Annotated in this window: 104 protein-coding genes, 3 tRNA genes, 3 rRNA genes and 1 pseudogene (1 of these 111 running past the window's edge); 72 read left to right on the top strand and 39 right to left on the bottom strand. The window is 52.8% G+C overall.

The genetic code is table 11. The annotated features are described in order from the left end of the window. From H6868_00585 to H6868_00555, 7 genes are all read left to right on the top strand, one after another. A protein-coding gene (locus tag H6868_00585) for a heparinase II/III family protein (GenBank protein MCB9987810.1) crosses the window boundary here: on the top strand, positions 1 to 1,386 show its 3' portion. 273 nt of this gene lie to the left of the window's left edge; only the last 1,386 of its 1,659 coding nucleotides appear in the window; its start codon lies off the left edge, out of view; its stop codon occupies positions 1,384 to 1,386. A 145-nt stretch (positions 1,387 to 1,531) separates the two neighbouring features. Then, complete coding sequence (locus tag H6868_00580; GenBank protein MCB9987809.1) at positions 1,532 to 1,831, top strand: HigA family addiction module antidote protein; 300 nt, start codon at positions 1,532 to 1,534, stop codon at positions 1,829 to 1,831. Positions 1,832 to 1,858: 27 nt separating this feature from the next. Further along, positions 1,859 to 3,274 (top strand): DNA repair protein RadA, encoded by a 1,416-nt coding sequence (radA, locus tag H6868_00575; GenBank protein MCB9987808.1) that lies wholly within the window; start codon positions 1,859 to 1,861, stop codon positions 3,272 to 3,274. Positions 3,275 to 3,364: 90 nt separating this feature from the next. Continuing rightward, positions 3,365 to 4,093, top strand: a complete 729-nt coding sequence (locus H6868_00570) for a CvpA family protein (GenBank protein ID MCB9987807.1) — start codon at positions 3,365 to 3,367, stop codon at positions 4,091 to 4,093. Then, positions 4,086 to 5,534, top strand: a complete 1,449-nt coding sequence (locus H6868_00565) for an amidophosphoribosyltransferase (protein MCB9987806.1) — start codon at positions 4,086 to 4,088, stop codon at positions 5,532 to 5,534. The genes H6868_00570 and H6868_00565 overlap by 8 nt, the downstream gene beginning before the upstream one ends. After that, positions 5,534 to 6,256 carry an SDR family NAD(P)-dependent oxidoreductase gene (locus tag H6868_00560; GenBank protein ID MCB9987805.1) on the top strand — a complete coding sequence of 241 codons (723 nt, stop codon included), beginning with the start codon at positions 5,534 to 5,536 and terminating at the stop codon, positions 6,254 to 6,256. The genes H6868_00565 and H6868_00560 overlap by 1 nt, the downstream gene beginning before the upstream one ends. 17 nt (positions 6,257 to 6,273) lie before the next feature. Further along, complete coding sequence (locus H6868_00555; GenBank protein MCB9987804.1) at positions 6,274 to 7,101, top strand: mechanosensitive ion channel; 828 nt, start codon at positions 6,274 to 6,276, stop codon at positions 7,099 to 7,101. Positions 7,102 to 7,150: 49 nt separating this feature from the next. Here the strand turns inward: H6868_00555 and der are convergent, their stop codons facing one another. The 4 genes from der to H6868_00535 all read right to left on the bottom strand — a co-directional run bounded on the left by der (position 7,151) and on the right by H6868_00535 (position 11,243). Next, the gene (der, locus tag H6868_00550) at positions 7,151 to 8,566 is read right to left on the bottom strand and encodes a ribosome biogenesis GTPase Der (protein ID MCB9987803.1); all 1,416 of its coding nucleotides are present in this window, start codon (positions 8,564 to 8,566) and stop codon (positions 7,151 to 7,153) included. Positions 8,567 to 8,572: 6 nt separating this feature from the next. Further along, positions 8,573 to 9,919 carry a PQQ-binding-like beta-propeller repeat protein gene (locus H6868_00545; GenBank protein ID MCB9987802.1) on the bottom strand — a complete coding sequence of 449 codons (1,347 nt, stop codon included), beginning with the start codon at positions 9,917 to 9,919 and terminating at the stop codon, positions 8,573 to 8,575. Next, complete coding sequence (locus tag H6868_00540) at positions 9,916 to 10,608, bottom strand: tetratricopeptide repeat protein (protein ID MCB9987801.1); 693 nt, start codon at positions 10,606 to 10,608, stop codon at positions 9,916 to 9,918. Before H6868_00540 ends, H6868_00545 begins: the two co-directional genes overlap by 4 nt. Positions 10,609 to 10,691: 83 nt before the next feature. Next, entirely contained in the window at positions 10,692 to 11,243 is a 552-nt protein-coding gene (locus tag H6868_00535) for a thioredoxin family protein (GenBank protein MCB9987800.1), read from the bottom strand. A gap of 55 nt (positions 11,244 to 11,298) precedes the next feature. On the opposite strand from H6868_00535, the gene H6868_00530 reads away from it, so the two are divergent. Together H6868_00530 and H6868_00525 are read left to right on the top strand one after the other, a co-directional pair. After that, the gene (locus H6868_00530) at positions 11,299 to 11,643 is read left to right on the top strand and encodes a hypothetical protein (protein MCB9987799.1); all 345 of its coding nucleotides are present in this window, start codon (positions 11,299 to 11,301) and stop codon (positions 11,641 to 11,643) included. 76 nt (positions 11,644 to 11,719) lie between these two features. After that, complete coding sequence (locus H6868_00525; protein ID MCB9987798.1) at positions 11,720 to 12,124, top strand: hypothetical protein; 405 nt, start codon at positions 11,720 to 11,722, stop codon at positions 12,122 to 12,124. Positions 12,125 to 12,165: 41 nt separating this feature from the next. Here the strand turns inward: H6868_00525 and H6868_00520 are convergent, their stop codons facing one another. Then, a complete protein-coding gene (locus H6868_00520) occupies positions 12,166 to 12,975 on the bottom strand; it encodes an RMD1 family protein (GenBank protein MCB9987797.1) in 810 nt (269 codons plus the stop codon). 151 nt (positions 12,976 to 13,126) lie between these two features. Between H6868_00520 and H6868_00515 the strand changes: the two genes are divergently transcribed. After that, positions 13,127 to 14,341 (top strand): NADP-dependent isocitrate dehydrogenase, encoded by a 1,215-nt coding sequence (locus H6868_00515; GenBank protein MCB9987796.1) that lies wholly within the window; start codon positions 13,127 to 13,129, stop codon positions 14,339 to 14,341. Positions 14,342 to 14,346: 5 nt separating this feature from the next. Further along, positions 14,347 to 15,516 (top strand): L,D-transpeptidase family protein, encoded by a 1,170-nt coding sequence (locus H6868_00510; protein ID MCB9987795.1) that lies wholly within the window; start codon positions 14,347 to 14,349, stop codon positions 15,514 to 15,516. Positions 15,517 to 15,526: 10 nt separating this feature from the next. Here the strand turns inward: H6868_00510 and H6868_00505 are convergent, their stop codons facing one another. The 7 genes from H6868_00505 to H6868_00475 form a co-directional block, all read right to left on the bottom strand. After that, a complete protein-coding gene (locus H6868_00505) occupies positions 15,527 to 15,832 on the bottom strand; it encodes a hypothetical protein (GenBank protein MCB9987794.1) in 306 nt (101 codons plus the stop codon). Between the two features lie 19 nt (positions 15,833 to 15,851). Further along, positions 15,852 to 16,172, bottom strand: coding sequence for a 2Fe-2S iron-sulfur cluster binding domain-containing protein (locus tag H6868_00500; GenBank protein ID MCB9987793.1), 321 nt, complete (start codon positions 16,170 to 16,172; stop codon positions 15,852 to 15,854). A 14-nt stretch (positions 16,173 to 16,186) separates the two neighbouring features. Beyond that, positions 16,187 to 16,996: a hypothetical protein gene (locus H6868_00495; GenBank protein MCB9987792.1), complete on the bottom strand. Its 810-nt coding sequence runs from the start codon at positions 16,994 to 16,996 to the stop codon at positions 16,187 to 16,189. A 70-nt stretch (positions 16,997 to 17,066) separates the two neighbouring features. After that, entirely contained in the window at positions 17,067 to 18,104 is a 1,038-nt protein-coding gene (locus H6868_00490) for an NAD(P)/FAD-dependent oxidoreductase (protein ID MCB9987791.1), read from the bottom strand. 89 nt (positions 18,105 to 18,193) lie between these two features. Beyond that, positions 18,194 to 19,078, bottom strand: coding sequence for a hypothetical protein (locus H6868_00485; protein ID MCB9987790.1), 885 nt, complete (start codon positions 19,076 to 19,078; stop codon positions 18,194 to 18,196). Between the two features lie 74 nt (positions 19,079 to 19,152). Further along, entirely contained in the window at positions 19,153 to 20,184 is a 1,032-nt protein-coding gene (locus H6868_00480; GenBank protein ID MCB9987789.1) for a glycosyltransferase, read from the bottom strand. Next, positions 20,181 to 20,807, bottom strand: coding sequence for a hypothetical protein (locus tag H6868_00475; GenBank protein ID MCB9987788.1), 627 nt, complete (start codon positions 20,805 to 20,807; stop codon positions 20,181 to 20,183). The genes H6868_00480 and H6868_00475 overlap by 4 nt, the downstream gene beginning before the upstream one ends. A 521-nt stretch (positions 20,808 to 21,328) precedes the next feature. On the opposite strand from H6868_00475, the gene H6868_00470 reads away from it, so the two are divergent. Further along, positions 21,329 to 22,483, top strand: coding sequence for an aminotransferase class I/II-fold pyridoxal phosphate-dependent enzyme (locus H6868_00470; GenBank protein MCB9987787.1), 1,155 nt, complete (start codon positions 21,329 to 21,331; stop codon positions 22,481 to 22,483). Between the two features lie 70 nt (positions 22,484 to 22,553). Here H6868_00470 and H6868_00465 read toward each other — a convergent pair whose 3' ends face one another. After that, positions 22,554 to 25,115 carry an Rne/Rng family ribonuclease gene (locus tag H6868_00465; protein MCB9987786.1) on the bottom strand — a complete coding sequence of 854 codons (2,562 nt, stop codon included), beginning with the start codon at positions 25,113 to 25,115 and terminating at the stop codon, positions 22,554 to 22,556. 457 nt (positions 25,116 to 25,572) lie between these two features. On the opposite strand from H6868_00465, the gene H6868_00460 reads away from it, so the two are divergent. Next, positions 25,573 to 26,865 (top strand): N-acetylmuramoyl-L-alanine amidase, encoded by a 1,293-nt coding sequence (locus tag H6868_00460; GenBank protein MCB9987785.1) that lies wholly within the window; start codon positions 25,573 to 25,575, stop codon positions 26,863 to 26,865. A 180-nt stretch (positions 26,866 to 27,045) separates the two neighbouring features. Next, positions 27,046 to 27,237, top strand: a complete 192-nt coding sequence (locus H6868_00455) for a hypothetical protein (protein ID MCB9987784.1) — start codon at positions 27,046 to 27,048, stop codon at positions 27,235 to 27,237. Between the two features lie 78 nt (positions 27,238 to 27,315). Here H6868_00455 and H6868_00450 read toward each other — a convergent pair whose 3' ends face one another. Then, positions 27,316 to 27,582, bottom strand: coding sequence for a Usg family protein (locus H6868_00450; protein MCB9987783.1), 267 nt, complete (start codon positions 27,580 to 27,582; stop codon positions 27,316 to 27,318). Positions 27,583 to 27,808: 226 nt separating this feature from the next. On the opposite strand from H6868_00450, the gene H6868_00445 reads away from it, so the two are divergent. Further along, a complete protein-coding gene (locus tag H6868_00445) occupies positions 27,809 to 28,105 on the top strand; it encodes a co-chaperone GroES (protein MCB9987782.1) in 297 nt (98 codons plus the stop codon). A 63-nt stretch (positions 28,106 to 28,168) separates the two neighbouring features. Further along, positions 28,169 to 29,824, top strand: coding sequence for a chaperonin GroEL (groL, locus tag H6868_00440; protein MCB9987781.1), 1,656 nt, complete (start codon positions 28,169 to 28,171; stop codon positions 29,822 to 29,824). A gap of 146 nt (positions 29,825 to 29,970) precedes the next feature. Here the strand turns inward: groL and H6868_00435 are convergent, their stop codons facing one another. Continuing rightward, positions 29,971 to 30,927, bottom strand: coding sequence for a hypothetical protein (locus tag H6868_00435; protein ID MCB9987780.1), 957 nt, complete (start codon positions 30,925 to 30,927; stop codon positions 29,971 to 29,973). Then, positions 30,911 to 31,609 carry a helix-turn-helix transcriptional regulator gene (locus H6868_00430; GenBank protein ID MCB9987779.1) on the bottom strand — a complete coding sequence of 233 codons (699 nt, stop codon included), beginning with the start codon at positions 31,607 to 31,609 and terminating at the stop codon, positions 30,911 to 30,913. The genes H6868_00435 and H6868_00430 overlap by 17 nt, the downstream gene beginning before the upstream one ends. 305 nt (positions 31,610 to 31,914) lie before the next feature. Here H6868_00430 and mutM point away from each other — a divergent pair, with 305 nt between their 5' ends. The 4 genes from mutM to dnaA all read left to right on the top strand — a co-directional run bounded on the left by mutM (position 31,915) and on the right by dnaA (position 35,673). Beyond that, the gene (gene mutM / locus H6868_00425) at positions 31,915 to 32,760 is read left to right on the top strand and encodes a bifunctional DNA-formamidopyrimidine glycosylase/DNA-(apurinic or apyrimidinic site) lyase (GenBank protein MCB9987778.1); all 846 of its coding nucleotides are present in this window, start codon (positions 31,915 to 31,917) and stop codon (positions 32,758 to 32,760) included. Beyond that, entirely contained in the window at positions 32,757 to 33,155 is a 399-nt protein-coding gene (locus tag H6868_00420; protein MCB9987777.1) for a hypothetical protein, read from the top strand. The genes mutM and H6868_00420 overlap by 4 nt, the downstream gene beginning before the upstream one ends. A gap of 175 nt (positions 33,156 to 33,330) precedes the next feature. Beyond that, a complete protein-coding gene (gene rpsT / locus H6868_00415; protein ID MCB9987776.1) occupies positions 33,331 to 33,603 on the top strand; it encodes a 30S ribosomal protein S20 in 273 nt (90 codons plus the stop codon). 669 nt (positions 33,604 to 34,272) lie between these two features. Then, a complete protein-coding gene (gene dnaA, locus H6868_00410; protein MCB9987775.1) occupies positions 34,273 to 35,673 on the top strand; it encodes a chromosomal replication initiator protein DnaA in 1,401 nt (466 codons plus the stop codon). Positions 35,674 to 35,809: 136 nt separating this feature from the next. Here the strand turns inward: dnaA and H6868_00405 are convergent, their stop codons facing one another. Beyond that, positions 35,810 to 36,952, bottom strand: coding sequence for an ion transporter (locus H6868_00405; protein MCB9987774.1), 1,143 nt, complete (start codon positions 36,950 to 36,952; stop codon positions 35,810 to 35,812). A 190-nt stretch (positions 36,953 to 37,142) separates the two neighbouring features. Between H6868_00405 and H6868_00400 the strand changes: the two genes are divergently transcribed. From H6868_00400 to argS, 9 genes are all read left to right on the top strand, one after another. Then, entirely contained in the window at positions 37,143 to 38,258 is a 1,116-nt protein-coding gene (locus H6868_00400) for a DNA polymerase III subunit beta (protein ID MCB9987773.1), read from the top strand. An 8-nt stretch (positions 38,259 to 38,266) separates the two neighbouring features. Continuing rightward, entirely contained in the window at positions 38,267 to 38,812 is a 546-nt protein-coding gene (locus H6868_00395) for a GNAT family N-acetyltransferase (GenBank protein ID MCB9987772.1), read from the top strand. Positions 38,813 to 38,844: 32 nt separating this feature from the next. Beyond that, positions 38,845 to 39,984, top strand: a complete 1,140-nt coding sequence (gene recF / locus H6868_00390; protein MCB9987771.1) for a DNA replication/repair protein RecF — start codon at positions 38,845 to 38,847, stop codon at positions 39,982 to 39,984. 149 nt (positions 39,985 to 40,133) lie between these two features. Continuing rightward, positions 40,134 to 40,865 carry a glycosyltransferase family 2 protein gene (locus H6868_00385; protein ID MCB9987770.1) on the top strand — a complete coding sequence of 244 codons (732 nt, stop codon included), beginning with the start codon at positions 40,134 to 40,136 and terminating at the stop codon, positions 40,863 to 40,865. 9 nt (positions 40,866 to 40,874) lie between these two features. Continuing rightward, complete coding sequence (locus H6868_00380; protein MCB9987769.1) at positions 40,875 to 41,192, top strand: lipid-A-disaccharide synthase N-terminal domain-containing protein; 318 nt, start codon at positions 40,875 to 40,877, stop codon at positions 41,190 to 41,192. 12 nt (positions 41,193 to 41,204) lie between these two features. Continuing rightward, positions 41,205 to 42,602: a glycosyltransferase family 39 protein gene (locus H6868_00375; protein MCB9987768.1), complete on the top strand. Its 1,398-nt coding sequence runs from the start codon at positions 41,205 to 41,207 to the stop codon at positions 42,600 to 42,602. A 257-nt stretch (positions 42,603 to 42,859) separates the two neighbouring features. Next, on the top strand, positions 42,860 to 45,310 hold the full coding sequence (gyrB, locus tag H6868_00370) for a DNA topoisomerase (ATP-hydrolyzing) subunit B (GenBank protein ID MCB9987767.1): 2,451 nt from the start codon (positions 42,860 to 42,862) through the stop codon (positions 45,308 to 45,310). Positions 45,311 to 45,338: 28 nt separating this feature from the next. Beyond that, positions 45,339 to 45,821 (top strand): GNAT family N-acetyltransferase, encoded by a 483-nt coding sequence (locus tag H6868_00365; protein MCB9987766.1) that lies wholly within the window; start codon positions 45,339 to 45,341, stop codon positions 45,819 to 45,821. A 7-nt stretch (positions 45,822 to 45,828) separates the two neighbouring features. Then, complete coding sequence (gene argS, locus H6868_00360) at positions 45,829 to 47,643, top strand: arginine--tRNA ligase (GenBank protein ID MCB9987765.1); 1,815 nt, start codon at positions 45,829 to 45,831, stop codon at positions 47,641 to 47,643. A gap of 7 nt (positions 47,644 to 47,650) precedes the next feature. On the opposite strand, the gene H6868_00355 is transcribed toward argS, so the two are convergent. The 7 genes from H6868_00355 to H6868_00325 form a co-directional block, all read right to left on the bottom strand. Beyond that, complete coding sequence (locus tag H6868_00355; protein MCB9987764.1) at positions 47,651 to 48,334, bottom strand: hypothetical protein; 684 nt, start codon at positions 48,332 to 48,334, stop codon at positions 47,651 to 47,653. Continuing rightward, positions 48,321 to 50,813, bottom strand: coding sequence for a type IV secretion system DNA-binding domain-containing protein (locus H6868_00350; protein ID MCB9987763.1), 2,493 nt, complete (start codon positions 50,811 to 50,813; stop codon positions 48,321 to 48,323). The genes H6868_00355 and H6868_00350 overlap by 14 nt, the downstream gene beginning before the upstream one ends. An 18-nt stretch (positions 50,814 to 50,831) precedes the next feature. Further along, on the bottom strand, positions 50,832 to 51,413 hold the full coding sequence (locus tag H6868_00345; GenBank protein MCB9987762.1) for a hypothetical protein: 582 nt from the start codon (positions 51,411 to 51,413) through the stop codon (positions 50,832 to 50,834). 29 nt (positions 51,414 to 51,442) lie between these two features. Then, positions 51,443 to 52,672, bottom strand: a complete 1,230-nt coding sequence (locus H6868_00340) for a type IV secretion system protein (GenBank protein MCB9987761.1) — start codon at positions 52,670 to 52,672, stop codon at positions 51,443 to 51,445. A 177-nt stretch (positions 52,673 to 52,849) separates the two neighbouring features. Further along, complete coding sequence (locus H6868_00335) at positions 52,850 to 53,212, bottom strand: response regulator (protein ID MCB9987760.1); 363 nt, start codon at positions 53,210 to 53,212, stop codon at positions 52,850 to 52,852. A 62-nt stretch (positions 53,213 to 53,274) separates the two neighbouring features. After that, on the bottom strand, positions 53,275 to 54,651 hold the full coding sequence (locus H6868_00330) for a globin-coupled sensor protein (GenBank protein MCB9987759.1): 1,377 nt from the start codon (positions 54,649 to 54,651) through the stop codon (positions 53,275 to 53,277). Positions 54,652 to 54,770: 119 nt separating this feature from the next. Continuing rightward, the gene (locus H6868_00325) at positions 54,771 to 56,147 is read right to left on the bottom strand and encodes an AarF/ABC1/UbiB kinase family protein (protein MCB9987758.1); all 1,377 of its coding nucleotides are present in this window, start codon (positions 56,145 to 56,147) and stop codon (positions 54,771 to 54,773) included. Positions 56,148 to 56,241: 94 nt separating this feature from the next. Between H6868_00325 and H6868_00320 the strand changes: the two genes are divergently transcribed. The 5 genes from H6868_00320 to H6868_00300 all read left to right on the top strand — a co-directional run bounded on the left by H6868_00320 (position 56,242) and on the right by H6868_00300 (position 60,749). Next, positions 56,242 to 56,826, top strand: a complete 585-nt coding sequence (locus tag H6868_00320) for a COQ9 family protein (GenBank protein MCB9987757.1) — start codon at positions 56,242 to 56,244, stop codon at positions 56,824 to 56,826. A 28-nt stretch (positions 56,827 to 56,854) separates the two neighbouring features. Beyond that, a complete protein-coding gene (locus tag H6868_00315) occupies positions 56,855 to 57,538 on the top strand; it encodes a DotI/IcmL/TraM family protein (protein MCB9987756.1) in 684 nt (227 codons plus the stop codon). Positions 57,539 to 57,628: 90 nt separating this feature from the next. Next, the gene (locus tag H6868_00310) at positions 57,629 to 58,534 is read left to right on the top strand and encodes an N-formylglutamate amidohydrolase (protein ID MCB9987755.1); all 906 of its coding nucleotides are present in this window, start codon (positions 57,629 to 57,631) and stop codon (positions 58,532 to 58,534) included. Positions 58,535 to 58,537: 3 nt separating this feature from the next. Further along, positions 58,538 to 58,840, top strand: coding sequence for a DUF2312 domain-containing protein (locus H6868_00305; GenBank protein ID MCB9987754.1), 303 nt, complete (start codon positions 58,538 to 58,540; stop codon positions 58,838 to 58,840). Beyond that, positions 58,797 to 60,749 carry an O-antigen ligase family protein gene (locus H6868_00300; GenBank protein ID MCB9987753.1) on the top strand — a complete coding sequence of 651 codons (1,953 nt, stop codon included), beginning with the start codon at positions 58,797 to 58,799 and terminating at the stop codon, positions 60,747 to 60,749. Before H6868_00305 ends, H6868_00300 begins: the two co-directional genes overlap by 44 nt. Positions 60,750 to 60,766: 17 nt before the next feature. Here the strand turns inward: H6868_00300 and H6868_00295 are convergent, their stop codons facing one another. Beyond that, positions 60,767 to 61,054, bottom strand: a complete 288-nt coding sequence (locus tag H6868_00295; GenBank protein ID MCB9987752.1) for a hypothetical protein — start codon at positions 61,052 to 61,054, stop codon at positions 60,767 to 60,769. Between the two features lie 174 nt (positions 61,055 to 61,228). Between H6868_00295 and H6868_00290 the strand changes: the two genes are divergently transcribed. Then, positions 61,229 to 61,801, top strand: a complete 573-nt coding sequence (locus H6868_00290; protein MCB9987751.1) for a hypothetical protein — start codon at positions 61,229 to 61,231, stop codon at positions 61,799 to 61,801. A gap of 23 nt (positions 61,802 to 61,824) precedes the next feature. Here the strand turns inward: H6868_00290 and acs are convergent, their stop codons facing one another. After that, on the bottom strand, positions 61,825 to 63,771 hold the full coding sequence (acs, locus tag H6868_00285) for an acetate--CoA ligase (GenBank protein ID MCB9987750.1): 1,947 nt from the start codon (positions 63,769 to 63,771) through the stop codon (positions 61,825 to 61,827). A gap of 155 nt (positions 63,772 to 63,926) precedes the next feature. On the opposite strand from acs, the gene H6868_00280 reads away from it, so the two are divergent. Together H6868_00280 and H6868_00275 are read left to right on the top strand one after the other, a co-directional pair. Next, positions 63,927 to 64,274, top strand: a complete 348-nt coding sequence (locus H6868_00280; GenBank protein ID MCB9987749.1) for a hypothetical protein — start codon at positions 63,927 to 63,929, stop codon at positions 64,272 to 64,274. Between the two features lie 40 nt (positions 64,275 to 64,314). Then, positions 64,315 to 64,938 carry a hypothetical protein gene (locus tag H6868_00275; protein ID MCB9987748.1) on the top strand — a complete coding sequence of 208 codons (624 nt, stop codon included), beginning with the start codon at positions 64,315 to 64,317 and terminating at the stop codon, positions 64,936 to 64,938. Here the strand turns inward: H6868_00275 and H6868_00270 are convergent, their stop codons facing one another. From H6868_00270 to tsaD, 3 genes are read right to left on the bottom strand one after another with little or no spacing between them, the layout of a single operon-like run. Next, positions 64,939 to 65,343 (bottom strand): EVE domain-containing protein, encoded by a 405-nt coding sequence (locus H6868_00270; protein MCB9987747.1) that lies wholly within the window; start codon positions 65,341 to 65,343, stop codon positions 64,939 to 64,941. Positions 65,344 to 65,349: 6 nt separating this feature from the next. Beyond that, positions 65,350 to 66,339, bottom strand: coding sequence for an NAD(P)-dependent glycerol-3-phosphate dehydrogenase (locus tag H6868_00265; GenBank protein MCB9987746.1), 990 nt, complete (start codon positions 66,337 to 66,339; stop codon positions 65,350 to 65,352). Between the two features lie 51 nt (positions 66,340 to 66,390). Next, positions 66,391 to 67,467, bottom strand: coding sequence for a tRNA (adenosine(37)-N6)-threonylcarbamoyltransferase complex transferase subunit TsaD (tsaD, locus tag H6868_00260; protein ID MCB9987745.1), 1,077 nt, complete (start codon positions 67,465 to 67,467; stop codon positions 66,391 to 66,393). A gap of 155 nt (positions 67,468 to 67,622) precedes the next feature. Here tsaD and H6868_00255 point away from each other — a divergent pair, with 155 nt between their 5' ends. The 5 genes from H6868_00255 to H6868_00235 are packed head-to-tail and all read left to right on the top strand — an operon-like array spanning position 67,623 to position 73,039. Next, on the top strand, positions 67,623 to 68,228 hold the full coding sequence (locus H6868_00255; GenBank protein ID MCB9987744.1) for a hypothetical protein: 606 nt from the start codon (positions 67,623 to 67,625) through the stop codon (positions 68,226 to 68,228). A gap of 53 nt (positions 68,229 to 68,281) precedes the next feature. Further along, positions 68,282 to 69,229: a hydroxymethylbilane synthase gene (gene hemC, locus H6868_00250; GenBank protein ID MCB9987743.1), complete on the top strand. Its 948-nt coding sequence runs from the start codon at positions 68,282 to 68,284 to the stop codon at positions 69,227 to 69,229. After that, positions 69,226 to 69,924, top strand: coding sequence for a uroporphyrinogen-III synthase (locus H6868_00245; protein ID MCB9987742.1), 699 nt, complete (start codon positions 69,226 to 69,228; stop codon positions 69,922 to 69,924). Before hemC ends, H6868_00245 begins: the two co-directional genes overlap by 4 nt. 26 nt (positions 69,925 to 69,950) lie before the next feature. After that, positions 69,951 to 71,627: a uroporphyrinogen III synthase HEM4 gene (locus H6868_00240; protein MCB9987741.1), complete on the top strand. Its 1,677-nt coding sequence runs from the start codon at positions 69,951 to 69,953 to the stop codon at positions 71,625 to 71,627. 53 nt (positions 71,628 to 71,680) lie between these two features. Then, positions 71,681 to 73,039, top strand: coding sequence for a heme biosynthesis protein HemY (locus tag H6868_00235; GenBank protein ID MCB9987740.1), 1,359 nt, complete (start codon positions 71,681 to 71,683; stop codon positions 73,037 to 73,039). 95 nt (positions 73,040 to 73,134) lie between these two features. Here H6868_00235 and H6868_00230 read toward each other — a convergent pair whose 3' ends face one another. Together H6868_00230 and H6868_00225 are read right to left on the bottom strand one after the other, a co-directional pair. After that, positions 73,135 to 73,914 carry a rhomboid family intramembrane serine protease gene (locus H6868_00230; protein MCB9987739.1) on the bottom strand — a complete coding sequence of 260 codons (780 nt, stop codon included), beginning with the start codon at positions 73,912 to 73,914 and terminating at the stop codon, positions 73,135 to 73,137. A gap of 489 nt (positions 73,915 to 74,403) precedes the next feature. Then, positions 74,404 to 74,649: pseudogene (locus H6868_00225) on the bottom strand (hypothetical protein). 207 nt (positions 74,650 to 74,856) lie between these two features. On the opposite strand from H6868_00225, the gene H6868_00220 reads away from it, so the two are divergent. The 7 genes from H6868_00220 (at position 74,857) to H6868_00190 (ending at position 80,986) form a co-directional block, all read left to right on the top strand. Continuing rightward, the gene (locus H6868_00220) at positions 74,857 to 75,378 is read left to right on the top strand and encodes a hypothetical protein (GenBank protein MCB9987738.1); all 522 of its coding nucleotides are present in this window, start codon (positions 74,857 to 74,859) and stop codon (positions 75,376 to 75,378) included. 152 nt (positions 75,379 to 75,530) lie between these two features. Then, positions 75,531 to 76,328, top strand: a complete 798-nt coding sequence (locus H6868_00215) for a sulfite exporter TauE/SafE family protein (GenBank protein MCB9987737.1) — start codon at positions 75,531 to 75,533, stop codon at positions 76,326 to 76,328. Next, positions 76,318 to 77,556: a hypothetical protein gene (locus H6868_00210; protein ID MCB9987736.1), complete on the top strand. Its 1,239-nt coding sequence runs from the start codon at positions 76,318 to 76,320 to the stop codon at positions 77,554 to 77,556. Before H6868_00215 ends, H6868_00210 begins: the two co-directional genes overlap by 11 nt. A gap of 4 nt (positions 77,557 to 77,560) precedes the next feature. Next, a complete protein-coding gene (locus tag H6868_00205) occupies positions 77,561 to 78,790 on the top strand; it encodes a glycosyltransferase family 4 protein (protein ID MCB9987735.1) in 1,230 nt (409 codons plus the stop codon). Between the two features lie 11 nt (positions 78,791 to 78,801). Further along, positions 78,802 to 79,644: a chain length determinant family protein gene (locus H6868_00200; GenBank protein MCB9987734.1), complete on the top strand. Its 843-nt coding sequence runs from the start codon at positions 78,802 to 78,804 to the stop codon at positions 79,642 to 79,644. 127 nt (positions 79,645 to 79,771) lie between these two features. Continuing rightward, entirely contained in the window at positions 79,772 to 80,584 is an 813-nt protein-coding gene (locus tag H6868_00195; protein ID MCB9987733.1) for a glycosyltransferase family 2 protein, read from the top strand. Positions 80,585 to 80,611: 27 nt separating this feature from the next. Further along, a complete protein-coding gene (locus tag H6868_00190) occupies positions 80,612 to 80,986 on the top strand; it encodes a hypothetical protein (protein MCB9987732.1) in 375 nt (124 codons plus the stop codon). On the opposite strand, the gene H6868_00185 is transcribed toward H6868_00190, so the two are convergent. Continuing rightward, positions 80,969 to 81,721, bottom strand: a complete 753-nt coding sequence (locus tag H6868_00185; GenBank protein ID MCB9987731.1) for a glycosyltransferase — start codon at positions 81,719 to 81,721, stop codon at positions 80,969 to 80,971. The genes H6868_00190 and H6868_00185 overlap by 18 nt on opposite strands. A gap of 15 nt (positions 81,722 to 81,736) precedes the next feature. Next, positions 81,737 to 84,283 carry an SLBB domain-containing protein gene (locus H6868_00180; protein ID MCB9987730.1) on the bottom strand — a complete coding sequence of 849 codons (2,547 nt, stop codon included), beginning with the start codon at positions 84,281 to 84,283 and terminating at the stop codon, positions 81,737 to 81,739. Positions 84,284 to 84,882: 599 nt separating this feature from the next. On the opposite strand from H6868_00180, the gene H6868_00175 reads away from it, so the two are divergent. From H6868_00175 to H6868_00130, 10 genes are all read left to right on the top strand, one after another. Then, positions 84,883 to 86,384, top strand: a 16S ribosomal RNA gene (locus H6868_00175). A gap of 116 nt (positions 86,385 to 86,500) precedes the next feature. Next, positions 86,501 to 86,577 (top strand) — tRNA-Ile (locus tag H6868_00170). Positions 86,578 to 86,587: 10 nt separating this feature from the next. Next, positions 86,588 to 86,663, top strand: a tRNA-Ala gene (locus H6868_00165). A gap of 213 nt (positions 86,664 to 86,876) precedes the next feature. Beyond that, positions 86,877 to 89,614, top strand: a 23S ribosomal RNA gene (locus H6868_00160). A gap of 93 nt (positions 89,615 to 89,707) precedes the next feature. Continuing rightward, positions 89,708 to 89,822 (top strand): 5S ribosomal RNA (rrf, locus tag H6868_00155). Together the 16S, 23S and 5S rRNA genes with 2 tRNA genes alongside form the textbook arrangement of a ribosomal RNA operon. A 249-nt stretch (positions 89,823 to 90,071) precedes the next feature. Continuing rightward, positions 90,072 to 91,370, top strand: coding sequence for a GGDEF domain-containing protein (locus tag H6868_00150; GenBank protein ID MCB9987729.1), 1,299 nt, complete (start codon positions 90,072 to 90,074; stop codon positions 91,368 to 91,370). A gap of 191 nt (positions 91,371 to 91,561) precedes the next feature. Then, entirely contained in the window at positions 91,562 to 91,780 is a 219-nt protein-coding gene (locus H6868_00145) for a cold-shock protein (protein MCB9987728.1), read from the top strand. A gap of 190 nt (positions 91,781 to 91,970) precedes the next feature. Then, positions 91,971 to 93,005 (top strand): glutamate 5-kinase, encoded by a 1,035-nt coding sequence (gene proB / locus H6868_00140; GenBank protein MCB9987727.1) that lies wholly within the window; start codon positions 91,971 to 91,973, stop codon positions 93,003 to 93,005. Beyond that, on the top strand, positions 93,005 to 94,267 hold the full coding sequence (locus H6868_00135) for a glutamate-5-semialdehyde dehydrogenase (GenBank protein MCB9987726.1): 1,263 nt from the start codon (positions 93,005 to 93,007) through the stop codon (positions 94,265 to 94,267). The genes proB and H6868_00135 overlap by 1 nt, the downstream gene beginning before the upstream one ends. Continuing rightward, positions 94,264 to 94,887: a zeta toxin family protein gene (locus tag H6868_00130; GenBank protein ID MCB9987725.1), complete on the top strand. Its 624-nt coding sequence runs from the start codon at positions 94,264 to 94,266 to the stop codon at positions 94,885 to 94,887. Before H6868_00135 ends, H6868_00130 begins: the two co-directional genes overlap by 4 nt. A 5-nt stretch (positions 94,888 to 94,892) precedes the next feature. On the opposite strand, the gene H6868_00125 is transcribed toward H6868_00130, so the two are convergent. After that, on the bottom strand, positions 94,893 to 95,393 hold the full coding sequence (locus tag H6868_00125) for a response regulator transcription factor (GenBank protein ID MCB9987724.1): 501 nt from the start codon (positions 95,391 to 95,393) through the stop codon (positions 94,893 to 94,895). 346 nt (positions 95,394 to 95,739) lie between these two features. Between H6868_00125 and ppa the strand changes: the two genes are divergently transcribed. Continuing rightward, complete coding sequence (gene ppa / locus H6868_00120) at positions 95,740 to 96,273, top strand: inorganic diphosphatase (GenBank protein MCB9987723.1); 534 nt, start codon at positions 95,740 to 95,742, stop codon at positions 96,271 to 96,273. Positions 96,274 to 96,432: 159 nt separating this feature from the next. Further along, positions 96,433 to 96,509, top strand: a tRNA-Met gene (locus H6868_00115). Here H6868_00115 and H6868_00110 read toward each other — a convergent pair. The 5 genes from H6868_00110 to H6868_00090 all read right to left on the bottom strand — a co-directional run bounded on the left by H6868_00110 (position 96,466) and on the right by H6868_00090 (position 102,576). Then, on the bottom strand, positions 96,466 to 98,157 hold the full coding sequence (locus tag H6868_00110; protein MCB9987722.1) for a recombinase family protein: 1,692 nt from the start codon (positions 98,155 to 98,157) through the stop codon (positions 96,466 to 96,468). The two genes, H6868_00115 and H6868_00110, sit on opposite strands and share 44 nt — an antisense overlap. 407 nt (positions 98,158 to 98,564) lie before the next feature. Next, positions 98,565 to 100,235 (bottom strand): type IV secretory system conjugative DNA transfer family protein, encoded by a 1,671-nt coding sequence (locus tag H6868_00105; GenBank protein MCB9987721.1) that lies wholly within the window; start codon positions 100,233 to 100,235, stop codon positions 98,565 to 98,567. Between the two features lie 9 nt (positions 100,236 to 100,244). Then, entirely contained in the window at positions 100,245 to 101,288 is a 1,044-nt protein-coding gene (locus tag H6868_00100) for a VWA domain-containing protein (protein MCB9987720.1), read from the bottom strand. Next, a complete protein-coding gene (locus tag H6868_00095; protein MCB9987719.1) occupies positions 101,285 to 101,971 on the bottom strand; it encodes a hypothetical protein in 687 nt (228 codons plus the stop codon). The genes H6868_00100 and H6868_00095 overlap by 4 nt, the downstream gene beginning before the upstream one ends. Further along, the gene (locus H6868_00090) at positions 101,968 to 102,576 is read right to left on the bottom strand and encodes a hypothetical protein (GenBank protein MCB9987718.1); all 609 of its coding nucleotides are present in this window, start codon (positions 102,574 to 102,576) and stop codon (positions 101,968 to 101,970) included. The genes H6868_00095 and H6868_00090 overlap by 4 nt, the downstream gene beginning before the upstream one ends. Before the next feature lie 105 nt (positions 102,577 to 102,681). Between H6868_00090 and H6868_00085 the strand changes: the two genes are divergently transcribed. The 11 genes from H6868_00085 to H6868_00035 all read left to right on the top strand — a co-directional run. Continuing rightward, on the top strand, positions 102,682 to 103,644 hold the full coding sequence (locus tag H6868_00085) for a hypothetical protein (GenBank protein ID MCB9987717.1): 963 nt from the start codon (positions 102,682 to 102,684) through the stop codon (positions 103,642 to 103,644). A 98-nt stretch (positions 103,645 to 103,742) separates the two neighbouring features. Continuing rightward, positions 103,743 to 104,051 (top strand): hypothetical protein, encoded by a 309-nt coding sequence (locus H6868_00080; GenBank protein ID MCB9987716.1) that lies wholly within the window; start codon positions 103,743 to 103,745, stop codon positions 104,049 to 104,051. 263 nt (positions 104,052 to 104,314) lie between these two features. Next, a complete protein-coding gene (locus tag H6868_00075; GenBank protein MCB9987715.1) occupies positions 104,315 to 104,515 on the top strand; it encodes a hypothetical protein in 201 nt (66 codons plus the stop codon). Between the two features lie 765 nt (positions 104,516 to 105,280). Beyond that, positions 105,281 to 105,595, top strand: coding sequence for a helix-turn-helix transcriptional regulator (locus H6868_00070; GenBank protein ID MCB9987714.1), 315 nt, complete (start codon positions 105,281 to 105,283; stop codon positions 105,593 to 105,595). After that, positions 105,588 to 106,826: a HipA domain-containing protein gene (locus H6868_00065; GenBank protein ID MCB9987713.1), complete on the top strand. Its 1,239-nt coding sequence runs from the start codon at positions 105,588 to 105,590 to the stop codon at positions 106,824 to 106,826. Before H6868_00070 ends, H6868_00065 begins: the two co-directional genes overlap by 8 nt. A 98-nt stretch (positions 106,827 to 106,924) precedes the next feature. Further along, entirely contained in the window at positions 106,925 to 107,128 is a 204-nt protein-coding gene (locus tag H6868_00060) for a type II toxin-antitoxin system Phd/YefM family antitoxin (GenBank protein ID MCB9987712.1), read from the top strand. A 32-nt stretch (positions 107,129 to 107,160) separates the two neighbouring features. Further along, positions 107,161 to 109,614, top strand: coding sequence for a type I restriction-modification system subunit M (locus H6868_00055; GenBank protein MCB9987711.1), 2,454 nt, complete (start codon positions 107,161 to 107,163; stop codon positions 109,612 to 109,614). After that, entirely contained in the window at positions 109,608 to 110,909 is a 1,302-nt protein-coding gene (locus tag H6868_00050) for a restriction endonuclease subunit S (protein MCB9987710.1), read from the top strand. The genes H6868_00055 and H6868_00050 overlap by 7 nt, the downstream gene beginning before the upstream one ends. Before the next feature lie 3 nt (positions 110,910 to 110,912). Continuing rightward, a complete protein-coding gene (locus H6868_00045) occupies positions 110,913 to 114,005 on the top strand; it encodes a type I restriction endonuclease subunit R (GenBank protein ID MCB9987709.1) in 3,093 nt (1,030 codons plus the stop codon). Next, on the top strand, positions 113,992 to 114,720 hold the full coding sequence (locus H6868_00040) for a M48 family metallopeptidase (protein ID MCB9987708.1): 729 nt from the start codon (positions 113,992 to 113,994) through the stop codon (positions 114,718 to 114,720). The genes H6868_00045 and H6868_00040 overlap by 14 nt, the downstream gene beginning before the upstream one ends. A 151-nt stretch (positions 114,721 to 114,871) precedes the next feature. Beyond that, a partial coding sequence (locus H6868_00035; GenBank protein MCB9987707.1) for a TIR domain-containing protein occupies positions 114,872 to 115,343 on the top strand: 472 nt, incomplete at its 3' end.

The raw sequence follows: 115,343 nt of genomic DNA, 5'->3' as shown, positions 1-115,343 counted from the left end.
TACATGCACGGGTTTTCGTGGCTGCGGGATTTGCGGGCGCTGGGCGGTGATACGGCCCGGCGGCAGGCGCGCGATCTGGTGGCCGGCTGGACACATCGTTATCCGAACTGGCATGGTCTGGCTTGGCGGCCTGATATTCTCGGTCAGCGACTGGTTTCGTGGATCGGGGCTTACGAGTTTTTCGGGGCCAGTGCCGACGATTATTTTCAGGATCATTTTTTTGAATCCGTGATCCGGCAGGCCCGGCACCTGTCACGTGCTTTGCCGGGGGGGATCGAAGGCCTGCCTTTGCTGCGGGCGATCCGGGGGCTGGCTTATGCCGGACTGTCGCTTGAGGGGCGGCAGGCGTGGCTGGAGCAAGCGCTTGATTTGCTTGAGAGCGAGGCGGACAAGCAGATTCTCGGCGATGGTTGTCACGTTAGTCGTTCCCCGGCGCAGCTTTTAGAGGCGCTGGAGATATTTATTGATTTGCGGGCGGGGTTGATCGGGGCGCAATATCCGGTGCCGGCTCCGATGGCGCACACGATTGACCGTATGGCACAGGCCGTCCGGTTTTTCCGGTATGCCGACAAGCGTTTTGCCTTGTTCCATGGGACGCAGGAAGGGGATACCCGGCATATTGATTCCGTGCTGGCGCGGGCCAACGTCCGCGGCCAGATTTTGAGCCGTTTGCCCTATGGTGGGTATGAGCGCCTGACGATGGGGCGCAGCATGGTGATGATGGATGCCGGAACGCCGCCGCGCTGGCCGTATGACGGTCATGCTCATGCATCGCCGCTGGGGTTTGAATTTGTTTACGGCAAGGAGCGTGTGTTTGTTTCGTGTGGAACGCATCCGTCTGATCCGGACTGGATTGACGCGCTAAGGGCGACGGCTGCGCACAACGCTTTGACCGTCGATTACCGCAATGCCTGCGAGATTGCGCGGGACGGGCATTTCATCCGGCGGCCGCACAAGGTGGTCGTCAGTCGGGAAGAAACCCGCAATGCCGTATTGCTGGAGGCCTCTCATGACGGGTTTGTTTCCCTGAACGGCTTGACCCATCGCCGCCGTTTGTATTTGGGCGATAACGGCCATGATTTGCGCGGTGAGGAAAATCTGACCTGTTCGGTAGGGCTGAGCAAACCGGTGGAAATCACCTTGCGCTTTCATTTGCATCCGCGGGTGCAGGTGTCGTTGATCCAGGATGGCCGGGCGGCGCTCTTGCGTTTGCCGGGGGGGGCTGGCTGGCGGTTTTTCAATGCACAGGGAGATCTGACGCTGGAAAACAGTGTTTATCTGGGGGAGGGTACACAGCCCCGTAAAACCAAGCAGCTCGTTGTGTCGGGCCTGATGCAGGTCGACCATGCGGTCATTAAATGGGTTTTGCAACGCGAAGGCACTTGATTTATCAAGCGTCTGCCCGTATGACTGTTTTTATCTTTTCATGACGAATTGACTCGCAGGACAGAACGTTCTAGTTTGGCGTTTAAGAGCATAAACGCGGTACGTACCAGATGGTACGTATACCATATTTTCCGGAGAAATGATAATGAGTGATCCGCTGGAAGGCGCCCATCCGGGCCTCGTGTTAAAGAGAGAAATTCTTGAAAAACTGGGGATGAGCCAAAATTATCTGGCGCATTCGATCCATGTGCCGGCCAACCGGATTCACGATATCGTTCGTGGCCGCCGGGCCATCACGGCCGATACCGATCTGCGTTTGTGCAAATTTTTCGGTTTGCCGGAAGGGTACTGGCTGCGTTTGCAAAATGCCCATGACCTACGTAATGCGCGGCCGGAAATCGCTTTCGATCTTGACAGAATCATGCCATACCGCAAGGAAGAGTAACGTTTTTCAAAACGGGGCAACCGGTTTATGGCCAAAAACACCACCAGCTATGTGTGCCAGTCCTGCGGTGCGGTCAGTCCCCGCTGGAGCGGTAAATGCGATGCCTGCGGCGAATGGAACAGTATCGTCGAAGAAGTCCGCGAATCCGCTATGCCCAAGGGACTGGGAACGCCGACGGGCAAGCATAAGGGGCGGGCTTTGCCCTTTGTCGATCTGAAAGGCGAGTCGGCGGATAAGATGCCGCGCCACAAAACGGATCTTGCTGAATTTGACCGGGTGACCGGCGGCGGGTTAGTGCCGGGATCGGCGCTTTTGATCGGTGGCGATCCGGGGATCGGCAAGTCGACATTATTGCTGCAAGTCGTATGTGCGCTGGCGCGCAAGGGGATTGGCTGCGGATATATTTCCGGGGAAGAGGCTATTGACCAGGTGCGGCTGCGGGCCGACCGGCTGGAGTTGAGCGATGCACCGGTGCAGCTGGTTTCGGCGACGAGTGTCCGTGACATTGTGGCCTCGATGGAAGACCCTGAAAATACGCTTTCGATGCTGGTGATCGATTCCATCCAGACCATGTATGTCGATACGGTTGACAGCGCGCCGGGGACCGTAACACAGGTGCGGACGTCGGCGGCCGAGATTATCCGCAGTGCGAAAAAACACGGTATTACGGTCTTGTTTGTCGGGCATGTGACCAAGGATGGCCAGATTGCCGGGCCGCGGGTTCTGGAGCATATTGTTGACTGCGTCTTGTATTTCGAAGGGGATCGTTCGCACCAGTTCCGGATATTGCGGGCGGTTAAAAACCGTTTTGGCCCGACCGATGAAATCGGCGTGTTTGAGATGGCCCGCGAAGGGCTGGTGCAGGTTGAAAACCCTTCGGCTTTGTTCTTGTCGCAGCGACAGGAAAACGTAGCGGGCAGTGCCGTTCTGGCCGGTCTGGAAGGGACGCGGCCGATGCTGGCCGAGGTGCAAGCGCTGGTCGCGCCTTCGGTTCTCGGTAATCCGCGGCGGGCTGTTGTTGGCTGGGATAATAACCGGCTGGCGATGATTTTGGCGGTGCTGGAAGCGCGATGCGGGTTCCAGTTTTCGGGCAGTGATATATACCTGAATATCGCCGGGGGTATCCGCGTGAACGAGCCGGCGGCGGACCTGGCGGTGGCGGCTGCGCTTATCAGTGCTTTGAAAGGTGTGCCTTTACCCGCCCATACCGTGTTTTTCGGTGAAATCGGGCTGGCCGGGGAAGTCCGGCAAGTGGCGCAGCCCGATGTGCGTTTGAAGGAAGCGGCCAAACTGGGCTTTGAGGAGGCTGTTATCCCGCGGGCGAAAAAGCGTAAAGGCGAAGAGCGCCGCTCATCTGACAAGATACGGTTAAACGAAGTTACGCATGTTTCCGATATTGCCGATCTGTTCGCCGGGACCGGCGGCGGTGTTCGGTATGCTTAAAGAGGGTTTATCGTAAACTCGGACTTGCTTTTTTGCCGTTCATCCCCTATCAATCAAAACTTCCCTGAGGCCAAGCGGACAGATATTCCGATGATTTTTGATATTATTGTTTTAGCCGTTCTTCTTATTTCTTCCATCATTGCGTTTTTGCGCGGGTTTATCCGCGAAATACTGACCATTTTGGGGGTTGGCGGCGGCATTGTCGCGTCGTTGGCGCTGGGGCCGGTGCTTTCTCCCGTGGTGCGCGGCTGGTTTGGTGTCGGGACGGAAGGCGAAGAGCCGGAACGGCTGATGGGCGTGATTCCCTATAACATCGTGGCTGACGTTATTGCTTATGGCGGGGTTTTTGTGATCGTCGTTATTATCCTTTCGATCATCAGCCATTTTTTGGCTAGTGGCGCCAAGGCGGCCGGGCTGGGGGCGATCGACCGGACGCTGGGGGTTGTGTTCGGGGTTGTGCGCGGGATTTTCCTGCTGGCTTTGATGTACCTGCCGATCTATATGACGGTTGAAGCGGATACGCGGGATAACTGGTTTGGTGACAGCAAAACCCGGTTTTATATCGAGGCCACGTCGGGCTGGATGTCCAAAGTGTTGCCGGAATCCCTGTCTTCGGATATTGAAGAACAAATGGATCAAAATGGTGAGGGCGTGATCAAGGCGACCCGCGAAAAACTGCAGGATATTGATGTTTTGCGCAAGCAAGACAAGGCGGACGAAACGACTGTCCCGCCCAGTACTGACGAAGCCGATCCCGGCTATGACAAGGAAGAGCGGAGCAAGATGAACCGCTTGTTTGAAGAGAGGTATAATGACTGATTCCGGCGTAACGATTCATCCTCTCGATGATGACAAATTGCATGAAGAGTGCGGCGTTTTCGGTGTTTTCGGGCACAAGGATGCCGCGACCCTGACGGCGCTGGGGCTTCATGCCCTGCAACACCGGGGGCAGGAAGCGTGCGGGATTGTGTCGTACGACGGTCAGGAATTTCATACCAAGCGGGCGCTGGGGCTGGTTGACCGGACATTCAGCCGTAAGGAAACCATCGAAAAACTGCGCGGGAATGCCGCGATCGGGCATAACCGTTATGCAACGACCGGCGATACGTTGCTGCGGAATGTCCAGCCGCTTTATGCCGATATGGCGTTTGGCGGCTTTGCCCTGGCGCATAATGGTAATCTGACGAATGCGACGAGTTTGCGTACGGAGCTGGTACGCAAAGGTTCGTTGTTTCAATCCACGACGGATACGGAAGTTATTTTGCACCTGATGGCCGTTTCCAACCAGCAGACAATCGAAGGGCGCTTTATCGATGCGCTGAAACAGATCAAGGGCGCGTATTCGGTGGTAGCCTGTACCGGCGGTGAGGTTCTGGCTGTGCGTGACCCGCATGGCATCCGGCCTTTATGTCTGGGGCGTTTGGGGGATGCGCATATTGTGGCTTCGGAAAGCTGTGCGCTGGATATTATCGGTGCCACTTTTGTACGCGATATCGAACCCGGTGAAATGGTTGTCCTGAATGAAAAAGGCGTGATCAGCAGCCGTCCGTTTGGCGAAAATGCCAGTCATTTTTGTATTTTTGAATATATCTATTTTGCCCGTCCCGACAGTTTTATGGGCGGGAAATCGGTTTATGAAATGCGCAAGAAAATCGGCGCGGAGCTGGCCAAGGAATCGCCGTGCGATGATGCGGATTTGATTGTGCCGGTGCCTGACAGCGGCGTTCCGGCGGCGATCGGTTATGCCGAGGCCAGCGGCAAGCCTTTTGAACTGGGGATTATCCGCAATCACTATGTCGGGCGGACCTTTATCGAGCCGACCAGTTCGATCCGCCATCTGGGTGTGAAGATGAAGCACAATGCCAACCGCGCGTTTATCGAAGGCAAGAAAGTTGTGCTGGTTGACGATTCTATCGTGCGAGGCACGACATCGAAAAAAATCGTTGAAATGATGCGTCAGGCTGGGGCCAAAGAGGTTCATATGCGGATTTCTTCGCCGCCGACCAGCCATAGCTGTTTTTACGGGATTGATACGCCTTCGACAGAGGAGCTGTTGGCGCATGATACGTTGGTCGAAAAAATCAGGGCTTATATCGGGGCGGATTCGCTGGCCTATATTTCGGTCGACGGGCTTTATCATGCCGTCGGTGAAGAAAAGCGGAACAATGAAACGCCGCAATATTGCGATGCCTGCTTTACCGGCGATTACCGGGTGGAGCTGACGGATCAGAATAACAAGCACAAACAGGCTGCAGAATAATGAATGATAAAACAGACTTATCCGGGCGGCTGGCCCTGGTGACCGGCGCATCGCGCGGGATTGGCGCAGCTGTGGCACGGGCGTTGGCCGGGGCGGGGGCGCATGTGATCCTTGTGGCGCGGACCGTGGGCGGTCTGGAATCGGTTGATGACCAGATTCGCGCGGCGGGCGGACAGGCGACGTTGTTGCCGATGGATTTACTGAAGCTTGACGAGATCGACAAGCTGGGGCCGACGATTGCCGAGCGGTTTGGCAAGTTGGATATTTTTGTCGGCAATGCCGGTATGACGGGGACGCTGACGCCGGTTACGCACATGAAGGCGACTGAATGGCAGAAAGTTATCGACCTGAACGTGAATGCTAATTTCCGGCTGATCCGGACGCTGGATCCGCTTTTACAGGCATCGGACGCCGGGCGGGCCATTTTTGTGACATCGGGAATGGGAAATCAGGTTATACAGGCCTTTTTCGGGGCGTACAGTACAAGCAAGGCTGCCGTGTCGGCGCTTGTCAAAACCTATGCCGCGGAAACGGAAAAAACCAATTTGCGCGTTAATCTGGTCCGGCCCGGTGTGATTGAAACGGCTCTGTTGGCGAAGGCCTACCCCGGCGGCTATCCGGGCAAAACCAGAAAGCCGGATGATATTGCGCCGGCATTTGTGGAACTGGCATCTCCGGTTTGCACCCGGCACGGTGAACTGATTGATTTATTTGAAGAATAAAGTGACAGGAGGCAATCATGCAACTAGACATTAATTCACTCGGAGAACTGGCGCCCCTTTACGGGATTAGAATTGTTACGGCCATTGCTATATTCCTGATCGGGAAATGGATCGTCAAGAAAGTCGTCAATGTTATCAAGCATATGATGGAAAAAGCCAAGGTCGACAAGACGCTGGTGTCGTTTTTCGGGAACGTTATGTATGCCGTGGCGCTGGCTTTTGTGGTGATCGCTGCGCTTAGCCAGTTGGGGATTGAGACAACGTCTCTGGCCGCGATTATGGCGGCTGCCGGTCTGGCTGTTGGTATGGCGCTTAAGGATTCTCTGGGTAATCTGGCGTCCGGGGTAATGATTATCCTGTTTCGTCCGTTTAAAATCGGTGATTTCATTGAAGCCGGCGGGACGTCCGGGATTGTCGAAGAGATTACGATTTTCACGACCATGATGAAGACCCCGGATAACAAAGCCGTCATCGTTCCTAACGGTGCCATTACCAGCGGGAATATTACCAATTTTTCGGCCAAGGACACGCGCCGGATCGATATGGTGATTGGTGTCAGCTATGGCGACGATCTTGCCAAGGTTAAAAAAGTTCTGACTAAAATCCTTGAGAAAGACGACCGTGTTTTGAAAGATCCCGAGCCATTTATCGGTGTTATGGCGCTGGCGGACAGCTCTGTTAATTTTGCCGTCCGGCCGTGGGTGAAAAGCGCCGATTACTGGACGACAATGACGGATCTGCAGGAGATAATCAAAGTCACCTTTGACAAGGAAGGGATTTCCATTCCGTTCCCGCAAAGCGAAATGCGGATTGTTTCCGGCGATGTTAAGAAAATGGCGGCTTAATCGCTTTTTTGACAAGAACGAAGAAAAGCCTGCTTTCCCGGCGGGCTTTTTATTTGTCCTTGAACGGGTTTTTGGATGTGCGGATCAGCAGGCGAATAGGGACACCGGGAATGCCGAAATCCTCGCGCAGGCTATTGATGATATAGCGCTTGTAGGTTTCGGGCAGGCCGTCGGGCCGGGCCACCCACATGGCGAATGTCGGGGGGCGGGTTTTGATCTGGGTAATGTAGCGCAGGCGGTTGGATCGTCCGCCGACCATCGGGGCGGGGTGCCGGCTTTCCACGGCGGCCAGCCAGCGGTTCATCTTTCCGGTCGATACCCGCATATTCCACAAATTATAGGTCTTAACGACCGCGGCCATCAGCCCCTTGATATTGCGGCCATGCAGGGCTGAGAGCGTTACGGTCGGAACATCCCGGACCTGCGCCAATGATGTTTCCAGTTTGTACTGCAGGATTTCCAGTGCTTCTTTCTTTTCGTTCACCGCATCCCATTTGTTCACGGCGATAATCAGGGCGCGGCCCTCGTTAATGACATGTTCGGCGATCTGTAGATCCTGTTTTTCCAAAATGGCATTTCCGTCGAGAACCAGAATCACGACTTGCGCCAGACGAATAGCGCGCAGGGAGTCATCAACCGACATGCGTTCGATCTTGTCGATGACCTTGGCTTTGCGGCGCATGCCTGCCGTATCGACCAGACGGAACTCACGGTCGTCATAAGTCCATTTGACGGTGATGGCATCGCGGGTAATGCCGGCTTCCGGGCCGGTCATTACGCGGTGTTCCCCGACCAGCGTGTTCAGGAGTGTCGATTTCCCGACATTCGGACGGCCGACGATGGCCATTTTTATCGGCTTTTCTTCGTCAAAATCATCTTCGAATTCGAAGTCTTCAGCGCCCTCCAGCGCATCGAGTTCTTCGTCGGACAAAAGGTCGTCTTCGTCGCTTTCAGCCGTTAGATCATCGTCTTCCGGGAAGTGCGGTTTGAGTGCGTTGTATAGATCATCCATGCCGGTTCCATGTGCGGATGAAAATGGTACCGGTTCGCCCAGCCCCAAGGCATAGGCCTCGGCCAGTGTCGATTCGACGGCCCGCAGGCTTTCGCATTTGTTGACCCCCAGAATGACGGGTTTTTTCAGCTTGCGGAGCCACTGGGCAAAATGTTCGTCCAGCGGTGTAACGCCGCTTCGGCCATCAATGATAAACAAGATGGCATCGGACTGTTCCAGAGCCGCTTCGGTCTGACGGCGCATGCGGCCTTCGATGCTTTCGTCAAAGCTTTCTTCCAGACCGGCAGTGTCAATAATGCGCAGCGTTTGATTGTAAAGGTAGCCTTCCGCTTCGCGCCAGTCACGGGTAATGCCGGGTCGATCGTCGACGATGGCGAGCTGTTTTCCCGCCAGCCGGTTGAACAGGGTTGATTTGCCGACATTGGGACGGCCTGCGATGGCGAGTGTGAACATGGGGACTTACCTGTAGGCCATCAAGGTGCCGTTATCGTCGAGAAGATACAGCACATCGGTGGCGACAACGGGCGGGATCGAGAAGCTGCTGCCGGCTTTCCAGTGCTGGATAATCTCGCCGCTTTCAGGACTGACTTCTACGATGTCACCATTGGTTCCGGCGGCGATCAAACGGCCTCCGGCCAGAACCGGGCCTGTCCAGAATACGGGGCCGGATTTGCTTTCGGGTTTTTTGTATCGCGGCAGGGGGGATACCCAAAGAATGGTTCCGTCATCCCGGCCCAAGGCAACCATTTCGTTATCCGACGAAATGACAAAAACCTGATTTCCGGCGACCCACGGCGTTTCCGATCCGCCAATATCGCGCTGCCATATCCGGCTGCCGGTGCGTTCATCAATCGCGGTGATCTGGCCCCCGAAACTGATGGCGATGACGATGTTCTTATCGATGACCGGAAGTCCTCGGATATCTGACAGTCCGGCCAGCCCGCTTGAGCGGCGGAAAGAGGACAGGTTGTCACCCCAGGCGATGGCCCCGTTTTCAACCTGAAGGGCAAAAATCTCGCCGGAGGAAAAAACAGGAACGACAATATCACGGCTGGCAGCCGGGCTGGCGGCGCCGACAAGTCCCGCGGTTTCGTTCAGGCCCGCATATTCCCAGAGAACCGTACCGTCGGCGGCGTTCAGGCTCAGAAGACGGTTGTCCAGCGTTGTGACAAAAACTCGCTCACCCATAACGGTTGGTGCGGCCCGTGCTGCGGAAGGAATGGTCACGCGCCAGATCAGGCTGCCGTCGGACGGATCAAGAGCCAAAACCTCGTTATAACCATTCGTTACGAACAGTTTTCCCCGAGAATAAGCCATCCCGCCGCCGATAACAGGGTCGTCTTCGTCCGGGTTGCTTATGTCGATGGTCCAGAGCCGCTTGCCATTCTCAATATTAAAGGCGCTTAATCCGGAATCTGTGTCGATGGTGTATACCCGGCCGTCAACGATGACCGGTTGCGCGGTCAGGGGCAGGGCTTCGGAAGCGCCCTGGCCGATGTCGGCGCTCCATGCGCGTTTTAAGGTTCCCGTATTCAAGGCCAGATGCTGCATCGAATGGTTGGGATAGCCCCCGGCTTGCGGCCAGTATTCGTTACGCCATGCTTGCGGTGCGGAAAATCCTTGTGCTTCCAGAACGGCGTTATCAGGTTCCAGATTTTTTTGTAACTCCAGCACAGAGATGCGTTCGCCCGGCAGCGGGGCTTTGTCTTCTTCTTCAAACCAGCCGCCAATCGTTGAACATGCCGTTACGGCGGTAACGGACAGGGCGAGCAAGGACAAACGGGCTGTGTGTTTAAAGGCGGTCATTGCGCAGTCTCCTTCGCGGTTTCCTTCACTTCATAGACATGATCCAGCATTGTTGCCTTGGTTTTTAATGCAGCAGGCGCTTCGTTGTTTTCGATTATCTGCGTTAAATAAGCGCGGGCCTGCGTGTAATTTTCGCGGTCATGGGCTTCGATCAGGGCGGATTGCAGCAAAGCTTCCGGTTGCCATATATTTTTGTTGTTGCTTGTAATGGGGGACAACCGTGCCAGCAAGGCATCCGTATCTGTTGCTTCGGTTTGTATACCCCATGAAAGGCGAACCATCAGGACATTAGCCAGATCGCGCCATTGCGCGTCGAGTTTTTTATTGTTGGCGGTGTTTTCCAGTTGGACCAGCGCCTCTTCGTTTTTACCGTCTTGCATCAATATGCCGGCGGCCGTCAAGGTGGCTAGCGCGCCGTGTCCCGCCCGGAGACTTTTGGAGGCATCTGTCAGGGCCCGTACAGGATCGTCGGCTTCCAGTGCTTCCATTATGCTGGCCGTTGCGGCTTCATTGACCTTCGTGTTCCAGCTGCGCCAGCTGGTAATGGCGGCGGTGAACAGGATCGTCAGGATGATCCCGGCGATCAGGTATGAGCCGTATTCTTTCCAAAGCGTTTCGAGTTTTTCCTGTCGCAGGGATTCTTCAATCTCGTGAATCAGGTCGTTCTGCGGTAATTCCTTGGTAGCCATGATCGTTTTATCTCTGTTTGGTTTCTTGTTTCCGGCCGCTATCTTAACGAAAACAGCCGTTATTGCCAGTCTTATTCTTTAAATCATTTCCATTTGATCGAACAACCCATTGAGGGAACCTGTTTGGCGGGGCCTGTCCCGGTTTCAGCGATGGCCAGCATGGCGTTGCGCAATTCACGGACCGTGTCTGTTTCGGCCTCGTTGGGGCCGGCGCTGTCGAGGCGCCCGCGGTACTGCAAAATACCGTTAACATTAAAACCAAACAGGTCGGGTGTGCAAACGGCCCCGTAAGCGCGGGCGATTTCCTGTGTTTCGTCGATCAGATAAGGAAAGGTAAACCCGTGTTCGCGGGCAAAGACTTTCATGTTCGGCAGCGAGTCTTCGGGGTAGTTGGCTGTATCGTTGGGCATAACGGCCACGCAGCCAATCCCGGCTTTTTGCAGGGCGGCACAGTCGGGCACCAGCCGGTTGATAATGGCCTTCACATAGGGGCAGTGGTTACAGATAAACATAACCAGAAGGCCGTTGTCGCCGCTGCAGCTTTCCCGTGTATGGACAGCGCCGTCCGTCCCCGTCAGGCTGAAGTCCGGCGCGTGGAACGAGCTGTCTTTTTCCGGGGTGTGGAGTAAAACCATAGGTGTTCTCCTTTTGTCGAAAATTTCAGTGAAACCGTGCTATACTATAAGAGTAATGAATCTGAGAGTCATCGAAAATCCGTATTTTAAAAAGCTTGAAAAAGCCGGGTTTACCAATGCCCAGTTCAAGCGGCTTGATGCTCTTTATTTACAGGCGGTTTCCGATAAAACCCTGGGCCACCGGACGATTGATGTCGATTTCGATGAGGGACTTGCCGAGTATGCCTATTACAAGAGCGAATACCTGCCGCCGGTCTTGCGTTTTGCCATCCGCCATGTCGGACCGAATACCGTGATGTACGAGGTTTGGAAAGAGGGAAAAGGCCGGATCATGAAAAGCGGGCTGTTCGACCGGGCGTATGACCGGCTGGTGATGGAAATATCCGATTTATCGTCATAACTTTTGTAAAACATTGACTTACCATAAGATGGTTGCTATCAATTTTGTGGTTTATATAGAGTAAGAGCAACGTTTTATGGCGAAGGCGATGGCCGGTAATATATTGTCTTTTAGGCAGGCTGCTGGTGGTGAGGGGTTTTCTTACGAAGAAAGACGCCGCCTTATGTTATCGTTTAGCTCCTGGGGGCAGGGGACTCATTTAAGTTCGGCTTTTTTCCATGAAACGGGTTTTCCGACTTTTTCAATTACGTATGGAAATCGTGTAGACGGGATTTCCAAAATTGATCTCAGGAAAGAGCCGGATAGCCGCCAAGGTGTTCGTTATCGCATCATTGTTGAAGATTGCGGTGGTAGCTGTGTCGATGACAAGACCAATGTTTTTGAATCGGCAATCAAGTTATTGTCTCTTTGGGCATCGTGTCAGGAAGCGCGGAAATCCAGGCCTTTGAAAAAATCCCTTCCGTTTGTCTGTAAATCCTGAGTTTTTGGAGAAAATCCGAGACAAACCCCTTTAGATTTTTTCTAGTGCCCTCCCCACAGGAACTGTTCGCCGAGACCCAGAAAAATCTCGATCACGATCAGGATGGTAATGTACCATTCCACATGCAGGGTGCGTCGTTCGCCGAGTAACCCGGTCAGCGTTTCCGCTGTCTGATGGACAAGTTCCAGTTTGTGTTTCAGGGCATTATGCCGTTCGGTCAGCTCGTATTCATCCTCCAGCCGCAGGTACAGCCGTTCCAGTTCCGGGTGATCCCAGAGCAGATCCGGTTTTTCGCTGACTTCGACACGGCCGATCATTTTACTTTGGATCATAAGGCTGGCGCCCGTGTGACGCAGGAGTTCCCGTGCTTTCCTTCCATTGATCCGCGCGTTTTTCTGAAGGTCGTGGGCAAATGGATCAATCCGGTCAAAAATACCGGATACATGCGATTCATAGTGCGACAAAATCACGTTTTTGGCCAGAATGTCAGCGATTAGCTGCAGGCGCTCGATTGTTGTGTTCTTCAGGTAAATTTCTTCACTGTCCGTGCTTTCGGCCTGTTTGGAATTGATGATGATTAAGGCTTCTTCGGATTCCGGGTGGTCGAAGGGATCAATGATCCATTGCTCGATATTGCGGATAAAAATTGCCTCTTCCGCCGAATCAAGACCAAACAGAACAATGACGCCATAGCGGAAAATGACGGCGCAGCCTGCGGTTCCGGCGCGAACCGTAAAAGGTGCCGTTGCCAGTTTTTGTGACTTATCAAAGGCTTTCAGGTTGATTTGCTGGCCGATGAACAGGGCGCGAACCGGTATTTCAGTGGATTTTGGGAAGATTGATGCCGCCATCATTTTTCTTTCTGAGGTTGTTATATTTTATTCGTTTCTTATCTTGTTGTAGTGAAAGTCAGGCGCGATGTAAATTCGTGTTTCCTTGCCGCTGATTTTCTTTACTATGGGGGATCATGCAAAGCACGTTTTTAAAAAGGGATTTGTGATTATGACCAAAATCAAAGTAGATAATCCGGTGGTGGAAATTGACGGCGACGAAATGACCCGAATTATCTGGGAGATGATCCGGGAGCGGATGATTAAGCCCTATCTGGATATTGATCTGGCGTACTACGACCTTTCGATTCAAAACCGCGATGCGACGGATGACCAGGTGACGGTTGATGCCGCCAACGCGATTAAAAAACACGGGGTCGGCGTTAAATGCGCGACCATTACCCCGGATGAAGCGCGGGTTGAAGAGTTTTCCCTGAAGAAAATGTGGAAGTCCCCGAACGGGACGATCCGGAATATCCTGAATGGCACCGTGTTCCGGGAACCTATTATTTGTTCCAACGTGCCACGCTATGTGCCGGGCTGGACGGCGCCCATGGTGATCGGGCGTCACGCGTTTGGTGACCAGTATAAGGCGACAGATTTTAAAGTGCCGGGACCGGGACGCCTGACGATGACCTATACGCCTGCCGATGGCGGCGCGCCGGTGGAATATGAGGTTTTTGATTTTCCTTCGAGCGGCGTGGCGATGGGGATGTATAATCTGGACGAGTCGATTGAGGGGTTTGCCCGCGCCTGTTTTAATTATGGTGTACAGCGCAATTACCCGGTTTACATGTCGACCAAGAATACGATCCTCAAGCAATATGACGGCCGGTTTATCGAGATTTTCCAGCGTGTTTTCGACGAAGAGTTCAAGGCTGAATTCGACAAGCGTAAGCTGTGGTATGAGCATCGCCTTATAGACGACATGGTGGCGCAGGCCGTGAAATCCAGCGGTGGCTTTGTCTGGGCGTGCAAAAATTATGACGGGGATGTGCAGTCCGATATTGTGGCACAGGGCTTTGGGTCTCTGGGGTTGATGACATCCGTGTTGCTGACGCCGGATGGAACCTGTGTCGAGGCGGAAGCGGCGCACGGCACGGTTACCCGCCATTACCGCCAGCACCAGAAGGGCGAGAAGACCTCGACCAACCCGATTGCCTCCATCTTTGCGTGGACGCGCGGGCTGCAGTATCGCGGCCAGTTTGACGGTAACCAGCCCTTGATTGATTTTGCCAAGGGGCTGGAGGATGTTTGCGTGCAAACGGTCGAAGCCGGGCACATGACCAAGGATCTGGCGCTGCTGGTGGGCGGCGATCAAAAATGGCTGACGACGGAAGAGTTCATGGATAAGATCATCGAAGGTCTGGAAGCAAGGATGGCATGATTGTTATGCGTTTTTTTCTGCCTGCTTTATTGATTATCGCTGCTTTTCCTGTCTGGGCGGCGGACGTTTATGACCGTCCTTATATCGGGGATATGAAGACTCATACGACGGTGTTTGAGGACACGTTTATCCAGATTGCCCGCGACAATAATATCGGGTTTAACGAATTGCGCAGCGCCAATCCGGATATTGATCCCTGGCTGCCGGGCGCGGATGTAAAATTGACGCTTCCGACGCGTCATATTTTGCCGGATGCCGATCATCAGGGGATCGTTATTAATTTGCCGGAAATGCGGCTTTATTATTTCAAGGATAAGAACGAGCCGCCAATCACTCATCCGCTGGGGGTTGGCCGCGAAGGTTTGGCGACGCCGACGGGAACGACCAGTATTGTCCGCAAGGTTGACGGCCCAATCTGGCGGCCGACGCCCCGGATGCGCGAAGAAAATCCGGATCTGCCGGCTGCAGTGCCGCCGGGGACTGAAAACCCGATGGGAACGCATGCGCTTTATCTGGGGTGGCCGCAATATGCCCTGCACGGTACCAACAAGCCGTATGGTATAGGGCGACGGGTTAGCAGCGGCTGTATCCGTCTTTATCCCGAAGACATCAAGACCATGTACCGGGATGTGCCGGTGGGGACCAAAGTAACCGTGATTGACCAGCCCGTTAAGCTGGCGTGGATTGACGATACGCTTTATCTGGAAGCGCACCCACGGCTCGATCAGGCAATTAAGATCGAGCAAGAGGGCGGTTTGCCGGATTACCAGTTGGGCGCTGATGAGATGAAGGCCATTATCAAAGCCGCCGGCAAAGACGAGGCTTTGCTGGATTGGCCGCTGGTTCGCAAGCTGGTTCGGGAGCGCAATGGCTATCCGGTGGCGATCGCCCATCGTCCGGTTGATAAAAAACAGACCGTGTCAGAGATCGAGGAAGAAACGCACGAGGAAGAAAAAGAGCCATCACCGACCGAAGAGAGCGAAGAGAGCGAAGATCATGATGCGCCGGCCAAGGCGCCGTCTCCCGATGTGCAGGAAGATGAAAATGAGGGCGGGGAAAGCGCTTCATCATCCGCGAAAGAAAGTAGTGACGATGAGGATATGAAAGCAGCGGCGGATGACGAAACAGAGGATGCGCCTGCATCCCAGCCGCGTTGGCGGTCTTTAAATCCCTGATATTGATTATCTAAGCCAGATGAAAATAGGCGAGAACGCTCAGGCCGTAGAGCAGCGGGCCGTAGAGGGGCAGCAGCAGTAATCCTGTGCGGTGTTTTTCGCTCGCGAAAAAATAGCCAATGCTAATTAGGGCGCAGGCCAGCCATGACCAAACACCGCCGCCGGCAAACCAGAGCTGGAATGAGCGTATGGCAATATCGGTGGGCAATTCAGGTGTCAGCCCCATGGCAACAGTCAGATTCCCCAGCAGCGGCGTTATAAAAAAACCGGCGGCGTTGATGGCTAGAAAAAGCAGGGTTTTCAAATATACAGGCATATGATTATCTTTCGTCCGTTTAATCTTTCTTGCTGCCGGGGGCCATGGTGACTTTCAGTCCGCTTAGTTCCGGGCTGGCCAGTATCTGGCAGGACAGCCGGGAATTTTCTTTCACGTCAATGGCTTCATCAAGCATATCTTCTTCTTCGTCTGTCGGCGGGTATAGCTTGTCGACCCATTGCTCATCGACATAAACATGGCATGTGGCACAGGAACAAGCCCCGCCGCATTCAGCCTTGATCGGCAATTCGTAGTCGCGGATTACTTCCATAACGCGCCAGCCTTCCAGCGCGATCAGTTCATGTTCTTCCCCGTCAAAATCGGTCACGTAAATTTTAATTTCCTGATTATCGGTCATGCTTTTTTGTTTCCTTGCATCAGCTGTCTTATACCCGCGGCCATGCCCGTCGTGGTGATCAGAACGATCAACGTGTCGGCGGCGATGTTGAATAACCCCAACGCGAATTCTGTGATAACCGGTATTTGGCTGAGGTCGTCTTTATAGGGCTGTAAAAGGGTCGAGGACACCATGACCAGTATAAAAAATATCGGGACGTAGCCAACCAGCCATGTGCCGATCATGTAGAACGAGGTTTTAAATCCCCCGAGATCGGCGGTGAATCGCCGTAAGGGATAATTGAGCGCGGCGGGGATGTAGTACCACATAAAACGAAACGCCCAGATGGAAAATATAAGCAGCATAATCGCCATGACGGCTATGCCCGGTCCCGCCGGTTCTTGCATGGCGGCAGTCTCTGATGGTGGGCCGCTTTGCTGGCCGGAGGTCAGGAACAGGGCCATTATGCCCGCCAGCAGAAACCGAATGACCGTAAATGTCAGGGTGCCGGCCATTATGCCGCGCGCCCGGCTTTCCAGCGTCTTCATGTCTTTGGTTTCGTCGCCTGTGGGGCGATAGGGCCAGCGTTGTCCTAGAAAAATCAAACGAATCACGTGGGCCAGCATCCAGCCATCGGCAAAAAACGAGGGAAGCATAACCAGCGTTTGGCGGAAAAACTGGTCCTGCCAGCCCAGCGAGAAAACGATGACGTGGCAGATCAGTTTAATCAGGACCGGCACGGCCGCCAACCGTAGCAGATAGGCACGCTCATCCCATACGGTGCGGTAACCGTTTCCGGCGGCGTCTATGATGTCAAATCCTGCCATGGCGAAGTCGTGCGATCAGTTATTAGCTCTTCGCTTTACTTTATACTGATAAGCCGTGACCGACAACCGATCACTTGTCCTTCACGCCCAGTTTTGTCTGGAGATTTGTTGAGGATGTCGTGTACTGGAACCGCAGTTTTTGATCCGGGAAGCAGTAACGGAATGCTTGCTGGGCCATCAGGGCCGCTTCATGGAAGCCGGACAGGATCAGCTTTAGCTTGCCGGGGTACCAGTTGATATCACCGATGGCGAAGACGCCGGGGGTGCTGGTTTCGAATTTCTCTGTATCGACGGGGATCAAACCTTCCGGTGTCAGTTCCAGCCCGAATTCGGCGATGGGGCCGAGCTTCATGGTCAGGCCGTAAAAGGCCATGAAGGTATCGCAAGGGATTTCGTATTCGCCTTTTTCCTTTGATTCAGCGATGACGGCTTCGATCTGGCCGTCTTTTCCTTTCAGGCCTTTCAGGTCGGCGACATGGAAATCGATTTTGCCTTCGTCGGCCAGCGCTTTCATTTTGTTGACGCTGTCAGGCGCGGCCCGGAAGTCCGGGCGACGGTGGATCAGAGCCATCGAATTTGCGATGGGTTGCAGGTTGAGCGTCCAGTCCAGCGCCGAGTCGCCGCCGCCGGCGATCAGGATGTTTTTACCCTTGAACGCGTCCATTTTGCGCACGGCATAGAAAACGGATTGGCCTTCATATTCTTCAAGGCCCGGAATATTCGGTTTTTTCGGCATAAATGTACCGCCGCCCGCGGCGATCACAACAACCGGCGCTTCCAGTACGGTGTCTTCATCGGTGGTGACGCGCCAATGGCCATTTTCCTGCTTTTCAAGGCCGGTGACCATTTGCGAGAGGTGGAAGGTCGGATCGAACGGTTTGATTTGTTCCATCAGGCGGTTGGTCAGTTCCTGGCCGTTGATGGTGGGGTAGGCCGGAATGTCATAGATCGGTTTTTCGGGGTAGAGTTCCGTACACTGGCCGCCGGGGCGGTCGAGAATGTCGATCAGGTGTGCCTTCATGTCCAGCAGGCCCAGTTCGAATACGGCGAACAGGCCCACCGGCCCGGCCCCCACGATAATAACGTCTGTTTTGATTGGATCGGTCATGACGATTTCAAAAGCCCCCTCGTGGAATCAGCAGATTTTTAATCGCCCATGGTTTAGCATAGCGGCGGGCGAAGGGCTAGGGGGTATGGTCAGGATAAATTAAGATGGCGCGTGATAGACCAGTTTGTTTTTTGACCCTCGATTTTCTGTTTAACGGGATCAATGGCTTTGTTATCAATATATTTTTTAGCAGTTTTTATCGTATTCTCGCCCTTTTTAAGCAGATGTGCGATTGGATTCCAGCGGCGCCATGGTTCAACGTTCTCGGTTGTTCCGGCAGCCAGTTTTGTGCCTTCCAATACTTCTATGGCTTTGCGTTCTTTGGGGCTTAATTTTATACCGTCCGGTCCCCCTTTGGTTTTTAACGATTCAATGAGTTCTGCTTTTGCGCTTTCGACCAGAGCGGTCATTTGGCTGTTGATGGTTCCCTTTGAAAGCCATCCGGCGTTGTCGTAACAATGAAACTCACTCCATCCTTTGTTGATAGCGGCGTGGAGGATTGCTTTTTTGAAACGTTTTTTGAGGCGTTTTGTATCGTTCTCTGTCATTTTTTGAGGATGAGAAATAGACAGATAATTCCCATGATCCCGGATAATCATTCTTTCAATCAGGCCGCGTTTATATTTTAGTTTTACGTCACCTGATTCATCCGCGGCGCCTTCCCCGGTCGTTTTTCCTGAGCGAATGCCGGCTTTTTCTTCGTCAAGTGCTTCATGATGGGCTCTGATTTGAGCGCGTTGTTTTTTCAGGCTGCGTTCAATGGCTTCATCCATTTCGTCCTGATCCGTTTTTGTTTCTATCGGATTTTTACTGATAACAATCATTGCAGGCTGTTCAATATTGCCATTGTTCACGACATCGGCGAAGGATGACCTCGCTTTATGCTCGTTCGGAATGTCACTATCTGTGTCGATACTCATCTTTGAAACTCTTACGTTTCCGGCTCTCAAGAGCCCTTTTTTACTGAATACCATATTGTGCCATAAAATATTAATAAAATGCAAATGTGATATGGCAATTAATGAGGCGTGGATCCGGGGCCGTATGATTAGCGATTCAGGATGTCCCGGTAAAAATCCAGATAGGCTTTGACGGCTTGTTCCTTTGTAAATTCGGCTTTGTAGCGTTGATAACCGTTTGCGACCAGCCGGGCCTGCAGGCTTTTATCGCCAATCATGGTGCGGATGGCTGTGGCCAAGGCTTTGCTGTCATTAATCGGGACCATCAGACCGTCTTCGCCGTCACGGACGAACTGCCGCGCGCCGTCGGCAGCGGATGTGACCAGAGGCACGCGCTGGGCCCAGGCCTGAACAAAGACCGTGCCGAACGGCTCGAAACGTGAGGGGAAAACGCAGATATCGGCGGCCTGAAACAGTGCCGCGCGGTCGTCCCGCCAGCCCAGAAGTTTTACCCGGTTTTGCAAGTTTAAGCGGCTAATTTGTGCTTCGAGTTTTTCCCGGTCCGGGCCTTCACCGGCGATCCATAGGCAGGCATCCGGCACGTCCACCATGGCTGTGATTAACGTATCGAAGGCCTTGGCGTCATGCAGGCGCCCGAGCGCGAGGAGCAGCGGCGCGTCATCCGGGGTATCAAAAGCGGAGCGCTGAACCGGTGTGACGCTTTCTTCGGTTTCGGCAAAATTGTTGATATGCCTGACTTTATCGGGGGCGACGCCGTTTTCGATCAGGTAATCGCGGATGGCCGGCGTGATGGTAGTAAAGTAATCGCTGTGCCGGAAATTTTTCATTTTGTAGTTATTGCCGAGTCTTGAGACAACAGGGATGTTTCCATGGTTTACCGGGATTTTAGCAGCGGCCCGGCCCATCCATGTCTGGATGATGTCCGGTTTGATTTTTCGCATTAAACGGCCCAGTTGCCAAGGGGTATACAGATCAATACTGCCGCCAAAAGGCAGGGTGTAGACCGGGATTCCCGCATTAACCAGCCGCCGGTTGCGGGGGTTGGGGCGGGTGGCGAGGGTTATATCTTCCCCGGCTTCCTTCAGAGCCACGCACATATCAATGCAGGCGGTTTCCGCTCCGCCGTGACGGCCCCCGGCCATGACCTGTAAAATTTTCATTTTTCTGTGGCGGCTTCGGCGTTTTCTTTGCTGGTATCCACGAACGGAGGACTGGGCACATCCCATGCCATCCCGTCCAGAAGATCTTCGATCTGTTTTTGGGTTTCATCCATGGATTTCAGGAGTGTTTCACAGGCGGCTTTGTCGCTGACCGGTGTTTTTTCAATTTGCTCGTTTGCGTAATTGGCGGCCTTGTCGATCTGGTCGAGATAAAGCTTCACATCTTTGGGGTGTGCGAACCGTTTCTTGATTTCCTTGTCGAGTGTTTTTTGCTGTTTTTCCGTAGCGGCGCTCAGGGCTTTTTCCCATTCTTTGTGGCGTGCGGTTATTTTATCCGCCATGTCCGTATTTTCTTCGGCGCAGGCGGCTACGGCGTTTTTAACATCTGTGCGCGCAATGCCCGTTGCCCGGATCATGCCGAAATTGTCCTTGATGACGACGAAATTGTTTACTTCCTCTTCGGTCATGGTTTCGGCAAGTTTTTGTGCCATTTCAGGAATTTTTTCACCGTAGGGATTAGCCGCTATGTCCGGTTTTTCGGCTGACGGCTTCGCTGTTTCTTCTGCAAGGGCGGGCGCAACCGTGAATAAAAGCAAGGCGACACAAAGGGAAAAAATACGCATAAGATTTAAACTCCTCATTTTATAATATTCTTTATTGTAGCGTTTCTGGCGATCGTCATACAGCAAAAAAAGCCGCCGGGGTTACCGGCGGCCAAGGGGGGACAATAAACTTCATCTGTTTTCTAATTCCTCCGGGCTTTGGTTCCTGCGGGGGCGGCCCGGATCAGATGGCAGATGAAAAGGAAAGAGGACTTCCAAAAACTTTTTAACCTTTAAATCTGTTTTTTATTTTTTTTTGCTTCACTCCTGTGGCGGTATCTTGTGCTTTTTTCTCTATGACTGCCCAGTCATTGTTTACATATACAATTTTAACAAAATAAGAGTAAAGACGATGTAAAAAATAAATACAATTTTATATATAAATTTTATTTTATTTGTATCTAGATAGATAAAATTTTATATAAATTGTTGTTACTTGTTTTTTACTTTATTTATCAGAGGGTTGTTTTTTATCTAAAACGCTTGCAAAAGCTTTCCGGTTATGGCGTTTTATCAGCCGTAATTCATTCAGGTAAAAAATCATGGCTTTAAAATTATCAAAAAGATCAGAAATCCCTCTTTTCCGGGCATTGGACCTGTTGCGGGAGGTAAATGAGCGCAAGGCGGATGGCGAGGATGTCATTAGTCTGGCGCCCGGTCAGCCGAGTGACGGTGCGCCGCCGGAAGCTCTGAAATACGCGCAGGAGGTGATCGCCAACGATCCGCGTCAGGGCTATACCGAGGCCATGGGCATGCCGCTTTTACGCGACCGGATTGCCGTGTGGTATCGCGACCAGTATGGCGTTGATCTGGATTATCGCCGGATTGCCATTACTGTGGGCGCGTCTGCCGGGTTTATCCTGTCGTTCCTGAGTGCTTTTGAAGTTGGGGACAAGGTTGCGATGGCGGCGCCCGGCTATCCGGCCTACCGGAATATCCTGAAGGCTCTGGGGTTGCAGGCGGTCGAGATTGAAACCAGTGCCGAAACAGACTATCAGCCGACCCGTGCGCATCTGGAAGCGCTGGGCACCAAAATCGACGGGATTATTATTGCCAGCCCGTGTAATCCGGCCGGGACGGTGATTGCGCCGGACAAGCTTGAAGAGATTGTTGCATGGTGTAAGGAAAACGGCGTGCGGATTATTTCCGACGAGCTGTACCAGCATCTTACATTTACCGGGAAGCCTGCGGAAACGGTTTTGCGTTATACGAACGATGCCGTGGTGCTGAACAGCTTTTCCAAATATTTTGCCCTGACCGGCTGGCGTTTGGGCTGGATGGTGGTGCCCGAAGATATGGCCGACCGGGTTAAATGCCTGTCGGAAAGCCTGTTCGTGTCGCCGCCGACCTTGTCCCAGCATGTGGCTTACAAGGTGTTCGACCATACGGATGTTCTGGACGGGTATGTCGCGCGCTATCAAAAGAATCTCGATATCCTGAAGGCAGAGCTGCCGAAGGCCGGGTTTACGAAGCTGTCCAACACCAAGGGCGCGTTTTATACCTATGCCGATGTCAGCGATCTGACCGATAATTCGGAAGAATTCTGCCGCCGGATGCTGGATGAAACCGGCGTGGCGATGACGCCGGGAACGGATTTTGATTTACGCCGCGGATTGCAAACCGTCCGTATTACCTTTGCCGGGGCGACAGAAGATATAACCGAGGCATGCCGCCGTTTACAGGCATGGCGTAAGTAACATAGCTTTACAGAAGAAAAGAAAGAGGGGCCGACAAGCCCCTCTTTTTACATCCGAATGAATTACTGTTTTATTCAACCAGCTTGTTCCACCAGCCTTTTTTCTTCTTATCCGGTGCCTGATTGACTGTTTCGTATTCTTTGGGCGCTGGCGGGGCGCTGTCATTTGACGGTTCACTTTTCTTGGCCGATTTGCGGGGCGCTGCCGCTTTTTTAACGGGTTTGCTTTCTTCCGCTTTTTCAGCTTTTTCTTCGGTTACCTCGACTGTGTCGGCTTTTTTGGCACGAGAAGACGGTTTGCGGCCTTTGGCGGCTGGTTTTTTCTCTTTGCCCTGTGCCGTATCATCGGTTTTGTCCGTCGCGGCTTTTTCGGCAGGCGTTTCCGCAGCTGCTTTTACGCTATCTTCCTTGTCCGTGTTTTTTGACGGCTTATGGTCCCGTGCCTTGGGTTTTTCTTCTTTGGGTTCGGCGGTGCTTTCTGTCTTTTCGGACGTTTCGTTTCCATCCGATTCTTCGTTTTGAGGGGCGTCATTGCCCGGATTGTTATTCCGGCGGCGCCCGCCCCGACGTCCGCGGCGGCGATTGCTCTTCCGGTTTTGGCCGTCATCTTGTTCGTCGTCGGCTGCTGCCGGCGTTGCCGGTGCTGAAGATCCTGCAGAAGACGATGTATCGCTGTCTTCTTCGTCTTCGTCATCGCCGCCTTTGCCGATGGCCCGGATCATTTCAATGCGCGAGCTTTTGGCGGACAGTGTATCGTCAACCTTGATAAGGACGCTAAAGCCGTAGCGTTGTTCAATATCGCCGAGGATGTCGCGTTTGTTGTTCAGAATGTAAAGTGCGACTTCGTTGGGGATGAACAGGGCTACTTGCGAGGCGCGCGCTTTAATCCCCTCATCTTCCAGAGAGCGCAGCGCCATAATAGCGGCGGAGTCGACTGTCGGGACCGTCCCTGTGCCCTCACAATGCGGGCAGCGCTGGTACTGGGATTCGTTCAATGACGGGTTCAGGCGCTGGCGCGAGAGTTCCATCAAACCGAAGGACGATATCCGGCCAATCTGGATGCGGGCGCGGTCCGTCGACAGTGCTTCTTTCAGGCGTTGTTCAACCTTACGGTTGTTGCGGCGGTCTTCCATGTCGATAAAGTCGATCACAACCAATCCGCCCAAGTCACGCAGCCGCAACTGCCGGGCGACTTCGTCAGCCGCTTCGAGGTTGGTTTTTAGGGCTGTTTCCTCAATATGGCGCTCCTTTGTGGCGCGCCCGGAGTTCACATCGACGGCTACCAGCGCTTCGGTCTGGTTGATAATCAGATATCCCCCGGATTTCAGTGTGGCTTCCGGCGAGTTCATACCGGCGATCTGGTTTTCAACCTGATAGCGGTGGAACAGCGGAAATTTGTCATCTTCGTATTTGACGACCCGTTTGGCATGCGAGGGGATCATCATTTTCATGAAATTGCGAGCGGTTTCAAAACCGTCTTCCCCGGCAACCAGAACTTCCTCGATGTCGCGGGTGTAAATATCCCGGATCGAACGGCGTACCAGATGGCCTTCTTCGTGGACCAACGCCGGCGCCGTGGATTTAAGGGTCAGTTCACGGATGTCGTTCCACAAGCGGGTCAAGTAATCAAGGTCACGCTTGATTTCCGGCTTGGTGCGCTCGACACCGGCCGTGCGCATGATAACGGACATACCGTCCGGGATTTGCAGATCGGACAGGACGTCCCGCATGCGTTTGCGGTCTTTGTAGTTGGCAATTTTCCGGCTGACGCCACCGCCGCGCGGGCTATTGGGCATCAGGACACAGTAGCGGCCCGGCAGGGACAGATATGTCGTTACCGCTGCGCCTTTGTTTCCGCGTTCTTCTTTGGAAACCTGGATCAGCATGATCTGGCCGCGTTTGACGACTTCCTGAATTTTGTAATGTTTTTTCAGCGATGGCCGTAACGGGCGGTCGCCTTCAACGTTGTCGCCACCGACCACTTCAACCCGGCGGCTATCGGCGGCCATACGGTGGCGGCCCCGACCCCGACCCCGGTAATTGTTCCGGCCCCGGCGTCCGCGGCGGCCCTGATCTCGTCTTTGATTGTCGTCGGTTTCATCGCCTTCGCCCTTGCCTTCGCTTTCCGCGGCGGCTGAGTCATCAGCTTCATCGTTATCAGTGTCATCGTCGGCATTGTTGTCGTCGTTGTCACCTCGTTCCGATGCATCATCATTATCCCTGCCACCGACTTCTTCCAGCTCCGGCAGATCATCATCGTGATCGGATGTTTCTGAATCTTCGTTTTTCATCGCGGCTTCTTCGGCGGCTTCCGCTTCGGCTTCCGCAGCTTCCATGGCTTCCATGGCGGCTTGCTGTTCGGCAATCAAGGCTTCCCGGTCAGCGATCGGAATGCGGAAGTAATCGGGGTGAATTTCGGAAAAAGGCAGAAAGCCGTGGCGGTTACCGCCAAAGTTAACAAAGGCGGCCTGGAGCGACGGTTCAACCCGCGTCACTTTTGCCAGAAATATACTGCCTTTGAGTTGTTTGCGAACCTGACTTTCGTAGTCGTATTCAATCAGGCGTTTGTCATCGACGACGGCAACCCGTGTTTCTTCGGAATGGGTTGCGTCGATCAGCATTTTTTTTGTCATTTTATAAATCTCCATGGACGCCGCAGCCTGACCCTCTGCAAGCGACCATGCAGAACGGGTGGCGCAAGGCATCATTGTTCCTTACACTCAGTTCAAAACTCCGGCCGATAATACTACGGATGTTCGCAACGGTTGATATTCGGTTCGAACAGGCCAATATCGGCTGCGGAAGGTCAAACTGTGCCTTCCTATGGTACCGTTGCGTCTAGCGAAACCTTATAAAATTCTGCGAAAATTCTTCGCTCTGCATAGCCACAACGGGTCGCTTTTTGCACAATACAAATTGTTGGCCGGGCCGTCCACTAAAAAATGGACAAGGACACAAAAGATTTGGAAGATGTTAAAGTGAGGTGAGCGTGCCTCAGGTTTTACTGATCTGTAAAGTATGATAAGAAAGAATGTTGGGACTTAATAGGGCTGCGGGAAGACTGATTTGTTGAAATCGTACGGACGTTTTATGGCTGGTCTGCTATTGACGGTCACTTTGCTGATGGCGGGGTGGCCGGCCAGTGCGCGGGCGCTGAGTATCGACGGTATCCGTTTCGGCGCGCATCCGGATAAAACGCGTCTGGTCGTTGACCTGAGCGAAAAAACAGATTTTCGCGCTTTCGTTTTGGCCGATCCCTACCGGATGGTTGTCGATTTGCCGGACTTTGACTGGCAGGCCGGGGCGATCGCCAAGCCTGTCGGCGGCGCGGTCAAGGATGTTCGTCAGGGGCGCTTAAAGCCGGGAGTTTCCCGCATAGTCGTTGATATGGCGGGGCCGGTTGTGATTCGCTCGGCATTTATTTTGCCACAGGACAGGGATCATCCGCATCGGCTGGTTCTCGATTTTTCATCTGCGAATCAGGATGAATTCCTGCAATATAAAGGCCGGTTGCTGGGCAATCTGGATGTCGATAATGTCACGCCGGTGATGGCCAGCAATATGGCTGTTTCTTCCATGCCCCAAGAAGCCGGCAATCAGGCGCAAAAGACGATCAAAACGGCGGGGGGGATGATTGTTCCGCCGCACAAGCCGCCTTTGCCGGACGGCATACCGCCCCGTACAGAAAAACCGATTATCGTTATTGATCCCGGTCATGGCGGCACTGATCCCGGCGCGGTCGGTGCCAATGGCGTGTTCGAAAAGCATGTGACGCTGGCCATGGCCAAAGAGCTAAAACGCCAATTAGAGGCGACCGGACGGTATACCGTTCACCTGACCCGCGATACGGATACCTATATTCGCCTTCACAAGCGCGTGGCGTATGCCCGGAAAAGGAATGCCGATCTGTTTGTTTCCCTGCATGCGGATTCCATCGACAAGTCAAATGTTCGCGGCGCTTCGATTTATACGCTGTCGGAGAAAGCCTCGGATGCCCAGACTGAACGGCTGGCGGCGCGGGAAAACCGGGCAGACCTGATTGCCGGGGTTGATTTGAGCGTCGAAGATGAAACGGTGGCCAGTATCCTGGTTGATCTGGCGATGCGCGATACGATGAACCAGTCAAAATTCCTGGCCAATACCATGGTGGTGACCATGAAAAGCAGCAGTGTTAAAACGCTCGAAAACCCGCATCGTTATGCCGGATTTGCGGTGCTGAAGGCACCGGATATTCCTTCTGTCCTTGTGGAGATGGGCTTTATGTCCAACAGGCAGGAGGCGCAGATGTTGAACCAGACTGATTACCGGCGGAAAATTGCAGGTTCCCTCCGGGAAGGGATTGAGGCATACTTTCGGAAGGTACAGAAAAATAACAATACCTGATTTAAGAAAAAGCTGAAAAAAAAGAAAAAAATTGAAAAAACAGTGTGCAATGTTCTTTGTGTTGTCTATATATGTGTGTATAAAGGAATAGGTTTTGCTCTTCAGCGTATGCAGAGCATAGTTGGTTTGTTCCGTAATTTAATCTTTGATTGAAGAAAGAGAGCTAAAATGAAAAAGATTATGACAGTATGTATGATTGGTGCCGCAATGGCCGTGTCTGCTTGTGCAGCAAATGGCGATGACGTTGATTACAGCTACGAGCGTCAAGCTCCTTACGCTGATGAGCGTACGGCAACGTCTATGGAAGCACCGGCTCCGGTTGTTGAGACCCATAAAGCTGAGCGCGTGTTCGAATCTGCACAACGCAAATAAGCGTTTGTACAGACAGATAAGATTACAAAAGGCCGCCCTTTGGGGCGGCTTTTTCGTTTTCAGACGGGGGGCTGGGCGTTACTGGAGTGTGACTTCATAATCGTGGAAACCGAAATCGGATGGCGTTATGATTTTTTTGCTGGCGACATAAACTGAGTGAATGGAGCCTTCGATCTCTTTCTTCCAGAAATTCAAGAAGTTATGAAGTTCCGGGAATTTTGGAGCGATATCATAGTTTTGCCATATGAAGGATTGCAGGAAATCCGGGTAATCCGGTAGGCGATAGATGATCTCCGCCGTTGTCAGGCGGTAGTTTTCCATGATTTGCCTATTAAAATCAGCCATCTATGCAAAAACCTTCTGTTTCACCAGTTATAATGATAGCACGAATTTGGTTTCAAAAGTTTTAAGGTTGCCCGGTTTAAGTCTCGTGTTCCTATGGGAAAAGACTTGAAATCCCCGCAACTGTGCTTTAAATGACTCTCGGCCATAAGATAGAGGCGCCTGAATTTGGGCTTCTGGAAAATGGTCATTGTGTTTTAACCAAGAAAAAATCCAAGGAGAAACCAAAATGAAATTTCGTCCTTTGCATGATCGTGTGCTTCTGCGCCGTGTGGAGATCGATGAGAAGACCCCTGGGGGCATCATCATTCCAGATACGGTTAAAGAAAAACCTATGGAAGGTGAAATTGTCGCTGTGGGTTCCGGCGCACGTGATGAGAGCGGGAAAGTTGTTCCGCTGGATGTCAAAGCCGGCGACCGCGTTCTGTTTTCCAAATGGTCCGGCACGGAAGTCACCATTGACGGTGAAGAGATGCTGGTTATGAAGGAAAGCGACATTATGGGTGTAATCGAGGCTGCTGCTTAGTTTTAAGGGTTTGCCTGAAACGAAGATTACAAATGCCAATTTTAAAGAAAAGGAAGAACTCAGATGAGTGCTAAACAAGTTAAATTTCATGAAGATGCCCGCAAGCGTATGCTGGCCGGTGTCAATGTTCTGGCTGATGCTGTGAAGGTCACGTTGGGTCCCAAGGGCCGGAATGTGATTTTGGATAAGTCCTTTGGCGCGCCGCGTATCACGAAAGATGGTGTGACCGTTGCCAAGGAAATCCAGCTGGAAGACAAATTTGAAAACATGGGCGCGCAACTGGTTTGCGAAGCGGCCAAGAAACAAAACGATCTGGCCGGTGACGGTACGACCACGACGACGGTTTTGGCGCAGGCCATGGTTCGTGAAGGTGTGAAGGCTGTGGCTGCGGGGATGAACCCGATGGACCTGAAACGCGGGATTGACCGCGCTGTGGAAGCCGTGGTTGCCAGCATCGAAGAGCGGGCCAAAAAGGTCAAAACCAACGATGAGATCAAACAGGTCGGCACTATTTCCGCCAATGGCGATTCCGAAATCGGCGCTATGCTGGCGGAAGCCATGGAAAAAGTCGGTAAGGAAGGCGTGATTACGGTTGAAGAAGCCAAATCGCTGTCTAACGAGCTGAACGTGGTGGAAGGTATGCAGTTTGACCGTGGTTACCTGTCGCCTTACTTCATCACCGATGCCGACAAGATGGTTTGCAATCTCGAAAACCCTTATATCTTGCTGCATGAATCCAAACTGTCGAACCTGCAGGCGATGCTGCCGATTTTGGAAGCTGTGGTTCAGAGCGGTCGCCCGCTTCTGATTATTGCTGAAGACATCGAAGGCGAAGCGCTGGCGACTCTCGTGGTCAACAAGCTGCGCGGCGGCCTGAAGGTTGCGGCTGTGAAAGCGCCGGGCTTTGGCGATCGCCGGAAAGCGATGCTGGAAGACATGGCGACTCTGACCGGTGGTCAGGTGATTTCCGAAGATATCGGGATCAAGCTGGAAAACGTGACCGTGGATATGCTGGGTACGGCCAAGAAAGTGGCTATTACCAAGGATGAAACCACGATCGTTGATGGTGCCGGTGACAAAGGCGATATCAATTCCCGCGTTGCCCAGATCAAGGCGCAAATCGAAGAAACGTCTTCTGATTACGACAAGGAAAAACTGCAAGAGCGTTTGGCTAAACTGGCCGGCGGTGTGGCTGTTATCCGTGTCGGCGGGGCGACGGAAGTCGAAGTGAAAGAGCGTAAAGACCGCGTTGACGATGCCATGCATGCAACCCGCGCGGCTGTCGAAGAAGGCATTGTGGCCGGTGGCGGCTCTGCGTTGTTGTTCTCGACGAACGCGCTGGCAAAGCTGAAAGGCGACAATAACGACCAGCAGGTCGGGATTGATATTGTGCGCCGGGCCTTGCAGGCACCTGTTCGCCAGATTGCTGAAAATGCCGGGGTCGAAGGTTCGATCGTGGTCGGCAAATTGCTGGAAAAGAACGAGGCTGATTTCGGTTATAACGCCCAGAGCGGCGAGTACTGCGATCTGGTCAAGGACGGCGTGATCGATCCGGCTAAAGTTGTACGGACGGCTTTGCAGGATGCGGCCTCTGTTGCTGGTCTGCTGATTACCACCGAAGCCATGGTTACCGATGCACCGGATGATAAATCTTCTTCCGCCGGCAGCATGGGTGACATGGGCGGCATGGGTGGTATGGGCGGCATGGGGATGATGTAAGCCCGGCGCTGCCCCTGATCCGGGCACGGGCGTTGTCAAACATCGGCTCACGTAGGTTTCAACTACGCTTCGCCTTGTTTTTCTAGCCGTGCCCGGCCAGTGTTGCGCCGCTACTTTTAGATACAAATAACGAAAAGCCGTCTGGATCAGGCGGCTTTTTTTGTTCTTGTTGTTCTTTGTATGCGTTGTTCCCATTCAGCTGAGGCTTGTATCAGCGCATTGCGGAGTTCTTGGTGATGTTGGGATCCTTCCAAGCTATACGATTTTGAGAGGATATCGACTATTTCTTTTGGGTTTGAAATGTGAATACCCTTTTTTTCCCAATTTTCGCAATTTTTAGGAGTTGGGAAAGTATAATAATTGCTTTCGCCAGCCTGTGCACTCTGTTCGAGGACTGATTTATGATCTCCTGATTTTATTGCCTTGATTATGCAGGACGTTGCATATGTATGCGATTCAAAAAATATTTTTAAAAAAGATGATTGTTTGTCTATAGGGAACCTTTCTGAGCATATGATTGGACCCGTATCTATTCCTTCATCGACATGATGAAGGGTTACTCCTGTTTCTTTTTCATCGTTAGCCATTGCCCATAATTGAGGAAATACTCCTCTGTATTCAGGGAGTATTCCTGTATGAAGATTCCATAGAAATTTACCACTATTTTTGATGGCGGCTATAGTATGCGGCTTGAATATTTGCAGGTTCCTTATGGATATGCAGCCTATAATTTCTTTGTCTTTACATACTTTTTCATGTTCTGTGGGTTCGTTAAAATTTTCAATGTGTGTGACTTCCGTACTATATAAATCTGCTATTTGTTTATAGCTATAAGCAATATCTGTGTACGGGGTTTTGTCTTCGTTTAAAAGTGTAGGTTTACTCTCTAAAAAAGGGAATAGAACAGAGCTGCCAATAGTATGGTCGTAAAATCCAAAATTTTGAAGTTTGCCTATTTGTGCACTTTTCGGGACATGCGGATGTAAGATGTAAATGACCGGCGTAAGATTAAGTTTCAACAGTTCAGGGAACAGTTTTGAAACAATAAGGTTTCCTGAAATATTGTTATTGATTAGTAGTGCAATTTTACTCTTCTTCATCATCTTTTTTTATGTTTCTGATATCTTTTTTGGGATCAATTTTGGCTTTTGTTGTGACGCTGTCCCAGCTGATTTGGAAAAGAGTTTTGAATCCCTCAGAAAATTTCTGATGGTCGAGAACCCATATTTCAATGTCGTTTTCTCTGAAATCCAAGAAAGCTAGCTTGTTGCCGTAACAATAAAAGGATCTCTCATCAAACATACCCTCGGGGATCCATCTGTATTCAATGAACCTTTGCCCAATTAATGCGTCGTCACTTTGTTTTGCTATTGTTCTGAAGTTGTATCTGTCTTTAATATCGACCATTCTTTCAGCGTGCATCAAGCACCATTCCTGCCCCAAAAGATTTAGCCAGTTTTCTGGGCGAGCATTGAACAGGCAAATTTCCCCGCCTTCGTCACGAGCTGTTTCGTAGACATCATCCATAAAATCCCGGAATCCATCCTGTCCGCGATATGTTTTGACTTCTCCTGTGCGCTGGCGCAGACCGGTATCACCCAAAAACTCGATATCGGCGCGGTCAAAGGCGGCGTTTATCTTTTCCATGGTGGCGGCATTCGGGCTGTTGGTGCCGTTTTCAAGGCGCGCAATTCCCGTCTGTGACAGACCCGCATGATCGGCGAGGTCGGTCTGGCTCCATCCCAAAAGGGCGCGGGCGGCGCGGATTTGCGCGATTGTAGGCATCTGGTTCCCTTATTTATCGTCTAAGTTATTGTTATTATGTAAATAATTGTTCGTATCTCTATTCTTTCTATAGCAAGCTTAAAATCGATTGTCTATAAAAAATTACAAATAATGCATTTTTTATTACAAAAAGCTTGACGCCGATATAAGGAATGACATATAACCTTATCAAACAGCGGCAAACATGCATCTCCCCACTCGCATGCGTTGTTTTACCCCACACACAAATCTGGACTGTCAGGCTTCCCCGCCTGACAGTCTTTTTTTTCTTGCGTCGATCCGTGGGCGGCGGCATGGTCGTTCCCATGCCTGAATTACCTGAAGTTGAAACTGTTATGCGCGGCATGGCGCCGGTGGTCACAGGGCGGCAGATCGCACAGGTCGATCAGCGTCGTGCCGGATTGCGTGTGCCGTTTCCCGACAGGCTGCCTGAAATTTTAACCGGTAAAACCGTCAACCGTCTGTCCCGTCGGGCGAAATATATCTTGGCGCATCTGGACGGGGGTCGGGTGCTGGTCCTGCATCTGGGGATGAGCGGGCGGGTGTTGCTGCCGGCGCCGGGGGAGGATTACACGCCGGAAAAGCACGACCATTTGATCCTGACCTTTGATAACGGCGCGCGGCTGGTGTTCCGCGATCCGCGGCGCTTTGGCATGGTGCTGTTGCTGGAGGAAAATACATGGTCGGATCATAAAGCCTTTGCCGGTCTGGGGCCGGAGCCTTTGGGGAACGATTTTTCCGCGCCCGTTCTGGCGGCGGCGCTGGCGGGGCGGCAGACTCCGATCAAAACGGCGCTGCTGGATCAACGCCATGTCGCGGGGCTGGGGAATATTTACGTGTGCGAAGCCCTGTTCCAGGCCGGCATTGATCCGGAACGTCCGGCGGCCAATATTAAGCCGGATGAAGCCGAGGCGCTGGTCGTGGCTATCCGCGATGTTCTGGGCCGGGCGATTGCCGCCGGGGGCAGTTCTCTCAAAGATTACCGGCAGGCGGACGGGCATCTTGGTTATTTCCAGCATCAATTTGCTGTGTATGGGCGCGCGGGAGAACCTTGCCCCGGCTGCACTTGTGATGTAAGCAAGACAAAGGGTGTTCGGCAGATACGGCAAGCGGGCCGGTCGAGCTTTTATTGCCCGGAGAAACAAAAATGATCAGGCATATTCAAATACTGTCTTTGCTTTTGGGGCTGTGCCTGTGGGGACAAGCCCCCGGGACCGCTTTGGCGCAAACGGGCGGAGAGCCTCTGGCCCCCCGCTTTTTTGAAATGTTGCCGGACGTTCCTTTGATGGACGGTCTCTACGAGATTCCTGAAGGGGCGCTGGTGTTCGACAAGCCGGAGGGGCGGATTATCGAGTCCCTGGCGGTGACGGAGGCCGCCGATGCTGAAAAGCTGGCATCGTTTTATGATGTTACTTTACCGCAACTGGGCTGGGTTTCTGTGGGGATAGGCCAGTTTGTCCGGCAAGGGGAAGCCCTGTCATACCGGATCGTGCCGCAGGACGACTCGCTCCTGATTTACTTTGAAGTGCGGCCGCGGGCACCATAGATGCGGGCGCCGGTCAAGGCGCAATTTTTTGAATTTATATGATTTTCACAGTTTATCTTGACAATTATTGAAGGGGCGCGTAAAACTCACCGGTCCAACGGATAAGAGTATGTTTACGGCGGGGCCGCAGGGTTGTCCGCAGAGTTTTAAAGATTAAAAAGTGGAAAGATAAAAGATGGCAAACCACGCATCAGCTAAGAAACGCATTCGTCGCAACGCACGCCGCACGGAGATCAATCGTGATCGCCGCAGCCGTATTCGTACTTTCATCAAGAAAGTCGAACTGGCCCTGACCACCGGTGATGCCACGCAGGCCGAAAGCGCTTTCAAAGAAGCTCAGCCTGAGATTCAGCGTGGCGTGGCCAAAGGTGTCGTCCACAAAAATGTGGCGTCTCGTAAGCTGTCACGTTTGACGGCCCGCATTAGAAAGCTCAAAGAAGCTTCTTAAAAAACTCCGGTCGTTTGGGGACCGGTATTCTTTTGAAGGAAATCAGATCATTTTGACGCGCAGTCCGGAGAGTTAATTTTCCGGGCCCTTCCCCTATGGGGAATTTTTTTTCTGTAAAAAAATTGCGTTTTGAGTGTTCGCGTTTTGATCTCATTGCAATCAAATTTAAACCTGTTTAAGGTCAATTTTATCGGGACGGCGACAGTCTTTTGTTGCTGGAACCCCGCATAAAACAAGGGCTTTCGACCCATGTCGGAGAGGACTTTGTAAAAAACAAAACATACATGGGAAAAATCCAAAGTAAGGCGCTTTTTTGGTGCTTTTAGGGGTCAATCCGATCCGGGTGGATAGAGAAAAATCGCAGAAAAATTCTGTGCGAGAGTGTGAAAAGGGGACACCTGAACAAAACGGCCTTGATGTCTTTTGGGGAGACAAAGACATCATAGGGGGCTTGTTTCCAGTCTGGTGGTAACCTGTACGGTTTTGTCATGGTCAGTAAGAGAAAACGCTCCGTTTTTAATGGGTCGGCGTGGATTTTCAGGGCTGTGATCTTTTTGTCGAAGGGGTATCCCAAGGGATGATTTTGACAAAAGAATAAATTTTTGTTTAACCAGATAAGTTACACGGGAGAATCAGAGAATGGCAGAAGTCGCGGATATGGGAGCAGCCATGCAAGCTAACCAAGGGGGTGGTGAACATGTTTCTTTTGTTCCGACGCCGGAAATTTCCAGCCTTTGGGATGCTGTTTATAAAGAATTTCGCGACGAGTTCGGTGAAGCCGTTTTTCGCAGCTGGTTAAAACCTCTGACATTGCAGGCTTGCTATCACGGTGCGCTGGAAGTTTCCGTTCCTACCCGTTTTATGCGTGACTGGATTCAATCCCATTATGCGGGCCGTATTCTCGAAATGTGCCGCGAAAAAAATAACGAAATTCAGCGTGTCGAGATCGTTGTCGTTCAAAATGCCATTCACAGTGACTCCGAGCCGTCCGCCAAGGATGACAAAAAGAAAGCCAACCAGAACGGCAAGGATGCCGACCCGTTTGAACTGTCTTCGCCGTTTGATCCCCGCTATACATTTGACAGCTTTGTTGTCGGTAACCCGAATGCGCTGGCGTTTGCCGCGGCGCGCCGGATTGTCGAAAGCCAGAACGTGCCGTTTAACCCGTTGTTCCTGTATGGCGGTGTTGGCCTTGGTAAAACCCATTTGATGCATGCGATCGGCTGGGCGCTGAAAGAACAAAGCCCGGAAAAACGCGTAATGTACCTGTCAGCCGAGAAATTCATGTACCAGTTTGTGCGTGCGTTGCGGGCCAAAGATACGATGGCGTTTAAAGAAACGTTCCGTTCGGTTGATGTCCTGATGATTGATGACATTCAGTTCATCAGCGGCAAGGAAAGCACACAGGAAGAATTCTTCCATACCTTTAATGCGTTGGTCGACCAGAACAAACAGATCGTAATTTCCGCTGATAAAGCGCCGTCTGATCTGCTGGGGCTGGAAGAGCGTCTGCGTTCCCGTCTGGCGTGGGGGCTGGTGGCTGATATCCATCCGAGCACCTATGATCTGCGGCTGGGCATTTTGCAATCCAAACGCGATATGTTGGGCGCATCGATCCCGGATGCTGTTCTGGAATTCCTGGCACTGAAAGTGACTTCGAATATCCGTGAACTGGAAGGGGCGCTGAACCGGATTGTGGCGCACGCCGATGTTACGAAGGCGGCTGTGACGCTGGAGTCGACGCAAGAGCTGTTGCAGGATTTGCTGCGCTCTCACGATCGCCGGATTACGATTGATGAAATCCAGCGCAAGGTGGCGGAACACTATAACATCCGTCTGACTGACATGCATTCAGCCCGCCGGGCCCGGAATGTCGCGCGTCCCCGGCAGATTGCCATGTATCTGGCCAAGCAACTGACGGCGCGTTCCTTGCCGGAAATCGGTCGGAAATTTGGCGGACGGGATCACACAACCGTGATGCATGCCGTGCGCAAGGTTGATGAGCTGATTAACGACGACGCCCAGATTTCACAGGATGTTGACATCATTCGCCGGGCGTTGACAGGCTGATGGCTTAAAGAATGAAAGGAGCCGCCCGTTTATTGTCCTCCTTTCCTATGTCAATATGGCGGTTTCTTATGTGCCCTCCATGGTGAGGGACATAAAAAACGCGGGGAGTTTATCTCTCCGCGTTTTTTTATTTTGTTTACTGACGGCGATTGTGGAAGTCGATGATGGACTGGCGTAATTCCGGCCACTGGGTCAGTAAATGGTTGAAATCCTGCAGGTCCAGCATCAAAATCCGGCATTCCGTATCGGTCTGGATGTGGGCTTGATAAGCTTCGCGGTTGCCAAATTCCGCCAGCGCCCCGAACGTATCGCCGGGTCCGAGAACTTTTTCCTGATCGGGCAGGGACAAGCGCACTTCCCCTTCCGTTATGATGTACAGGGCTTGCGGTTCCTCGTTTCTCTGCAAGATCAGGTAGTGGGCCGGAAAAATCTGGGCGTGCAGGGATTTGGCTACCATTGAAATTTGCTGGGCGCTTAGATCTTTGAAAATCGGGATATGAGCCAGACGGTCGAAAGACACCAGAAAGTCGCTGCGTTTGATTTCTCGTGCAAAGCCGGTGGCCAGAATGGCCGCAGGCAGGGTGTACATACCGATGCCAAGCAGCATTACGACGCTGCCGACAATGCGACCGAGAATTGTAACGGGTACAACATCGCCATAGCCAACGGTCGTCAGGGTGGCCATTGCCCACCACATGGCCGCTGGAATGCTGCCGAAGTTATCGGGTTGCTGCCGGTTTTCCAACATCCATAGAACAGTTGATGAAAAGACAAGCAAGGTCATCATGACCATCAGGGCGGCGGCGATGGAGCGGCCTTCGGCGCGATAGACGCGGGCCAGTGTCGCCAATGCCGGAGAATAACGGATGAGCTTTAGCATTCGCAAAACCCGGAACAGCCGCAGGAACATGAAATCAAGTCCGTAGCCTATGGCAAAATAAAACGGTGCGACAGCCAGTAAATCAATGATGGCCATCGGCGTTGCCATATAGCGCAAACGGCCCCAGAGCGGATGTCTATAGCGTCCGGTGCGGTCCTCGGTGCTGACCCAGACGCGCACGATATATTCGCAGCTAAACAAAAATACGGAAACTAATTCGGTGAAATGAAACAAGGGGCGGTATGGTTCGGCCAGTTCCGGGACTGTTTCTAAAATCAGGGTCGTGACATTCAGAATAATAAGGCCAATGATCCCGTAGTGTAGGACATAAGCGGGCCAGCCTTTACCTTCGGGTTGGCCTTCCAAAATATCGAACAGGCGGCGTTTGGATACGGACATGGGTAAATAAGCTCCGGAAACGGATGAAAGGGTATTGCTGCCCTATTGTCACATTGTGTTTGCCGGCATTCAAGGTTGAAATATCTATCCGCAGTAAAATTATGCGAATTACAGGAAAATATTTGGGTTCCGGGCACCGTGTGTTATATTGCGATTCCCTAGGGTTTTTAAGAATATCAGGAAGGCAAATATGAAACTGAGCATTGACCGTGCAGCTTTGTTGCGATCGCTTAACCATGTGCAGAGCGTTGTCGAACGCCGCAATACGATTCCTATTCTCTCCAATGTTCTGTTGAAGGCCGAGGACGGCACGCTTTCCATGAGCACAACGGATATGGATCTGGAGATTAACGAGGCTGTGGCGGCGCAAGTCGACCAGCCGGGCGCAACGACGGCACCGGCGCACACGCTGCACGATATCGTTCGGAAGTTGCCTGATAATTCTTCGGTGGAGCTTGAGCTGGCTGATGGCGGGAATATCATGACGGTTCGGGCCGGGCGCTCCAATTTCCGTCTGAGCTGCCTGCCGATTGCCGATTTCCCGGAAATGGGCGGCGCTGACCTGCCGGCGAGCTTTACGTTGCCGGCGGCTGATTTGCGCGCTTTGATCGACCGGACGAAATTTGCCATGTCGACCGAAGAAACCCGTTATTACCTGAACGGTATCTATGTCCATGAAGCCGATCAGGAAGGGGTGAAAGTTTTGCGCGCTGTGGCGACAGACGGGCACCGTCTGGCCCGCTTTGAAATGCCGCTGCCGGCTGGCGCCGAAGGGATGCCGGGTGTGATTATTCCGCGGAAAGCCGTGGGCGAGTTGCGCAAGCTGGCTGAGGAGGCTGCCGATTCTATCCAGATTAGCCTGTCGGAAAGCAAGGTTCGCTTTGCGTTCGACCATATTGTTCTGACCAGCAAGCTGATCGACGGGACGTTCCCGAATTACGAACAGGTCATTCCGTCCGGGAATGACAAGATTGTCGAGATTAATCCCAAGCTGTTTTCCAGCGCGATCGACCGGGTGTCGACCATTTCGGATGGGAAATCTCGCGCGGTGAAATTGACACTGCATGGCAACACCATGACGCTTTCGGCCAATTCGCCGGAATCGGGCAGCGCAACGGAAGATCTGGAAATCCACGGGAATGATAATCTGGAGATCGGCTTTAACGCCAAGTATCTTTTGGATATCACCTCCCAGATTGAAGGCGATGGGTGTCGTTTGACGCTGGCTGATGCCGCCAGCCCGACGATCATTCAGGACACCAGCGATAATTCCGCGCTGTATGTCTTAATGCCGCTGCGGGTTTAATTCAAATAATGATAACAATCAATCAGGGGCGCGGTGTAAATCGTGCCCTTTTTACATGGGGTCTGGCAATGGAACTGGATGTTGTTCATGTACAAGACGAGGCTTTGAAATCCGCATATTGCCGGGAAATAATACCGTTGTTGCCGGATTGGTTCGGTATGCCGGATGCCAACAAGAACTATATTTCCGGTATGGCGACCAGAGAGGTTTTTGCTGGTTTTTATGATGGCAAGCTGATGGGGTTTATCGGTTTGAAAGATCACATGCGGCGATCGTTGGAGGTGTGGTGGATGGGCGTTGTGCCACAACATCACAGGCAAGGGATTGGCAAGGCATTGATGGATACGGCTAGGGAATATGCGTTGTGCCAAGGGTATGAATTCATGATTGTTAATACGTTAAGCGCCCGGAGTGATGATGTTTACTATGCTCGGACGCGGGCTTTTTATCAGGAGTATGGGTTTAAAGCCTTGCTAGAGGAAAATGAAAACGATCCCGTTAATCCTATGATCTGGATGATTTTACCTCTGAATGACAGGGAAATGATTCAGTGATATTTGCAGGTTTCTGTGGTTAGAATAGTCGTATGATATTGGTTCGGGATTTAAGTTTAACAAATTTTCGGTGCTATGACGATGCGGTCTTGCGAGACTTGCCCGCCGGGCCTGTTGTATTGTATGGGGCGAACGGGGCGGGAAAAACCAATGTTTTGGAGGCTCTGTCTTTGCTGGCGCCGGGGCGGGGTTTGCGCGGGGCGAAAGTTTCCGAGATCCAGAGCCGCGGGCGGTCCCATTCCTGGGCGGTGGCGGCAGATGTTGAGACGGCCTATGGCTTTATCAAAATCGGAACGGGGGCCGATCCCGACAAAGACAACAAACGATTGATCCGGATTAACGGCGTTCCGGCCAAGGCCCAGAGCGCGCTGGCGGAATATGTCGCGGCGGTTTGGCTGACACCGCAGATGGACCGGCTGTTTCTGGACGGGGCATCGGAGCGGCGGCGGTTTTTAGACCGGCTGGTGTTTGCGTTCGATCCCGGCCATTCCGGACGCACGACACGCTATGAGAATGCGCTGCGCCAGCGCTCGAAACTCTTGCAAGATGAACGGGGGTTCGATCCCCACTGGGTCGATGCGTTAGAGGCGACGATGGCGGAGACCGGGACGGCGCTTGCGGCGGCGCGCCTGCATTTTGTAGAGCGTTTGCAAGAGGCGTGCGACCGGGATGATGGCACTGCTTTTCCGCATGCCCGGCTTTTTGTTAAAGGCACGGTGGAGGAATTACTGGCACGGGCGCCGGCGCTGGAGGTCGAGGACATGTTTAAATATCAGCTCAGGCAAAGCCGGGAGCTGGACGCCATGAGCGGCGGAGCCGCGACCGGGCCACATAAAACGGATCTGGCCGTGCGTTTTACCGTCAAGGATATGCCCGCGGCGCAGTGCTCGACAGGGGAGCAAAAGGCGCTGCTCATCGGTATTACGCTGGCCCATAGCCGGTTGATTGCTGCCGAGCGGGGCGGGCCGCCGTTATTGCTTTTGGATGAGGTTGCCGCACATCTTGACGATTATCGCCGGGCGGCGCTTTATGATGTTTTGCTGGCAATGGGCGGGCAGGTCTGGCTGACCGGAACGGATGAAGGTTTGTTCCGGCATCTTGATGGACGGGCCGCGTTTTTCCATGTGGAGAACAGTGCTCTTATGCCTAAAACTGAAAGTGTGGCGGCTTGATAAATGTGGTAAACAGGGCTGTGTGACGGGCGGATTGTTTTTATTCCTTCTGGTGGTTTGCGTGATTTTTTTGTATGTCTTCAGTTTCGCTTCAGGTTGCCCGTGTACTTACTCTTTTGTAAAAATAAACAAGTTATAGGCTCTATAGTATGATTTCCGTTGTTGTTCCCATTTTTAACGAAAAAGACAATATAGACTCCTTGTTAAGGGAAATAGCGGATGTGGCTCAAGAGTTACCGATCAGTGAAATCGTGTACGTGGATGACAGCAGTTCAGACGGTTCATTTGAACGGCTTAAGGCGTTGCGCGAAAAATTCCCGGCTCTGCGGCTTATTCGGCATAATCACCGGGGCGGACAATCTGCGGCGCTCTGGACAGGCATCAAAGCGGCCGGTAATGACCTTATTGTCACCATGGACGGCGATGGCCAGAATGATCCTGCTGATATAAGAATTCTGTATGATGTCTATACGTCGTTTGGGGAAGAACTGCCGAAAGTAGCCGTTTTGGGCGAGCGCAAAAAGCGTAATGATAACTGGGTTCGCCGTGTTTCCTCGCGTCTGGCCAATGCTATCCGAGCCGGGCTTCTCAAGGATCAGACGAAAGATACAGGCTGTTCGCTGAAGATGTTTCGGCGGCGGGATTATCTAAATTTGCCGTATTTCGATCATATGCATCGTTTTTTGCCGGCACTTATGATACGAGAAGGCGTGCAGCTTGCTCATGCCGATGTTTCTCACCGTCCACGGACACATGGACAATCAAAATATGGGACGCTGGACCGGCTGTTTGTTGGTATTAGTGATATTATCGGCGTTTTGTGGCTCCAGAAAAGAGCGCAGCGCGTTGATTTCGACGATACGTATGAAGAATTAAGCTAAAGAGGAAAAATGTCTGCGCTGTTTTCGCATATAAATCCCGAGACCGTTTGGTTGGCGGTTGGTTTTTTGGGGCAAGGCCTGTTTTTTATGCGCTTTTTCGTGCAATGGATTGCGTCGGAAAAGAAAGGGGAAAGCATTATTCCCAATGCCTTTTGGTATTTCAGTATTGGCGGCGGTCTGGTTCTTTTGAGTTATGCTATCTGGCGGCAGGATCCTGTTTTTATACTGGGGCAAAGCACGGGGCTTTTGATTTACAGCCGTAATCTTTATTTTATTCATCGTAAAGTGCCGGATGGTGCGGCCGATGTCTCTGAAACGTCAAATTAAGATCATATTTCCATGAGCTATTCACGAATACAGACCCTGTGGGTGCCGGCGGCTTTGCTTGTCCTCTTTTGCACGGTTGTTGCATTTCGCCCGTTATTGCCGATTGATGAAACCCGTTATTTGACGGTGGCGTGGGAAATGGCGCTTCGGCATGACTGGCTGGCGCCGCTGACTCTTAACTGGGAGCCATATCATCATAAACCGCCAATATTGTTCTGGCTGATTAACCTTTCATGGTCCGTGTTCGGAGTTAATCGCTGGGCCGGTACGTTGCCGGTTATTTTTGCGGCGCTGGCCAATGTTTACCTGACCCGGATTTTGGCTCAAAAACTGTTTCGCGATAAGGCTGATAAATTCGAGCTCTTGCCGCTTCTCATGGTGGGCAGCGTTCCTTTCCTGATCTACGGGACGCTGGTGATGTTCGATATCACCCTGACGGTGTTTGTGCTTTGTGCTCTGCTGGCGCTGGTTTCGTATGCCTATAGCCGCCGTCCTGTGTTTATTTTGCTGCTGGCGTTGTCTCTGGGACTGGGGGTGTTAACCAAGGGGCCGGTGGCATGGCTCTATGTATTGTTTCCCGTGCTTCTCGGTCCGTACTGGATGAAGGAAAACCGCAGCAACTGGTCATGGTATGGCGGATGTTTGCTGGCTTATATCCTGTCTTTGATTCCGGCTTTGCTCTGGTTGATTCCTGTTGTGCAGGCCTCCAGCGATGATTTTGTGCTTTCCCTGGTGTGGGAGCAAACGGCAGGCCGCATTACCGGCAATATGGGGAGTTCCCATGACCGGCCGTTTTATTTTTATCTGCCGTTGCTGCCCGTGTTGTTTTTGCCGTGGGCGTTTTTCCCGTCTTTCTGGAAGGGGATAAAGAAGGCGCCTTCTGTTCTGAAATCAGAGCCGGGCTTGCGGTTTCTTTTGTGTATGGTCGTTCCGACACTCGTTGTTTTTTCTCTGATTGGTGGGAAGCAGCCGCATTACCTTGTGCCGTTTTTGCCGGCGATTATTATTTTCATTGCCTATACCGCGAATCTATCGCGCCGGGCTGTGGCGTTGACCGTGGCTTTTATGCTTGTTGTGTTTGTCACGGGTCATGTGGCGGGGTCTGTGACGGTATTCAAACGGTATGATTTGCGGCCGATCGCGTCTTATATCCATGAACATGAGGATAAAGACTGGGTGTTTGCCCGGAAGTACCAGGGTGAATTCAACTTCCTGGGCCGGTTGACGAAGCCGATTGCGGTCGAAAATGTTGCCCATATGCATCTGTGGTTTGCCGATCATCCCGCTGGCTTTGCGATTATTCGTTATGACAAGCCTGAGGAGGTTGCCGTGTACGACATGAAGATGGCAATGCCGTATCGTGGCAAGAATATCGGGGTATTTACGCTTCCCTCTTCGGATGATCTTTAAACGCCTCGATTTTCAAGGATAATTTTGAGTTTTTCCCTGATTCGTGCTACGCGGTACGTATCTCGTTTATCTTTCCTTTTTTCGGTAAGGCACAGATGTCTGGGGCAGGGCGTTTTTATTCCGGGCGCGCTTGTTAATAAAATCTGCAAAAACCCTTATTTTTCCTGTGATTTTGCAGGGGCGCGTGCTATAAAAATCTGTTCAGAAAAACACGGAAAACAGCGGTTTTTTAAAACGGAAAAGAAACGGATTTAATCATGAGCAAAGCGGCGGAAAATCATATGCCCGAAGAGACACAAAACAGCAGCGAATACGGCGCCGATTCGATCAAAGTCCTGCGCGGGCTTGAGGCTGTGCGTAAGCGGCCGGGGATGTATATCGGTGATACCGACGATGGGACCGGTTTGCATCATATGATTTATGAAGCGGTCGATAACGCGATTGATGAAAGTCTTGCGGGGCATTGCGACCGCGTGGATGTGATTTTGAATGCTGATGGCAGCGCGACAATCAAGGATAATGGCCGCGGGATACCGGTGGATATTCACCATGAGGAGGGCGTTTCGGCGGCCGAAGTGATTATGACCCAGCTGCACGCCGGGGGTAAATTCGACCAGAATTCCTACAAGGTTTCCGGGGGGCTGCACGGGGTCGGGGTGTCGGTGGTTAACGCGCTGTCGACGTATCTGGATTTGCGTATTCGCCGCGAAGGCAAGGAATGGTTTATGCGCTTTAAGGGCGGCGAGGCCGTTGAGCCATTGAAATCCGTTCGTGATCTGGAGCCGGGAGAGCGCAACGGAACGGAAGTGACGTTCCTGCCTTCGCCTGAAACCTTTACCATGACGGAATTTGATTTCGGGACGCTGGAGGGCCGTCTGCGCGAGTTGGCGTTCTTGAACTCTGGTGTTAACATTTACGTGACCGATGCGCGTGGCGACGAGCCGAAGGTTTCCCATTTCCATTATGACGGCGGGATCGAAGAATTCGTGCGTTATCTGGATCGCAGCAAGACTCCCCTGATTAAAGCGCCGGTGCCGGTCTATGTCGAGGATGAGGCCAGCGGGATTACGGTTGAGGCGTCACTGGAATGGACTGACGCGTATCACGAGACAATGCTGTGCTTTACCAACAATATCCCGCAGCGTGATGGCGGGACGCACCTTCAGGGGTTCCGGAGCGCGCTGACCCGTGTGATTACCAAATACGCCGAGGACACCGGCATTCTCAAGAAGGAAAAAGTCAAGCCGACCGGCGATGATATGCGTGAAGGTATGACGTGTGTATTGTCTGTGAAGGTTCCTGATCCGAAATTCTCGTCCCAGACCAAGGACAAGCTAGTGTCTTCGGAAGTGCGCCCTGTTGTTGAGAGCGCGATCGCCGAATATATGGGCACGTGGTTTGAGGAGAATCCGGTTGAGGCGAAGAAGATTGTCGGCAAGATTGTCGAAGCGGCTGCTGCGCGTGAAGCGGCCCGGAAAGCCCGTGAGATGACCCGGCGCAAGGGGATTATGGATGTTTCCAACCTGCCGGGTAAGCTGGCGGATTGTCAGGAACGCGATCCCGCCAAGTCTGAAATTTTTATCGTTGAGGGGGACTCGGCTGGCGGTTCGGCGAAATCGGGTCGTGACCGGAAAACGCAGGCGATCTTGCCGCTGCGCGGTAAAATCCTGAATGTCGAGCGGGCGCGATTTGACCGGATGCTGGGCAATCAGGAAATCGGGACGATGATTACGGCGCTGGGGACGTCGATCGGCAAGGAAGAATTCAATATCGAAAAACTGCGTTATCACAAAATCGTTATCATGACCGATGCCGACGTCGATGGGGCGCACATCCGGACGTTGCTTTTGACGTTTTTCTTCCGGCAAATGCCGGCGCTGATTGCCGGCGGGTTTATTTATATCGCCCAGCCGCCGCTTTACAAGGTTAGCCGCGGGAAAAGCGAAACGTACCTGAAAGACGATCCGGCGCTGGAGGATTATTTAATCTCGGCGGCGGTCGATGATCTGGCGTATGTCGATGCCGGTGGCGCAGGCCGCAGCGGTGGAGATTTACGGGATTTACTGGAAAAGGCCGGGAAAATCCGCCCGTCGGTGGATGCGATTGCCCGGAAAGCCGGGAGTCATGTTCTGGTTGAGCAGGCGGCGTGTGCCGGGGCGTTTGCCGAAGAGCCATCCCAAGAGCTGGCGGCGGCGATTGCAGCGCGGCTTGATGCGCGGGAGATTGAAAAAGAGCGCGGCTGGAAAGGCGAATATACGCCGGAGAGCGGTTATACACTTACCCGTACGCTACGGGGCGTCACCGATACGTTGCGCCTGTCCGCCGATCATCTTCGCAGCGCCGATGCCCGGCGTCTGGACGGGATGAAGGCGCACCTGACTGAGAATTACGCGGGGCGCGGGATCCTGAGCGGCAAGGAAGGCAAGGAAATTGCCAAAATCCACGGACCGCTGGAGCTGCTTGATGCCGTTCTGGCCAATGGGCGCAAGGGGCTGTCGATCCAGCGCTATAAAGGTCTGGGGGAAATGAACCCGGAACAGCTCTGGGAAACGACGTTGGATCCGACGGTGCGGACGCTTTTGCAGGTGACGATCAAGGATGCGGAAAAGGCCAACGAGCTGTTCTCTACCTTGATGGGGGATGTTGTTGAACCACGCCGCGAATTTATTCAGGAAAATGCCCTGAAAGTGGCTAATTTGGACGTGTGAGTTTTGAACCACAAAGGTCACGGATATTGTGTCTTTTTCGTTGAAGAATATATCACGAGACAATGTTGAAACGGCTTGGAATCTGTTCAATGAACTGTGTGATGAACAGGGTAGTCGGCGGTATCTCAAAGCGTCTTTTGACGATTTTTGTAAGGCTTTTCTGAATGGTGTACCGCCTTCTTTTCAAGGGCTGGTCGGTTATGAAGGCGGCACGCCGGTTTCTTTAGTGACATGGGATTATCTGTTTTCTCTTTATAGCCCCCGGCGCATGTTTAATATGCGTACGCTTTATGTGAGACCAGATTTTCGCAAACGAGGGCTTGGCCGAAAACTGGTTGCCTTTATGGGGCAAAAGGCTATGGATGATGATTGCTGCGCCATGAAATGGTCGGTTATGCCTGGTAATGACAAGGCGTTGAAGTTTTATAAATCGATGGGCATAGAGCCCGATCCCGATGGATTGGTTGAGTTCTGGGTCGATCAGGGTGATTTTGAAAAATTAGTTGGGTGAAGAATATATGACCTCATTAACAACCATACTCTCTGACATTGTGGGCGGTGCGTTTGAAGCGCTGGAGTTGCCTGCCGAATTGGGCAGTGTGCGGGTGAGCGATCGCCCTGATCTGGCGCAGTTCCAGTGCAACGGCGCGATGGCCGCGGCGAAGGTTGCCCGGAAAGCGCCGCGCGCGGTCGCGGAAGAGGTCGTAAAGATTCTTTCCTGTCATCCTGAGCAACGCGAAGGATCTTTAGATTCTTCGGCTTTGCCTCAGAATGACATTTTTAGAAAAATCGAAATTGCCGGGCCGGGGTTTATTAATCTGAACGTGAGTGATGACTTTCTGGCGGCGCATTTGAGCGCTGTGACGGCGGATGAGCGCTGCGGCACGCCGCAGCTTGGCGAAGGCGCGGTTGTTCTCGATTATGGCGGTCCGAATGTCGCCAAGGCGATGCATGTCGGTCACCTCCGCGCCTCGATTATTGGTGATTCCCTCAACCGCCTGATGAAATTTGCAGGATTCGATGCCCTAGGTGATGTTCACCTCGGTGATTGGGGTACGCAAATGGGCATGGTGATTTCTGAGTTGAAGATTCGTCAGCCCGATTTAGTTTATTTTGACGAGAGCTTTGCTGGGCCATATCCAGAGGAACCGGTTGTTACGCTGGCTGAATTGGAGGAGATATATCCTGCCGCTTCGAAAGCTTGTAAAGAAGACGAAGAACGCGCGGCTGTGGCGCGATTGGCTACTAAAGAAATGCAGGACGGACGCCCCGGTTATAGGGCGCTGTGGCAGCATTTTATGACGGTATCTGTTGAGGGGATGAAAAAGAACTTTTCTGCACTCGGTGTGGAATTCGATGTCTGGAAAGGGGAGTCTTCCGTTCATGATTTGATTGCGCCGATGGTTGTAGAGCTTGAGGCATCCGGGCATGCAATCAAGGATCAGGGTGCGATTGTTGTGCCGGTCAAAAAGAATGACGATAACAAGGAAGTCCCGCCGCTGATTTTGCTGAAATCCGATGGGGCGGCGATGTATGGGACCAGTGATCTGGCGACGATCAAGGACCGGATGGCAGAGTACAGCCCGCACAAGATTATCTACGTCGTCGACCAGCGCCAATCCTTGCACTTCGAGCAAGTGTTTCGGGCGGCGCGGCTGGCGGGTTATGCGCCGGAGGATAAGGTCGAGCTGACCTTTGCCGGGTTTGGCACGATGAACGGGACGGACGGGAAACCGTTCAAAACTAGGGCCGGCGGCGTTTTGAAGCTGGAAGATTTGATTGGCATGGGGCTGGAGAAGGCGCGTGCGCGGCTGGCTGAGGCTAATCTGGCGGCGGACATGAGCGCCGAAGAAAAAGAGGATATCGCGCACAAGGTGGCGGTGGCGGCGATCAAGTTTGCTGACCTGCAAAACCAGCGGCAGTCCGATTACATCTTTGATATTGATCGGATGACGGCGTTTGAAGGGAAGACCGGGCCATATATGCTGTATCAGGCTGTGCGGATCAAATCGTTGCTGCGGAAAGCGGCAGAGCAGGGCGACCAGCCGGGGGCAGCGTTTGCCTTGCAGGAAACGGACCGCCCGCTGGCGCTGTTATTGACCGAGCTGCCGGATGTGATCGACACGGCGCTGCGTCATTATGCGCCGCATTATCTGTGTGATTATGCGTACCGCTTGGCGCAGGCGTTTTCCAGCTTTTACAATAGCTGTCATATTCTCTCGGAAGAGGATGCGGGCTTGAAAGCCAGTCGTCTGGCGCTGTGCGCCTTGACGGTTAAGGAGCTGGAACTCGTTCTATCGCTCTTGGGGATACGGGTACCGGAGCGGATGTAGTGTTCGTTCAAGGCCGTTTCACAAGAACGTGGTAAAAATGATAGGTTCCGCTGGCCGGGGTGTTGTCTCCCTCGAAGCAGGCGGAAGAAACGCCGTCCAGTGCCGTCCCCCCATTTTCCTCGATAAGTTCCGGCGTTGATGAAAATGTTCCCTGAAAAGGGGTCGTTGCGCTATCCTGAAATTCTTGCGGAATGCCGTCTATGCCGAGTTCATTGTTTATTTGTGAACAGATGGTTTCTGTAACGTTGGGCAGAACTAAGGTCAATTCTGCGTCAGTTTCATCGCCGATTGCGCCCATGCCCTTAACGTAGTTAGCGCCCGTTATAACCCAATCGCTGCCATCGTTTACTGAATCAGATGGGCGCTGATAGGTAATGTTTCCGCCCCCGGTTGAAAAAACCTTGCAGGTGTTCGTGGTGCACGATGCGTTGTCGTAGCCGGAAACAAAGGCATTGTCGAAACTGATGTCGTTTTCTGATATTCCTTTTTGCTGGACGCGGGCAACGGCACGCTCAAGTTTATTGGCGTAAGCGATGATATCCATGGCAGCCATTTCGGCCTGTTTTTTGCTCAGGCGGCCACCGCCTTCATGGGCGCCGCGGGAAAAGGTAAACATCAGCGCCGCGAACAGGGCAATGCCCAGCATGATGAACATAAAGACATTGCCGCTCTCGCTGTTACTCCGCGGCATCGCCGTCTCCCTTGCCTCGCAGGGCTTCTTTCGCTTTTTCCCCGGCTTCTTTAAGGGTGGCTTCCACGGCCGGATCAAGGGCGGCTGGCGCAGCTTCAACCGGCGGCGGTGTTTGTTTTTCTGTTTCCGCAGGCGTTGCCGGGGCCGCGGGCGGTGTTTCTTCTGTTTCTTTCACCAGATCCTGCCAGCTTACCGACTGATCGGGCTGCTGCTCAATTTTTTCTGTTGGTTGTGCGGGCGGCGGCGGTGTCTGCGGTTCCGCGGCGCCGTCAGATTTTTTGGAGGCGAAAAACGACATCGGATTGGCGCTTGTGCTTGCCGCGACCGGCGGCGTGGCCGACGTTTCTACCGGTCCGGTGGGTTTTGTAGCGGTCAGCGGCGGCGTGGCCGGAGCGGCGGGCGCGCTGGTTTCCGGTTGTTTTGCCGGGGCGGCCAGTGGGGGCGGCGGAGCGCTTTCACCCGCGCTGCCAGTGCTTTCTTCCTGTGGCTTTTCTTCCAGATCCAACGGGTTATGCAGGGCGTGAACGCTGGCAATCGCGGCCATTCCGGCTTCTGTCGGTGTGATATCGGCCTTTTCAGCCAAATCGAACGTATCAGCCATGGCGGCAATTTCATCCGGCGTTTCAACGGCGACGTCGGCTTTCAGGGCTGTCCATGTTTTATGGACCATTTTGTCACGGACGCTGGTGATGGCTGATGAATGCTTGATAAAATTATCATCCGGCGGCGGCAGGGCAACAAAGCGCGTGACCCGCATGGCTTTGGCGTGACCGGGATTGGAGTAGAAAATCTGGGTGTCCATCATCATTTTGCCGAAGCAAATCAGGGCTTCCCCTTCCTTGAAATCGCGCAGGCCGTCATAACTGGCACGGGAGCGAATCTGCATCCCGGCCTTTCCGGTGTCAAAGTAAGAGCCAAATTCCGCACCGTTATCTTCGAAGCCCGAAGTTTCGATAACGATGGCCTGTCCGACGGTTTTTTCAAAGAATTCCTTGGTCTGGGTCGGGTCTTCGAGTTTACCGAAGATTTTGATGTTACAGTTCGCGGTGATTGACCGGGCTTCTTCCTTGACCCGTTTTTCCAGTGCGGGCAAGTCCTGCGCCGAGAACACGAGAGAAAACCCGAGAGAGCGAGCCTGCGCGGCCATGACTGCCATCCCTTCGGCGGTGTAATATCCGACCTCGTCGAAGACGGTCATGAAGGGCGTTGAAGAATGGGTCGGTTTGTTCTCGATGACGGTTGATGACTCGCCTTCCACGGTGGCCCCCAGCGTCGATCCCATCATTCCCTTGATGGTAGCGGCAACGATTTTACCGAGGTTGGCCGTTTCATCACTGGATTTTTCCAGCGCCGGAATCAAAACGATCAAAATACGCCGGTTGAGAACAACGTCCAGCATGTCGACATCGGCGGCCTGTGTGTCAAAAATGTAACCGTAATCATCCCCCAAAGATTGCAGAGACCGGGTGAACTGCATTGACAGGTAACCGTGTTGTTGCCGCGGCGTTGTCGTATCGTAGGCCGGGGTGTCGGGGCCGGGCGGTTTTTCCTTGCCCTGATCGTCAAAGGCTTCGTCAACGTAACCGGGCAGGGTATCCAGATAACCCCGGATACTTACGCGCAAATCTTCGGGGACGGCCTGATCGCGTGACAGTTTGATGATGTTGTTCAAATTCAAGGATTCACGAATGACGCTGACCGACAGGGGGATGTCCTGATTGTCCCGTTTCCACGTCATGGCCGGCATCAGCGAGCTGATGAGCGAGACGGCCCGTTCTTTCCACATGGCGTTGTCGCCTTCGGCCTGTGGCATCAGGGACACAAGCATGTTGGTCAGGTAAGATGCCGAGCCGGATGAAAACGGGTTCATGGAGTTAGACGGCGCCCGCGCATCCGAGTTCCCGGTCATATAGTTCAGGACCAGCAAATCGTCGTCGCGCCCAAAGCGACGGACGAGAGCTGACAGGGAGGACCACAGATCGGTATCGGCTTTACCATCAATGTAAACAAAGCCGGAAGCCCAGGTCATGGCGTTGGTCACCATGGATTTTAGCCCTTCGGTTTTACCGGCCCCGGTGGTTCCCAGATACAAAACGTGGGTTCGGGCATCAGAGTTTGTAAACCATATTTCTTCCTTGGTGTTTTTACCGTTACCAAGATAGAGAATGCCCTCGGCCTTGCCGTTTTTACCCGGCCCCATATTGTTTTTGTCTTTCCATTTAGCGCCATAGGGCATTTTGAAAATCAGCGTCCGGTCGCATTTGACCAGCCACCAGAAATACAGGCAATAAATGATAAAAATGAAATCTCCGTAGAGCAATATGGACGGGAGATAATAAAAACCACAGGCACCGGCCAGAAAAACAACAAAAGCATGAGTCGGCGTCGATAGCCAATCGGCCAGACGCACGCGCATAGGCCGAATATCCCGCAGGATATCGGTATGTTTTTTCTCATATTTTCTCTGGTCTAATGCCATATTCCGCTATATCCGCCTTTACCGGTTGCGCAGGAAATCGTCGGCGGATACCGGCGTACCCGCTGTGTTTCCGGAGGATGTCCCCGCGGCCATGTTTGCATTTTGCTCAGGCATACCCCCTATGGTTTGGGGACCCATATTGAGCAGCAGGAAAATCAGGCCCAGCAGCAAAATAATGCCAATAACCGCAGTCAGAGCCGATTTCCCCTTTTTTTCGGAAGGCGGCGCAGCAGGTGCTGTAACGACAGTCGCTCTGCTGCCGGTGCTTTCCTGGTTGTTGGCGGGGGTAGCTACCGTTTTTATTACCGTCGGCGGCGCATTTTCCATGGCGTGGCTGGCAACCATCAAGGCGCGCACAGCTTTTTTACGTGTCGCAAAGGGAGCAATGGTTTTGGCTGTTCCTTTTTCCGGCTTCTGACACAGCAGGAACGTGCCGTCTTCGCTTTCCTGAATTTCGAGAGCGGCGTTCGTGGCTTTGTCCAGATCCAGACGCCAGACCAGCGGCGATATCGCATCGGGCAAAGATAAAATCAAAACACCGTCAACAACCTTGGCATTTGATTTGTAGGTGCCTGTGATTTTTTCCAGAAATTTACACATTATTTGCAGTCCTCTTGTTTGTCTTGTTTTTACGCCTTCGGTTTTTTAACGCCTGCGCTTCCGGGTTTTTTAATGCCGCTCCGTTTCGAGCCGCTGTAATCCAGCTGAGGCACGGGACGGGCACGGTTGGAGTTCATATAATCAACAATGCTGCGCACGGCATCGTCGACTTTGGGTTTGGGGACCGGTCTTTGTGTCCGTTTTTCAGCAACATAGTGTGCCATGGCCCCGAGGGCTTCCATGTGGAAGGCCTGCCGTCCCAGATTATTCAGGGGATACCACAAGGCGCGATCATGGCCGCGCATCCAGACAAACTGGGCCGGGGCCATAACGCCGCCTTCTTCACGGGCTGTCGCCAGCGCCCGTATGAGCGCCGTTGTCTGGAAAGCATGCTGGTTGACTTTGGCCAGGGTTGAGGCCGAGAGATCCTTGTTTTTCAGGACTTTCATCGCATCGCGCAGGAGCTTTTTATCGCGTCCCAGTTGTAATCCCTTGTCGTGCCGCCAGCATTGCGCCAGCCGGCCCATCATTTCGTCCGCTTCAGCGCGTTTCCGTGAAGCCCGCAGGCAGCAGGTTGCCAGAAATATTTTTTTGTGGGGCGGCAATTTTGCCGGCCCTTTCCAGCGCGGCCCTAATTGATGGGCAAAAGCAATATAGGCGGCGCGTTCGTCTATTTTCCCATCCGGGATCGGAATCTGGTTATAGGCCAGCCATTCTTCCGGACCGAGGGCTTCGGAAAAGAGCGGTAACTCCGCAGGAACCGGTGCACCCGGCGGCCGCGGGGGCATTTTGGACGGGTTGAAATCGATCAGCGGCGTTAAAACCGGAAAAGTTTTGGCCTGGGTGGCGATAAGATCGTCCATACCCATTTTGCGCCGGAATTGGGTGCCCGGTCCGTACTGGTACGCCCAGAGCCCCATGATGGAGAGCACGACAATGAAAAACCATTTGTAGGCATGGAGCGCCAGGAAAGAAATGACGTCGAGCGTTTCTTTTGTCAGCTTGTACCCCGGGATATTGGGAACCCCTTCCAGCCATTGATAAAAATTGATCGTATGGCCGTTCCAGTACACGGTGTAGTCGTCATCAATGAAAAAAGAGATTAGCCACATCTCTCCCCAGCGGAAGAACCGGAAACCGCTTTTGACGTCATCGCCCCAGAAATACCAGAAGAGTAAAAACAGGCAGAAAAAAACGCACAAAAGGATCGCGATTCCTTTGGCGTTTTCACTGGACGTATTATTTTGGCCTTCTGACATAATATTATTTTTAACTGTGATTCTTAATGACGGTGAACCCCTTCTACCCTCTTTTCTAATTTATCAGAAAAAAGGAATGAAAACCATAACACAGATAAATAGAAACAGCGCAAAGCTCTCTGGCTTGCGCTGTTTCCTGAATAAACAATATGTGTCTTAAAAAGAGGGCGGCTAAAACTAGACCATCCCAAGCTTTTTCAGTTCTGTTTCCAGCTTTTCTTTGGTTGTGGGTTTGGCCATAAAGCTATTGGCGCCGGCTTTTATAGCCTCGTCCGCTTTTTCCATGCCTTCTACACCAGAGATAATAATAACCGGAATGTTTTTTCCACTTGTAGAATGACGGATTTCTTCCAGAAGATCCAGCCCGCTTTCTCTTTTCAGGTGCCAGTCCAGAATTATAACATTAATATCGCCGCTTATGGCGTTCAGGCAACTGGCCCGATCGTAGGCTTCGACAACGTCAAATCCCATTTCTTCCAAAAACATCTGGTTTGTGTAACGGCTGACTTCGACGTCATCAACGACTAAACATTTTTTCACAGCACTTTTCTCCTTTGTTTTTATCTTAATGAAAATAATAGCATTTTTTTATTGTCAGAATGTTAACCGGCCTTGAGGTTTGCAAGGAAGGTTTCAAGTTCACCGCGCAGGGTATCGTTCTTGTTCAGGAGTTCGGTGGACGATGTGCTGACCGATTGTGAAAGGGAGTCGACTTCGTTCGATGATTCGGCGACCTGAGCGGCAATGACAGACACTTGCTGGGCACTGTCAGCAGCGTTTTGTGTACTTTGGACAATCTCATTCATAGCCGCCGTTTGTTCTTCCATGGCGGCGGAAATTGACGTTGAAATTTCATCCATATCATTGATAATACTGGAAATTTCATTGATTGCCGTTACGGTTTCCCCGATGGCCGATTGCACGTCACTGACCTGAGACGAGATTTCGGATGTTGCCGAAGCGGTCTGGTTCGCCAGATTTTTAACCTCGGAGGCGACCACGGCAAACCCCTTGCCGGCATCCCCGGCACGGGCAGCCTCGATGGTGGCGTTCAAGGCCAGAAGGTTTGTTTGCTCGGCAATTTCATGGATCAATTTAATGATATCACCGATTTTCTCTGCGTTGCCTTGCAGACGCGTGATGGTTTCTGATGCCATCTGTGATTTTTGAACGGCGTCTTTTGAAATCGTGCTGGATTTGTTGATCTGCATGTTGATTTCGTTGATGGATGCCGACAATTCTTCCGCCGCCGAGGCCACGATATTGACGTTTGTTGAGGCGTTATCGGATGCGCCCGCCAAATTCGAAGACTGGGCTTGCCCGTTTTTCGCCTGTTCGGAAAGTCCCCCAGCCATTTTTTTCAACTGTGTGGCTGAATCGCCGAGATCCCTTACGAACATCGTGATGTTGCTATCGAAATCGTCCGTCATGCGTTCGAGAAGAGCGGCTCTTTCGGCATCGGCGGCGTCGAGATACGTTGAAATAGCCAGATCCATGTCCAGAAAAACCGCTTTTACGACACTGGCGATGATTTCTTTTAATTCTTCTCTGTTGTTGTTTTTGCCGAAACCGCCGGAGATTTTAGAGTCAACCAACGCGCCCAGAAGACGGCTTGTGAGAAAAGAATAGCCGCCGATATACCAACGCGGTTCCAATCCAATCCGTTCATGCGTTTTCCCGATTATTAGAACGGATTTTTCATAGTTATGATCGATGTTTCCGCTGGCAATAAGACCCCAGTGCTTGAGCTGGGCATTTTTTGCGGAAACCATATGCTCTTCGTTCGAAAAGAATTTTCTGGTTTGAGGCCAGCCGCTAATATGCTCGTAGAAATCAGACAAAATGCCGGGCAGAGCCCCTTCGATCAGTTTCTGGTTCGCCGCCAGAGTGCGGCAGGCTTCGTCCTCCAGTTGCAAAAACGAACAGCGTTCCAAGAGGTTTGCTTCTGTTGTGACGGATAAATCCTTTTCCGCAGCCATAGTATCTCTCCCTTTCTAGGCAAAAATCTTAAAATTAACTAACTGACTCTATCAGATAATTCCCGGCAGGTTAAGAGCGAGAAGAGTAATTTAATAGTAATTTTTCAAGTAAATGCCGTTTATTTAATTGTTTCGCGGGCGGGGGGCTGTAGATTGAATGTATCCAAAGCGGAAGACTGCTTATTTTCAAGTTCTTCCAAAGAAAAACCTTCGATCATTTCGTTGAACACCTGATACCAGTTAATTTCTGCATTCAGGTGTAGGAACACGGAGCCGAGTCCCAATGCCGCCCGGTCCATAAACACAAATTCGCGAGGGACGGTGATGCCGCCTGATTTTTTTCCTAGCTCCCTTAAGCGTTCATGGACTTTTTCAGCCGTTTCCCGGCCATAGATCTCTCCTTTGACTTCGCCGATTTTGCGGGTTTTATCGTCCAGAATCGGGCCGTATAAAAAATTAGCCCAGATATTGAGCGTATCGATATGCTCGTTGCTCAGGTTTGAAAACCCCCATGTTTCATAGGCATGTACGGCAAGGGCGCGGTCATCGCGCAGCAAGGCATGATACAGATCAATAACGCCGCCGACAAAGCGGGGCGGGAAGACCCGTATGCATCCGAAATCAAGCAGGTTGATCGAATCGTCGGCCCTGACGGTATAGTTGCCCAGATGAGGGTCGCCGTGGATGACGCCGTAGTGATAAAGCGGCGTATACCAGGCCCGGAACATGTTGAGAGCCAGCCGATTTCGTTGATCGGAGGGGGCGTCGACAAAAGACAGGATAGGTGCGCCATCCATCCATGTGCTGCACAGCAAACGATCTGTCGAGAGATCGTCAATAACGTCGGGGACATGCACGGCTTTTTCATCACGCAGCATATAGGCGTAGAGTTTGCATTGACGGGCTTCCCGTTCGTAGTCGAGTTCCTCGTACAGGCGTTCGGACAGCTCTTCATGAATCAGGCGTGTTGAAATGGCGCTGTCGTAGCGTTCGTAAATCGAAAAAATGATTTTGAGCTGGCGGAGGTCCGTATCAATGGCCGAGCGCATATCAGGGTATTGCAGTTTACAGGCAATCGTCTGTCCGTCATGCGTTACGGCTTTGTGTACCTGTCCCAGAGACGCTGCTGCAGATGATTCGCGGTCGAAATGTTTGAAGCGGCTTTCCCAGTCCGGTCCCAGTTCTGTTTTCATTCGCCGCCGGACAAAGGGCCAGCCCATCGGCGGGGCATTGGCCTGTAATTCTTGAAAAGCGCGGGCGTATTCGGGCGGTAGCGCTTCGGGGATTGTCGCCAGAATCTGGCCGATTTTCATCAGGGGGCCTTTTAAATTGCCCAAGGCCTGCATCAGCTGAACGGCGTGGTCTTCCCGTTCGATCTTGAGACCGAGATATTTTTCTCCGGCCAGTTTGGCGGCCAAGGACGCCATAGTTCCGGAAACTTTGCCATAACGCGCCAGTCGTCCGGCCATATTATTTTGATCCAGTTTATCGTTCATGGAGACAGAGTTGGCCTGTTTCAAGGTAAAAGTCTAGTTGAAAAATCAGGAAGCAGGGATTGATTCATCTTGCTTGGCGGCTTACCCTTTTCGCATGCAGGATAAAACATCTATACGCGATTCTATTCTTGAGGCGGCTTTGCCGCATGTTCCCTTTGATGGCTGGCTAGAAAGAACATTGATCGAGGCGACGCTTGTCTCCGGTTTTTCCGAAACGGATTTCCGTGATGCGTTTCCGGGCGGGGTAAACGATGCTGTTTTGCACTTTTCGTCAATGGTTGACCGGCGGATGCTGGAATCCTTGGAAGGTGTTGATCAGTCTCTGTTAAAGGTACGCGAACGTGTCGGGCTGGCGGTTAAAACGCGTTTGAAAATTTTGCAGCCGCATAAAGAAGCTACCCGGCAAGCCATGACGTATTGGCTTATGCCTTTTCGTGAGCCGCAGGCAGTAAAAGCGCTTTGGTGGACCGCTGACCGGATATGGGTGTGGGCCGGAGATACTTCAACCGATTATAACCGTTATACTAAAAGGAGTTTGTTGAGTGGTGTTATTGCCTCAACAATGCTGTCCTGGTTCAATGATAACGATCCGGATATGGTGAAAACTTACGATTTTTTAGATCGGCGTATAGAAAATGTTATGAATTTGGGCCGTATAATGGGAAAATTACGCGCATGATGGCAAGTGTTTGAAAAGGAGTGCCGTTTTGAAACTGTTTATTTGCTTTTTTACGGTCGTTTTTACGGTCATTTCTTTTCATCCTGCTCAGGCTCAGTCCCCGGTTCAGGGTGGCGATCCTGCGTCGTCTTCGGAACCCGTGGCCGGGCCGGATAATACGCTGATAGCCCCTTTTGCCGCAGAGGGACGTGATAAGAAAACCGCGGCCAACCCGCTGGGGGACTTGTATTTGGGTCCGGGAAGTCTGGGGAGTACAAACCGGCTTGATCGTCCGCATCGCCATAAAAATGATATTTCCCGGTGGCTTGAGCAAACTATGTCCGATGTTTTTTCCGTCGATGTGCGCACATATAACGAGCACGAGATGGAGCTGTCAAAGTTGCTTAATGAGAGTGCTCTGATTCAATATCAGGAATTTTTTTCCAAAAACAACATTATCAAGGTTCTGGCCCATAACAAAATGTTGCTGAACAGCTATGTGAAATCGGCACCGCTTTTGTTGAATGAAGGCTCTGTTTCCAATCGTTATCGCTGGCTTTATGAATTGCAACTGACGATGACGTACTTGCCTCAGGAAACGAATAATTACGAGCAGGCCAAACCGATCAACCGTGACGTTAAAATCAGGGTTCAGGTCGGGCGTATCAGTGACTCCCCGGACCAAGAAGGCATGGTTATTGAAAACCTGAGTATTTACCCGGTTAAAGAATAGCGTGATTTGACATTTGCGGACTTGCAACCGGATCGTGAGTTGCGTTAAAGCTGTTTGTCTCTGACCCGAAAGATAACGGATTTAACGGCCATGCTGCATACGCATAACGAGGACACGCGGAAGAATAACCGGGAAACCCGATTGTTGGGGGCCACCGATCCCGCGCCGTTTACAGTTGTGAATGGTGATTCGGATGTTCCTTGTGTGTTGCTTTGCGATCATGGGGGGCAGGCCGTACCGCAAAATCTTTCTTGTCTTGGTCTCGAAGCCGGTCTTTATGATACGCACCATGATACTCATGATCTGGGTACGCGGGCCGTTACCGAAAAAATGGCTGAACTATTGGGTGCGTCAGCAATTTTTGCTAATTATTCCCGGTTGGTGATTGATGTCAACCGCCGTCCGGAGCATCCGACGTCTATTGTCTCCTCTATCGAAGGGTATGCTGTGTCCGGCAATGCGGATATTGAGGATGCGCAGCGACAGGCGCGAATTACGGAGATATATGAACCTTATCACCGGCAGATTGAGGCGCTTGTCGATCGCTTTACCTCTGCCGGGACGGTGCCTCTGATTATCTCGATCCATAGTTATACCCGCCAGTTTTTCAAACAACGGCGGCCTTGGGATATGGGTGTTTTATGGGTACAGGATGCGCGGGCGCCGCTGGCGGTTATCGACCATTTCCGGGCGCAGAACATAAATGTGGGCGATAACGAGCCTTATGATGCCCGGATATTGCGCGGAACGACGGTCAACCATCACGGTGATGCCCGTAAGTTGCCCAATGCCCTGATTGAAATTTGTAACGATCAGATTGTAACTCTCGTCGAACAAGAACAATGGGCCGAAAGGCTTGTTGATTGCTTGAAAGAAATTCTGTCAGATCCGGGGATTCATAGCTATTATGACGGCCCGGAGCTGATGCATGATCCGGATTACGAGAAAGCCTATCTTCAGGAACTCAGAGACAAAGCAACAAGAGGAGACGAATAGACAATGACCGATGGTAATGTGGCGAGCTTTCCCCAAGGCGGTGCGCAAGATGATGACGGCACGCAGGATGTTGGCGGTGTGACGGGAAAACGCCTGAAAGCTTTTCTGGAGCGGATCGAGCGTCTGGAAGAAGAAAAGGCGGCGTTGGCCGAAGATATCAAGGAAGTCTATGGCGAAGCCAAAGCTGTTGGCTTTGACACTAAGACTATGCGCCGTGTTTTGAAGCTGCGCAAAATGGACATCGAAAAACGCCGTGAGGAAGATGAACTTCTGGAACTCTATAAAGCCGCCATTGGGATGGAATAATGCGCTAGCGGCGCTGGTCTTTGCCGGCGCGTTTGCGGCTTCTTTGTTCTTTCAAGGGACAACCAGTATCCTGTTCGTGCCTGCGCTTGTGGGCATGATTTTCTATGGCGTTGTGATTTGGCGACCGTTTTCCGGCACTGACAGGCATATTCCCCGTTCAGCCACGGCTTTGCTTTTATCGCTGTTCTGGCTTTATATGGCTGTCAGCCTGTTCTGGTCGACGGTTCCCTATATCAGCATGCTGTTCTTTTTCATTATTTCCAGTTTCCCATTTGTCTTTTTTATCCTTGTCAGCGCCCCGGACCCTTATAAAGCTGCTTTGACGGCGGGCGGGGTTGCCCTGACCGTGCTGGCGGGGATTGCCGTGTGGGCGGTCATTCAATTTTTCTTTTTGTATGATGTCTATGGGCCGCGGATCCATCATCCGATGCTTAATCCCAATAATCTGGCGGCCGTTTTCAATATGGCATTTTTCACGGCGTTGGGGCTGTACCTGCTCGCGCAAGGGCGGGCCTATATAGCTGCGACGTTCTTTTTGGTTGTTCTTTTTTTCCTGGCGCTTTTGGTGACGCAAAGCCGGGGCGCTTTGCTGATTGTTATACTGGTACTCCCGGTTTTTCTGTTGTTGCTGCGGTCCTCATCGGTGTTCGTGCTGGGGAAATCAGTGATGTTCTTGCCGGTGGCCTTCGTTTGCGCCGTGCTTGTGCATATGTTGGGGTACGGCAAGCTGGGGAAGTATATGGCCGGTTTGCCGTATATGGGCGGCAGCCATAGTGTCGTTGACCGGTTGTCTTTGTGGGATTCGACATGGCATATGTTGCTTGATCATCCCTGGATCGGGACCGGGCTGGCCACTTTTTCCTATTATTATGGTGGCTATCGCGATCTTCATGATATGAGCGACGGCTATTTTGCTCATATGGATCCTTTGCAATTCGGGGCGGAAATGGGGTTTGCCGCGCCGCTTTTGTTTTACGCGTTTTTGCTGGCAGTTCTGGTGCGGACGGTTATGGCGCTTCGCAGGGACCGGTGCCGTTCGGATGCCTTTTTAAAGGCCCGGATTGCTGTGCCGTTTTTGGCGCTGACAACCTTGATTTTGCACACGCACATTAGCTTTCATCTGTACATGTCGGCGGTTTTAATCCCGGCGGCCTGTTTGCTGGCATACTGGTATCTGGCGACGGAGGAGGCGCTGGGTGCGCGCCGCTTTGTGATCGGTCAGCTTAAAGCAAGGCGGAGGCTGGACGTTATTTTGATCCTTCTTTTTACTCTTTCTGCCGTATGGATTATGCGGGCGGGCGCCAGTACCTATTTTGCCAACAAGGCGCAAGAATATATGGGACGGCAACAGATTGCCGAGGGTAACGCCGCCATAGATTCTTTATGCCGTTATGCGCCGTCCAATATCCATTATTGTTTGGAGTACAGGGCCAAGAGTCTGATTGAACGGTTGGCGCGGGAAAGGGCCCGTCTGTCCCCGGAAGAGAAGAAAAAATTATACGAAGAAGCGCTGGGGTATCTTAATGCGGAAGAAAAGATGGCGTCCGCGCTCTTTCACATCTGGAATATCCGGGCCCAGCTGTATTTTCTGGCGCAGGGCGACATTATACCGGATGGCTATGCGCGGGCTGAAGTTGATTTGAAACGTGTTTTGGTGGTGAATCCGCTTTTTATCGACGGGCGGATCGGTCTGGCGAATATATACAAGCAGCAAGGCAATCCGCAAAAGGCATTGGCGCTTTTAGAGGACGGATTGCGCTGGCCGTGGCGGCGCAGCCCCGTAATGGTTCATTATTTGATGGACGCGGCCAATTTGCGCAAGCAGCTCGGTGATGAGGCAACCTATCAGATGTATTTTTTGAGGGCAAAAACGCTGGCTGACCAACTTAATCGGCAGGGCGCTAAATAGAACCGACACCGGTTTGTCTAGTGTAGTGTCTGGTGGCCTTGCGGCATTTCAGCGTAGCGCGCCGGCGATCCCGAAGCTCTGGCCAGAGCGTTGAGCATCTGGACACTGCGGGGCTGGTCGAAATACAGTCTGAGGTCATCAAGGATTTCCCGATCTTCGGCAGCCAGTTCTTTGACGCGGGCGATGCGTTTGAGTATCCGGGCGATCATTTCCGGGCCGCGATCTTGGGCTATGGCACGTTTTAACAAGGCTTGTTTAATTTCGTAAGCGCTGCGGACATTCTGTCCGTTTTGTTCTCCCTGCATCTTGTTTGGTCTCCTTCCTTTGCTCCTTTCATTGTCTCATATTCGGCGGAAAACCTGCAAATACTCTGGAAAAATTATTTTTTCATATTATTAACCCGGTCTTTACTCTTTGGCCTTTATAATGCCGTCAAACATGAAGAATAAAAATAATATGTGTGAGGTTAAACAGGGACGATGAGCGTTCTTTCGATACAGGATATCATGCAAGACATGGCCCGGCAGGTCGATAAAGCCGGGATTACTCCTGTTGCGCCGTCCCCGACGGATGAGCGCGAAGCTCTGATTGGCCTTGATCCGCTTCTGGCCTCAATGGACAAGCAATTTCAGGATGCCCGCGCCCATTATCATGAAATCGTGAAAGCGTTTGGGATGGACGATCCTATGAGCATCGTTGCCCGTGATATGATGGACAGCACGGAAAGCGCGCTGGAAACCCGTCTGATCGAATTGCGCCATGACAAAGCCATGCAGGAGGCTGTAGAGCAAGCCTTACGGGTTACGGATGCCGAGGCCGAACGCTATGAAACGTCTATCCTTAAGCGCCGGGAGTTGAATGATTTCTATGCCAAGACGAGCAAGCGCGATGCGGCGCGCCGTGCTGAAAAAGAAGCCAATGAAGGGTTCTTGATGGTGGTGTTATTGTTGATGACGCTGTACCGGACGATCGCCAATACGCGCCGGAAACTTGAACTGGCCTCGATCTTTCTGGGGGCCAGCCAGCATGACCGGACGATGAAAGCGGCCTAGATGGCCGCTTTTTTAACGGTTTCTCATGGTTTGTTTTCTATCAGATCTTTGACAACGTCCGGATCGGCGAGCGTTGAGGTGTCGCCAATCTGGTTGGCCTCTCCGGCAGCGATTTTACGCAGGATACGGCGCATGATCTTTCCCGATCTTGTTTTCGGCAATGCCGGCGCCCACTGAATTACGTCCGGTGTGGCGATCGGTCCGATGATTTTCCGTACGGTTTTAATGATATTTGTTTTGATTTCATCGGTGGGATCAATTCCGTCCATCAGTGTGACATAAGCATAAATGCCTTGTCCCTTGATGTCGTGCGGGTATCCGACAACGGCGCTTTCTGCGACGTGCGGTTCTTCATTGATGGCGCTTTCAACTTCCGCCGTGCCGATGCGGTGGCCGGATACATTGATGACATCATCCATGCGGCCGGTGATCCAGTAATAGCCATCTTCGTCGCGCCGGGCGCCGTCCCCGGTGAAATACATTCCCGGAAAATCATGAAAATAGGCCGTGATGAAACGGTCGTGGTCGCCGTAGACACTGCGCATTTGTCCCGGCCAGCTGTCCAGCATGACCAGTGCTCCTTCGCATGCGCCGTCGAGGATTTTACCGTTTTTGTCGACAATGGCGGGCTGGACGCCGAAAAAGGGTTTTGTGGCCGATCCCGGTTTCAGGTTCATGCAAGGCAATGGCGTGATTAAGTGGCCGCCGGTTTCGGTTTGCCACCATGTGTCGATGACCGGGCAGCGGCCTTTGCCGATGACCTCATAGTACCAGTGCCATGCCTCATGATTGATCGGTTCGCCGACAGTGCCGAGAATGCGCAGGCTGTCGCGCGATGTTTTCTCAACCGGGCCGTTGCCTTCGCGCAGCAGGGAACGAATGGCGGTCGGCGCGGTATAGAAAATCGTAACCTGGTGCTTGTCGACGACCTGCCAGAAGCGCGAATAATCGGGGTGGCTCGGCACGCCTTCGAACAGCAGCGTTGTCGTGCCGTTGGCCAGCGGGCCATAGACCATGTAGGAATGACCGGTGATCCAGCCAACATCGGCGGTGCACCAGTAGATATCACCTTCATGGACATCGAACACCCATTCATGGGTCAGGGACGTATAGACCATATACCCGCCCGTGGTGTGCAATACGCCCTTGGGCTTGCCGGTTGAGCCGGAGGTGTAGAGGATAAAGAGCGGGTCTTCGGCGTTCATTTCTTCGCAGGGGCAGTCGGAGGGCTGGTCGTCGACCAGTTCGTGCCACCAGATATCGCGGGAGTCGTTCCAGTTGATGTTGCCGGAGGTGTGTTCCAGAACCAGAACGGTATGGACGCCGTTGGAACCCTGCAGGGCTTCGTCGGTGTTGGCTTTTAGCGGAATCCGTTTGCCGCCGCGGCGGCCTTCGTCAGCGGTAATGACAATGTGCGCATCGCAATCGTGGATGCGGTCGCGCAGCGAGTCGGGAGAAAATCCACCAAAAACAACCGAATGTACGGCGCCGATCCGGGCGCAGGCCAGCATGGCGTAGGCGGCTTCCAGTACCATCGGCATGTAAATAACCACGCGGTCGCCTTTTTTAACGCCGCGGCTTTTGAGCGCGTTGGCAAGCCGGCAAACTTCACCGTGCAATTCGGTGAAGGTTACTTTCTTGTCAACGCCCGGTTCGTCGCCTTCCCAGAGCAAGGCAACCTGATCGCCGCGGGCTTCCAGATGGCGGTCGATGCAGTTATAGCAAGCGTTCAGGATGCCGTCTGTGTACCAGCGAATATCAACATTGCCCTTGAAAGAAGTGTCCTTGATGATGGTCGGTTTTTTAAACCAGTCGATCCGATCTGCCATTTCTTCCCAGAATTTCTCAGTGTTTTCAATGGAGTACCGATAGAGTTCCTCATACTTTTCCAGAGATGGAATGTGCGTGTTATTGCTTAGCGTCGGTGAGGGGATATACAATTCATCAGTTTTTTTATCGGACGTGGCCATGAAAGTCTCCTGAAAGGAATTTCGCTCTGTAGACATTTCTTCATAACACAGGCGTTTTTGTTTTTGCAGTCTTTCATGTTTAACATAATAAATTTGCATTTTACGGTAAACAAGCGTATAACAGGGGCCAGTTTTCTTAAAACAGGGAGAGAAAAATGTTGGGTGTTTCAAAGAAATTTGCTGTTGCCGTTCTGGTCGGGGCCAGTGCTGTGGCCGCCCCGACGGCGCAGGCTCGTGATGATCTGGGCAGTTTGTTCGGTACGATAGGGCGTATTGCCGCGCCGGTTGCCGTTCAAAAATGGAATGTAAAAGAAATTAACCGTGGGCAGGCAGCTCGTCTTGGCAGTGAACTGGGCCGCAGTGTGCGGCGCATTGTGCCTGTGAGCGATTGTCAGGGCGGGGACGGCTATCATGTTACCCGTCGCATCAGAAACGGGCAAGTGGGATTGCCCAACGGCAGTATCAGTGAAGGGGCGCGTTGTAACCAGCCTTTCTACCGTTAAAAGATCAGAACCATTTATTATTTATTAGAGGAAAAAGAAAATGACAGCGAATATCAATCGTTCATGGAAAACGGCGGCGGTTCTGGCTGCTTCGACAACTGGTCTTCTGGGTGGATGTGTGACAAACGGGCCATTGCCCGGCGGGTCTTCGGCTCAGTACAATACGGTGGTCAATGGTGGTCAGCCTGTTGTTATTAATGTGGAATCCGATCACCGCGGCGTTTTGTATTACAAGGACAAACAGGGGCGGTCTACGCAAGAACCGGTGCGGTTGTCTGATAAAACATGCGGTGGAACCGGGGCCGGGAATATGGGCGTCTGGGATTATGCGGCCGGGGCCGGCGCGGGCTATGTTGTCGGGAGCTTGCTTGACGCCAAAAGAACAGCTTTTGCGATTGCTGGGGCCGTCACTGTGTATGCCATTGATTATTTTCAAGGGAAAAGTGCCGGCGGCGACTCAATGAAAGAGCTGCAATGTATGGAGCGGGGTCGCTGGGAAGCGGAACACGGCTATAACAGCGCGCAATCAAGACCCTATAATGGCAACAATTCTCAGCAAAACACGGGTAGCCCCTATTACCAATCACCGCGTAGCCGGAAAAGCTGGGTTTGTGATACGCCGTTGGCACCGATTGCCACGCGGAACCGTTGCTTTGATCGCTAATTAGCGGCTCATTCCCAGAATAATATCCCATTCCTTTTTGCCGATCGGCATGACGGACAGACGGGATTGTTTAATCAGGGCCAGATCCTGCAAGCGCGGGTCGGCCTTGATTTGTTCGAGGTTCACAGGATTTTTTAGCGGCTCAATGGCCTTAAAATCGACCATGCCGAAGCGGCCTTTCGGATCGGTGTGGTCGGGATAGTATTCTTTGACAACTTCGACGATGCCGACGATCTGTTTTTCTTTCACCGAGTGATAGAAAAAGGCTTTATCGCCAATTTTCATGGCCTTCATGTTGTTGGAGGCTTGATAGTTGCGGACGCCGTCCCAGTGCTCGATACCTTTTTTGACGTGGTCGGCCCATGACCATGTTGATGGCTCTGATTTAATCAACCAGTAATTCATAGCTTTTTATCCCAGCGCTTTTAAGGGCCGGTCGAGCAGCAGGTTTACAGCTTCGGCGACCGGCATGTCTTCGCAGGCGCATTTATAGACCGCTTCGCAAATCGGCATGTCGACGGCGTGGGTGCGGGCCATCTTGACGAGGGCTTCGGCGGTATAGAATCCTTCGGTAACGCTTTTGCGGCCGCTCAGGATTTCTTTGGCCGATCCGCCCTTGCCGATTTCAACGCCCAGAGAATAATTTCGGGACTGCGTTGAAGAACAGGTCAGGACCAAATCACCAATCCCGCACATGCCCATCAGGGTTTCTTTTTTGGCGCCCATGGCGGTGGCCAGACGGCTCATTTCGGCCAGACCACGGGTCATCAGGGCGGCACGGGCACTTTCGCCCAGACCGTGACCGATGACAATGCCGCAGGCAATAGCAATAACGTTTTTAACCGCGCCGCCAATCTGGGCGCCGATCATGTCCTCGGTGATATAAGGACGCAAGGTCCGGCAGGCCAGGCCATCGCGGATTTCCTGCAGGACGTCTTTGTCGGTGGCGGAAACCGTTACCGCGCTGGGCAGGCCGCGCGCAATGTCGGCTGCAAAGGTCGGGCCGCTGAGGATGGCGTATGTGGCGCCGGGGGCTTCGTCCTCGGCAACCTGAGACATCAACAGCCCTGTCCCCAGTTCAATGCCTTTGGCGCAAATCACAACGGGCTTTCCGGCCGCGATTTCACCTTTCAGGCTTTGCAGGGTGGCGCGGATATGCTGGGCCGGGGTGACCAGCAACAGAAAATCGCATTCGGCTGTGTGTGACAGGCTGGTTGTGGCTTGAATGTTGCTATTTAGCTTTACGCCGGGCAGAAAAATTTCGTTTTCGTGGCGTTCGTTAATGGCGGCGACAACTTCGGGTTCGCGCGCCCATAAAATAATGTCTTTGCCTGCATTGGCCAGAACTTCCGCCAATGCTGTGCCCCATGCGCCTGCGCCGATTACACCTATTTTTTGCATTATCATTACCGATTGGTTGTTGTGTGAAAAAAGGGATGGTTTCTTAACGCCCTATCGCGCCGCGCCTTTTTTACGGGCGGCTTGCGGGTCTAGCGGCCATCGTGGCCGCGCGGGAACATCCAGTGTGTCGATCATGTCTCTTTTTAACCGTTCTATACCGGCCCATGCAATCATGGCTCCGTTGTCCGAGCATAATGGAATGGGCGGAGCAATAAAAGCGGTTTCACGGGCATTCGTCAAGTCCTCCAATGCGGACCGGATGGCTTTATTGGCGGCGACTCCCCCCGCAATGACAAGAGATGGCAAGGCTTTTTGGTTTTTGCACAGGGCCAGATAATCGTCGAGAGCGTGGCCGACCCGGTCACAGATGATTTCTGCGGCGGTTTGCTGGAAAGCGCTGGCCAGCGCCGCGATATCCGCGCGATTCAGGTCACCTTCCGGCAGGTTGTCGACATGGGTGCGTATGGCGGTTTTCAGGCCGGAGAAAGAAAAATCGCAGTTCTTACGGCCTTTCAGAGGGCGTGGCAGGGGAAAACGTTCCCGTGCTCCCGCCGGGTCAGGGCATTCAGCGGCGATTTTCTCCAGATTCGGGCCGCCGGGATAGGGCAGGCCCATCAGCTTGGCCGATTTATCAAAACATTCGCCCAGCGCGTCGTCGAGCGTTGTGCCAAGCTGGCGGTACCGGCCGACGTCTTCGGCAATCAAAAGCTGGGTATGGCCGCCGGATACCAGCAACAGCAAATAGGGAAAGGCCACGTTATCGCTGAGGCGCGGGGTCAGGGCATGGGCCTCCAGATGGTTGACGGCGATAAATGGTAAGTTATGGGCGGCGGCTATGGCTTTGCCCGCCATCATGCCGACCATAACGCCGCCAATCAGGCCGGGGCCGCAGGTGGCGGCCACGCCATCAAGGTCGGCAAAGGTGATGTTCGCTTCGTCCATCGCGGCGGCAATAATTTTATCGAGATGGTCGAGATGGGCGCGGGCGGCGATTTCCGGTACGACGCCGCCAAAGATCCTGTGTTCTTTGATCTGGCTCAAAACGACGTTTGAGCGGATGGTGTGATCGTCACATACGATTGCCGCCGCCGTTTCGTCACAGGATGTTTCAATGCCTAGTATATACATAATTCTTGCTTTTTAATTTTCTGCCTTTTATATAAGACGAATCGCATTAAAGTGATAGAAAATTATAAAAAACAAAACGGGAGAGCCGCATGACCCATCACGCGCGCAACAGAGAAAAACATGTTAGCAGCAGAGAAAAAAAGGCTACCAGAGCCATGAAGCGCGTGAATCATTTAGAAGCCGTACCGTCAGACAGAGAAATGTTGCAAGCTTTAATGATTCCCAATTTGTCTCTGGCTTTTGATGCTCACAGAGGCGGCGATAATCCCCTTGCTTATGCTTTGGCACTGGAAGAAGGCCCGTGCCCCACATTGCAAGATGCATGGGACCGGATAAAGGGGATGCACAGCCGTCTTAAGGTGATTGACGTGCTTGAGGGCGAATTGGGTCTGAAATTTCGCAACCATATTACCAATGGTGTGGGGAATCCCATTCCCCGTTTACCCAAACCGTTTGAAGAGTTTCACTGGGTGGCGTGCGTTTTTCATGAAACAACGGATAAGCCGATGATTATGCGTTATGACCATGATAACAAGAGCTGGTCTTATGCGTTGCCGGGGGAAAAGCCGCATCAATACCATTCTATCGCCGAGCGTTCGCGGGCGCATTTTAGTAAGAAGATAGAAAGAGAAGCGGACAGTCATCGTTATCCCTCGCCGGGTGAGAGGCTTCAGCAAGCGCCGCTGTTGTTCTTTACTGTTCCGGAATCTGCGCCGGCGACGCAACGAAAAATCAAACATGATCCGCTGCGGATTGCTTAACTTGTGAATTCGTTATTGCCATTCGTTTAATGACCGCCTAAAACTTCTGTCCTATGAATGGGACAAGCGCACAGACGATTCGTATCGGGACGCGGGCTTCAAGGCTGGCGATGGTACAGACCAATATGGTTGCCGATATGTTGCGAAAGGCTCATCCTGAACTTTCTGTTGAAATTGTAAAAATTGAAACATCCGGGGAATGGAAGCCTGCGGAGGGTGAGAATCGTTTGTCCGAGGCACAAGGTGGCAAGGGTCTGTTTGCTAAAGAAATCGAGCAGGCTATTCTGGATGGCCGCGTAGATTGCGGGGTGCATTCGCTGAAAGATATGCCTTCGTTCCTGCCCGACGGGTTGGCGCTGGACCATGTGTTGCCGCGCGAAGATGCGCGGGATGCCTTTTTGTCCAATGATTATAAGACACTTTCCGAATTGCCGCCGGGGGCGGTTGTCGGGACGGCTTCGCTGCGGCGGCAGGCCATGATTTTAGCGCTCAGATCCGATGTGAAAGTCGTGCCATATCGCGGGAATGTTCCCACCCGTATTGAAAAACTGCGGGCCGGTCAGGTCGATGCGACCTTGTTGGCAATGGCGGGGCTTAACCGTCTGGGATTGAACGAGGAAATTGCCAGTGTGATTGAGCCTGAAGAGATGCTGCCGGCTGCCGGGCAAGGGATTGTCGGGATTGAAACGCGGGCCGATGATGGGCTGACGCGGGCTTTGTTTGATGTTTTGCATTGCCGGGAAACCGGTTTGCGGGCAGCGGCAGAACGGGCGGCCCTGCAAATTCTGGACGGATCGTGCCATACGCCGATCGGGGCTTATGCCGTGATGGACGGCGATGTCATGCATTTGCGTGTGATGGTGGCGGCGCCCGACGGGACGCAGACATGGTTTGAAGACGCGCGGGAGAGCGTCACCGATACGGCTGCGGCTATTGTTCTCGGTGAAAAAATTGGCGGGATTTTGAAATCACAGGTGCCCGCGTCTATATTATCCTCATGAAACATATCCTGATTACCCGGCCGAAGGATCAAGCCGATGAAATCGCGCGGGTTGCTGAGAGCCTTGGTTTTTCACCGTTGATGGCACCGATGCTCGAGATTGCTGCGCTTGCGCCGTTGCTGCCGGATTTATCGCTCTATCAGGCGCTGGTTTTTACCAGTGTTAATGGCGTTCGCATGTTTGCCGGGATGACGGGCGATCGTTCGCATCCGGTTTATACGGTGGGCGGCCAGACGAAAAAAGCCGCCTTGGAGGCCGGGTGGGAAAACGTTTTTTCTGCCGATGGCACGGCGGCGGATATGATTTCTTATCTGGGGCGCCGGGTGGAAGATCACGGTACCCCGCTTTTACATGTTTGCGGGGCGGATGTGGCGGTGCCTATCGACGCTCCCGGTTTGTCGATCGATCCCTTGCCGGTTTATAAGGCTGTGCCGGTTCAAAATTTTACAGACGAACTTCTTTTGGCGCTTGATGAAAACACGATTGTAGCGGCCCTGTTTTATTCCGCACGTACGGCGCAGGCATTCGTTCACCTTCTGGAAAAGTACGAACGTACGGAAGCTATTTCTTCAATTAAAGCCTTGTGTCTCAGCGATTCGGTGGTAAAGTCTGTCGAAGGGCTGCCGTGGGAAGGTGTACGTGTGGCCGGGCGTCCGGACGGTGAAGCGATGCGGGCGCTTTTGGGTGAAGTTTAGGATAAAACAAGCAAGGATCGAGACGAATGGCTGCAACAAACGGAAAAGACGATTTTGAGGCTCTGGAAAACGCCGAGGATATTATCGAGCGTTTTGGCGGTATTCGTCCGATGGCGAAAAAAATGGATGTCGCCGTGACAACGGTGCAGGGCTGGAAAAAGCGCGGTGTGATCCCCGGTAACCGCCGGGCCGATGTTTTGAGCGCGGCACAGGTGCATAAGGTTGATCTGGGCGATTTGACGGATGGCAAGGGCATCGCTAACCAAAACGATTTTAGTCAATCTCTGGAAGCCGCTGAAAAAGAATTACCATCGAATCAGGCGCGTCATGATGCTGCGATTGCGGCGGCCAGTGAAACGGCCAAACAAGACGAAGCGCGCGCGTGCGGCTTGTCGGGGACACTGACAGGAGAAGAGTTGATGAACGAGATCAGAAAGGCTGAGAGCAAGGCCGTTGGAAAAAGCATCTGGTTGACGGTGTTTTTGATTTTCGTGGCGTGCGGAACGATTACAGTTTTGCTGTGGCCCGGTAAACAACAAATCGAACAGCAAGGACAAGAGATTGCCGTGATCCGCGGTGATGTTGCCGATGTGAAAAAAGAGCAATCGTTCCTGAAAAAACTGGTGCCTGCCGATATGCAGGACCGTATTTCGGCCTTGAGAGATCAGGCTGAATCACTTCAGGCGACGGTAACGACTTTGAGCCAGACCGCCCAGGGATTGGCGCAGGATATGACGGATCCGAATGCCGGTCCGATTTCCGCTCGGATCGGGCGGCTGGAACAACAAATGACGGCGCTGGGTGCGCCGGCCGACCTGACGGCTGTGCTGGCGAAATTGCAGGCCCTTCAGCAAACGGTCGAAGGACAGACACAGCTTTCGACGTCTGTTACCGATTTGCAAAATCTGGTGTCGGGTTTGCAAGGACGGATGGATCATCTGGACGGCGCTTTGATGGAGGCGCAGCAAGAAGATGATGCGCTGGGCCAGACGCTGGAAGGCGTGTCGGCTAACGATTTGAAGGCGGCGGCGATGCTGCTGGGCCTGTCGCAGTTCCGTTCGTCCCTGAACCGTAATGCGCCTTTTGAGGATGATCTGGTGTTGTTGCAAAATCTGCTGGGGGATGACGATCCGGAATTGAATCTGGCGATTGAACGTCTGGCGCTGCAAGCCAGCCGCGGTGTGTTGACGCCCGATGGTTTGTCGAGTGAGTTCCGGGGGCTGGCCGGGGATATCGTTGTGTCGTCCCTGAAAGGTGAGGATGTATCCATTCAGGAAAAAGCCAAGGCGCGGCTGAACGATGTTCTGCAGGTCGAAAAAGACGGTGAGCTGATTACCGGCACTGATACGCAGGCCTCTGTTGCCCGTGCTCAGAAAATGCTCGACGAGGGCGATGTGCCGGGGGCGTTGGCTGAATTGAAAGCGCTGGAAGGCGAAGCGTCTGTAACGGCCCAACCCTTTATCAACGAAGCGGAGATGACTTTGATGGCACAGGAGCTTCAAAGCATGCTGACGGAAAAAGTTGCCAGCCGGGTCGATGCGGGCGGGCAGGGGCTGAATGCCGCTGACCTGAAACGCATGCTCCGGGATATTCAGGGAATGGCTCCGGCGCGCAAGGTCGTCGGTGACGAGGAGAGCGGGATTTACATTTTGCCGCCGCAACCTAAAATGCCGTCTTTGCCGGATATCTCTCTGGATCGTTAGGTCTTTAAGGGATAGACTGTATAGACAAGTCTGTTCTGTTCAAGGAGGGCGCAGTGCTTCGGGCCCTGTGGTTTGCAATCAAAGTCGGTTTTATAATGGGCGCTGCCGTGTGGGTGGCGAACCGTCCCGGAACGGTGGCTCTTAGCTGGCTGGGTTATGATGTGCGCATTCATGTCGGGTTGGCGCTGATTGCGCTGCTTTTGATGGGGCTGTTGTCCTCTTTTATTTTCCGTTTATTGATGATTCCCCGTTGGTGGCGGCAACGGCGGCAAAGAAGGCAGTCCGAAAAGGGCTACCGGGCGCTTACCATCGGGATGAGTGCTGTGGCGGCCGGGGATGCCCGGATGGCGGCGCGACAGTTGCAAAAAGTTCAGGCTTATTTGCCCCGGAATACGGGGCTGGCTTTGTTGCTGGAGGCCCAGACCGCCCGGTTGCAGGGGCACAATGTACAGGCGCAGCAGGTGTTTGAAGAATTGCTGGGCAACAAGGATACAGCCTTTTTGGGGCTGCGGGGCTTGATGATTGATGCTTTTGAAAAGGGTGATGGCCAGAGATCGTTGGTACTGGCTCGGCAAGCCTTGCAGAAACACCCCAAACAGCCTTGGCTTTTGCGGATGGTTTATGATCTGGAAACAGGGGCCGGTTATTGGGATGAAGCGGAAAAAACTTTGAAAAAAGCTCTGCGTTACAAGGCGCTGTCGCCGGAAGATGCTCGCCGCGACGGTGTTGTACTGGCGTTGTGTCAGGCGGAAGAATTACTGGCGCAGGATAAAAAACGTCCGGCTGTGGCTTTGATGAAAAAAGCCCATAAAACCGATCCGGCTTTTGTTCCGGCGGCCTTGCGGCTGGCGGGGTACTACAGGGACCAGAAAAAACGGAAGCTGGCTGCCGGTGTCGTGGAACGCACATGGAAGGAAAGTCCCCATCCAGAGCTGGCGTTGTTGTGGGGAGAACTGGCCCCGAAAAACAAGCCGCATGACAGCGGCGTTCGTTTGCGCTGGTTTGAAAAACTGGTGGCGGCTCATCCGAAAAGTGTCGAAAGCCAGATGGCGGCAGCCCAGGCGGCACTGGAAGATCAGCTTTGGGGGGAAGCCGAGCAGTACCTTAAGGCGGCGGAACGCCTTCAACCCTCGGCGCGACTGTACCGTTTGTGGTCACGGCTGGCTTTGGCGGAGGGGCAGGGCGATGAATCTCGTGAATGGCTGGAGCGGGCAGCTGATGCGCCGGCCGGGAAAGTCTGGTCTTGCCGGGAAACCGGGCAGATATTTGAGCGCTGGCGCCCGCTGTCCGGGCCGAACGGACCGTTTAATACGATCGAATGGGGGTATCCATCGCGGGCGGCGGGGGCTTCCGAGGCGGTGGGTGTCGCCGCCGGTCTTCATCCGCCCCGCGCGCTTCTTTTCAATGTATAATCGTTAAATTCGAGATATGTATCACGAGGTACGTACCGCGTAAATATACTGGTTTTGCAAAAGGGATAGAGGTTTCTTAGGCGGTTAAGGGGGGATTACAACCGTAATCGCATCACAGGTTTCAGGAGGGCGATGCCTGCGAGAAAGCCCCCGATATGGGCTATCCAGGCTACGGTCCCCCCACCGGGCGCACCTATAAAGCCGAACAGGACGGAAATCAAAATCCAGACAACCACCAGTGTGACAATCCGCTGTTTGTTCGCCGGGCCGCCCATAGCGCCCCGCTGGTTTAGAATCAGCAAGGCCGCTCCGAACAGGCCGCTGATCCCGCCGGATGCCCCGATTACCGGTTCCGGGCTGCCCAGATTAAATAGTAAATGGACAAGGGCGGCACACAGGCTGGAGCCAACAAAAAGAATCAGCATTTTCCGGCTGCCGATCCAGCGTTCCATTCCCGATCCGAACGCCGCCAGCATGACCGTATTAATCAGGACGTGTGCCCAGCTGCCGTGTAAAAGCATATAGGTTACGGGTCCGATAAAGGCCGGCCAGTTGAGGGCGTGATCGCCGCTGTAAAGGGCGGGGACAAAGCCGAACGTATCAATGATCTCGTAGCGCTGAACAGGGTCAAGCAGGCTCATAAGGGCGTGGATGCCCAGAAATACCAAAGCCAGGGCCTTTGTTACCGGCGGCAGATTAATCAGCGGCTCTTTTGGCGGGCGATTTTGTTCCTTAAATTGGTTTTGCCATTGTTTTTCCTGCGTTTCCGTATGTCCGGCGCGCTCCCGCGCCGTCGGCAGGCGGATAATATTGTCCCCATCCGCCGGCGGGAAGAGCTTATCATTTGAGCCGTTTTCGTCATTTTGATTGTCCATGGAATCACTTATACACGAACAAAGCCCCTCTGGGGGAGGGGCTTTATCATCCTACGTTTGTGTATTGGCAGGAAATTTCTATCCCGGGCCCATGGCGCCGAACATAATCTCGTTTTTCTCGCGGTCGTATTTGTAAACCTTGTCATAGGTTTGACCGTCTTTTTTCTGCATGAATTCCGGCGGAGTGACTTTGGTAATGAACTTCCCGGCCTGCGCCAGCATTTCCGTCGGTTTGATCTTGGCGTGTTTAATTTGCTCGATCAGCGATTCGAGAACCGCACCCATGGCTTGCTGGGCGATTTCCTTACCCATCACGACCATTTTTGTGATGTCGCCGACGGATGGGATTTCCCCCGCGACAACCTTGGAAAAGGCGCTCAGGGATGTTTTTTCTTCTTTCTTTTTCGCCGGTTTTTTACCGCCGCCACCGCTTTTGCCGCTGCTGCCGCTTTCGGAGCCTTCTTCCTCGTCATCATCATTGCTGGCCTCGATATCCAGATATGTGGCAGCCTGGAAGCTGACAGGGTAGTTAGACAGTTCTTTCGCATCCAGCGTACGGCCGCTCAGGCCTGCCTTGACTTCAATGCGCAAGGTATCCTGACTATGCCAGTCATAGACAACACAGTGGCTTTTGAATTCACCGGGTTGAGCCAGTTGTTTGACAACCTTTTTACCGGGGTAAAGTTGCTCGTTCAGTCCGGTGCTTTCCAGAATTTCCTGAATGTTTACTTTCATTTTTCCGCTCCGTTTCCTGTCTGTCTATGCGTTATTATTTTACGGAATTGATTTTATATTGGTCTGAAATGGTAAAGAATCAGTTAACCGTGGCAAAGAACATGGATTTGCAGGCGTTTTAGAGGAAACTTTGTCTGTGGCATGACAACTGCTATAATAATGAATATGGGCTTGTACCGTGTACAACAAGAGGAGGAATGTCAGGCGATGAAAGCATGTTTTTCGATGAAATGGTTGCTGATGGTGTTCATGGTAACGATGGTGGTCGGTGTTTTACTTCCTCATGATGTCTGGGCGCAGGATAATGAGAAGAAGTCCGGTATCTTCAGTATTTTTAAGCGGTCGGATAGCGGCAGCAGTGAGAATCGCCCTATTTTTTTAAAGCCTAAAACGTCGGATAGCGCTGCGACAACGACGCCCGAACGTCGCGACGTTAAGCCTTATGATTTCCAGCAGAACAAAAAACAGGCCGCATTTTCTCCCCAAACCGGGGAAATGGACGACTGGGATAAAGCGCGCCAGCAAACATTTTTTTCCAATATGGATGCGGCTAACCGTAACAATCAGCAACAGAGCGCGGCTCTGATGACGACTTATGATACTGAGCGGCAACAAACCAAGGCGCCACAAGGGCAAGCGGGTGCGGCGGCAGGCAGTACCAATAAAAAAATGATCTATAAAAAGCAGGATAGAAAGCCGAGCGCGCCTATTCGCCTGTACGGAAACTAGATTTATTCAATCATTATCGCCGGGTTTTTTACCGTTCTTCTTGGCACGATGCCATGGGAACGGTAAGCTGCTGTCTTGATGACGGGTAATCTGTGGCAGGGCATTCAATGGACATTATAGCGGCCAGCGGCTTTACGGCCCTTTTTCTTTTCCTGATACCGATTGGCATGTTGGCGGGATTTATGGCTGGATTACTGGGGGTTGGCGGCGGCATTATCCTGGTTCCGGCGCTTCATTATCTCTTTATCGTCTCTGGATATGGCTCGGATGCCATGATGCATATGGCGGTGGGGACATCTCTGGCGGTTATTATTCCGACAGGCCTGTCATCGGTGCGTGCTCATTGGCACCGCGGCGCTGTCCGTCTTGATTTATTAAAGGCGATCGGGCCGGGCATTTTACTAGGCGTGATCGGCGGAACATTCATTGCCGGGGTGATATCGGGCGCGGATCTGAAAGCCTTTTTTTCGGTGGCGTTGATTGGTCTGGCTCTTTTGATGTTGCTTGATCCCGCGCGTTTTACCCCGTTTTTACGATTGCCGCCCCAGCCGGTTCCTGTTCTGACCGGCAGTGTTATTGGCGTCGTATCGACGTTGATGGGGATCGGTGGGGCGACCCTCAGCGTTCCGTTTATGCGGTGGTGCCGGGTCGACATGAAGGAAGCTGTCGCGACGGCTTCGGCCTTGGGCGTTATTATTGCAATTCCGGCGACGGCGGGCTTTCTCTTTCTGGGGTGGCAGGAGAAAGAGACCGAAATTTTGCCGCCTCTGAGTTTGGGGTTTGTTAACGGCCTTGCGTGGGCGGTTCTGGTGCCCGCCAGTGTCGTAGCGGCGCCCTGGGGGGCGCGGGCGGCTCATGCTTTGCCGGTGCAACATTTGCGAAAACTGTTTGCTTTTCTGATTGCTGTGCTGGCCGTGCGTATGTCGTGGGAGGTGTGGTTTGGCGGTTGATCTCGTCCGGGCGCCGGGCTTAACGAGAGAGGGAATCCCCGATATCTCGTGGCGTTTTTTGAGTGTCCCGGTTTTAATCTGTGCTGTGATTTTGTACGGCGTTGCCGGATCGCCGACACCCGATACACCCGGTATTACCGAGATTGTAATCGGCGGTTTGCTCGGGCTGGCCGTGTTTTGCAGCGGCGGGGTATGCAAGGTTGCCGGACCGGCCAAGGAAGGGTGGGTGCGGGCCGGGCGTATCCTGATGTTTTACGGTTTCAGTATTCCGGTGCTGGGCGGTGTCATGGCCGGTAACGATTTATCCCTGATGATCCGCGATCTTATTCCTTTTCTGTTTTTATTGTTGCCGTTGATGATTGATCTGCCCGGCGATGTCAGCACCGCGCGGCGGGTGAGTGCGGCGCTGGTGTTTTTGGGGCTGGCCTTTTCGGTCCGGGTTTTGACTTACTCCCCGACGGCGCCGGAAGATGTCGTTGACCCCTATTATCTGGCCAATGCCCCGACTGTTTTGTTTGCCGCCTTGTTATTGATCGGAGTTGCGGGAAAGCAGCTTTATATGCGTTTTTCCGCGGGATCGTTGATGCAGGCGGCTGTTTTGCTGGCGATGGCCGTTGTGCCTCTTCTGGCGATGGCGCTGGTGGTCCAGCGGGCGTCTTTTGGCCTGATGGGGCTGGCGGTATTGTTCTGGCTATTGATCGGCGCTGTTAAAGCGCCGCGGCGGGTTTTTGGGCCGTTTTTGATCTGTACAGTTCTTCTTATACTGGGCTGGGGGCCGGTGTCTGTGTTTATCGAAGCGCTCTGGCACAAGACGACGCTTGTTGGCATGAACATGCGCTGGCAAGAGGCGCAGGCCGTGTTGGCGCTGCTTTCTGAATCGCCGCTGACGGTTTTGTTTGGCAAGGGGTGGGGGGCGACGTTTGCTTCACCGGCTGTGGCGGACATTACCGTGAATTATACGCATAGTTTGCTTACCACATATTTCCTGAAAACGGGATTGACCGGGCTGGTGATGGTTATCGTGTACCTGGGGTATCTGGGCTGGGAATTATGGCGGATGTTATTTATTTTTCCGGTGGTGGCTGTGGCCTTGGCGGCGCCGTTTTTTATTGATACGCTGCTTTATGCCAGCTTTAAGTCGTTTGATTTCGGTTTGCTTTTATTGCTGATAGTTTTGTGGAGAGCTGTAAGCTCCGGGTTGAATAAGACGGTAGATTCCAGTACTTAAAATAATGCCTGATAAACCATCCATCATGTTTTTAAACCGGGTTTATGCCCCTGCGCGCGGCGCTACCGGTAGAATGGCGCGCGATCTGGCGCGCGCGTTCGTGGCGGCCGGATGGCGCGTGACCGTTGTAACCACGGGCCCGAAAGCGGCCCGCGAAAACGATGGCGAGATCAGGGTTATCCGCGTCAAAGGGCCGGACAGGGTGCGCAGTTTTACGGGGTATCTGCTGATATGGCTGAAGATATTTTTTAAGGCGCTGTTTTTACAGCGGCATGATCTGATTGTAACGATGACGGACCCGCCGTTTCTGGTGGTGGCCGGGCGCTATCTTTCCCGGATAAAGCGCTGTCGCCATATTCACTGGTCACAGGATGTTTATCCCGAACTGTTTCCGGTTTTGGGGGTGCGGGTTAACAAGCCGCTGATGGGCCTGTTTCGCGGGATGACCCGCAAAGCGATTAAATCCTGTGACAAGATCGTGGTGATCGGCCGCTGTATGGCCCGGCATTTTACCCATGCGGGGTTTAGCCCCGGCCGGATTGCCGTTATTCCCAACTGGCCGGATGAGGAGCTGATGGAGGGATACAGCGCGGCGCGGCGGGCGATAAACAAGCCCAAAACCGTTAAGAATGCGCGGCCGTTTGAAGAGCAGTTACGTGATGGCTCAGAGCCGAAATTCAGGGTTCTTTATTCGGGGAATATGGGGCGGGCGCATCCGATCCGGACGATTATCAAGGCCGCTGAGATATTGAACCGGAACCATCCGGAAATTGAATTTGTTTTTGTCGGGGACGGTCCGCAATTCGATCGTCTGGCACAGGAGCGCGCCAAACGGGAGCTGACCAATATTCGCCTGATGCCCTACCAGCCCTTGGGGAATCTGAAGGACGTCATGGAAAGTGGTGATGTACACCTGATTTCCATGAAGCATGAAGCTGCCGGATTACTGGTGCCATGCAAGCTGTATTCGGCGCTGGCGGCGAAGCGGCCCTGTATACTCGTCGGTCCCGATGATTGCGAGACAGCCAAGGTCATCAAAGATTTTTCTGCCGGCAAGGTCGTGGCTCAAGATAAAAGCGATGAGCTGGTGAAAGCTATTTTGGAATACCGCGACAGCAGTGAGAGCTGGTTTGCCGCCCATGAGGGCGCGGCCAAGGCGGCGCAGGTTTTTGTTCCGACTGAAGCGACGAAGGCTTTTATTGAAAGGGCGCTGGATGTGGTGCGCAGTGCGTAAGGGGCGTAAATATGACGCATAGAGAACCGGATATGGCTATGTTTTTGGCTGATTTCTGGCGGGCCAAAATCTATATGTTGGTTGGCGGCGGTTTGGGGATTCTGGCTGCTGTCGTTTTTCTGATGCTGGCCGTGCCGCATTACAGGGCGACGATGTTGATCGCGCCGACGACCGGACTGACGGCGGTGGATATTACGGGGCTGTTCCCGCATAACGCCAGTTTTGCCGCTGAGTACGTCGCGCAAAATCCGGGGCCGCGCGAATCGACGGATTTTATGCGCTTTGAACAAATGCTGCGCGGGGCGTCGGTGGCGCGCAGCCTGTATCAGGATGATGTTATTCGCCGGGGTGTCGTGCAGGAGGCGTCATTTAGAATGTCCGCGCCAAAGGATTTGCCATCGCCGGCCTATCTGGCGGCTTACCTGCAAAAACATGTGAAGATTGAGCCTGTGGGGCTGACGCCCATGCGGCGGCTTGTTTACGATCACCCGGATCCGGAGTTTGCGGCTTATTTGCTGCTGGCCATGCACAGGGCTGCGGATGACCTGATACGGGCTGATATCGCCGGGAAGTCGGCGCAGCGCGTAGCGTGGCTCAATGAGGCTTTGGGGCGCGCCGTTCACCCCGATCACAAACGGGCGCTGGCGGCTTTGTTGATCGAGCAGGAGCAAATCCGGATGATTTTGGCGATGGATGAGCCTTTTGCCGCGGCGATTACCGAGACGGCGGCTTCATCGCCGCGTCCGCTGTGGCCTCCAAAAATGCTGGTGATTTTGACGGCTTTGTTTGCCGGGATGGTGTTGGGGTATGGTTTATATGTCGCTCGTAAGACGACGAGCGGGCGGCGAGACTAGGTCTTTCGTGCGGCGGATGGCTGTGTCATGTGATACGTATCACGAGGTACGTACCTCATTAATTTGAAATTTTTGTTTTTTATCAGGGCGTTGGCGGGTGTTTCGGCTGCGTTTTGTGCGGGGAGTGATGATGAAAGGCGGGACTATTCCGGTATCGGTGATCGTTGTCACCAAAAATGAAGAGCCTCATCTGGCCCGGTGTCTGGCGGCGTTGTCGGATTTTTCCGAAGTCATCGTGGTTGATTCAGGCAGTGCCGATAACACAGCCGCCATCGCCCGGCAGGCCGGGGTACGGGTTGTCGATTTTATGTGGAATGGCCGTTATCCGAAAAAACGGCAATGGTGTCTCGATCATCTTGAGCTGGCTCATGAATGGGTGTTTTTCGTTGATGCCGATGAGGTCGTGCCGCCCGATCTTGTGATGGAAATCCGCCGCCTTGATTTTGCCATGGCCGGCTATTTTGTTAAGGGGCGTTATGTCGTTAATGGCAAAGTGCTCAGGCGCGGATTGCAGAACAATAAATTATGCCTGTTTGATCGCCGAAAAATAGAATTTCCCGTGGTGGACGATCTGGATTTACCCGGTATGGGCGAGATCGAGGGGCACTATCAACCGGTTTTGAAAAAAAGCGGGGCAGGGGAAGCGCCTGTCGGCCAATTAAAAACGCCGCTATTGCATTATGCTTTTGACGATCCGCGTGCATGGGAGAGGCGTCATCAGGGCTATGCCCTGTGGGAAGCCGGGATGATTGCCCGGAAGGCCTATCCCCGTGACCCGGTTCCGGCGCGGGAGGTTTTAAAGGGGCTGTTCCGGGCTATGAGGTTGCGCCCTGTGATCGCTTTTCTGCATTGCTATATCGTCAAAGCCGGATTTCTGGATGGCCGGGAAGGGCTGTTACTGGCGCAAAGCCGCCATCGCTATTACCGAATGTTGACATAAGGATGGCTTCTGACATAGGGTTTCTTTATGAAAACAGATGACGGTCGTGCTTTACGGCAATATTTCAAGCGATATACAGGGATTCGTCCTGATAAAATTGACCGGGCGCAGCGGGAAAATCCGGCCGTGGTTGACCGTCTTTGCCAAGAGATTAAGCCGAAATTTGAACAGTCGATGGAGTTTGCGTCAATGGGGGTTGCTTGCGCCATTTTTTCTCTGGCGGCGAATAGCTCTTTTTTACCGTTTCAGCCTTCCTTTTATCAACGTTCAGGGGTGGCGATGGTGGGGCTTAGTATTGCTTATTATATTTATGCCAACACTAAAGGCCGTCAGCTGCTGGATTCTGTTTTGTCCAGAAAGAAATCGGATCCCGCCGAGCCGCCGTTAGCACCGCGTCCGTAGGCGCCAGTAAAACGCCGGGGCATTGTCTTTCAATAATTGAGCGGCGATTTGTTTTCCCGTGATCGCGCTGTTTAAAACCGGATTAAGGCCCAGAGTGGCTTTGCGGATTGTGAATTGTTCGCTGCGGGCCAGCCGGGTGCGTTGCTGCGACAGGCCACCGGCTTCGAACAGGCAGACGGGCAGGGAGACATATAAAGCATCGCCAGCGCTGGCCTTTAAAACCCGCAGTGTGAAATCATAATCGGCGGCAATTTTATAAGACAGGTCATAGCGCCGCTCGCCGATCGCCGCGCGATTGTACAGCATGGCCTGATGGTGGGTGAACAGCCCCCATGCGGCCTTTTTGTGGGGGCGGGCCGGTTTAAGCGCCGGAGATTCTCCGGGGCGTTCCTCCAGCGCGTCACCATAGATCAGTGCCGGTTTGCGGGATTTTAAGGCTTCCCTGATCCGGGCCAGTGTGTGAACGGTGGCCAGTTGGTCCCCGGCATTGAGAAAAAGCAGGTAGTCGCCCTGCGCGCGAGTGATGCCTTTGTTCATTGCATCGTAGATGCCGTTATCAGGTTCGGAAACCCAGCCTTCGGGCAGATTTTTAAGATAATCCGCGGTGCCGTCCGTCGAGGCGCCATCAATGATGATCCATTCAAAATCCCGGCATGTCTGGGGGATCAGGGAACGATGCGTTTTCTGGAGTCCTTCCAGATTGTTCCGGGTAACGGTGATAATCGAAAATAACATGGCCGGAGTTTGATCTTAATGACTCAGATCGTCAAGCCAGATGCCGGTGATTGCCAGATTGGCGATGATCTGGCTGAGATCGCGGGCCGTTTCAATGAAATCAAACGGTTTGGGGTCGCGCGGGACGACGATGGTTGAGCCGGGCGGGATAAATACGGCCCGGTGGTTCCAGTTGCTGATCTGCAGGGGTTGGGCGCTGCCGTCCGGATAAAGGACGAAGGCGCGTTCCTTGTCGGCGTGGTAGGTCATGCCCCCGGCTTCGGTAATGTAATCGCGCGGGTCTTTGTCTTTGCGGAATTGCAGGGCTGCCGGAGACAACACTTCGCCGTTGACACGAACCGTCAACGGGCGTTTGGGGATATAGATACGGTCGCCGGTCTCCAGAAGGATATCCAGCTCCGGCTGTGACGATAAAATGCCGGGATCGGATTCGACGGTGATGCGCCCGACGGCCTGTGCCTGTCGCAGCTGGCCGATCAGCTGCTGGACGGCGCTGATCTGGGTGGTGTCGGGCTGTTCTTTTTGCTCCAGCGCGGCGGCGAGTTTGATCTCCAGATCCTGAGCCTGCATGTGGAAGCGGGCCTCTTCGGCTTTGCGTTCGGCCTCGCGGCTGAAAATCGCCCCGGCGGGGTAGGCCTGTTCGGTCAGACCGCCGGCGCGGGCCATCAGGTCGGACATCTTGTCGCCCGGCAGTAAATCATAGCGTCCCGGATGCAGAACTTCGCCGATGATCAGGACGCTGTTTTCCCCATGATGGATGTATTTCTGATTAACGCGCACGGCATCCCCGGCGGCGATCGTGATGTCTTTAGGGTTGGTTTCTTTTGTATCTATGGTCAGGCGCTGGATGGAATTTCCTGAAATGTCAGCTTTACTATCGGAGGCGGTGACCTCGATGTTTGATGTATCGGCGTCCAGTGTCATGCCGCCGGATACGGCCAGAATGTTATCCAGTGTCACGCCTTCGGCCACTGGCCATTCACCTTCCTGCCGGACGGCGCCGCGGACATAGGCGGAGCGTTCCCGTAAAAAAGCGGCCAGAACAGGATCGGTGATCCGGTCGTCGTCTATTTCCGGGGCGGAGCCTTCTTCTTTGCCTGGGATGTCTTTGCTGTTTGTTTGAAGATCCTGTATCTGGGCACGGGAAAACAGGTGAACCACATCACCGTCTTGTAATTTACTGTCGAATTGTCCCTTTAAAACCAGCAGGGGCGGGAAGGCAATCATTTCGGCGGCCAGCTGATCGCCATTCCAGCGTTCGATCACACCCATCAGCGGATAAATGTCCGGGCCGAAGACCTTGTCATCGGACAGGAGAGCCGCCAGCGTTTCGGCTTTATTCAACGCATGCAAACCGCCGCGGCGGGTATGGCCGGTCAATTCGACCATATGCCGGCGCTTTTCATCGCTGGCCTGAACCATCAGGATGGTGCCGTCGCGGAATGTGGCGGCGTAAGGATCAGTGACTTCGCGGATGCTTTCCTGGCCGTCTGTCGACAGGCCCATATCCAGAAAACGGTTTTCGCCAGGCGAAAGAATGCCGCCCGCCATGGATAGCATATCCTCCAGATTAAGCGTATCGCTGGTTCTGTCCGGTTTGTGCCACATGCCGGACAGGCGACGCTGGATTTCGTAGATGCCGGGGCGCTTGATGTTTCCGGCGATTCCTACGGTCGGGCCAATCGGCGGGACGATGATCCGGTCGCCATTGCGCAGCGACAAATCCATTCCGGCGCTGCCGTGAATCAGCAAGCCGTAAAGGTCTATATAAGTGCTGCGTCCATCCCGGACCAGTTTGATCTGGCGCAGGGAGCCGGTTTTCTCAACGCCGCCGGCTTCCATCAAGGCATCAAGAACCGTATGAAAGACGGTCAGGTTCTGGCGGCCGGGCTGTTTGACGTGACCGACGACCAGAACCCCGATCTGCCGGACGGCGTCCAGAGAGATATAGACTTGAGTGTTGTGGAGTTGGGCGGCATAGGATTCCAGCTGGTTGCGGATATTGCCGATGGTCTGGCCGGATGCCGAGAACGGCGGTAGGTCGTCGACGATCAAAAGCCCCTGACGGTTGATTGTATAGGTTTTCGAATCAGTGCGCTGGCCGCGAAAGGTGACGGTCAATGTGTCGCCACTGCCCAGAACGAAATCATCCTGCACGGCGCCGCCGGGGATGTCAGTCGCGGCGGCCAGATTATTGATCGTCCCGAACATATCGTATCCGAATTGTTCCAGTTGATCGACGATCCGGCCGGAATAGCTGGCTTCCAGTGCGGAAACCGGTTGTTTGGTTTCCCGGTCTATTTGATGGAGGACGTCCATTGTATGGTGCGGGGTTATAACCGGGCGGCTTGGAACGTCCTCGCGGGCGCCGGTAATATCCATATCGGCCATACGGACGTTTTGTTTCTTTATAGCGGCAGCGATGTCCCTGGTTTGATCGGGGTTGTTGTCCAGCCATGACGGTACAACCGGAAAACGGGTTTCGGCCCGGGCGCCGGTAAAAGACGTTGTCGACAAGATCAGGCCGATCAGCAGAAAAAATAATATAGAGCGGGTTATCATTATATGTGCTTTGATAAAGAAAGGGCGGAAAGCCTATGCAAAGTATATCCTGTCGGAGGGGGCGTGTGAATCCTTAGAAAGGTATTATTCACGCTAAAATGAAAAAAAATTAAAAAAACTTTAAAAAGATGTTTGACAGGAAAATACAGCCGGTATATAAGACCGACCTCGGCAGCGCGAAGGACCAAATTTTGAGGTTCAGACATCAGTCAGGCGCTGCTTTTTATTCGCCCAAATTTTGGTGAATAAGTGTTGACGAAAGAATCATCTGGTTATATATAGATGCTCATTCGTCAATAACGACGCGCGGGTTTTCCCGTGCTTTAAGTGTCCCCCTTAAGGGATGCGCCGGTTCTTGTACATCGTTGATAAGGAAAAAAGGGATACGCAGGCAGCAGTGCGTTGGTTTGTACTTTATGTATGAATTAATTGATGTGTTGAATACGTCAGAAAAACGACCTGCTTGTTTTGTGTATCGCTAACTATAGTAACTACAAGTTACGTGTAAGCAAGCAATAAAGCTAAGCAGGTCCTTATATATTGACTTCTGTTAAAGAATGTCTTTATGGACAAATTAAATTCTTTGAGCAGATGGAATCAAACTTTAGAGTTTGATCCTGGCTCAGAACGAACGCTGGCGGCAGGCCTAACACATGCAAGTCGAGGGAGAAGCTATCTTCGGATAGTGGAAACCGGCGCACGGGTGCGTAACACGTGGGAATCTACACCGAGGTTGGGAATAACGCATGGAAACGTGTGCTAATGCCCAATAATGGCTCCGGCCCAAAGTTCCGGCGCCTCGGGATGAGCCCGCGCCTGATTAGGTAGTTGGTGGGGTAATGGCCTACCAAGCCGACGATCAGTAGCTGTTCTGAGAGGATGATCAGCCACACTGGTACTGAGACACGGACCAGACTCCTACGGGAGGCAGCAGTGAGGAATATTGCGCAATGGGGGCAACCCTGACGCAGCCATGCCGCGTGAGTGAAGAAGGCCTTAGGGTTGTAAAGCTCTTTCAATGGCGAAGATGATGACGGTAACCATAGAAGAAGCCCCGGCTAAATTCGTGCCAGCAGCCGCGGTAATACGAATGGGGCGAGCGTTGTTCGGAATCACTGGGCGTAAAGCGTATGTAGGTGGTCAAGAAAGTCGGGAGTGAAATCCCAGGGCTTAACCCTGGAACTGCTTCCGAAACTCCTTGACTAGAGTCCCGGAGGGGCCAGCGGAATTCCGAGTGTAGAGGTGAAATTCGCAGATATTCGGAGGAACACCAGTGGCGTAGGCGGCCAACTGGACGGGAACTGACGCTGAGGTACGAAAGCGTGGGGAGCAAACAGGATTAGATACCCTGGTAGTCCACGCTGTAAACTATGTGTGCTAGCTGTTGGAGTCTTTGAGGCTTCAGTGGCGCAGGGAAACCATTAAGCACACCGCCTGGGGAGTACGGCCGCAAGGTTAAAACTCAAAGGAATTGACGGGGACCCGCACAAGCGGTGGAGCATGTTGTTTAATTCGAAGCAACGCGAAGAACCTTACCTACCCTTGACATACTTGTCGCGATTTCCAGAGATGGATTTCTTCAGTTCGGCTGGACAATGTACAGGTGCTGCATGGCTGTCGTCAGCTCGTGTCGTGAGATGTTGGGTTAAGTCCCGCAACGAGCGCAACCCCTATCGTCTGTTGCCATCATTAAGTTGGGCACTCTGACGAGACTGCCGGTGATAAGCCGGAGGAAGGTGGGGATGACGTCAAGTCATCATGGCCCTTACGGGTAGGGCTACAAACGTGCTACAATGGCTGTGACAGTGGGCAGCAAGGCGGCGACGCCAAGCTAATCTCCAAAAACAGTCTCAGTTCGGATTGTACTCTGCAACTCGAGTGCATGAAGTTGGAATCGCTAGTAATCGTGGATCAGCATGCCACGGTGAATACGTTCCCGGGTCTTGTACACACCGCCCGTCAAGTGATGGGAGTTGGCTTTACCCGAAGACGGTGTGCTAACATTTGAGGCAGCCGGCCACGGTAGGGTCAGCGACTGGCACTAAGTCGTAACAAGGTAGCCGTACGGGAACGTGCGGCTGGATCACCTCCTTTCTAAGGATGTGTTTGGCATATCTTGCGCTGCTGTCTACGTATTCCTTTTTTCCGAAGTGAAAGAGATCGGCCGGTCTGGGCTAATAAACCGGCCCGTGCGGGCGGATAGCTTTTAAAGAGCACGGGCTCGTAGCTCAGGTGGTTAGAGCGCACCCCTGATAAGGGTGAGGTCGCTAGTTCAAGTCTAGCCGGGCCCACCACCTTTTCTAAGGGCCCATAGCTCAGCTGGGAGAGCGCCTGATTTGCATTCAGGAGGTCTGCGGTTCGATCCCGCATGGGTCCACCATTTCTCATCAAAGCATCCTTTGGATGTTTTGACGAGGAATATGAATTCCTCGGTTCTTTGTACATCGTAAATAAGTTTGAAAAGACGATCATACGTTTTTGATGAGAAAACGTATGATTACTCCAATGTCTAACTAAAAATGTTGAGAATATATTCAACCACTAGCAGATGATGTTCGTTGCTTGCAGCGGATTTGATTCTGTGCGTGATTTGAATTCAAGCGTTAAGGAAGGGCATCTGGTGAATGCCTTGGCGATCAGAGGCGATGAAGGACGTGGCAGGCTGCGATAAGCCTCGGGTAGGTGTCAACAACCGTTAATCCGAGGATCTCCGAATGGGGAAACCCACTCTTTTAGAGTATCTTGCAGTGAATACATAGCTGTAAGAAGCAAACCTGGGGAAGTGAAACATCTCAGTACCCAGAGGAAAGGAAATCAACCGAGACTCCGTTAGTAGTGGCGAGCGAACGCGGACTAGTCCAGTGGCATAGTTGTAAGAACGGGAAGTGTCTGGAAAGTCACACCAAAGTAGGTGATAGTCCTGTACCGGTAGAAAGCAATTATGTCCTTGAGTAGGACGGAACACGTGAAATTCTGTCTGAACATGGGGGGACCATCCTCCAAGACTAAGTACTCCTGATCGACCGATAGTGAACAAGTACCGTGAGGGAAAGGTGAAAAGAACCCCGATAAGGGGAGTGAAACAGACCTGAAACCAGATGCCTACAATCAGTCGGAGCGGATTTATTCCGTGACGGCGTACCTTTTGTATAATGGGTCCGCGAGTTAGTCTTACATGCAAGCTTAAGCCGTTAGGCGAAGGCGCAGCGAAAGCGAGTCTGAATAGGGCGAATAGTATGTAGGATTAGACCCGAAACCCGGTGATCTAAGCATGGGCAGGTTGAAGTTGCGGTAACACGCAATGAAGGACCGAACCCACTTCTGTTGAAAAAGAACGGGATGACCTGTGCTTAGGGGTGAAAGGCCAATCAAACCGGGTAATAGCTGGTTCTCCGCGAAATCTATTTAGGTAGAGCGTCATGTCTTACCCTGGGGGGTAGAGCACTGGATAGGCTAGGGGGGCGCGAGCCTTACCAACCCTAACCAAACTCCGAATACCCAGGAGTACAATCATGGCAGACAGACCACGGGTGATAAGGTCCGTGGTCGAGAGGGCAACAGCCCAGACCTACAGCTAAGGTCCCCAAATAATGGCTAAGTGGAAAAGGATGTAGGAGGTCCATGACAACCAGGAGGTTGGCTTAGAAGCAGCCATCCTTTAAAGAAAGCGTAATAGCTCACTGGTCTAACAGACCTCCCGCGCCGAAGATGTATCGGGTCTTAAGCCATTTACCGAAGCTTAGGGTGCATTTATGCACGGTAGCGGAGCATTCTGTAAGCCTGCGAAGGTCCCCCGCGAGGGTGGCTGGAGGTATCAGAAGCGAGAATGCGGACATGAGTAGCGACAAAGAGTGTGAGAGACACTCTCGCCGAAATCCCAAGGTTTCCTGCGCAAGGCTAATCCGCGCAGGGTAAGCCGGCCCCTAAGGCGAGGCGGAAACGCGTAGTCGATGGGAATCAGGTTAATATTCCTGAGCCAGTGGATGTGTGACGGTGGCCGTAAATCGTATCTTCTAATCGGATTGAAGATGCGGTGAAGGACATCCAGGAAATAGCCTCCACAATAGACCGTACCCTAAACCAACACAGGTGGGATGGTAGAGAATACCAAGGCGCTTGAGAGAACCGTCCTGAAGGAACTCGGCAAATTACTTGCGTAACTTCGGGATAAGCAAGCCCCGTATTAAGGCAACTTTTTACGGGGGGCACAGACCAGGGGGTGGCGACTGTTTATCAAAAACACAGGGCTCTGCGAAGTGGCAACACGACGTATAGGGTCTGACGCCTGCCCGGTGCCGGAAGGTTAAGAGGAGGTGTGAAAGCACTGAATTGAAGCCCCGGTAAACGGCGGCCGTAACTATAACGGTCCTAAGGTAGCGAAATTCCTTGTCGGGTAAGTTCCGACCTGCACGAATGGCGTAACGACTTCCCCACTGTCTCCAGGGCGGGCTCAGCGAAATTGAACTCCGGGTTAAGATGCCCGGGACCCGCGGTTAGACGGAAAGACCCTATGAACCTTTACTACAACTTCGCAGTGGCAGCATGATTGTCATGTGCAGGATAGGTGGGAGGCTTTGAACCATCGACGCCAGTCGGTGGGGAGCCATCCTTGAGATACCACCCCTGATTCTTGTGTTGTCTAACCTGCTCCCGTTATCCGGGAGAGGGACCCTGCGTGGTGGGTAGTTTGACTGGGGCGGTCGCCTCCCAAAGTGTAACGGAGGCGCGCGATGGTGAGCTCAGGACGGTCGGAAATCGTCCAGTGAGTGCAATAGCAGAAGCTCGCCTGACTGTGAGACTGACAAGTCGAGCAGTGTGGAAACACGGTCATAGTGATCCGGTGGTCCCGTATGGAAGGGCCATCGCTCAACGGATAAAAGGTACTCTAGGGATAACAGGCTGATAGCGCCCAAGCGTCCACAGCGACGGCGCTGTTTGGCACCTCGATGTCGGCTCATCTCATCCTGGGGCTGGAGCAGGTCCCAAGGGTATGGCTGTTCGCCATTTAAAGAGGTACGCGAGCTGGGTTCAGAACGTCGTGAGACAGTTCGGTCCCTATCTGCCGTGGGAGTTGGAGTCTTGAGAAGAGCTGCCCTTAGTACGAGAGGACCGGGGTGGACGTACCTCTGGTGTACCGGTTGTTCCGCCAGGAGCACCGCTGGGTAGCTATGTGCGGACAGGATAACCGCTGAAAGCATCTAAGCGGGAAGCCCCCTTCGATACTAGGACTCCCTATCAGAGCCGTGGAAGACCACCACGTTGATAGGCTGGATGTGGAAGTGTGGTAACACATGAAGCTAACCAGTACTAATTGCTCGATCGGCTTGAATTTAAATCATAGCGCACAGTATTAAATCCGCTGTCCTTTGGTATATTCTTTGCGACATTTCAGACATTGGTCTTTTCAAATGCGTGTTTAAACGACCTGGTGGCAATAGCGAGAATGAAACACCCGATCCCATCCCGAACTCGGCCGTGAAAAGTCTCAGCGTCGATGGTACTGCGTCTTAAGGCGTGGGAGAGTAGAACACTGCCAGGTCTTTTAAGCCCGTATTTGAACCGTCTTTTCAAACTTATTTACGATTTTACGATGATTTATGCGCCGCGCCGGTTTCCGAGCGCGGTTTTTTTATTATGGGGCGCTTTATTCGGGCTAGCGCTTCTTTTCCGTCCCTGTTAATGTTTTTCAAAGATTTGTGTCGTAAACTAGCGTGTGAGAGATGCGCTCTTGGGGGGATTCCTGACTATAAGATAGTTAAAAGATCAAGGATTGTGTGAGGGGAATAAGATGGAAAACGGCGAAATGGCCGAGAAAATAAAGGCGCTGGCGAATAAAAGCGCTTTGCTTTCATCCTTGTGGAGTAAGGATTTTGCGATCAAGTCTTTGACCGAGGCTTATATCGTTGCTCTTTGCATCATCGCAATTTTCAGTATACAGAGCCATTTCCTGACGTCCCATCTGACCAAACAACAAAAAGTGGCCACCGAGGTTTCCTATATGGTGGCGCGCGAGCGGTCCTTAATTCAGCAAATTGTTTTATCGGCAACCAATCTTTATTTAACCGGCGCCGAGCTGGACAAACAGTTTTTACAGGGCGCTGTTAGTGAATTCGAGACTTTACACAAATCCCTGACGGAAACGATCGAAAAGAAATACAAAAAGAAACGGCGGGTCGGGCACCAGCTCTATCAGGTGTATTTTGAGGTGCCTTATTCCGTTAACGATCATATTTTGGCCCTGATTGAAAAGGCATCGGAATTTGCCACTATTGATGCCCGCCGGGTTGAGCTGCGCAAAAAGTCGCTCGACTTTTTTCTCAAAGAGCTGACCGGTACAACGATGTCGGGCATTGATTATGCTCTTGAAAGTTATCAGGAGGACACGATCAGGGAAGCGGAACGCTATGCTCGCTGGCAATTCTGGAACGTTATGTTTATTTTGACGGTTTTGCTTATGGAGGCGCTTTTTATTTTCCGTCCTCTTGTCAGCCGCACGATACGCTATCAAAAAAACCTGCAGAGGCAGGCGTTTAGCGACCCGTTAACGGGGCTGAACAACCGCCGGGCATTTATGCAGCGTGCTGATGGTCTTCTCGATCAGGCGCAGCGTGAGAGTAAAGCGGTGTCAGTGATGCTGACGGATCTTGATTTCTTTAAAAAGGTTAATGATACCTATGGCCACCATGCCGGGGACCAGGTTCTTAAACATTTCTCCGGTTTGCTGGAACACTCTATTCGGGGCGGTGATATTGCCGGACGTCTGGGCGGGGAAGAGTTTGCCGCTGTTCTTTACAATATGTCGGATAGCGATGCTTTTAAAATTATTGATCGCTTTCGTGAGAAGGTCGCGCAGACGCCCTGTGAATATATAGATGAACACGGCGCGCAGAAAAGTTTGTCCTATACGGCAAGTTTCGGTGTGGTTTCCGTTATAGTTCGTTCTGCGTTCGATGTTGAAGGCTTGCTCCGAAAAGCTGACGAGGCTTTGTATGAAGCTAAAGAAAAGGGCCGTAACCGCGTGATTGTGACCGTTCTTGATGATGGTCATGGAGAGATTGTCGAAGATAAGCCCGCAAAGGCGGTTTAATACATTATTGCGTGCCCTGTGGATTTTATTTGCTCTGTGGATGGTTTTGCCATACGATGTTTTCCACTTTCGTTCTTTTTCAGGTTGTATGGGCTGATAGGAAGGTCTGACTTTGAAAGGCGATAGTACGGCTTATTTCTTTGTGACTGGGCCGGTCTTTACTAATGACTATACTTAAAGGAGAAGGCCCTATGGCAAATTCTGGTACCGTTAAATGGTTCAATCCCACTAAAGGATTTGGATTTATCACCCCGGAGGAAGGCGGAAACGATGTTTTCGTTCATATTTCTGCTGTTGAGCAAGCTGGCTTGAAGTCCCTGTATGAAGGGCAAAAAGTCCAGTATGAAATGCAGGAAAACCGGGGTCGGATGGCGGCATCCAATCTGTCTGTTGTGGAAGACGCTGCTTAATAAACGCGCTTATACACCTGATTATTTTAAAAGGCGGCCTCCTCGGAAGAAGGCCGTCTTTTTGTTCCTGAGTTATCAGATCAAACAGTTTTACGCCCTTTGACGTCCCTCGGTTGAAGGCGTATAAATTTCTCTTTGTTTTTGCAGGTAAGAAATGCGGATTGTCGTCAAAGTAGGAACCGGGTCGCTGATGAGCGAGAACAACACGCTCGACAAGAGCATGGTGGTGGCTCTGGTCGAACAGATCGTGGCTTTAAAACAAAACGGCCATGCTGTCGTTCTGGTCAGTTCCGGTGCTGTCGGGGCCGGGCGGGGCTTATGGCTTTCCCAACATAAAAATGCACATTTTTCCGATCCGGTGATTGGTAAACAGGTTTTGGCGTCCTTGGGGCAGGCTAATTTGATCCATACCTATAATGATGCCCTGCAAAAACACGGGATGCTGGCGGCGCAGCTTTTGATGACGAAATATGATTTCCGGCAGCGCCGGCATTTTGTCAATGTTGCGCATTTGATCGAAGAATTGCTGCAGCAAAAAACGGTTTTGCCGATCGTGAATGAAAATGACTCCTTGTCGGTAGATGAATTGATGTTTACGGATAATGATCAGCTGTCGGGTCTGGTGGCGGCGCAGATTAATGCGGACCGCTTGATATTGCTGACGAATGTTGACGGGGTCTATGATCCTGAGACCGGCGCTGTGATCCGTGAGATGAATCCTTCCTCCGGGGCGTGGCCCAAGATCGGTGCGCAAGCCAGTGCCGGTGGGCGGGGCGGTATGGTCAGCAAACTGGATACGGTCAGGAAAATGGCGCGGGCCGGTGTAACGTGTCATATCGCTCCGGCGCGGAAAAAAAGTATTTTGCTGCGTCTGGTAAAGGGCGAAGACATCGGAACCAAGATTATACCGGCGCGGAAAGCTGGCGGTAAAAAACGCTGGCTGGCGGTGCATCTGGAAGAGCCACGCGGGGCGATTATTGTCAATGAATGTCTGGTGGAACGTTTGAAGGAATCGGATAAGGTTCTGAGTATTTTGCCGATCGGTATCAGCGAGATTTCCGGCAGCTTTGAAAAGGGCGATGTGGTGGAAATTCTTGATGAAGGACGAAAACGTATAGGGTTCGGGCAGGCACGCTATGGGGCTGATGTTCTGGGCGGTTATATCGGGCGCAACAACCAGCCTGTATTTATTCACTATGATGCCTTGCATCTGGAGGTGCTGTGATGACAACGGAAAATGATGTTCTCTTATCTCTGGAGAATACGAAAAAGGCGAGTTATGCCTTGCAGGATATGGCCGAGGACCAGATTAAAACCGTCTTGCGTGATTTTGCGCAAATGCTGCGTGATAATGTGCAGCAAATTCTAGAGGCTAATGAAAAAGATCTGATGAAGATGGCGGCTGATAACCCGTTTTATGACCGACTGTTGTTGACCGAGGAGCGGATCAAGGCTATTGCCGCCGATGTCGAGCATGTGTCTGATTTGCCCTCGCCCGTGGGGGAGGTTATTGATGAGATGACGCTGGCTAACGGGATTGATTTATCGCGTGTGCGTGTGCCGATCGGTGTGATCGCCGTGATTTACGAGGCGCGGCCCAACGTGACCCCGGATGTGTTTTCCCTGTGTTTTCGTTCGCAAAATGCCTGTGTCCTGCGGGGCGGTAGTGACGCGCACGAAACAAATCTTGTTCTGGTGGCGTTGACTCACAAGGTTTTGAAAGCGCACGGGGTTGACCCTGATGTTGTTTATTTGATGCCGCCGGAACGGGAATATGTTCCTGTTATGCTGCGTGCCCATCAATATGTTGATGTTTGTATTCCCCGTGGATCGCAGCAATTAATTGATTTTGTTCGTGAAACGGCGTCAATACCGGTGATTGAAACCGGGCGGGGCGTTGTGCATATTTATGTCGATGAGAGCGCCGATTTGGCCATGGCTGCCCGTGTGATTGAAAATGCAAAAACCCGGCGTCCGTCCGTGTGCAATGCCCTGGATACGCTGTTGGTGCATGAGGCGCTTGCAGGGGATATGGAGACACTTCTTATGCCGCTGGCGGCCAAGGGCGTGCGGATATTTGCCAATGATGCAGCCAAAGTGGCGCTGGAAGGTTTCTATCCATCTGATTTGCTGGACGTCGCCGATGATAAAAGCTGCGATACAGAATTTATGTCGTTGCAGATGAATGTGTTGCTCGTTCCTTCGGCCGCTGCCGCGATGGATCATATTCGCCGTTACGGGTCAGGCCATACCGAGGCGATTTTGGCGCAGGATCCAGACGTGACGGAAACTTTCCTGCGGCGGGTTGATGCTTCGACCGTTATGGTGAATGCGTCAACGGCCTTTACCGATGGCGGCCAGTTTGGTCTGGGCGCGGAAATCGGTATTTCGACACAAAAGCTGCATGCGCGCGGCCCGATGGGGCTGGAGGCTCTGACCAGCTATAAATGGTTCGTACGCGGTAAAGGACAGGTGCGCCCGGCATGACGATTTCACAGGCTTCGATTGATTTGATTTACGAACGGTTTTTGTCTCTGGACAAGGAGAAAGCCGATGCGCCGCCCGTTGTTTATGCTATGGCGGGGGTGCCGGGCGCCGGAAAAAGTACGTTTGTGATGCAGGCGATGAAGGATGGACGCTTCCCGCAAAATGCTTTTATCCTGAACCCGGACCGTGTCATGCAGGCTTTGCCGGAATACCAGATAGATTTGACGGAAAAAAGCCGGGAGGAAGCTTTTGAGCGCTGGGAAATGCCGGCGCGGGATCTGGCCTATCAAATGTTTGAAATGGCGGTGGATGAGGGCGACGATATCATCAAGGATATGGGATGTTCACGCGAAGAAAACCTGATTATGTTGCAAAACCTGAAAGACAAAGGGTACCGGCTGGAAATGCATTACGTTCATTGTACGCCGGAGGAGGCCGTACGCCGGGCCAACGCTCGGGGGCGTTATACGCCTGAAGCGATGATCTATGACCGGGCGCAGGCGCTTACGAGACTGTTGCCGCATTATCAGGAGCTGGCTGACGATTTTTATGCCTATGACAATACCGACCTGAACAGTTCTTTCCGTTTGTATGCGCCGCACTTTGCAAAAGCTTTGTGAGTGCTCTAATAACCGTTGTTTTCAACGGAATAGCTTCCCGACAGCCAGGAAATAATTTGCTGCTTTTCGGCAAGGTCATGGCGGGCCTTACGGATGGCGTTGGACAAGATCCGGTGCCGTTTGAGCGCAAATTCAATTTTGTTGCGCAGTAGCTGGCTGCTTTGGGCCATGTGGACGAAGCTGATGTAATCTTCTGCGCCGCCCGCGACGTAGCTAAGTGCCATGTCATAGTTGTGAGGGCCAATAACAATCATGGGCAGGTCAGGGGCGATTTCTTCAAATTCGCGGTGCATGGCTTCCCCGTCTTGCTGTTTGAACGGCGAAACGTCCATAAGGACAATATCTACGTCTTGTCTATGGCAGGCCAGATAGGTGCTGACTTCCTCGGGTTTCCGGAAGTGGATTAACTGGAACGGGCTTTTCATTGAATTGCGTAGATGGTTGCGGATCAGGCATGTATCCTCAACGCAATCCTCCAGCAGTAAAATATTCAATGTATTAATCATGGTTTATCTCTCCCTAAAGTATTTTTGTTATTGTTTATCGTTGCTGCGATCTGTTCTTCAGGCACAAACTGCCCCCTTGTACGATCTGCAAAAATCATACGCACACACCCGGGTTCAAAGCCGCTAACTTCTTCTTTATTGGATAAGGTACATCCTATAGCGATTCGTAGAAAAGAGCAAGAGAATAGTACTATTTAAACAAAACGGTATATATTATTGTAATAATATAACAATATTTTCAGGTGGTTGCTGCGGTTATTTGTGCATGTGCGAAAAAACGACTTGATTTCTTATCGCTAATACTTCATATAGTCTCGCAAACAAATTTTATAATAAGGGGGCTGTCTTGGATATTAATGCAATCAGTATCGGTGTTAACCCGCCCGATGACGTCAATGTCATCATTGAAAACCCGATGGGTGGCGATCCGGTGAAATATGAACTGGACAAGGAATCCGGCGCGATGTTCGTCGACCGGTTTATGCACACGGCTATGCATTATCCCGCGAATTACGGCTTTATTCCCCATACGCTGTCCGGTGATGGCGATCCGGTCGATGTTCTGGTGATGGGGCGTGTTCCGGTCAAGCCCGGCGCTGTGATGGCGTGTCGGCCGATTGGGGTCCTGATTATGAAGGATGAAGCCGGCATGGATGAAAAAATTATTGCCGTGCCCGCTGACCGCCTTCATCCTTATTATAATAATGTCGACACGTATGAGGATCTGCGGCCGATCCAGCGTGAGCAAATTGAACATTTCTTTGCGCATTACAAGGATCTCGAGACGGGGAAATGGTCGGAAACTGTTGGCTGGGGTGGTCCCGAGGAAGCGAAAAAGCTGATCGTTGAAGGCATAGAGGCTGCCCGAAAAGAAAAATAGGCGGAATGTCCTTGATTTCTTGATAGTGGTTCGTTATAACCCCATATCTTTTATGCACCTCTGCCGCATGATTGTTTTTATGTCCTGATGTTTTTAGGGGGGCAGCGGTCCGTATTTTCTTATGATCCGGGAATTTATATCCCCGATCTTTCTTGGTGGCGCGGGATGGAGCAGCCCGGTAGCTCGTCAGGCTCATAACCTGAAGGTCGTAGGTTCAAATCCTACTCCCGCAACCACCTTGGACTCGGAGTCGTCAAAGAGGCTGCGAGCCCCCGCTACCAACTTATCCTGCTGAAGGCCCAAATCGTTTTTAATGGACGATTTGGGCTTTTTGCTTGCTACCGACAGGATCCCGGCGAGATCGCCGTGCAGGTCGATAGCCAACTCTTGTTCGCCCTCACGGGGCGTTAAAACAATCTTTTCCACGAGATTCCTCAGTAGATCCGCCGCTTCTGCACGGTGCTCCTCATCATTCAGGGCTCGACGCAGAGACAGGACCTCTTTGCGGTACCTGTCAGCCATCTGCGGATGAATCAGGACTGGGACCTCTTCTGCTGTCTCCAAGATCGCTTCCAGTTCTTCGCGGCGGGCGATGATTCGGTTCAAGTCGTCCAATATCTCGGAGGCGGGAACGCCGTTCTTGATTGCGTCGACGATTTTGGCTTTTTCCTTGGCCAATTTTTCCAGTTCTTTGCGATGGCTGTTGATGGTTGCATTGCGAGCCATCCGGAGCTCATTAATATGCCGGGTATATTCATCACAGAAGGCTGCACACATCTCGTCGTCGAGCAGATGATTTTGCAGTGCGTTCAAGACGGCTTTCTCCAGCACGTCCTGGCGAATTGCGAGGCGGTTTTCACAGGTTCCCTTGTTTCTGGCCGTTGAACAGCCGTAGTGGGACTGTGAAATCTTGCTGAACCCACCGCCGCAGCACCCGCATTTCAACAGGTAGGAGAAAAGGTGCTTGGGGCGCTGGACCTTCCAGAATTTTTCACCACCCTGGGACGTTTTTGAAACGTCCTTCTGGCGAGCACGCACGGCGTCCCAGAGTTCCTCATCGACAATCCGAAGTTCTGGAACCTCTTTTCTTTGCCACTCCTCTACCGGATTGAGGCGAGGGACACGCTTACCAGTGTCGGGGTCTTTGATGAAACGTTGGCGGTTCCAGACCAACTGGCCGACATAGAGCTCGTTGTTCAGAATTCCAGTGCCGCGCTGACGGTTTCCGTTGATCGTGCTCGGTCCCCATGGCTTGCCGGATGGACCCACGATCCCCTCTCTGTTCAACTGATGGGCAATCGCTTTGGGTGCTTTACCGGCTGCATACTCGCGCATGATCCGGCGGACGACATTTGCCTGTTCTTCGTTGATGGCGCGATCACCCTTGATTGGCTCACCGTTCGCGTCGAATTTCTTGACGACGTCATAGCCGTAGGTTTTTCCGCCGCCTGACTTGCCTTTCTCGATGCGGCCACTGAGGCCCCGGCGTGTCTTATCCGCCAGGTCCTTGAGAAAAATCGCATTCATCGTGCCTTTCAGGCCGATGTGGAGGTTGCTGATTTCGCCTTCAGCCAGCGTGACCATTTGCACCCCAGCAAACTGCAGGCGCTTGTATATCCCGGCAATATCCTCCTGATCCCTGGAAAGGCGGTCCAGCGCTTCCGCGACAACGATGTCGAATTTTCCGTCGGCAGCGTCCTGCATAAGCATCTGAACACCAGGGCGCATCATGCTCGCGCCGGAGATGCCGTGATCGGTGTAGCAGTTGGCGACGTGCCAGCCGTCTTTGACGGCGCGCTTCTGGCACAACCGGATTTGATCTTCGATAGAGGCGTCGGTCTGCAAGTCCGACGAATAGCGAGCATATATCGCGATTTTCGTCATGGTGGGTCCTTTCTCAGCTTGCTGCGCGATTCAGCAAGGGTAGACTCGCTGATGGCGCTTTCAAAGTCCTTCTTGGCGGCACGGCGCGCGAGCAGCCTGACCAGGGCTTCAAGCCCCCGTAAGGTATTTGAGTTCGCGTGGCCATCGTGGTGCCACTTGAACTTATCGCGTATTTTCCCGTCATCCGTCAATTTTTAACCCACCTTTTGTAAAAAATGCTGCGGTTAACTTGATTGCATTTGATTGAATCCAAGTCGTATATACATCTTGTAAAGATGCCATCGCTTGGGATTCGAGAGAAAGGAAAAGATTTTTCCTATTGTCATAATAAACTTATGGTAGTTAACAAACCGTAAACGAAACCCTTTATTAGCTTTTTTGTTGTATTGCACAAATTGCCGCAGCATTTACTTCAGCCTCACAACAATCGGCTCATTCTTTGGAAATCCGTTCGGATGGTGAGGGCTGGGAGCGGCTTGGTATCGCCACGGATGGACGCCGAAGTAGGGCACCTTTTGTGCACAAATCACCGGAAGCCCGTCGATGTGAATCAGCTGGCGGTCCCTGGGAAGCCGTCCGATCTCTTCAGGCTGCAAAACGGCAGCAGGCCGTTCGCTGACGCTCAGCCGCCACGGCGTGTCCTTGTCGACCGGATCGTGGCTGAGTGAATGAGATTTGCGTGTGGTCGTTCCGATGCGCGCGCTCCAATCTTTCTGGTCAGCGAGCGATCGGATCGACCAGCTTTGCAACATGCTCGATTGTTCTTCGATTAATTGCGCAACGTTTTGTCCGTATAGCTGCACAGGCTGGCGGCGGCTCTGGAAGATCATCCAGCACCGGCAGCCTTTGCCGGGTAGTAAACTCAATGCTTTTTCAAGGTTGGGTAGCCGACCGAGATTGCCCATCTCTTCGAGCAGAAACATCACTCGCGACGGTTTGGGGCTGGCAGCGATCGTTTCGAAAAGCATCGTGGTCAGCAGGCCGAGCCACGCGCCATGCGTCTCCAGCTTGTTTTCGGGGAGGATCGCGTAGAGGGTCGTCTTTCCGTCTAGGATGTCGGAAAGCTGAAAATCGGATTTAATCAGCGATTGCCCGAAACTTGTATGGGCGTCGTAAATCTGAACAGCGGCCATCGCGTGATCACGGAAAGCGCCATACGTCTTTACATAGCTGGGGTCGAGCATGTCAGCGAGGGCGTTGCCGTACTCTTTCATCAATCCGCCAAACCAGTTGCACTCCTGCATATGGCGCGCGATCTTTCTTTTTTCTTCATCGGTTGACCACACCAGTTGTCGGAGCTTGGGTAAGTGGCACTCCGTGGGAATAAAGACGGCAAGGTAGAGCAGAAGAGCTATCAGCAGCCTGCGTCCGCCGTTTGCGAAAAAGGCACCGTCACCGTGACCGCTATCGGGGATATGCTGAAGCCCGACGAGTGTTGCGAAATCGTGAAGGTTGACGCCGTTGTTCTGCTCGATGTCATCCAGCAGGGGCTGCAGCAGATTACAAGAAAGAGCAGGCAGGCCAAGCACCCCGAATGGGTTCAAGATGCCGATCGACTGCTTAAGCCACTTCATGCGGAAGTGAGCGGTGATCGCCGCGATTTCTCCTTTGACGTCGGTCACAAAGATTGACCCGCGTGCCCAATGGAGTAGGGCCGAAATGACGACACTGATCGTCTTACCTGTCCGTGACGGGGCGTAGGTCAACATATGTCCATTCCCGCGGGCAAAGGGGTCATAGAACAAAGGCATTCCATCGAGTGCGCCCAGAAAGAATCCGGTGCGGTCACGAAGTGCCTGGATGGCGGTGTCCCTCTTTGCTGCGAGGCGCGAGCGGCCATATTCACCGCTAGGCTGCCGGGCTTGCGTTCCGAGGCGAATTTGCGTTGCCGTGTGATTTCCGGCGTCAAATATGTCCCAAATCGATCCGAGCCAAACGAGCCCACAAACGATCAGGACGCCGAGGCCAATCGGGTGATTCAGCAATCCGGGGAAGTAGTGCCAGGTACTACCGGCCAGCGCGCCAATGAGCAACAGATTAGCGATGGGCTGTCTGAATGTTGGGGCTTTGGTCTGCATCGAAGTTCCTTACGGCTTGCTCAGGCCCGCGGTATGTAGGCGGAGCGTCTGAATGCCCGATACGGATATCCCGATCGACTGAAAGAACCGGTCGAGCTGCGTGCGAACGTCTTCGCCTGCCATCACTTCCCAGTCGCTCAATTGGTCCAGATGCTTCGGGTCATCTTCGCCCGCCCAGAAGACGAACAGTTTTGCAGGCGCGTGGTTTTTCTCTTTGAGAAGAGATGCTTTGCTGTGGTGACTAGTGGCCGTATTGACGCCATCGGTCAGCACAACGACGATCTTCGGCGTTGTGGATTGGTTCTGGCCAGCCTGAAAACTCTGATGCAGGGCTTCGTAAAGCGCCGTCGCACCGCCGGTTTTGAGTTTGCCGGGCAGGTAGGCCGTGCTGCGGGGGCAGCTCAACTGGTGTGTAATGGCGCTCGGCGTCAAGCGCTCGATCGCTTTTGCGAAGGTTAGAAGCTCGCAGCGCGTGAACTCGGGCAAGGTCTTCATGAACGCCCGCGTGGCGTCCAGCACTTCGGGCATGACACGGCTCATGCTGCCGCTGCGATCAATCAGGATACTGACCGGTATCTTGGTATCCCTTGGCTGTCCTACCGGTTTGTAGTCGAAGCTAATCGGATTGAACGATAGATCGAAGACGGCAATGTCTTTGCTCTCCGGAGCAATGACTTCGCTCTTGCCATTGTGGAAGAGAGCCATTGCCTCGCGCCCGCCGACAGTTTCATTTACGGCGGCAAGGCTGATATGTGTGACAGGGTCTGTCCCGCCGACAAGCACGTTGGCATCCTTGTCGTAGGCTAAGGCCGTAACGGGCCTTCCGTCCGGCAGCGTCAAGCTATGCCGCCGGATTTTCAGCTCGTAGAGGGAGTCGCGGGTCGCTGCGAAATCCAAAGCGAAATGAACCTGGCCTAGGGAGCGCACGTTTTCGTCAGGAGTTACGATCTCCGGTGCGCCGTTGGCTTGCACGCCTGGCTCAACCACGGTGAACCCCCAGCTGGCCGAAGCGAGCGCAACCGAAATCGCCAGGGCGAGGAGTGAACGATTCATCGTGTAAGCCCCTCCAAGCGGCTGTTCAGCTGATACTTGGTGTTCTCGATGTCCATGAGCGCAAATCGTCCGCCCTTGGCGTTTAACCACTGCGCCGTCGTCTGGAGATGGTCGAGCCAGGGCCTTTTCTGATGGGGATTGACCCAGTAGACGGCAACGGTCCGGATCGCATCGCTCGAAGTCAGGACATCGTTGATGTCGAACGGCGGTGGCAGCTGGGGGAGCGTGATCGTCGATTCCTTGGAGCAGGGCACCGGGGTGTGGATCAGGGACGAGAACAGGTAGACGTGAATCTCGTCATAGCCCCGGCTTTTCAGAATCTGCAGATTGGTGTCGAGCTCAGCAAAGGCCCCGGGCAGGTTGTTGCAGTTCTCCGAGCGGACCTTAACCGCATCGACCAGGGGCGCGGCCCGCGGTCCCTTCAGGTCTGACGGTGTGCCGATCCAGACCGATCGCCCGTATGAGCTGGAAATGACGTCGATCCGTGCTTTTGCAAAGCGGCGTTTCTTGCGCAGTTCCTTCAGGTGCCCCAACAACTGCAACTTGTACTCGTCGGCCTTTTTGGGCTGTGAGAGAACGCCGCTATCGTCGACAATGACTTCGATAGCAACGCGCGGCTCGGCGGCGGCAGCCAGCGTGCTCGCCAGCATCGCCACGCAGGCGAACAGATTTGCGGTTTTCATGCCGGGCTCCTTGCGTCCTTGATGGCGCGGTAGACGTTAGCTGTGGCAGCGCCGATTCCGAGGTTGGTGACGACGACGGCAATACTCATGATGACGAGGGGCCAGGTTCCCGTGGCGTGTGCCGACATGTTGGGGATTGGCCCGGTGTGGGATTCCGCCGCGATCCGCAGCCAGAGAGCGCTGAACTCTGTTGCTACGACCAGCAGGTACATCAGGATCAGAAGCGCCGCGACGAGCTTCGCGAGGGGATCGCGGAAGAACTTGCGGCGCGATTTGAGGATGTCCTGTTTGGTGAACAGGAAAAACCAGGCCACCACAGGGACACCGACCGCGCCGAGAGCCATCGTGCCGTTTATCAGGTTCCCGACGCTCAGGTCAGAAATCAGAGGAATTGCCGGAAGTCCGAGGGCGTCGACGATGAAGACGTCCGACCCGATTGGGTTCGCCAGGCTGTACATCGACGCGTGCAACAGCCAATTAGCTGACTCGGCGATCGTGACGGCGGCTCCTCTTAGCCAGACCGCTGGCCGCGGCAGGCCGAGCGGCTGTCCACCATCGGTCCCCGATACTTGCCAGGCCTCTAAATCATCTTCGAACTTCGACATGCTGCAGCTCCCGTGATTACAATCAACCTCATGGCATGTACTGCAGCACAGATGTGAAAGAATTAACTCGTCATAGACGGGTTTGTGTATGACGAATATTTCAGAATGACTGGGACGAAAGAAGAAAAAACTGAGCTGCCATCGCCGGAGTATCAGGCGCCCATTCTTTTTGTATTTAAGAAGATTGCAGTAAAAGAGCGGACGCCTGAAGGTAAGGTATGGACGCCTAAGAGGATTCTTTTCGAGTTATGGGATTTTCTGGATGAAGATCAGAAAAAGGCGCGCAATAAGTTGCAGTTTGTAGACGCTTACCTGCAAATAATTAGTCGGATCAAACGTGAAGTAACGAAGCAATATATAAGAGATCCTTTGCTCTTTGGGCTGATCTATCGGTTTGTTGGAAGGTACGCCGGGCCAGGCGGGGTTAAGCCGCCATTTTCTCAGATCCGTCTGATTTATGACGCGGCAGAAAAGTTGGCTGAGTTCTGTAGGCCAATGCATAGAGAGTACGCCTACGCGGATTGGAAGAGCGCATTTGTGGAAAACGATGGAAAAACACGAATTGGGGTTTATTTGTTAACCGACTACCATAAGCTGGCTGGTGATAAAAGGGCAATGTATTTGTCCGAAAAGTATCTCGGTTACAAGATTCCGTTAGAATTCGAGGATTGGAAATCGCGTCCATGGACAGTGGTTTTTTTTGACCCAAATTCTCTTTACTTGGAATTGGGTTTTTATCTGCCAGCCGCAAACATGGTGTTTTTGCGTTCCATCGCAGGCAGTGACCATGGGTTTTCTTTTGATAAAGAAGTAAACACGGTTTCTGGTTACAACGATCTCACGTCGTTTGTAGACAATAAAGTTATCAAGGAAAAGAATTTCCGAATCCTAGACATTGGAAGGTCTGAGAGGAGTGGTTCCAGGGAGGAAATTGGCGTCGCACGTCAAAAGATGGCCACGAGAGCACTGCAGCTCAAACGAATTCCGAATCTGTATTCGATATTGAAGGAAGAAAACGAAGAGGTTATTTCCTTGGCTTCAAAATATCTTGCATTTCTTGACATTTGAGTTGTTCGCGCGTTATGTGTCCAGTCAGTAAAACGAAATTAAAAGATGGGTTTGGGCATATGGATAGGCCTCCCGACCTACTTCTGGCTACTTATCGCATGGACTTTGACGGCATCAAAGAGTGCTTGAGGATAGCCCCGGCGTCGATTCATCAAATAGATGAGTATGGCAACAATGCGATGCATATTTGTGTGGGTGGAGGTTCACACAGGGTGCGACATATCATGAAGTACTTCCTTGACGAAACAGATATCAATCTGTTGCATGAGAATGCAGATGGCGAATGCCCTCTTGAAATGGCGTTTGGAATAAACGATCAAGAGGGTATTGAGATATTGGAAGAGCCAACTCTGAGGCAACTACATTTAGCGTTTCCCGATCCGAAACCAAAGCTCACTCCGAAGTGACCCGTTCGAATCTTGGCGTGTCAACGGCTGCGAGCACGCCATTCCGGATAAATCCGCTCTCGGAATATCGTCGAACTCTTTTTCTGATTGCTTCGCGGTGATCCGAAGCATCGATTGACTCTAGGCGATCGCCGCCGCCCATCAATCCCCGGCCCGCACCGGAACCGTGTAGGGGATTGACGGGCGGCTAGGTAACGATCGCCTTTTCGTCGGCTCGAAGCTTCGGCAGGTCGCCGAAGCAAGAACCAGAAAAGGAGACAATCATGTCCAACAGCGAGCAAACCCAATCCCGTAAACCGGACCTCATCGCCTACGTCGTCAGCGAGTCCGGCAAGAAGACCTACTATCATCGGGTCGGTGCAGCCTGGCGCAACAGCAAAGGCGGTGCGAAGGTCGTCCTCGAAGCCTTCCCAGTTGGCGGCGAATTGCTTCTGCTGCCGCCGCGGCAGACAGAGCAAGTGTAGCCAAACGCTTGCCGAGTCAAAACCCGGTGGGTCGCAAGACCTGCCGGGTTTTTCCTTTGGGCGGCCTTTTGTCATACATACGAGCGCAGGCCACTGCCGCGTGTGTAGTGCAAATCCGAAAAGGCCGCCGGTCCGCATTCTTCTACTACCGATTTCATCGGTTAGCGCGGACCGCAAGATGTGTGTTGTAGTACAACACCATCTTGGCAAGGGAGACGCTCCGCTCTCCCGTTGCATCCCTCTCGGAAATCCCTAGCCAAACCATCCCGGCTATCCAGTCCGGCTGTTGGGCAAGGGCTTGGTGTGGCGCTGGTCCCGGCATTGAGCCGGGAAGCGCCAGCAACGTCTGGCCGTTGCATCGCCACTTGAGGGGAGCCTCCAAGCTCCCCCAAGAACCCCCATGGCCAAAAGGGGCATAGCCCGCAGCCCCTTGGAACCCGCAGGTCAGGCTTGTGCAGCCTGGACCGCACCAGGTTTTCGCCCCTGAAGACGAGCAAAGGGCCTCCGAGCCCTTGTGCAATCCTAGCCAACGTGTCGCCGTTGAATCACGAGCAGCGTTTCGCCGCTGCGCCACGACCAAGGAGCCGTCCTCGGATGCGCTTGTGGAGCACGAATGGCATTCTGGAAATCGTCAGGCCGATATCGGTTGGGATATCGGGTACGGGCAACGATATATTCTAAGACATCATTTTCCTTGACTACTCCGGCATTTGCCTGATATAAGTAACGATATCTGTTTAACTAGTTGATAGCTCAGGCGATATCATGGTTTACGTCGTTGAATATCTGGCCGAGGCGTTGAAAGCGGCCCGCGCAGGCAAAAAGCTGAGTCAGCGTGGGCTCAGCAAGGCTACGGGTATGCCGCAGGCCCAGATATCCAAAATCGAAAATGCTGCTGTCGATCTGAAGGCGTCAACGCTAATCGAGCTTGCTCGGGCTCTCGACCTAGAGGTCATGCTGGTGCCGCGCAAGCATGTGCCCGCCGTGAACAGCCTCATCGGTCTTACTGCCGTATCAGGCAGCGATGCAGTGTCGCCGCGCCCGGCCTACGCACTCGGCGATGAGGACGACGATGGCTGATGTATCTATTCTCGATATTGCGCTGTATGGCCAGCGGGTTGGTACGCTAACCCTGCTGCCGGGCGATCAGACATTGTTCGCCTTCGATCAAGCCTATATTGACGATCCTGACCGTCCGACCCTGAGTCTTTCATTCAAGGATGTGTTGGGCGAACTCATCACCGACGTGCGGCCAGTTCGCACCCGCGTACCGCCATTCTTCTCCAACCTGTTGCCGGAAGGGGCGCTTCGCGAATATCTGGCAAAGAAAGCTGGTGTGAATCCCAAGCGGGAATTCTTCCTTCTCTGGATGCTAGGCCGTGATCTACCTGGCGCTATCACCATAATGCCCGCCGATGGTGAAGCCTGGCCACCGGAAACTGACCGCGAGGCCGCGGCAGGCCACGTCTCACGCGAAACCATGCTGCGGTTTTCGCTGGCGGGCGTGCAGCTCAAATTTTCCGCCGTTATGGAGGCGACCGGCGGACTGACTATTCCAGCCGAAGGGGTGGGCGGTTCTTGGATCGTCAAACTCCCTTCGATGAAGTTCGACGGCGTTCCGGAAAACGAGTACGCGATGATGGAGTTGGCGCGGGTGATCGGTATCGATGTGCCCGAGGTCCAATTGATCCCGCTTAGCCAAATTGCCGGGCTCCCGGAAGATGTCGCCCGTATGGAAGGCAACGCGCTGGCGGTCAAACGCTTCGACCGCACGGACGATGGCAGGGCAGTCCATATCGAAGACTTCGCGCAGGTGTTCGGTCTTTATCCCGAGAAGAAATACGAGCAGGCCAGCTACCGCAATATTGCCGAGGTCCTTTGGGCCGAAACCGGTGCAGAAGGCGTTGCCGAGTTCATCCGCCGCCTTGTCTTCAATGCCCTAATCGGCAATGCCGATATGCATCTCAAGAATTGGTCGCTGATCTATCCCGACCGGCGACAAGCGGCGCTCGCGCCCGGCTATGATTTTGTTTCGACGATCGCCTACTTGGCCGACGCCAACATGGCGCTTACGCTGGGGCGATCCAAGGCGATCACGGAGCTCTCGCTGGACCAGCTGTCGTACCTGGCAGCGAAGGCGCGGTTGCCGGAAAAGCTCGTACTGGATGTGGGCAGGGAAACTGCCGTTCAGTTCATGGCGGCCTGGAAGGGAGGGAGGGCGATTCAGCATGTAAGCACGAAAGCCGTCGGGCCGATCGATGAATTGTTAGCCCGGATACCGCTCGTCAGCGAGGTAACCGCCGGCACTTGAAGGTGTGTTTTCGCGGCGGGGCGGCACTGGCCAGTTTGTGATTGCGCACGAATGAGGTTTTGGCCATATTGGACCAAATGGCTACTTTAAGGTGCGCTATGAAATCCATGTCAGCGAAAGATGCGAAGAATGGATTCGGACGCCTCATTGACACCGCGCGCGCGGAACCCGTGATTATCGAGAAGCACGGACGTGCGGTCGTTGTGGTGTTGAGCACTGAAGAATACGAGCGGCTTTGCCGGGCCGATACGGAGCAGAGGGGCTCTGATGACGACGACCGCATCGGTCGGCCCATCAGATAGCCGGAAAAGAACGAGGAAGGACCGAGATACACATGGCGATCAAGAAGACAGAACTTTATAGCTCCCTTTGGGCCAGCTGCGATGAACTGCGCGGCGGCATGGATGCCTCGCAGTATAAGAACTACATCCTCACCCTTCTTTTCGTGAAGTACGTCTCGGACAAGTACGCGGGCCGAAAACTCGGAGCGATTGTTGTGCCTGAAGGGGGCTCCTTCGCCGATATGGTTGCCCAGAAGGGTAAAAAGGATATCGGCGATCAGCTCAATAAGATTGTCGGTAAGTTGGCCAGCGCAAACGATATGGCCTGGCTTTCAAACCCGGACAACGATTTCAACAACGAAGATCGATTGGGTAAAGGCAAGGCGATGGTCGATACGCTGACCTCGCTGGTCGGCATCTTCGAAAACCTCGACCTCGGAAAAAACCGCGCCGATGGCGACGATCTGCTTGGTGATGCCTACGAGTATCTCATGCGTCATTTCGCGACCGAGTCCGGTAAGAGCAAGGGCCAGTTTTATACGCCGTCCGAGGTGTCCCGTATTCTCGCCAAGATTATGGGGATTGGACGGGCAACCCGTCAGGACGAGACTGTTTACGACCCTACCTGCGGGTCGGGTTCATTGCTCTTGAAGGTCAATGATGAAGCGCCGAACGGGTTGACGCTCTACGGCCAGGAAAAAGACAACGCCACCGCCGCCTTGGCCAAGATGAACATGATCCTGCACGACTCGCCATCGGCAGATATCTGGCAGGATGACACGCTGGCCGAACCGCACTGGACGAACAAAGACGGCGGGCTGAAGACGTTTGACTACGCCGTAGCCAACCCGCCGTTTTCCTTCAAGTCATGGAGCAGCGGCCTGAACGTTGCCGAAGACCCGTTCAAGCGGTTCGAATACGGCGAGCCGCCAGAGAAAAACGGGGACTATGCTTTCTTGCTGCATATCTTGAAATCGCTCAAGAGCACCGGCAAAGGTGCGGTCATTCTGCCCCATGGGGTCTTGTTCCGCGGAAACGCTGAAGCGGAAATCCGTCGCAATATCGTTCGCCAGGGATATATCAAGGGCATCATCGGTCTGCCCGCCAACCTTTTTTACGGGACCGGCATTCCGGCCTGCATTCTCATGATCGACAAGGCGGGTGCGAGGGCCGAGCGTCCGATCTTCATGATTGATGCCAGCAAGGGCTTCATGAAGGACGGCAACAAGAACCGTCTACGCGCGCAGGACATTCACAAGATCGTGGATGTGTTCAACAAGCAGTTGGAACTGGAACGCTATTCCCGCCTTGTGCCATATGACGAGATTGCAGGTAAGAATGAGTTCAACCTCAATATCCCCCGCTATATCGATTCCAGCGAACCCGAAGACATCCATGATCTCGATGCCCATCTGAACGGCGGGATACCCGCGAGAGACGTTGACGCCCTGCAAGACTATTGGGGCGTCTTCCCGAGCCTGCGCGCAACGCTGTTCAAGGACGGATCACGCGCGGGGTACTTTGATGCGCTGGTCAAGGCCCGAGACATCAAAGCGACAATTCTCGGCCACGAAGAATTCACGGCATTCAAAGACAAGTCGCTGTCCCTGTTTGAAGGTTGGAAGTCCGATCATCAAGAGCGCCTTTTGGGGATCGCGGTCGGTGATAGCCCGAAAGAGCTGATTTTCGATATCTCTGAAGCCTTGCTTGCAAAGTACACCAATGCCGATTTGCTCAGCAAATACGACATCTATCAAATCCTCATGGACTACTGGGCCGAAGTCATGCAGGACGATGTCTACATGCTCGCCCAAGACGGCTGGGGCGCGGCCAATGTTATGCGCCAACTCGTCCCGGTGAAGGATAAGAATGGCAAGGCCGTCTACAAAGAAGAACACGATTTTGAGTTCGGCGCGGGTAAAGCCAAGAAGCGCTTCAAGAGCGATATCGTGCCGCCCCGCCTGGTAATCGCCCGCTATTTCCCCGAGAAGCAGGCGGCTCTCGACGCGCTGCAATCAGCATACGAGGCCGCAACGCAAGAGCTGGAAACCTTCATTGAGGAAAACAGTGGCGAAGAGGAGCTGGTCGAAGAAGCCAAGAACGACAAGGGCAAGGTTACGCAGAAGGGAATCAAGGACCGCCTAAAAGTCACCCGCGACGCCGACGAAATCACGGCATTAAAGAAATGTTTAGGCTTGGTCCATCAGGAGTCCAAAGCCAAGTCAGCCGTGAAGGCCGCGAAGGATGAGCTGGATAAGCTAGTTTTCGAAAAAATCCCGAAGAACGCAGAGGCTGAGCTGAAAGACATCGTCGTGAACCGTAAGTGGTTTGCGAGCGTCGAGGCCACGATCACGGAAGAAATTGAGCGCATGGCCCAGCAGCTCGCGGGCCGGGTGAAGACGCTCGAAGAACGCTACTCGGAAACCTTGCCGAGCCTGAGCAAAGAGGTCGAGAAATATACTGATCTGGTCGAAAGCCACCTGAAGGAGATGGGGCTGTCATGGTGAAGCCGGGATACAAGCAGACCGAAATCGGTGAAATTCCAGAAGATTGGGACGCGGTTGCTCTCAATGATTTCGCGACCAAGGTGGGTAGCGGAATTACGCCGAAAGGAGGTTCAACGGTTTATCAAGATAACGGTCGCCCGTTTGTTCGAAGTCAGAATGTGGGCTGGGGTCAGCTTAGGCTTAATGATCTCGTATTCATTGATGAGGAAACCCATCAGTCATTCTCAGCTACAGAAGTTCGCAATGGAGACGTCCTTCTCAACATAACTGGTGCTTCAATTGGGCGATGTGCTATTGCAGACCAGACATTGATGGGCGGAAACGTCAACCAACATGTATGCATTATCCGAACTAAACCAGCCTTGGACCAGAGGTTCGTCAGCTATCTCCTCTTGTCATCCATCGGTCAAAAGCAGATCGATAGTTTTCAGGCGGGGGGGAACAGAGAAGGGCTCAATTTTGGGCAGATAAGGTCTTTCCTGCTTCCAAAGCCTATTCAAGTCACCGAGCAACAGGCGATCGCCAAAGCATTGTCCGATGTGGATGAACAGATTGTTTCGCTGGAAAAGTTGATTGCCAAGAAGCGCGACATCAAAACCGGCGCCATGCAGCAGCTCCTCACCGGAAAAAAACGCCTGCCGGGGTTTAATAGGGAGTGGAACCGTATCAATATGCAGAAAGATGCCAATCTGAGCGCAAGGATCGGGTGGCAAGCATTAACCACAAAGGAATATTTAGACTCAGGTGATTTTTGTCTTGTTACCGGAACTGATTTCGTCAATGGCCGAGTCAATTGGAATTCTTGTCATTATGTAGATGAGTGGCGATATAGACAAGATAAGAATATTCAGCTCAAAGAAGGTGATGTTCTTCTCACAAAAGATGGGACTATTGGCAAGGTAGGGTATGTTGAAAATCTTGATCTACCGGCGACACTCAATAGTGGCGTGTTCGTTATAAGGCCGAGAGATAAAAAGTTTTATCCGCTATTTCTATTCTATATTCTGAGATCACGAGTGTTTGACGACTTTCTGGCAAAAATCACTGCTGGATCAACGATCACTCATTTGTATCAGAAAGATTTGGTAAATTTCGAATTTCTTGCCCCTGAGACGGATGAGCAAAAGGAAATTGCACAGGTTCTCGATGCAATCGATAAAGACCTTGTTAAACAAGAAGAGCGTCTGCGAAAAGCCAAAGCGATCAAGCAAGGCATGATGCAGGAATTGCTGACGGGACGGACACGTCTGATCGATGTGGCACAAATAGAACACGAACGAATGCATGGAACGTAAAGCATGGCAAAGATCGGGCAGATAGAGCGCGCTACGCAGAACAGGATCGTTAAGCTGTTTCGAGAGGTGCTGAGCTATGACTATCTTGGCGATTGGCATGAGCGGGATGGCAATGCCAACGTTGAGAAGGACCTGCTGGCGGGGTGGCTCATGCGTCAGGGCGTCAGTGAAACCCTGACCAAACGAGTTTTCCGGGAACTTGAGCATGCCTCCGCTCTTGGCGATGGTAAGCATCTCTATGATGCCAATAAGGCGGTCTATAGCCTGCTGCGCTATGGCGTGAAGGTCAAAGAAGGCGTTGGTGACCAAAACCAGACGGTTTGGTTGATTGACTGGGACAGCCCGCAGAACAACGATTTCGCCATTGCCGAAGAAGTTTCCATCAAAGGAGAAAATAAGAAGCGTCCGGACATCGTCCTCTACGTGAACGGGATTGCGCTGGGTGTCATTGAGCTCAAGCGCTCTAGCGTCTCCGTTGGCGAAGGCATTCGCCAGAACCTCGACAACCAAAAGAAAGCCTTCATTCGGAACTTCTTCACCACCATGCAGCTGGTGATGGCGGGTAACGATACCGAAGGGCTGCGCTACGGCACGATCGAGACATCAGAAAAGCATTATTACCAGTGGAAGGAAGACGTCGAGAACACCTTCGACAATCCGCTGGATTTTCAGCTCAGCCGGATGTGTTCGAAAGAGCGCCTTCTGGAGATTATTCACAACTTCATCGTTTTCGACGCGGGAGTCAAGAAGACCTGCCGCCATAACCAGTATTTCGGGATCAAAGCTGCGCAGGATCATGTGCGGCGGAAAGAAGGCGGGATCATCTGGCATACGCAGGGCTCCGGTAAGAGCCTGACGATGGTTTGGCTGGCTAAGTGGATACGCGAAAACGTCCAAGATGCCCGCGTATTGGTGGTTACCGACCGCACCGAGCTGGATCAGCAGATCGAAGGCGTCTTCACCGGGGTCCAGGAGAAGATTTACCGCACCAAGAGCGGGTCAGACCTGATTAGTACATTGAACCAGGTGAATCCTTGGCTGGTGTGTTCCCTTGTCCATAAGTTTGGCAGGCAGTCCGAGGAAGAGGACGACAAGGCGACAGAGGACTATATCGACGAGCTGAAAGCCAGCCTGCCGTCGGATTTTCAGGCGAAGGGGAACCTGTTTGTCTTCGTTGACGAATGCCACCGCACGCAGTCGGGCAAGCTGCACGAGGCGATGAAGGCGATCCTTCCCTCAGCCATGTTTGTTGGCTTTACCGGCACGCCGCTGCTCAAGGCAGATAAAAAGAAGAGCATCGAAGTCTTCGGCGGGTTCATTCATACCTACAAGTTCGATGAAGCCGTTGCCGATGGCGTGGTGCTCGATTTGCGCTACGAGGCGCGGGATATCGATCAGTACGTGACCTCTCAAAAAAAGGTGGACCAGTGGTTTGATCTGAAGACCAAGGGTCTATCCGACATGGCCCGCGCCCAGCTAAAACTCAAATGGGGCACGATGCAAAAGGTCCTGTCGTCGCAGGACCGGCTTGTGCAAATCGTCAACGATATCCTGATGGACATGGAGACCAAGCCAAGGCTGATGGATGGTCGCGGCAACGCGATGCTTGTCTGTGCCAGTATCTATCAGGCGTGCAAGGTCTATGAGCTATTCGATAAGACAGACCTTGCCGGGAGATGCGCCATCATCACGAGCTATCAACCATCCCCCGCCGACATCAAAGGCGAAGAGAGTGGCGAGGGACTGACCGAAAAGCTCCGTAAATACGAAATCTATCGCCGCATGCTCGCGCAGTATTTCGAGAAGACCGAAGACGAAGCCATGGGCATGGCAGAGGAGTTCGAAAAGCAGGTCAAAAAGAAGTTTGTGGATGAGCCGGGGCAAATGCGGCTGCTGATCGTGGTCGACAAGCTGCTGACCGGTTTTGATGCGCCGTCCGCGACTTATCTCTACATCGACAAGGAAATGCGCGACCACGGCCTCTTTCAGGCGATCTGCCGCGTGAACCGCCTGGATGGAGACGACAAAGAATACGGTTACATCATCGATTACAAAGACCTTTTCCATCGGCTGGAAGGTGCGCTGGGTGACTACACCAATGGCGCGTTTGATGCCTACGAGGCTGCCGATGTGGCGGGGCTATTGTCAGACCGCCTTGAGAAGGGTAGGGAAAAGCTCGAAGAAGCACTCGAAACCGTCAAGGCCCTATGCGAACCCGTTTTGGAGCCGCGGGGACAGAAGGAGTACCTCCATTATTTCTGCGGCGATCCCGCCAGGGCTGACGATCTTCGTGAAAACGAGGCCAAGCGCTTAGCGCTGTATAAGGCCGTCGCAAGCCTCTTGCGCGCTTACGCCAATCTGGCTAACGAGCTAGAAGATGCTGGATACACGAGCGCGCAGTCTGCCAAGGTCAAGGAAGACGTGGAGCATTTCAACAAGGTTCGCGAAGAGATCAAGCTGGCCAGCGGCGACTACGTCGATATGAAGCTCTACGAGCCTGCCATGCGACATTTGCTCGACACCTATATTCGCGCCGAAGACAGTGAACTGGTCGCCGATTTTGAGGATATGGGCCTAATCGATCTGATCGTCAAGAATGGGCTTGGCGCGCTGGAATCGATGCCTGCCTCAATAAAAGCGGATGAAGAAACGATGGCGGAGACCATCGAGAACAACATGCGCAAGGTCATCATCGACGAGCAGGCGGTGAACCCAAAATACTACGAGCGAATGTCTGAACTCCTTGAGGCGCTGATTGAAGAGCGACGCCAGCAGGCTATTGATTACAAAGAGTACCTTCAGAAGGTCAAAGAGCTCTCTGTGCAGGTGGTCAATCCCGGAGGCATAAATCCGTCCGCTTATCCAGCCTCGATGAACTCCCCTGGCAAGAAGGCGCTGTATGACAATCTGGGTCAGGACGAGTCACTGGCTTTGCGTATCGACACTGCCGTTCGCCATACGAAGAAGGCGGACTGGATTGGCAACCGGATTAAAGAGCGGGAAGTTGCCGAGGCAATCAATGAAGAGCTGGGCGGCGATGATGGCCGCTTAGACGAAATTCTGGAACTCGTTAGAAACCAGTATGAGTACCGGTAGCGACATGATCACCGTATCGAACATACCCGTCGAAATCGTTCGCAAAGACATCAAGAACATCCATCTTGGCGTCTATCCGCCAGAAGGCAAGGTCAGGATTTCTGTGCCGCGCCATATCACTGATGACAACGTGCGCCTCGCCATTGCTTCCCGACTGCCCTGGATCAGGAAGCGGCAAGAAGAGTTGAGAAAGCAACCGCGTCAGACAGAGCGTGAGTATGTCTCTGGGGAAAGCCATTACTACCAGGGGCGGCGTTACATATTACGGGTCGTCGAAGGTCCCGGACGCCATTTCGTTAGCATAAATAACAACGCGAAGATGGTGTTGCATGTCCAGCCGGGAACTTCAAAAGACGGCCGCGCGCGGGCAGTTCATGATTGGTATCGCCAGCAGCTGAAAGCGTCTGTCGCCGTGCTTCTTGAAAAATGGCAGCCGGTCTTGGGCAAGAAAGTCCAGAGCTGGGGCGTCAAGAAGATGAAGACCAAATGGGGTAGCTGCAATATTGCTGATCGCCGGATATGGATCAATCTGGAGCTTGCTAAGAAATCACCAGAATGCCTCGAATACATACTCGTGCATGAGCTTGTGCACCTGCATGAACGTCATCACAACGAGAAATTCAGGCGGCTAATGGATAGATATTTACCAAGTTGGCGAAAAAGCAGAGATGTATTGCAAAGCCAGCCTCTGGCATACGAAGAATGGGTTTATTGATTGAGGCAATTAGGAAAATATGGCACGTTCAGCTCGTGACGTGGATATATCAAATTGGCCAGGTGTGCGCCCAAACATTATGCGTCTGGTTGTCATAAATATAAGGTATCTATGAGATAGTCTGAACATCTCTTCTGAAAGGAAAAAATCGATGTCTGATAAAATTAAAAATGTTTTTGTAAGTCATCATCACAAGGATGACGCCAGCGTCGATGGCCTGACTGGGATGTTATCAAGCAAGGGGTACCAGTTAAGGAATAGCTCTATACGCGTCAATCCCGAAAACCAAAAACGCCTTGACCAAAACAAAGTTAGCGACCGCACCATCGCGCGGCTTTTACGCATGAAAATGCGCTGGGCCAGCCAAGTGATTGTAGTCATCGGAAAAGAGACTCATCAGCGCCCTTGGGTTAACTGGGAAGTTAAAGCCGCCCATCAGCTTGGAAAGCCGATAATCGGTATATATGAGAATGGACTAAAGGAAAAAGTCGAAATCCCGGATAACCTAAAGAAATACGCGACCTCGATAGTTGGGTGGAGATCGGATTCTGTTATCGACGCGCTGGAGGGGAAGAGTCAATTTCAAAACCCAGATGGAACACCGTCACCTAGAACTGATGGTG

The organism is Rhodospirillales bacterium (genome assembly GCA_020638175.1).
Classification (GTDB): domain Bacteria; phylum Pseudomonadota; class Alphaproteobacteria; order Micavibrionales; family Micavibrionaceae; genus JACKJA01.
The sequence above is the reverse complement of the archived record's forward strand: the minus strand, read 5'-3'. Positions and strand labels throughout refer to the sequence as shown.

What these genes read in the sequence shown, in the direction of transcription:
- H6868_00580 (MCB9987809.1), top strand. Translation starts at nt 1,532, where the DNA reads ATGAGTGATCCGCTGGAAGGCGCCCATCCGGGCCTCGTGTTAAAGAGA.
- radA (MCB9987808.1), top strand. Translation starts at nt 1,859, where the DNA reads ATGGCCAAAAACACCACCAGCTATGTGTGCCAGTCCTGCGGTGCGGTC.
- H6868_00570 (MCB9987807.1), top strand. Translation starts at nt 3,365, where the DNA reads ATGATTTTTGATATTATTGTTTTAGCCGTTCTTCTTATTTCTTCCATC.
- H6868_00565 (MCB9987806.1), top strand. Translation starts at nt 4,086, where the DNA reads ATGACTGATTCCGGCGTAACGATTCATCCTCTCGATGATGACAAATTG.
- H6868_00560 (MCB9987805.1), top strand. Translation starts at nt 5,534, where the DNA reads ATGAATGATAAAACAGACTTATCCGGGCGGCTGGCCCTGGTGACCGGC.
- H6868_00555 (MCB9987804.1), top strand. Translation starts at nt 6,274, where the DNA reads ATGCAACTAGACATTAATTCACTCGGAGAACTGGCGCCCCTTTACGGG.
- der (MCB9987803.1), bottom strand. Translation starts at nt 8,566, where the DNA reads ATGTTCACACTCGCCATCGCAGGCCGTCCCAATGTCGGCAAATCAACC.
- H6868_00545 (MCB9987802.1), bottom strand. Translation starts at nt 9,919, where the DNA reads ATGACCGCCTTTAAACACACAGCCCGTTTGTCCTTGCTCGCCCTGTCC.
- H6868_00540 (MCB9987801.1), bottom strand. Translation starts at nt 10,608, where the DNA reads ATGGCTACCAAGGAATTACCGCAGAACGACCTGATTCACGAGATTGAA.
- H6868_00535 (MCB9987800.1), bottom strand. Translation starts at nt 11,243, where the DNA reads ATGGTTTTACTCCACACCCCGGAAAAAGACAGCTCGTTCCACGCGCCG.
- H6868_00530 (MCB9987799.1), top strand. Translation starts at nt 11,299, where the DNA reads ATGAATCTGAGAGTCATCGAAAATCCGTATTTTAAAAAGCTTGAAAAA.
- H6868_00525 (MCB9987798.1), top strand. Translation starts at nt 11,720, where the DNA reads ATGGCGAAGGCGATGGCCGGTAATATATTGTCTTTTAGGCAGGCTGCT.
- H6868_00520 (MCB9987797.1), bottom strand. Translation starts at nt 12,975, where the DNA reads ATGGCGGCATCAATCTTCCCAAAATCCACTGAAATACCGGTTCGCGCC.
- H6868_00515 (MCB9987796.1), top strand. Translation starts at nt 13,127, where the DNA reads ATGACCAAAATCAAAGTAGATAATCCGGTGGTGGAAATTGACGGCGAC.
- H6868_00510 (MCB9987795.1), top strand. Translation starts at nt 14,347, where the DNA reads ATGCGTTTTTTTCTGCCTGCTTTATTGATTATCGCTGCTTTTCCTGTC.
- H6868_00505 (MCB9987794.1), bottom strand. Translation starts at nt 15,832, where the DNA reads ATGCCTGTATATTTGAAAACCCTGCTTTTTCTAGCCATCAACGCCGCC.
- H6868_00495 (MCB9987792.1), bottom strand. Translation starts at nt 16,996, where the DNA reads ATGGCAGGATTTGACATCATAGACGCCGCCGGAAACGGTTACCGCACC.
- H6868_00490 (MCB9987791.1), bottom strand. Translation starts at nt 18,104, where the DNA reads ATGACCGATCCAATCAAAACAGACGTTATTATCGTGGGGGCCGGGCCG.
- H6868_00485 (MCB9987790.1), bottom strand. Translation starts at nt 19,078, where the DNA reads ATGGTATTCAGTAAAAAAGGGCTCTTGAGAGCCGGAAACGTAAGAGTT.
- H6868_00480 (MCB9987789.1), bottom strand. Translation starts at nt 20,184, where the DNA reads ATGAAAATTTTACAGGTCATGGCCGGGGGCCGTCACGGCGGAGCGGAA.
- H6868_00475 (MCB9987788.1), bottom strand. Translation starts at nt 20,807, where the DNA reads ATGCGTATTTTTTCCCTTTGTGTCGCCTTGCTTTTATTCACGGTTGCG.
- H6868_00470 (MCB9987787.1), top strand. Translation starts at nt 21,329, where the DNA reads ATGGCTTTAAAATTATCAAAAAGATCAGAAATCCCTCTTTTCCGGGCA.
- H6868_00465 (MCB9987786.1), bottom strand. Translation starts at nt 25,115, where the DNA reads ATGACAAAAAAAATGCTGATCGACGCAACCCATTCCGAAGAAACACGG.
- H6868_00460 (MCB9987785.1), top strand. Translation starts at nt 25,573, where the DNA reads ATGGCTGGTCTGCTATTGACGGTCACTTTGCTGATGGCGGGGTGGCCG.
- H6868_00455 (MCB9987784.1), top strand. Translation starts at nt 27,046, where the DNA reads ATGACAGTATGTATGATTGGTGCCGCAATGGCCGTGTCTGCTTGTGCA.
- H6868_00450 (MCB9987783.1), bottom strand. Translation starts at nt 27,582, where the DNA reads ATGGCTGATTTTAATAGGCAAATCATGGAAAACTACCGCCTGACAACG.
- H6868_00445 (MCB9987782.1), top strand. Translation starts at nt 27,809, where the DNA reads ATGAAATTTCGTCCTTTGCATGATCGTGTGCTTCTGCGCCGTGTGGAG.
- groL (MCB9987781.1), top strand. Translation starts at nt 28,169, where the DNA reads ATGAGTGCTAAACAAGTTAAATTTCATGAAGATGCCCGCAAGCGTATG.
- H6868_00435 (MCB9987780.1), bottom strand. Translation starts at nt 30,927, where the DNA reads ATGATGAAGAAGAGTAAAATTGCACTACTAATCAATAACAATATTTCA.
- H6868_00430 (MCB9987779.1), bottom strand. Translation starts at nt 31,609, where the DNA reads ATGCCTACAATCGCGCAAATCCGCGCCGCCCGCGCCCTTTTGGGATGG.
- mutM (MCB9987778.1), top strand. Translation starts at nt 31,915, where the DNA reads ATGCCTGAATTACCTGAAGTTGAAACTGTTATGCGCGGCATGGCGCCG.
- H6868_00420 (MCB9987777.1), top strand. Translation starts at nt 32,757, where the DNA reads ATGATCAGGCATATTCAAATACTGTCTTTGCTTTTGGGGCTGTGCCTG.
- rpsT (MCB9987776.1), top strand. Translation starts at nt 33,331, where the DNA reads ATGGCAAACCACGCATCAGCTAAGAAACGCATTCGTCGCAACGCACGC.
- dnaA (MCB9987775.1), top strand. Translation starts at nt 34,273, where the DNA reads ATGCAAGCTAACCAAGGGGGTGGTGAACATGTTTCTTTTGTTCCGACG.
- H6868_00405 (MCB9987774.1), bottom strand. Translation starts at nt 36,952, where the DNA reads ATGTCCGTATCCAAACGCCGCCTGTTCGATATTTTGGAAGGCCAACCC.
- H6868_00400 (MCB9987773.1), top strand. Translation starts at nt 37,143, where the DNA reads ATGAAACTGAGCATTGACCGTGCAGCTTTGTTGCGATCGCTTAACCAT.
- H6868_00395 (MCB9987772.1), top strand. Translation starts at nt 38,267, where the DNA reads ATGATAACAATCAATCAGGGGCGCGGTGTAAATCGTGCCCTTTTTACA.
- recF (MCB9987771.1), top strand. Translation starts at nt 38,845, where the DNA reads ATGATATTGGTTCGGGATTTAAGTTTAACAAATTTTCGGTGCTATGAC.
- H6868_00385 (MCB9987770.1), top strand. Translation starts at nt 40,134, where the DNA reads ATGATTTCCGTTGTTGTTCCCATTTTTAACGAAAAAGACAATATAGAC.
- H6868_00380 (MCB9987769.1), top strand. Translation starts at nt 40,875, where the DNA reads ATGTCTGCGCTGTTTTCGCATATAAATCCCGAGACCGTTTGGTTGGCG.
- H6868_00375 (MCB9987768.1), top strand. Translation starts at nt 41,205, where the DNA reads ATGAGCTATTCACGAATACAGACCCTGTGGGTGCCGGCGGCTTTGCTT.
- gyrB (MCB9987767.1), top strand. Translation starts at nt 42,860, where the DNA reads ATGAGCAAAGCGGCGGAAAATCATATGCCCGAAGAGACACAAAACAGC.
- argS (MCB9987765.1), top strand. Translation starts at nt 45,829, where the DNA reads ATGACCTCATTAACAACCATACTCTCTGACATTGTGGGCGGTGCGTTT.
- H6868_00355 (MCB9987764.1), bottom strand. Translation starts at nt 48,334, where the DNA reads ATGCCGCGGAGTAACAGCGAGAGCGGCAATGTCTTTATGTTCATCATG.
- H6868_00350 (MCB9987763.1), bottom strand. Translation starts at nt 50,813, where the DNA reads ATGGCATTAGACCAGAGAAAATATGAGAAAAAACATACCGATATCCTG.
- H6868_00345 (MCB9987762.1), bottom strand. Translation starts at nt 51,413, where the DNA reads ATGTGTAAATTTCTGGAAAAAATCACAGGCACCTACAAATCAAATGCC.
- H6868_00340 (MCB9987761.1), bottom strand. Translation starts at nt 52,672, where the DNA reads ATGTCAGAAGGCCAAAATAATACGTCCAGTGAAAACGCCAAAGGAATC.
- H6868_00330 (MCB9987759.1), bottom strand. Translation starts at nt 54,651, where the DNA reads ATGGCTGCGGAAAAGGATTTATCCGTCACAACAGAAGCAAACCTCTTG.
- H6868_00325 (MCB9987758.1), bottom strand. Translation starts at nt 56,147, where the DNA reads ATGAACGATAAACTGGATCAAAATAATATGGCCGGACGACTGGCGCGT.
- H6868_00320 (MCB9987757.1), top strand. Translation starts at nt 56,242, where the DNA reads ATGCAGGATAAAACATCTATACGCGATTCTATTCTTGAGGCGGCTTTG.
- H6868_00310 (MCB9987755.1), top strand. Translation starts at nt 57,629, where the DNA reads ATGCTGCATACGCATAACGAGGACACGCGGAAGAATAACCGGGAAACC.
- H6868_00305 (MCB9987754.1), top strand. Translation starts at nt 58,538, where the DNA reads ATGACCGATGGTAATGTGGCGAGCTTTCCCCAAGGCGGTGCGCAAGAT.
- H6868_00300 (MCB9987753.1), top strand. Translation starts at nt 58,797, where the DNA reads ATGAACTTCTGGAACTCTATAAAGCCGCCATTGGGATGGAATAATGCG.
- H6868_00295 (MCB9987752.1), bottom strand. Translation starts at nt 61,054, where the DNA reads ATGCAGGGAGAACAAAACGGACAGAATGTCCGCAGCGCTTACGAAATT.
- H6868_00290 (MCB9987751.1), top strand. Translation starts at nt 61,229, where the DNA reads ATGAGCGTTCTTTCGATACAGGATATCATGCAAGACATGGCCCGGCAG.
- acs (MCB9987750.1), bottom strand. Translation starts at nt 63,771, where the DNA reads ATGGCCACGTCCGATAAAAAAACTGATGAATTGTATATCCCCTCACCG.
- H6868_00280 (MCB9987749.1), top strand. Translation starts at nt 63,927, where the DNA reads ATGTTGGGTGTTTCAAAGAAATTTGCTGTTGCCGTTCTGGTCGGGGCC.
- H6868_00275 (MCB9987748.1), top strand. Translation starts at nt 64,315, where the DNA reads ATGACAGCGAATATCAATCGTTCATGGAAAACGGCGGCGGTTCTGGCT.
- H6868_00270 (MCB9987747.1), bottom strand. Translation starts at nt 65,343, where the DNA reads ATGAATTACTGGTTGATTAAATCAGAGCCATCAACATGGTCATGGGCC.
- H6868_00265 (MCB9987746.1), bottom strand. Translation starts at nt 66,339, where the DNA reads ATGCAAAAAATAGGTGTAATCGGCGCAGGCGCATGGGGCACAGCATTG.
- tsaD (MCB9987745.1), bottom strand. Translation starts at nt 67,467, where the DNA reads ATGTATATACTAGGCATTGAAACATCCTGTGACGAAACGGCGGCGGCA.
- H6868_00255 (MCB9987744.1), top strand. Translation starts at nt 67,623, where the DNA reads ATGAAGCGCGTGAATCATTTAGAAGCCGTACCGTCAGACAGAGAAATG.
- hemC (MCB9987743.1), top strand. Translation starts at nt 68,282, where the DNA reads ATGAATGGGACAAGCGCACAGACGATTCGTATCGGGACGCGGGCTTCA.
- H6868_00245 (MCB9987742.1), top strand. Translation starts at nt 69,226, where the DNA reads ATGAAACATATCCTGATTACCCGGCCGAAGGATCAAGCCGATGAAATC.
- H6868_00240 (MCB9987741.1), top strand. Translation starts at nt 69,951, where the DNA reads ATGGCTGCAACAAACGGAAAAGACGATTTTGAGGCTCTGGAAAACGCC.
- H6868_00230 (MCB9987739.1), bottom strand. Translation starts at nt 73,914, where the DNA reads ATGGACAATCAAAATGACGAAAACGGCTCAAATGATAAGCTCTTCCCG.
- H6868_00220 (MCB9987738.1), top strand. Translation starts at nt 74,857, where the DNA reads ATGAAAGCATGTTTTTCGATGAAATGGTTGCTGATGGTGTTCATGGTA.
- H6868_00205 (MCB9987735.1), top strand. Translation starts at nt 77,561, where the DNA reads ATGCCTGATAAACCATCCATCATGTTTTTAAACCGGGTTTATGCCCCT.
- H6868_00200 (MCB9987734.1), top strand. Translation starts at nt 78,802, where the DNA reads ATGACGCATAGAGAACCGGATATGGCTATGTTTTTGGCTGATTTCTGG.
- H6868_00195 (MCB9987733.1), top strand. Translation starts at nt 79,772, where the DNA reads ATGATGAAAGGCGGGACTATTCCGGTATCGGTGATCGTTGTCACCAAA.
- H6868_00190 (MCB9987732.1), top strand. Translation starts at nt 80,612, where the DNA reads ATGAAAACAGATGACGGTCGTGCTTTACGGCAATATTTCAAGCGATAT.
- H6868_00185 (MCB9987731.1), bottom strand. Translation starts at nt 81,721, where the DNA reads ATGTTATTTTCGATTATCACCGTTACCCGGAACAATCTGGAAGGACTC.
- H6868_00180 (MCB9987730.1), bottom strand. Translation starts at nt 84,283, where the DNA reads ATGATAACCCGCTCTATATTATTTTTTCTGCTGATCGGCCTGATCTTG.
- H6868_00150 (MCB9987729.1), top strand. Translation starts at nt 90,072, where the DNA reads ATGGAAAACGGCGAAATGGCCGAGAAAATAAAGGCGCTGGCGAATAAA.
- H6868_00145 (MCB9987728.1), top strand. Translation starts at nt 91,562, where the DNA reads ATGGCAAATTCTGGTACCGTTAAATGGTTCAATCCCACTAAAGGATTT.
- proB (MCB9987727.1), top strand. Translation starts at nt 91,971, where the DNA reads ATGAGCGAGAACAACACGCTCGACAAGAGCATGGTGGTGGCTCTGGTC.
- H6868_00135 (MCB9987726.1), top strand. Translation starts at nt 93,005, where the DNA reads ATGACAACGGAAAATGATGTTCTCTTATCTCTGGAGAATACGAAAAAG.
- H6868_00130 (MCB9987725.1), top strand. Translation starts at nt 94,264, where the DNA reads ATGACGATTTCACAGGCTTCGATTGATTTGATTTACGAACGGTTTTTG.
- H6868_00125 (MCB9987724.1), bottom strand. Translation starts at nt 95,393, where the DNA reads ATGATTAATACATTGAATATTTTACTGCTGGAGGATTGCGTTGAGGAT.
- H6868_00110 (MCB9987722.1), bottom strand. Translation starts at nt 98,157, where the DNA reads ATGACGAAAATCGCGATATATGCTCGCTATTCGTCGGACTTGCAGACC.
- H6868_00105 (MCB9987721.1), bottom strand. Translation starts at nt 100,235, where the DNA reads ATGCAGACCAAAGCCCCAACATTCAGACAGCCCATCGCTAATCTGTTG.
- H6868_00100 (MCB9987720.1), bottom strand. Translation starts at nt 101,288, where the DNA reads ATGAATCGTTCACTCCTCGCCCTGGCGATTTCGGTTGCGCTCGCTTCG.
- H6868_00095 (MCB9987719.1), bottom strand. Translation starts at nt 101,971, where the DNA reads ATGAAAACCGCAAATCTGTTCGCCTGCGTGGCGATGCTGGCGAGCACG.
- H6868_00090 (MCB9987718.1), bottom strand. Translation starts at nt 102,576, where the DNA reads ATGTCGAAGTTCGAAGATGATTTAGAGGCCTGGCAAGTATCGGGGACC.
- H6868_00085 (MCB9987717.1), top strand. Translation starts at nt 102,682, where the DNA reads ATGACTGGGACGAAAGAAGAAAAAACTGAGCTGCCATCGCCGGAGTAT.
- H6868_00080 (MCB9987716.1), top strand. Translation starts at nt 103,743, where the DNA reads ATGGACTTTGACGGCATCAAAGAGTGCTTGAGGATAGCCCCGGCGTCG.
- H6868_00075 (MCB9987715.1), top strand. Translation starts at nt 104,315, where the DNA reads ATGTCCAACAGCGAGCAAACCCAATCCCGTAAACCGGACCTCATCGCC.
- H6868_00070 (MCB9987714.1), top strand. Translation starts at nt 105,281, where the DNA reads ATGGTTTACGTCGTTGAATATCTGGCCGAGGCGTTGAAAGCGGCCCGC.
- H6868_00065 (MCB9987713.1), top strand. Translation starts at nt 105,588, where the DNA reads ATGGCTGATGTATCTATTCTCGATATTGCGCTGTATGGCCAGCGGGTT.
- H6868_00060 (MCB9987712.1), top strand. Translation starts at nt 106,925, where the DNA reads ATGAAATCCATGTCAGCGAAAGATGCGAAGAATGGATTCGGACGCCTC.
- H6868_00055 (MCB9987711.1), top strand. Translation starts at nt 107,161, where the DNA reads ATGGCGATCAAGAAGACAGAACTTTATAGCTCCCTTTGGGCCAGCTGC.
- H6868_00050 (MCB9987710.1), top strand. Translation starts at nt 109,608, where the DNA reads ATGGTGAAGCCGGGATACAAGCAGACCGAAATCGGTGAAATTCCAGAA.
- H6868_00045 (MCB9987709.1), top strand. Translation starts at nt 110,913, where the DNA reads ATGGCAAAGATCGGGCAGATAGAGCGCGCTACGCAGAACAGGATCGTT.
- H6868_00040 (MCB9987708.1), top strand. Translation starts at nt 113,992, where the DNA reads ATGAGTACCGGTAGCGACATGATCACCGTATCGAACATACCCGTCGAA.